The 112403-nt window shown below is 67.7% G+C and carries 105 protein-coding genes and 1 pseudogene (2 of these 106 running past the window's edge); 43 read left to right on the top strand and 63 right to left on the bottom strand.

Annotated features, from left to right (window positions below; all coding sequences use genetic code 11):
• The 4 genes in view from BME24068_RS04900 to BME24068_RS04885 are tightly spaced (at most 37 nt apart) and all read left to right on the top strand, a layout consistent with a single transcriptional unit that may run on beyond the window.
• A protein-coding gene (locus BME24068_RS04900) for a porin (protein WP_174925319.1) crosses the window boundary here: on the top strand, positions 1–537 show its 3' portion. It extends 516 nt beyond the left edge of the window; 537 of the gene's 1053 nt are visible here — the last part of the coding sequence; its start codon lies off the left edge, out of view; the stop codon is at positions 535–537.
• 10 nt (positions 538–547) lie between these two features.
• A complete protein-coding gene (locus BME24068_RS04895) occupies positions 548–1870 on the top strand; it encodes an MFS transporter (RefSeq protein WP_174925318.1) in 1323 nt (440 codons plus the stop codon).
• A gap of 37 nt (positions 1871–1907) precedes the next feature.
• The gene (locus BME24068_RS04890) at positions 1908–3062 is read left to right on the top strand and encodes an acyl-CoA dehydrogenase family protein (protein WP_174925317.1); all 1155 of its coding nucleotides are present in this window, start codon (positions 1908–1910) and stop codon (positions 3060–3062) included.
• Positions 3059–4063 (top strand): alpha/beta hydrolase, encoded by a 1005-nt coding sequence (locus BME24068_RS04885; RefSeq protein WP_244110703.1) that lies wholly within the window; start codon positions 3059–3061, stop codon positions 4061–4063. The genes BME24068_RS04890 and BME24068_RS04885 overlap by 4 nt, the downstream gene beginning before the upstream one ends.
• 83 nt (positions 4064–4146) lie before the next feature.
• Here BME24068_RS04885 and prpF read toward each other — a convergent pair whose 3' ends face one another.
• From prpF to prpB, 4 genes are all read right to left on the bottom strand, one after another.
• Entirely contained in the window at positions 4147–5337 is a 1191-nt protein-coding gene (gene prpF, locus BME24068_RS04880; RefSeq protein ID WP_174925316.1) for a 2-methylaconitate cis-trans isomerase PrpF, read from the bottom strand.
• 120 nt (positions 5338–5457) lie between these two features.
• Entirely contained in the window at positions 5458–8052 is a 2595-nt protein-coding gene (gene acnD, locus BME24068_RS04875) for a Fe/S-dependent 2-methylisocitrate dehydratase AcnD (protein ID WP_174925315.1), read from the bottom strand.
• A gap of 82 nt (positions 8053–8134) precedes the next feature.
• A complete protein-coding gene (gene prpC, locus BME24068_RS04870) occupies positions 8135–9307 on the bottom strand; it encodes a bifunctional 2-methylcitrate synthase/citrate synthase (RefSeq protein ID WP_096507813.1) in 1173 nt (390 codons plus the stop codon).
• Between the two features lie 115 nt (positions 9308–9422).
• Complete coding sequence (prpB, locus tag BME24068_RS04865) at positions 9423–10316, bottom strand: methylisocitrate lyase (protein WP_096507814.1); 894 nt, start codon at positions 10314–10316, stop codon at positions 9423–9425.
• A 170-nt stretch (positions 10317–10486) separates the two neighbouring features.
• Between prpB and prpR the strand changes: the two genes are divergently transcribed.
• On the top strand, positions 10487–12481 hold the full coding sequence (gene prpR / locus BME24068_RS04860) for a propionate catabolism operon regulatory protein PrpR (RefSeq protein ID WP_174925314.1): 1995 nt from the start codon (positions 10487–10489) through the stop codon (positions 12479–12481).
• A gap of 42 nt (positions 12482–12523) precedes the next feature.
• On the opposite strand, the gene BME24068_RS04855 is transcribed toward prpR, so the two are convergent.
• Positions 12524–13171, bottom strand: coding sequence for a CGNR zinc finger domain-containing protein (locus BME24068_RS04855; protein ID WP_174925313.1), 648 nt, complete (start codon positions 13169–13171; stop codon positions 12524–12526).
• A gap of 235 nt (positions 13172–13406) precedes the next feature.
• Here BME24068_RS04855 and BME24068_RS04850 point away from each other — a divergent pair, with 235 nt between their 5' ends.
• Positions 13407–13790, top strand: coding sequence for a VOC family protein (locus BME24068_RS04850; protein ID WP_096507817.1), 384 nt, complete (start codon positions 13407–13409; stop codon positions 13788–13790).
• A gap of 189 nt (positions 13791–13979) precedes the next feature.
• Here the strand turns inward: BME24068_RS04850 and BME24068_RS04845 are convergent, their stop codons facing one another.
• Positions 13980–14828, bottom strand: a complete 849-nt coding sequence (locus BME24068_RS04845; protein WP_096507874.1) for an ureidoglycolate lyase — start codon at positions 14826–14828, stop codon at positions 13980–13982.
• A 658-nt stretch (positions 14829–15486) separates the two neighbouring features.
• Here BME24068_RS04845 and BME24068_RS04840 point away from each other — a divergent pair.
• Positions 15487–16311, top strand: coding sequence for an IclR family transcriptional regulator (locus tag BME24068_RS04840; RefSeq protein ID WP_172441938.1), 825 nt, complete (start codon positions 15487–15489; stop codon positions 16309–16311).
• A 193-nt stretch (positions 16312–16504) separates the two neighbouring features.
• Entirely contained in the window at positions 16505–17056 is a 552-nt protein-coding gene (locus BME24068_RS04835; protein ID WP_174925312.1) for a hypothetical protein, read from the top strand.
• Positions 17057–17735: 679 nt separating this feature from the next.
• Here BME24068_RS04835 and BME24068_RS04830 read toward each other — a convergent pair.
• The gene (locus BME24068_RS04830; protein WP_174925311.1) at positions 17736–20093 is read right to left on the bottom strand and encodes a GNAT family N-acetyltransferase; all 2358 of its coding nucleotides are present in this window, start codon (positions 20091–20093) and stop codon (positions 17736–17738) included.
• A 251-nt stretch (positions 20094–20344) separates the two neighbouring features.
• Here BME24068_RS04830 and BME24068_RS04825 point away from each other — a divergent pair, with 251 nt between their 5' ends.
• Positions 20345–20650 carry a hypothetical protein gene (locus tag BME24068_RS04825; protein WP_174925310.1) on the top strand — a complete coding sequence of 102 codons (306 nt, stop codon included), beginning with the start codon at positions 20345–20347 and terminating at the stop codon, positions 20648–20650.
• 13 nt (positions 20651–20663) lie between these two features.
• Here BME24068_RS04825 and BME24068_RS04820 read toward each other — a convergent pair whose 3' ends face one another.
• From BME24068_RS04820 to BME24068_RS04805, 4 genes are all read right to left on the bottom strand, one after another.
• Entirely contained in the window at positions 20664–20960 is a 297-nt protein-coding gene (locus BME24068_RS04820; protein ID WP_096507820.1) for an H-NS histone family protein, read from the bottom strand.
• 102 nt (positions 20961–21062) lie between these two features.
• A complete protein-coding gene (locus tag BME24068_RS04815; RefSeq protein WP_172441939.1) occupies positions 21063–21347 on the bottom strand; it encodes a hypothetical protein in 285 nt (94 codons plus the stop codon).
• A 61-nt stretch (positions 21348–21408) separates the two neighbouring features.
• Entirely contained in the window at positions 21409–21936 is a 528-nt protein-coding gene (locus BME24068_RS04810) for a hypothetical protein (RefSeq protein WP_096507821.1), read from the bottom strand.
• 66 nt (positions 21937–22002) lie between these two features.
• Positions 22003–23472, bottom strand: a complete 1470-nt coding sequence (locus tag BME24068_RS04805; RefSeq protein ID WP_096507822.1) for a sigma-54 interaction domain-containing protein — start codon at positions 23470–23472, stop codon at positions 22003–22005.
• Positions 23473–23796: 324 nt separating this feature from the next.
• On the opposite strand from BME24068_RS04805, the gene BME24068_RS04800 reads away from it, so the two are divergent.
• Together BME24068_RS04800 and BME24068_RS04795 are read left to right on the top strand one after the other, a co-directional pair.
• Entirely contained in the window at positions 23797–25200 is a 1404-nt protein-coding gene (locus BME24068_RS04800) for a GntP family permease (RefSeq protein ID WP_174925309.1), read from the top strand.
• 494 nt (positions 25201–25694) lie between these two features.
• Positions 25695–25946 (top strand): DUF4148 domain-containing protein, encoded by a 252-nt coding sequence (locus BME24068_RS04795; protein ID WP_096507877.1) that lies wholly within the window; start codon positions 25695–25697, stop codon positions 25944–25946.
• Between the two features lie 52 nt (positions 25947–25998).
• On the opposite strand, the pseudogene BME24068_RS04790 reads toward BME24068_RS04795, so the two are convergent.
• Together BME24068_RS04790 and BME24068_RS04785 are read right to left on the bottom strand one after the other, a co-directional pair.
• A pseudogene (locus BME24068_RS04790) lies at positions 25999–26541 on the bottom strand (thioredoxin family protein); the annotation flags it as partial.
• Positions 26542–26636: 95 nt separating this feature from the next.
• Positions 26637–27137 carry a GNAT family N-acetyltransferase gene (locus tag BME24068_RS04785; RefSeq protein WP_174925308.1) on the bottom strand — a complete coding sequence of 167 codons (501 nt, stop codon included), beginning with the start codon at positions 27135–27137 and terminating at the stop codon, positions 26637–26639.
• Between the two features lie 529 nt (positions 27138–27666).
• Here BME24068_RS04785 and BME24068_RS04780 point away from each other — a divergent pair.
• The 3 genes from BME24068_RS04780 (at position 27667) to BME24068_RS04770 (ending at position 31656) form a co-directional block, all read left to right on the top strand.
• Positions 27667–30000, top strand: coding sequence for a phosphocholine-specific phospholipase C (locus BME24068_RS04780; RefSeq protein ID WP_174925307.1), 2334 nt, complete (start codon positions 27667–27669; stop codon positions 29998–30000).
• 238 nt (positions 30001–30238) lie between these two features.
• Positions 30239–30508 (top strand): hypothetical protein, encoded by a 270-nt coding sequence (locus BME24068_RS04775; protein WP_096507826.1) that lies wholly within the window; start codon positions 30239–30241, stop codon positions 30506–30508.
• 155 nt (positions 30509–30663) lie between these two features.
• On the top strand, positions 30664–31656 hold the full coding sequence (locus BME24068_RS04770; protein ID WP_096507827.1) for a DedA family protein/thiosulfate sulfurtransferase GlpE: 993 nt from the start codon (positions 30664–30666) through the stop codon (positions 31654–31656).
• 66 nt (positions 31657–31722) lie between these two features.
• Here BME24068_RS04770 and BME24068_RS04765 read toward each other — a convergent pair whose 3' ends face one another.
• The 7 genes from BME24068_RS04765 to BME24068_RS04735 form a co-directional block, all read right to left on the bottom strand.
• Positions 31723–33204: an OprD family porin gene (locus BME24068_RS04765; protein ID WP_174925306.1), complete on the bottom strand. Its 1482-nt coding sequence runs from the start codon at positions 33202–33204 to the stop codon at positions 31723–31725.
• A 164-nt stretch (positions 33205–33368) separates the two neighbouring features.
• The gene (locus tag BME24068_RS04760; RefSeq protein WP_174925305.1) at positions 33369–34391 is read right to left on the bottom strand and encodes an ABC transporter ATP-binding protein; all 1023 of its coding nucleotides are present in this window, start codon (positions 34389–34391) and stop codon (positions 33369–33371) included.
• Positions 34388–35380, bottom strand: a complete 993-nt coding sequence (locus tag BME24068_RS04755) for an ABC transporter ATP-binding protein (RefSeq protein WP_096507830.1) — start codon at positions 35378–35380, stop codon at positions 34388–34390. Before BME24068_RS04755 ends, BME24068_RS04760 begins: the two co-directional genes overlap by 4 nt.
• A gap of 1 nt (position 35381) precedes the next feature.
• The gene (locus BME24068_RS04750) at positions 35382–36284 is read right to left on the bottom strand and encodes an ABC transporter permease (protein ID WP_096507831.1); all 903 of its coding nucleotides are present in this window, start codon (positions 36282–36284) and stop codon (positions 35382–35384) included.
• A 13-nt stretch (positions 36285–36297) separates the two neighbouring features.
• Positions 36298–37236, bottom strand: coding sequence for an ABC transporter permease subunit (locus BME24068_RS04745; protein ID WP_174925304.1), 939 nt, complete (start codon positions 37234–37236; stop codon positions 36298–36300).
• 11 nt (positions 37237–37247) lie between these two features.
• Positions 37248–38861: a peptide ABC transporter substrate-binding protein gene (locus tag BME24068_RS04740; protein WP_174925303.1), complete on the bottom strand. Its 1614-nt coding sequence runs from the start codon at positions 38859–38861 to the stop codon at positions 37248–37250.
• Positions 38862–39040: 179 nt separating this feature from the next.
• The gene (locus tag BME24068_RS04735; RefSeq protein ID WP_096507834.1) at positions 39041–39619 is read right to left on the bottom strand and encodes a cupin domain-containing protein; all 579 of its coding nucleotides are present in this window, start codon (positions 39617–39619) and stop codon (positions 39041–39043) included.
• A 494-nt stretch (positions 39620–40113) separates the two neighbouring features.
• Between BME24068_RS04735 and BME24068_RS04730 the strand changes: the two genes are divergently transcribed.
• Positions 40114–41637 carry a peptide MFS transporter gene (locus BME24068_RS04730; protein ID WP_174925302.1) on the top strand — a complete coding sequence of 508 codons (1524 nt, stop codon included), beginning with the start codon at positions 40114–40116 and terminating at the stop codon, positions 41635–41637.
• Between the two features lie 120 nt (positions 41638–41757).
• A complete protein-coding gene (locus BME24068_RS04725) occupies positions 41758–41964 on the top strand; it encodes a hypothetical protein (protein WP_096507836.1) in 207 nt (68 codons plus the stop codon).
• Between the two features lie 55 nt (positions 41965–42019).
• On the opposite strand, the gene BME24068_RS04720 is transcribed toward BME24068_RS04725, so the two are convergent.
• The 3 genes from BME24068_RS04720 to BME24068_RS04710 all read right to left on the bottom strand — a co-directional run bounded on the left by BME24068_RS04720 (position 42020) and on the right by BME24068_RS04710 (position 44771).
• Positions 42020–43144, bottom strand: coding sequence for an OpgC domain-containing protein (locus tag BME24068_RS04720; RefSeq protein WP_174925301.1), 1125 nt, complete (start codon positions 43142–43144; stop codon positions 42020–42022).
• Positions 43145–43562: 418 nt separating this feature from the next.
• Positions 43563–44462: an EamA family transporter RarD gene (gene rarD, locus BME24068_RS04715; RefSeq protein WP_096507838.1), complete on the bottom strand. Its 900-nt coding sequence runs from the start codon at positions 44460–44462 to the stop codon at positions 43563–43565.
• 12 nt (positions 44463–44474) lie between these two features.
• Complete coding sequence (locus BME24068_RS04710; protein ID WP_174925300.1) at positions 44475–44771, bottom strand: acylphosphatase; 297 nt, start codon at positions 44769–44771, stop codon at positions 44475–44477.
• 204 nt (positions 44772–44975) lie between these two features.
• Between BME24068_RS04710 and hpnA the strand changes: the two genes are divergently transcribed.
• Positions 44976–45983: a hopanoid-associated sugar epimerase gene (hpnA, locus tag BME24068_RS04705; protein WP_096507840.1), complete on the top strand. Its 1008-nt coding sequence runs from the start codon at positions 44976–44978 to the stop codon at positions 45981–45983.
• Positions 45984–46091: 108 nt separating this feature from the next.
• On the top strand, positions 46092–47477 hold the full coding sequence (locus BME24068_RS04700) for a phage tail protein (RefSeq protein WP_174925299.1): 1386 nt from the start codon (positions 46092–46094) through the stop codon (positions 47475–47477).
• A gap of 108 nt (positions 47478–47585) precedes the next feature.
• Here BME24068_RS04700 and BME24068_RS04695 read toward each other — a convergent pair whose 3' ends face one another.
• Positions 47586–48773, bottom strand: a complete 1188-nt coding sequence (locus BME24068_RS04695; RefSeq protein WP_174925298.1) for a glycosyltransferase — start codon at positions 48771–48773, stop codon at positions 47586–47588.
• Between the two features lie 397 nt (positions 48774–49170).
• Here BME24068_RS04695 and ispH point away from each other — a divergent pair, with 397 nt between their 5' ends.
• Together ispH and hpnH are read left to right on the top strand one after the other, a co-directional pair.
• Positions 49171–50112, top strand: a complete 942-nt coding sequence (ispH, locus tag BME24068_RS04690) for a 4-hydroxy-3-methylbut-2-enyl diphosphate reductase (protein WP_096507844.1) — start codon at positions 49171–49173, stop codon at positions 50110–50112.
• A 12-nt stretch (positions 50113–50124) separates the two neighbouring features.
• Entirely contained in the window at positions 50125–51285 is a 1161-nt protein-coding gene (hpnH, locus tag BME24068_RS04685) for an adenosyl-hopene transferase HpnH (RefSeq protein WP_096507845.1), read from the top strand.
• Between the two features lie 153 nt (positions 51286–51438).
• Here the strand turns inward: hpnH and BME24068_RS04680 are convergent, their stop codons facing one another.
• From BME24068_RS04680 to BME24068_RS04670, 3 genes are all read right to left on the bottom strand, one after another.
• Entirely contained in the window at positions 51439–51699 is a 261-nt protein-coding gene (locus tag BME24068_RS04680) for a hypothetical protein (RefSeq protein ID WP_174925297.1), read from the bottom strand.
• A gap of 153 nt (positions 51700–51852) precedes the next feature.
• Positions 51853–52332, bottom strand: a complete 480-nt coding sequence (locus BME24068_RS04675) for a hypothetical protein (protein ID WP_174925296.1) — start codon at positions 52330–52332, stop codon at positions 51853–51855.
• A gap of 223 nt (positions 52333–52555) precedes the next feature.
• Positions 52556–52933 (bottom strand): hypothetical protein, encoded by a 378-nt coding sequence (locus BME24068_RS04670; protein WP_174925295.1) that lies wholly within the window; start codon positions 52931–52933, stop codon positions 52556–52558.
• A gap of 491 nt (positions 52934–53424) precedes the next feature.
• Here BME24068_RS04670 and BME24068_RS04665 point away from each other — a divergent pair, with 491 nt between their 5' ends.
• Both BME24068_RS04665 and BME24068_RS04660 read left to right on the top strand, forming a co-directional pair.
• Positions 53425–53778 carry a DOPA 4,5-dioxygenase family protein gene (locus BME24068_RS04665; RefSeq protein ID WP_174925294.1) on the top strand — a complete coding sequence of 118 codons (354 nt, stop codon included), beginning with the start codon at positions 53425–53427 and terminating at the stop codon, positions 53776–53778.
• Positions 53779–53912: 134 nt separating this feature from the next.
• Positions 53913–54344, top strand: coding sequence for a nuclear transport factor 2 family protein (locus BME24068_RS04660; RefSeq protein WP_174925293.1), 432 nt, complete (start codon positions 53913–53915; stop codon positions 54342–54344).
• Positions 54345–54845: 501 nt separating this feature from the next.
• Here BME24068_RS04660 and trhA read toward each other — a convergent pair.
• From trhA to BME24068_RS04645, 3 genes are all read right to left on the bottom strand, one after another.
• Positions 54846–55466: a PAQR family membrane homeostasis protein TrhA gene (gene trhA, locus BME24068_RS04655; protein WP_096507851.1), complete on the bottom strand. Its 621-nt coding sequence runs from the start codon at positions 55464–55466 to the stop codon at positions 54846–54848.
• A 211-nt stretch (positions 55467–55677) separates the two neighbouring features.
• Positions 55678–55884 carry a YbdD/YjiX family protein gene (locus BME24068_RS04650; RefSeq protein WP_096507852.1) on the bottom strand — a complete coding sequence of 69 codons (207 nt, stop codon included), beginning with the start codon at positions 55882–55884 and terminating at the stop codon, positions 55678–55680.
• Positions 55885–55896: 12 nt separating this feature from the next.
• Entirely contained in the window at positions 55897–57975 is a 2079-nt protein-coding gene (locus BME24068_RS04645; protein WP_096507853.1) for a carbon starvation CstA family protein, read from the bottom strand.
• Positions 57976–58253: 278 nt separating this feature from the next.
• Between BME24068_RS04645 and dapF the strand changes: the two genes are divergently transcribed.
• From dapF to BME24068_RS04610, 7 genes are all read left to right on the top strand, one after another.
• Positions 58254–59060, top strand: a complete 807-nt coding sequence (gene dapF / locus BME24068_RS04640) for a diaminopimelate epimerase (RefSeq protein ID WP_096507854.1) — start codon at positions 58254–58256, stop codon at positions 59058–59060.
• On the top strand, positions 59057–59941 hold the full coding sequence (locus tag BME24068_RS04635) for an RNA polymerase sigma-70 factor (protein WP_174925292.1): 885 nt from the start codon (positions 59057–59059) through the stop codon (positions 59939–59941). Before dapF ends, BME24068_RS04635 begins: the two co-directional genes overlap by 4 nt.
• A 201-nt stretch (positions 59942–60142) precedes the next feature.
• Positions 60143–60622 carry a carboxymuconolactone decarboxylase family protein gene (locus tag BME24068_RS04630; protein ID WP_096507855.1) on the top strand — a complete coding sequence of 160 codons (480 nt, stop codon included), beginning with the start codon at positions 60143–60145 and terminating at the stop codon, positions 60620–60622.
• 77 nt (positions 60623–60699) lie between these two features.
• Positions 60700–61104: a cupin domain-containing protein gene (locus tag BME24068_RS04625; RefSeq protein ID WP_096507856.1), complete on the top strand. Its 405-nt coding sequence runs from the start codon at positions 60700–60702 to the stop codon at positions 61102–61104.
• A 109-nt stretch (positions 61105–61213) separates the two neighbouring features.
• Positions 61214–62218, top strand: a complete 1005-nt coding sequence (locus BME24068_RS04620) for a LysR family transcriptional regulator (RefSeq protein WP_174925291.1) — start codon at positions 61214–61216, stop codon at positions 62216–62218.
• A 205-nt stretch (positions 62219–62423) separates the two neighbouring features.
• Positions 62424–63179: an SDR family oxidoreductase gene (locus BME24068_RS04615; protein WP_096507858.1), complete on the top strand. Its 756-nt coding sequence runs from the start codon at positions 62424–62426 to the stop codon at positions 63177–63179.
• A 25-nt stretch (positions 63180–63204) separates the two neighbouring features.
• A complete protein-coding gene (locus BME24068_RS04610) occupies positions 63205–63720 on the top strand; it encodes an Ohr family peroxiredoxin (protein ID WP_096507859.1) in 516 nt (171 codons plus the stop codon).
• A 55-nt stretch (positions 63721–63775) separates the two neighbouring features.
• Here BME24068_RS04610 and BME24068_RS04605 read toward each other — a convergent pair whose 3' ends face one another.
• Positions 63776–64204: a PRC-barrel domain-containing protein gene (locus BME24068_RS04605; RefSeq protein WP_096507880.1), complete on the bottom strand. Its 429-nt coding sequence runs from the start codon at positions 64202–64204 to the stop codon at positions 63776–63778.
• A gap of 428 nt (positions 64205–64632) precedes the next feature.
• The gene (locus tag BME24068_RS04600; RefSeq protein ID WP_096507860.1) at positions 64633–65763 is read right to left on the bottom strand and encodes a 3-deoxy-7-phosphoheptulonate synthase; all 1131 of its coding nucleotides are present in this window, start codon (positions 65761–65763) and stop codon (positions 64633–64635) included.
• Positions 65764–66040: 277 nt separating this feature from the next.
• Between BME24068_RS04600 and BME24068_RS04595 the strand changes: the two genes are divergently transcribed.
• Positions 66041–66595, top strand: coding sequence for a hypothetical protein (locus tag BME24068_RS04595; protein WP_174925290.1), 555 nt, complete (start codon positions 66041–66043; stop codon positions 66593–66595).
• 25 nt (positions 66596–66620) lie between these two features.
• A complete protein-coding gene (locus tag BME24068_RS04590; RefSeq protein WP_174925289.1) occupies positions 66621–67049 on the top strand; it encodes a hypothetical protein in 429 nt (142 codons plus the stop codon).
• Positions 67050–67133: 84 nt separating this feature from the next.
• Here BME24068_RS04590 and BME24068_RS04585 read toward each other — a convergent pair whose 3' ends face one another.
• Positions 67134–67844 (bottom strand): YceH family protein, encoded by a 711-nt coding sequence (locus BME24068_RS04585; RefSeq protein ID WP_174925288.1) that lies wholly within the window; start codon positions 67842–67844, stop codon positions 67134–67136.
• 433 nt (positions 67845–68277) lie between these two features.
• Here BME24068_RS04585 and BME24068_RS04580 point away from each other — a divergent pair, with 433 nt between their 5' ends.
• Positions 68278–69042, top strand: coding sequence for an SDR family oxidoreductase (locus BME24068_RS04580; RefSeq protein WP_174925287.1), 765 nt, complete (start codon positions 68278–68280; stop codon positions 69040–69042).
• Positions 69043–69086: 44 nt separating this feature from the next.
• On the top strand, positions 69087–69824 hold the full coding sequence (hutC, locus tag BME24068_RS04575) for a histidine utilization transcriptional repressor HutC (protein ID WP_096507864.1): 738 nt from the start codon (positions 69087–69089) through the stop codon (positions 69822–69824).
• Positions 69825–69950: 126 nt separating this feature from the next.
• On the opposite strand, the gene BME24068_RS04570 is transcribed toward hutC, so the two are convergent.
• Both BME24068_RS04570 and BME24068_RS04565 read right to left on the bottom strand, forming a co-directional pair.
• A complete protein-coding gene (locus BME24068_RS04570; RefSeq protein ID WP_174925286.1) occupies positions 69951–70799 on the bottom strand; it encodes a phytanoyl-CoA dioxygenase family protein in 849 nt (282 codons plus the stop codon).
• Between the two features lie 39 nt (positions 70800–70838).
• Positions 70839–71642, bottom strand: a complete 804-nt coding sequence (locus tag BME24068_RS04565; RefSeq protein WP_096507866.1) for an ABC transporter substrate-binding protein — start codon at positions 71640–71642, stop codon at positions 70839–70841.
• A 486-nt stretch (positions 71643–72128) separates the two neighbouring features.
• On the opposite strand from BME24068_RS04565, the gene BME24068_RS04560 reads away from it, so the two are divergent.
• Positions 72129–72608 (top strand): helix-turn-helix domain-containing protein, encoded by a 480-nt coding sequence (locus tag BME24068_RS04560; protein WP_096507867.1) that lies wholly within the window; start codon positions 72129–72131, stop codon positions 72606–72608.
• A gap of 128 nt (positions 72609–72736) precedes the next feature.
• Entirely contained in the window at positions 72737–73294 is a 558-nt protein-coding gene (locus tag BME24068_RS04555; protein ID WP_239007633.1) for a nucleotidyl transferase AbiEii/AbiGii toxin family protein, read from the top strand.
• Between the two features lie 2 nt (positions 73295–73296).
• Here BME24068_RS04555 and BME24068_RS04550 read toward each other — a convergent pair whose 3' ends face one another.
• On the bottom strand, positions 73297–73971 hold the full coding sequence (locus BME24068_RS04550) for an ankyrin repeat domain-containing protein (RefSeq protein ID WP_096507868.1): 675 nt from the start codon (positions 73969–73971) through the stop codon (positions 73297–73299).
• A 138-nt stretch (positions 73972–74109) separates the two neighbouring features.
• Here BME24068_RS04550 and BME24068_RS04545 point away from each other — a divergent pair, with 138 nt between their 5' ends.
• Positions 74110–74973 (top strand): LysR family transcriptional regulator, encoded by an 864-nt coding sequence (locus BME24068_RS04545; protein ID WP_096507869.1) that lies wholly within the window; start codon positions 74110–74112, stop codon positions 74971–74973.
• A 66-nt stretch (positions 74974–75039) separates the two neighbouring features.
• On the opposite strand, the gene BME24068_RS04540 is transcribed toward BME24068_RS04545, so the two are convergent.
• From BME24068_RS04540 to BME24068_RS04530, 3 genes are all read right to left on the bottom strand, one after another.
• A complete protein-coding gene (locus tag BME24068_RS04540; protein WP_203368120.1) occupies positions 75040–75528 on the bottom strand; it encodes a nuclear transport factor 2 family protein in 489 nt (162 codons plus the stop codon).
• A 59-nt stretch (positions 75529–75587) separates the two neighbouring features.
• Entirely contained in the window at positions 75588–76772 is a 1185-nt protein-coding gene (locus BME24068_RS04535) for an amidohydrolase family protein (RefSeq protein WP_174925285.1), read from the bottom strand.
• Between the two features lie 68 nt (positions 76773–76840).
• Complete coding sequence (locus tag BME24068_RS04530) at positions 76841–78043, bottom strand: amidohydrolase family protein (RefSeq protein ID WP_096507871.1); 1203 nt, start codon at positions 78041–78043, stop codon at positions 76841–76843.
• A gap of 506 nt (positions 78044–78549) precedes the next feature.
• On the opposite strand from BME24068_RS04530, the gene BME24068_RS04525 reads away from it, so the two are divergent.
• Positions 78550–79200 carry an outer membrane lipoprotein gene (locus BME24068_RS04525; RefSeq protein ID WP_174925284.1) on the top strand — a complete coding sequence of 217 codons (651 nt, stop codon included), beginning with the start codon at positions 78550–78552 and terminating at the stop codon, positions 79198–79200.
• Positions 79201–79402: 202 nt separating this feature from the next.
• Here BME24068_RS04525 and BME24068_RS04520 read toward each other — a convergent pair whose 3' ends face one another.
• Positions 79403–79576 (bottom strand): hypothetical protein, encoded by a 174-nt coding sequence (locus BME24068_RS04520; protein ID WP_174925283.1) that lies wholly within the window; start codon positions 79574–79576, stop codon positions 79403–79405.
• 67 nt (positions 79577–79643) lie between these two features.
• On the opposite strand from BME24068_RS04520, the gene BME24068_RS04515 reads away from it, so the two are divergent.
• Positions 79644–80150, top strand: a complete 507-nt coding sequence (locus tag BME24068_RS04515) for a GNAT family N-acetyltransferase (protein WP_174925282.1) — start codon at positions 79644–79646, stop codon at positions 80148–80150.
• Positions 80151–80218: 68 nt separating this feature from the next.
• Here the strand turns inward: BME24068_RS04515 and BME24068_RS04510 are convergent, their stop codons facing one another.
• Positions 80219–82213 carry a glycoside hydrolase family 28 protein gene (locus BME24068_RS04510; protein ID WP_174925281.1) on the bottom strand — a complete coding sequence of 665 codons (1995 nt, stop codon included), beginning with the start codon at positions 82211–82213 and terminating at the stop codon, positions 80219–80221.
• Between the two features lie 325 nt (positions 82214–82538).
• Here BME24068_RS04510 and BME24068_RS04505 point away from each other — a divergent pair, with 325 nt between their 5' ends.
• A complete protein-coding gene (locus BME24068_RS04505) occupies positions 82539–83897 on the top strand; it encodes an aspartate aminotransferase family protein (RefSeq protein WP_096508738.1) in 1359 nt (452 codons plus the stop codon).
• A 161-nt stretch (positions 83898–84058) separates the two neighbouring features.
• Here the strand turns inward: BME24068_RS04505 and BME24068_RS04500 are convergent, their stop codons facing one another.
• The 5 genes from BME24068_RS04500 to BME24068_RS04480 all read right to left on the bottom strand — a co-directional run bounded on the left by BME24068_RS04500 (position 84059) and on the right by BME24068_RS04480 (position 90130).
• Positions 84059–85369, bottom strand: a complete 1311-nt coding sequence (locus tag BME24068_RS04500; protein WP_239007632.1) for a serine hydrolase domain-containing protein — start codon at positions 85367–85369, stop codon at positions 84059–84061.
• Positions 85369–86565 (bottom strand): serine hydrolase domain-containing protein, encoded by a 1197-nt coding sequence (locus BME24068_RS04495; protein WP_174925280.1) that lies wholly within the window; start codon positions 86563–86565, stop codon positions 85369–85371. Before BME24068_RS04495 ends, BME24068_RS04500 begins: the two co-directional genes overlap by 1 nt.
• Before the next feature lie 78 nt (positions 86566–86643).
• A complete protein-coding gene (hydA, locus tag BME24068_RS04490; RefSeq protein ID WP_174925279.1) occupies positions 86644–88059 on the bottom strand; it encodes a dihydropyrimidinase in 1416 nt (471 codons plus the stop codon).
• 10 nt (positions 88060–88069) lie between these two features.
• Positions 88070–88798 (bottom strand): maleate cis-trans isomerase family protein, encoded by a 729-nt coding sequence (locus BME24068_RS04485; protein ID WP_174925278.1) that lies wholly within the window; start codon positions 88796–88798, stop codon positions 88070–88072.
• Between the two features lie 33 nt (positions 88799–88831).
• Positions 88832–90130 carry an MFS transporter gene (locus BME24068_RS04480; protein WP_174925277.1) on the bottom strand — a complete coding sequence of 433 codons (1299 nt, stop codon included), beginning with the start codon at positions 90128–90130 and terminating at the stop codon, positions 88832–88834.
• A gap of 172 nt (positions 90131–90302) precedes the next feature.
• Between BME24068_RS04480 and BME24068_RS04475 the strand changes: the two genes are divergently transcribed.
• Positions 90303–91016: a GntR family transcriptional regulator gene (locus BME24068_RS04475; RefSeq protein ID WP_096508733.1), complete on the top strand. Its 714-nt coding sequence runs from the start codon at positions 90303–90305 to the stop codon at positions 91014–91016.
• Between the two features lie 53 nt (positions 91017–91069).
• Here the strand turns inward: BME24068_RS04475 and BME24068_RS04470 are convergent, their stop codons facing one another.
• Both BME24068_RS04470 and BME24068_RS04465 read right to left on the bottom strand, forming a co-directional pair.
• Positions 91070–92254: a M20 aminoacylase family protein gene (locus BME24068_RS04470; protein WP_174925276.1), complete on the bottom strand. Its 1185-nt coding sequence runs from the start codon at positions 92252–92254 to the stop codon at positions 91070–91072.
• 38 nt (positions 92255–92292) lie between these two features.
• Positions 92293–92472, bottom strand: coding sequence for a hypothetical protein (locus BME24068_RS04465; RefSeq protein ID WP_174925275.1), 180 nt, complete (start codon positions 92470–92472; stop codon positions 92293–92295).
• Positions 92473–92649: 177 nt separating this feature from the next.
• Between BME24068_RS04465 and BME24068_RS04460 the strand changes: the two genes are divergently transcribed.
• Entirely contained in the window at positions 92650–93126 is a 477-nt protein-coding gene (locus BME24068_RS04460; protein WP_174925274.1) for an Lrp/AsnC family transcriptional regulator, read from the top strand.
• 9 nt (positions 93127–93135) lie between these two features.
• Here the strand turns inward: BME24068_RS04460 and BME24068_RS04455 are convergent, their stop codons facing one another.
• The 8 genes from BME24068_RS04455 to BME24068_RS04420 form a co-directional block, all read right to left on the bottom strand.
• Positions 93136–93753 carry a 3'-5' exonuclease gene (locus tag BME24068_RS04455; protein ID WP_174925273.1) on the bottom strand — a complete coding sequence of 206 codons (618 nt, stop codon included), beginning with the start codon at positions 93751–93753 and terminating at the stop codon, positions 93136–93138.
• 194 nt (positions 93754–93947) lie between these two features.
• Positions 93948–95672 carry a tannase/feruloyl esterase family alpha/beta hydrolase gene (locus BME24068_RS04450; RefSeq protein WP_174925272.1) on the bottom strand — a complete coding sequence of 575 codons (1725 nt, stop codon included), beginning with the start codon at positions 95670–95672 and terminating at the stop codon, positions 93948–93950.
• Positions 95673–95699: 27 nt separating this feature from the next.
• Positions 95700–96848 (bottom strand): porin, encoded by a 1149-nt coding sequence (locus BME24068_RS04445; protein WP_174925271.1) that lies wholly within the window; start codon positions 96846–96848, stop codon positions 95700–95702.
• 65 nt (positions 96849–96913) lie between these two features.
• Positions 96914–98119, bottom strand: a complete 1206-nt coding sequence (gene mhpT, locus BME24068_RS04440) for a 3-(3-hydroxy-phenyl)propionate transporter MhpT (RefSeq protein WP_174925270.1) — start codon at positions 98117–98119, stop codon at positions 96914–96916.
• A gap of 209 nt (positions 98120–98328) precedes the next feature.
• On the bottom strand, positions 98329–100254 hold the full coding sequence (locus BME24068_RS04435; protein ID WP_174925269.1) for a feruloyl-CoA synthase: 1926 nt from the start codon (positions 100252–100254) through the stop codon (positions 98329–98331).
• Positions 100251–101699, bottom strand: coding sequence for an aldehyde dehydrogenase (locus tag BME24068_RS04430; protein WP_174925268.1), 1449 nt, complete (start codon positions 101697–101699; stop codon positions 100251–100253). Before BME24068_RS04430 ends, BME24068_RS04435 begins: the two co-directional genes overlap by 4 nt.
• Positions 101700–101758: 59 nt before the next feature.
• Positions 101759–102589 carry a p-hydroxycinnamoyl CoA hydratase/lyase gene (locus BME24068_RS04425; RefSeq protein WP_096508724.1) on the bottom strand — a complete coding sequence of 277 codons (831 nt, stop codon included), beginning with the start codon at positions 102587–102589 and terminating at the stop codon, positions 101759–101761.
• A gap of 222 nt (positions 102590–102811) precedes the next feature.
• On the bottom strand, positions 102812–103339 hold the full coding sequence (locus BME24068_RS04420) for a MarR family winged helix-turn-helix transcriptional regulator (RefSeq protein ID WP_174925267.1): 528 nt from the start codon (positions 103337–103339) through the stop codon (positions 102812–102814).
• Positions 103340–103665: 326 nt separating this feature from the next.
• Between BME24068_RS04420 and BME24068_RS04415 the strand changes: the two genes are divergently transcribed.
• Positions 103666–104880 carry a DUF6402 family protein gene (locus BME24068_RS04415; protein WP_174925266.1) on the top strand — a complete coding sequence of 405 codons (1215 nt, stop codon included), beginning with the start codon at positions 103666–103668 and terminating at the stop codon, positions 104878–104880.
• Positions 104847–105251, top strand: a complete 405-nt coding sequence (locus tag BME24068_RS04410) for a hypothetical protein (RefSeq protein ID WP_174925265.1) — start codon at positions 104847–104849, stop codon at positions 105249–105251. The genes BME24068_RS04415 and BME24068_RS04410 overlap by 34 nt, the downstream gene beginning before the upstream one ends.
• 389 nt (positions 105252–105640) lie before the next feature.
• Here the strand turns inward: BME24068_RS04410 and BME24068_RS04405 are convergent, their stop codons facing one another.
• The 7 genes from BME24068_RS04405 to BME24068_RS04375 form a co-directional block, all read right to left on the bottom strand.
• Positions 105641–106543: an SMP-30/gluconolactonase/LRE family protein gene (locus BME24068_RS04405; RefSeq protein WP_174925264.1), complete on the bottom strand. Its 903-nt coding sequence runs from the start codon at positions 106541–106543 to the stop codon at positions 105641–105643.
• A gap of 42 nt (positions 106544–106585) precedes the next feature.
• Positions 106586–107605 (bottom strand): L-arabinose ABC transporter permease AraH, encoded by a 1020-nt coding sequence (gene araH, locus BME24068_RS04400; RefSeq protein WP_174925263.1) that lies wholly within the window; start codon positions 107603–107605, stop codon positions 106586–106588.
• 43 nt (positions 107606–107648) lie between these two features.
• Positions 107649–109220: an L-arabinose ABC transporter ATP-binding protein AraG gene (gene araG / locus BME24068_RS04395; protein WP_174925262.1), complete on the bottom strand. Its 1572-nt coding sequence runs from the start codon at positions 109218–109220 to the stop codon at positions 107649–107651.
• A gap of 20 nt (positions 109221–109240) precedes the next feature.
• Positions 109241–110254: an arabinose ABC transporter substrate-binding protein gene (locus tag BME24068_RS04390; protein WP_174925261.1), complete on the bottom strand. Its 1014-nt coding sequence runs from the start codon at positions 110252–110254 to the stop codon at positions 109241–109243.
• A gap of 82 nt (positions 110255–110336) precedes the next feature.
• A complete protein-coding gene (locus BME24068_RS04385; protein ID WP_174925260.1) occupies positions 110337–111266 on the bottom strand; it encodes a Gfo/Idh/MocA family protein in 930 nt (309 codons plus the stop codon).
• A gap of 24 nt (positions 111267–111290) precedes the next feature.
• The gene (locus tag BME24068_RS04380) at positions 111291–112220 is read right to left on the bottom strand and encodes a dihydrodipicolinate synthase family protein (protein ID WP_096508718.1); all 930 of its coding nucleotides are present in this window, start codon (positions 112218–112220) and stop codon (positions 111291–111293) included.
• A 127-nt stretch (positions 112221–112347) separates the two neighbouring features.
• Positions 112348–112403, bottom strand: partial view of an IlvD/Edd family dehydratase gene (locus BME24068_RS04375; RefSeq protein ID WP_174925259.1) — the final stretch only. It continues 1696 nt past the right edge of the window; only the last 56 of its 1752 coding nucleotides appear in the window; its start codon lies beyond the right edge, outside the window; it ends in the stop codon at positions 112348–112350.

Here is a 112403-nt window from a genome sequence, read left to right as displayed (position 1 = left end):
ATGGCCACCTACGGCTTTCCCACGCCGAACGCGCTGTCGATGCAGGCCGGCCGCAATTACGGCGCGGGGCTCCAGTACCGGATCGGCGGGCTCTATGTCGGTGCGGGCTTCCAGGGCGACGTATCGGCCGGCAACCTCGCGCCCGTCGTTCAACCGACGACCACCCGCCACTACGTGTTCGCGGCGAACTACGCGTTCGCGCGGGTCAAGCTGTACGGCGCATTCCTTTACGGCGCCAGCACGGCGCCCGGCCTGCCCGCGTTCTCGACGGCGAGCGTCGGCGCGGCGATCAACGTCGGCGCGCTCGATCGCGTGCTCGTGTCGGCCGTGCGCCGCGACGTGAAGGGCTCGGCGAACGACGCGACCGCGTTCGGCATCGGCTACGACCATCCGCTGTCCAAGCGGACTTCGGTCTATGCCCGCTATCTGTACCTGAAGAACGGCGGCGACGCGAGCAACACCGTCATCGCCGGCGTGCAACCGCAGCCGGGCGGCACCGAGCAGGTGCTGGCGCTCGGCATCACTCACCGCTTCTGACGGAAGGCCCATGACCCCGACCCTGTCCACCCCGGCCGGCGCGCGCGACACCGCGATGCCGGCGCTCTACCGCCGGATCTCGCGGCGCCTGCTGCCGTTCCTGATCCTCTGCTACACGCTGTCGTTCATCGACCGGATCAACATCGGCTTCGCGCACGCGCAGATGGCCGCCGAGCTGCACCTCTCCGATGCCGTCTACGGGCTCGGCGCGGGCATCTTCTTCATCGGCTACATGGTGTTCGAAATTCCGAGCAACGCGCTGCTCGCACGGATCGGCGCACGCCGCACCATCGCCCGGATCATGGTGCTGTGGGGGCTCGGCTCGGCCGCGACGATGTTCGTCGCGACGCCGGCGCAGTTCTACCTGTGCCGCTTCCTGCTCGGCGTGTTCGAGGCCGGCTTCTTCCCCGGCATCCTGTTCTATCTCGGCGCGTGGTATCCGCCGAAGCAGCGCGCGAAGGCGTTCGCGCTCTTCATGAGCGCGCTGTATCTCGCCGGGATGATCGCCGGCCCCGTGTCGGGCGCGATCCTCACGTACTTCGACGGCGTCGCCGGCCTGAGCGGCTGGCAATGGCTGTTCATCGTCGAAGGGCTGCCGAGCAGCGCGCTCGGCTTCGTCGCGCTGCGCTATCTCGACGACCGGCCGGACGACGCGCGCTGGCTGTCGGACGCCGACAAGGCCGCGCTGCGCGATGCGCACGCGCTCGCCGACGCAGACACGGACCCCGGCGCGGCCCCGGCGCGACCGCTGCTCGCGCACCGCGACTTCTGGCTGCTGTGCGCGGCCAATTTCGCGATCGCGGCAGCCGGCTACGCGCTCGTGTTCTGGATGCCCGTGATCCTGCATCGCGGCGGCCTGCACGGCGCGATGCAGATCGGCCTGCTGTCCGCGCTGCCCTACCTGTGCGGCATCGTCGGCATGCTCGGGATGGGCTGGCGCACCGAGCGCCGGCATGCCTGGCGCGAACACGGTGCGGCCGCGATGCTCGCATGCGCGGCGGCGCTCGTCGTGCTGGCGCGCGTCGACGGCACCGCGAACCTGACGATCGCGCTCTGCGTCGCGGTCGCCACGCATGCCGCGTCGCTGCCCGCGTTCTGGGTGGTGCCGGGGCTCGCGCTGCCGAAGCGCTCGATGGCGGTCGCGATCGCGGCGATCACGATGTCCGGCGCGATCGGCGGATTCGCGAGCCCGTTCCTGATGGGCGTGCTGAACACCGCCACCGGATCGATGCGCGCCGGCCTCTATTTCAACGCCGCGTTGCTGGCGCTCGGCTGCGTGGCGCTGCTCGCCACGTTGCGCGCCCGGGTGGCCTCTCCGGCGCGCGCGTATTGAGCGCGCGCCTTCCCTTCACGCCTTCATCGACCTCCCCATGAATTTCGAACTCGATCTCGACCACCGGATGATCAAGGATCTCGTCGCACGCTTCGTGAAAGACGAACTGATGCCGCTCGAAGCGGCCGTGATGGCGCGCGAGGCCGACGGCCAGCGTTTCGCGCTGCGCCCCGACGAACGCGCGCGGCTCGACGAGCGCTCCCGGGAACTCGGCCTGTGGGGGCTCGACGCGCCCGCCGATGCCGGCGGCTCGGACCTGCCGGCCGTCGCGATGGTCGGCGTGAACGAAGCGATCGGCACGACCGTGACGCCGTACATCCTGCCGCCCGATTCACCGAACCTGCGGATGCTGTGCGACGCGGCCGACGACGCGCAGCGCGCGCGCTACCTGGAACCGTACGCGCGCGGCCTCACGCGCGCCGCGATGGCGATTTCCGAGCCGGGCGCCGGCTCCGATCCGGGCGCGTTGTCGACGACGGCCGTGCGCGACGGCGACACGTGGGTGCTGAACGGCCGGAAGATCTGGATCAGCCATGCACGCGAAGCCGACTGGACGATCGTGATGGCGCTGACCGACCGGAGCAAGGGCAAGCGCGGCGGCATGTCGGCGTTCATCGTCGAACGCGACACGCCGGGTTTCGTCATCGAGCGCCGGATCCCGATGATCGGCGGGCTGTCGACCTACGAAATCGTGCTGGAGAACTGCCGCATTCCCGCCGCGCAACTGCTGGGCCGCGAAGGCGCCGGGTTCGCGCCGATGCAGGCGCGCCTGTCGAACCGGCGGCTGGAGATGGCCGCGTGGTGCATCGGCCGCGCCGAGCGCGCGGTCGCGCTGCTGTGCGACCATGCGAAGCAGCGCAAGACCTTCGGCGTGCCGCTCGCCGAGCGTCAGGCGATCCAGTGGTGGGTCGCCGACGCGCTGACGCAGATCCACGCGTGCCGCCTGATGACCTACGAAGCGGCCGCGCGGGTCGATGCCGGACAGGACGCGCGCACGCAGATCTCGATGGTCAAGGTGTTCGCGACCGAGATGGCGTCGAGCGTCATCGATCATGCGATGCAGACGCTCGGCGCGATGGGCATGACGAAAGAGCTGCCGCTGCACCAGATGGCGAACGAAGCGCGGCTGATGCGCATCTTCGAAGGCCCGAGCGAAGTGCATCGCTGGGTCGTCGCGCGCAGCGTGCTGTGACGCCGTCGTCACGGGTTCACCGGCCGGCGCGCGTTGCGCCGCCCTCGCCAAGGAGCCGCATCCTGGACACACGACATCTGGTCGACCCCGACATCCGCCCGTGGCTCGACGTCTGGCCCACCGTCACGCTCGACGCCGACAACCTCGCGCGGCACCGCGCGCGCACCCTGCCGCTGCCGCCGATCGACACCGTCGGCACCACGCTCCTGCAGCGTCGCGTGCCGGGCCTCGACGGTGCGCCGGACGTGCCGGTCCGCGTGTACCTGCCCGACGACGCGACGCGCCCGCTGCCGGCGATCGTGCACATGCATGGCGGCGGCTACGTGCGCGGCGCCGCGAAAGATCTCGAAGCCGTGCATCGTCCGCTGGTGAAAGCGCTCGGGTGCGCGCTGGTATCGATCGACTACCGCCTCGCGCCCGAGACGCCGTTTCCCGGCGCGATCGACGATTGCTACGCGGCGCTTGCGTGGACCTTCCGTCACGCGGACGCACTCGGCCTCGACGCCGCGCGCATCGGCGTGACGGGCGAAAGCGCGGGCGGCGGGCTCGCGGCCGCGCTGGCGCTGCTCGCGCGCGACCGCGGCGAATATCCGCTGGCTTTCCAGCACCTGATGTATCCGATGCTCGACGACCGCACCTGCGTGCGCGCGCCGCATCCGCATGCCGGCGAGTTCGTCTGGCACGCGGCCAACAACCGGTTCGGCTGGACGTCGCTGCTCGGCCGCGCGCCGGGCGGCGACGGCGTGTCGCCGTATGCCGCCGCCGCCCGCGCGGAACGGCTCGACGGGCTGCCACCCGCGTTCATCGCGGTCGGTACGCTCGACCTGTTCGTCGACGAGAACATCGACTACGCGCAGCGGCTGATCCGCGCCGGCGTGCCGACCGAACTGCATGTGTTCCCGGGCGGCGTGCACGGCTTCGACATCGTGCCCGATGCGCGGCTGTCCGCCGCGGCGCGGCGCATCGGCCAGGATGCGCTGCGCCGCTTCCTGCACGGCTGACGGGAACCGGAGCGAACGCAGAAGCGGAATCGACAAGGGCGGCCGAAGCCGCCCTTGCTGTCATCGAAACGACGGCGCAACGATCAGAACGCGTCGCCCGGCACGCGCACCCAGCCTTCCATCAGCACGCGCGCGCTGCGGCTCATGATCGCCTTGGTGACGGTCCATTCGCCGTTCTCGAACTGCGCTTCCGCGCCGACCCGCAGCGTGCCGGACGGATGCCCGAAGCGCACCGCGTTGCGCTCGCCGCCGCCTGCCGCGAGATTGACGAGCGTGCCCGGAATCGCCGCGGCCGTGCCGATCGCGACCGCCGCCGTGCCCATCATCGCGTGATGCAGCTTGCCCATCGACATCGCGCGCACCAGCAGGTCGACATCGCCCGCCTTCACGCGCTTGCCGCTCGACGCGACGTAGTCGGCCGGCTTCGCGACGAACGCGACCTTCGGCGTGTGCTGGCGCGTCGCGATCTCGTCGAGCGTGTCGATCAGGCCCATGCGCAGCGCGCCGTGCGCGCGGATCGTCTCGAACTTCTCGAGCGCCTTCGCGTCGCCGTTGATCGCGTCCTGCAGCTCGGTGCCCGTATAGCCGATCGCCTCGGCCTCGACGAAGATGGTCGGGATCCCCGCGTTGATCATCGTCGCCTTCAGCGTACCGATGCCCGGCACCGCCAGATCGTCGACGAGGTTGCCGGTCGGGAACATCGACCCGCCCGCGCCTTCTTCCTCGGCGGCCGGGTCCATGAACTCGAGCTGCACTTCGGCGGCCGGGAACGTGACGCCGTCCAGCTCGAAATCGCCCGTCTCCTGCACCGCGCCGTTCGTGATCGGCACGTGCGCGACGATCGTCTTGCCGATGTTCGCCTGCCAGATCCGCACGGTCGCGACGCCGTCGCGCGGCACGCGCGCCGCATCGACGAGCCCGCCGCTGATCGCGAACGGGCCGACCGCCGCCGACAGGTTGCCGCAGTTGCCGGTCCAGTCGACGAACGCACGGTCGATCGCGACCTGACCGAACAGGTAATCGACGTCGTGACCGGGCCGCGTGCTCTTCGACACGATCACCGTCTTGCTGGTGGACGACGTCGCGCCGCCCATCCCGTCGATCTGCTTGCCGTACGGATCGGGGCTGCCGATCACGCGCAGCAGCAGCGCGTCGCGCGCGGCGCCCGGCGTCTGCGCGGCATCGGGCAGGTCCTGCAGCCGGAAGAACACGCCCTTGCTGGTGCCGCCGCGAATGTAGGTGGCGGGAATCCTGATTTGAGGAATGTGTGCCATGTCTGTGTTGTCCTGTCGACCGGCGCCGGCGCTCGCACGCCGGCTCCGGTGCCATGCAAATCCATCTGACGACGGGCGATGCACGTGTGCACCGCCCGGATTCAACGTCCCGGCGCGCCGTCAGGCCGCCTGCGACGATTCGAGGAAGTCCTGCGCGAAGCGCTGCAGCACGCCGCCCGCGTCGTAGATCGACACTTCCTCGGCAGTATCGAGCCGGCACGTCACCGGCACCTCGACACGCTCGCCGCTCTTGCGGTGAATCACGAGCGTGAGATCGGCGCGCGGCTTGCGCTCGCCGATCACGTCGAAGGTTTCGGTGCCGTCGATGCCGAGCGTCGTGCGGTTCGTGCCCGGCTTGAACTCGAGCGGCAGCACGCCCATCCCGATCAGGTTCGTGCGGTGGATCCGCTCGAACCCTTCGGCGGCGATCGCCTCGACGCCCGCGAGCCGCACGCCCTTCGCGGCCCAGTCGCGCGACGAGCCCTGGCCGTAGTCGGCGCCGGCGATCACGATCAGCGGCTGCTTGCGATTCATGTACGTCTCGATCGCCTCCCACATCCGCATGACCTGGCCTTCCGGCTCGACCCGCGCGAGCGAGCCCTTCTTCACCGCGCCGTCGACGACCGCCATCTCGTTGATCAGCGTCGGGTTCGCGAAGGTCGCGCGCTGCGCGGTCAGGTGGTCGCCGCGGTGCGTCGCGTACGAGTTGAAGTCCTCTTCCGGCAGGCCCATCTTCGCGAGGTACTCGCCGGCCGCGCTGTTCGCGAGGATCGCGTTCGACGGCGACAGGTGGTCGGTCGTGATGTTGTCGCCGAGCACCGCGAGCGGACGCATGCCCTGCAGCGTGCGCTCGCCGGCCAGCGCGCCTTCCCAGTACGGCGGACGGCGGATGTACGTGCTCTGCGCGCGCCACGCGTACAGCGGCGCCGCACGCTCGCCCGTATCGGCCGTGCGCGCGAACATCGGTTCGTAGACCTTGCGGAACTGCTCGGGCTTCACGCTCGATGCGACGATCGCGTCGATCTCCTCGTCGGTCGGCCAGATGTCCTTCAGCGTGACGGGCTGGCCGTCCTGGTCGTGGCCGAGCACGTCCTTCTCGATGTCGAAGCGGATCGTGCCGGCGATCGCATACGCGACGACGAGCGGCGGCGACGCCAGGAACGCCTGCTTCGCATACGGATGGATGCGGCCGTCGAAGTTGCGGTTGCCGGACAGCACGGCCGTCGCGTACAGGTCGCGGTCGACGATCTCCTGCTGGATCTTCGGATCGAGCGCGCCCGACATCCCGTTGCAGGTCGTGCACGCGAACGCGACGATGCCGAAGCCGAGCTTCTCGAGTTCCGGCAGCAGGTTCGCTTCTTCCAGATACAGCTCGACCGCCTTCGATCCCGGCGCGAGCGAGCTCTTCACCCACGGCTTGCGCGTGAGGCCCTTCGCGTTCGCGTTGCGCGCGAGCAAGGCCGCGGCGATCACGTTGCGCGGGTTGCTGGTGTTCGTGCAGCTCGTGATCGCGGCGATGATCACCGCGCCGTCGGGCATCTCGCCCGCCTTTTCCTCCCACTGGCCGGCGATCCCGCGCGCGGCGAGATCGGACGTCGGCAGCCGCTTGTGCGGGTTCGACGGGCCGGCCATGTTGCGCACGACGCTCGACAGGTCGAACGTCAGCGTGCGCTCGTACTGCGCATCGTTCAGCGTGTCGGCCCACAGGCCCGCCGCCTTCGCGTAGGTCTCGACCAGCTTCACCTGCTCGTCGCTGCGGCCGGTGAGGCGCAGGTAGTCGGTCGTCTGGCCGTCGATGAAGAACATCGCGGCCGTGGCGCCGTATTCGGGCGCCATGTTCGAGATCGTCGCGCGGTCGCCGAGCGTGAGGCTCGCCGCGCCTGCGCCACGGAATTCCAGATACGCGCCGACCACCTTCTCCTTGCGCAGGAATTCGGTCAGCGCGAGTACGACGTCGGTCGCGGTGATGCCGGGCTGGCGCTTGCCGGTCAGCTCGACGCCGACGATGTCCGGCAGGCGCATCCACGATGCGCGGCCGAGCATCACGTTCTCCGCCTCCAGCCCGCCGACGCCCACCGCGATCACGCCGAGCGCGTCGACGTGCGGCGTGTGGCTGTCGGTGCCGACGCAGGTGTCCGGATACGCTACGCCATCCTGCGCCTGGATCACCGGCGACATCTTCTCCAGGTTGATCTGGTGCATGATGCCGTTGCCCGGCGGGATCACGTCGACGTTCTCGAACGACTGCTTCGTCCATTCGATGAAGTGGAAGCGATCCTCGTTGCGGCGATCCTCGATCGCGCGGTTCTTCGCGAACGCGTCCGGATCGAAGCCGCCGCACTCGACGGCGAGCGAATGGTCGACGATCAGTTGCACGGGCACGACCGGGTTCACCTTCGCCGGGTCGCCGCCGGCGTCGGCGATCGCGTCGCGCAGGCCCGCGAGATCGACGAGCGCCGTCTGGCCGAGGATGTCGTGACACACCACGCGCGCCGGGAACCACGGGAAGTCGCGTTCGCGCTTGCGCTCGATGATCTGCTTCAGCGAATCGGCGAGGATCGCCGGGTCGCAGCGGCGCACGAGGTTTTCGGCGAGCACGCGCGACGTGTACGGCAGCGTGTCGTAGGCGCCGGGCGCGATCGCTTCGACCGCGGCACGCGCATCGAAGAAGTCCAGCGACGTGCCGGGCAGGGGTTTGCGGTTGGCGGTATTCATGATGTGGGGCGGAATTCGGGGTAAGACATTGCGCGCGCGCCGGCAGCCCGCATCACGGGCGGCCGGCGGGCGCGGCCGGCGATCAGCGCTTCTCGATCGGCACGAACTGCAGGTCTTCCGGACCGGTGTAGTTCGCGCTCGGGCGGATGATCTTGTTGTCGATGCGCTGCTCCATGATGTGCGCGCTCCAGCCGGACGTGCGCGAGATCACGAACAGCGGCGTGAACATCGCGGTCGGCACGCCCATCATGTGATACGACACGGCGCTGAACCAGTCGAGGTTCGGGAACATCTTCTTCGCATCCCACATCACCGATTCGAGGCGCTCGGCGATGTCGTACAGCTTCACGTCGCCCGCTTCCTTCGACAGCTTGTGCGCGACGCCCTTGATCACCTTGTTGCGCGGATCGGAGATCGTGTAGACCGGGTGACCGAAGCCGATCACGACTTCCTTGTTCTCGACGCGGCGGCGGATGTCGGCTTCGGCGTCGTCCGGCGAGCTGTAGCGGCTCTGGATTTCATAGGCGACTTCGTTCGCGCCGCCGTGCTTCGGGCCGCGCAGCGCGCCGATCGCGCCGGTGATCGCCGAGTAGATGTCCGAGCCCGTGCCCGCGATCACGCGGCCGGTAAACGTCGATGCGTTGAACTCGTGCTCCGCGTAGAGGATCAGCGACGTATGCATCGCGTCGACCCACGACTTCGACGGCGTCTTGCCGTGCAGCAGGTGCAGGAAGTGGCCGCCGATCGAGTCGTCGTCGGTTTCCGTCTCGATGCGCTTGCCGTTGTGCGAGAAGTGATACCAGTACAGCAGCATCGAGCCGAGCGACGCCATCAGGCGGTCGGCGATGTCGCGCGCGCCCGGCAGGTTGTGGTCGTCCTTCTCGGGCAGCACGGTGCCGAGCACCGACACGCCGGTGCGCATCACGTCCATCGGGTGAGCCGATGCCGGGATCTGCTCGAGCGCGACCTTCAGCGCGCTCGGCAGGCCGCGCAGCGCGCGCAGCTTCGTCTTGTACGCAGCCAGCTCGGTCAGGTTCGGCAGCGTGCCGTGCACGAGCAGGTGCGCGATTTCCTCGAACTCGCACGATTCGGCGACGTCGAGAATGTCGTAGCCGCGGTAGTGCAGGTCGTTGCCGGTCTTGCCGACCGTGCAGAGCGCCGTGTTGCCGGCCGTCACGCCCGACAGCGCCACCGACTTCTTCGGCTTGAATGCGCCTGCGGCGGCCGGTGCTGCTGCGTCTTTCGTCTCGCTCATGTTTCCGTTCTCCAATGGGTATCGGGGGTGTCATGCCGGCCGGGCCCGGCGCTGGCGCGCGCGGTCCGGCTTCATGCAAAGCGTTCCGGGAACCGTGTCCCGGCGCGCGGGCAGGTTACTTCTTGCCTTGCGCGAACAGCTCGTCGAGCTTCTGCTCGTACGCGTGATAGCCGAGGAAGTCGTACAGCTCGGCGCGGGTCTGCATCGTCGGCACGGCGGCCTTCTGCGTGCCGTCGCGGCGCAGCGTCTCGTAGAAATTCAGCGCGGCCTTGTTCATCGCGCGATACGCGCCGCAGCAGTACAGCGCGATGTCGACGTTCGCCTCGCGCAGTTCGTCGAGCGTAAAGAGCGGCGTCGAGCCGAACTCGGTCAGGTTCGCGAGGATCGGCACCTTCACGGCGGCCTTGAAGCGGCGGTAGTCGTCGAGCGTCTTCATCGCTTCCGGGAAGATCATGTCCGCGCCTGCTTCCACGTAGGCGATCGCGCGCTCGATCGCGGCGTCGATCCCTTCGGCGGCGGCCGCGTCGGTGCGGGCCATGATCACGAACTGGTCGTCGGTACGCGCATCGACCGCGGCCTTCACGCGATCGACCATTTCCTCGACCGGCACGACTTCCTTGCCCGGACGGTGGCCGCAGCGCTTCTGGCCGACCTGGTCCTCGAGGTGGACGGCCGCGACGCCGGCCTTGATGAACGAGCGCACCGTGCGCGCGATGTTGAACGCGCCGCCCCAGCCCGTATCGATGTCGACGAGCAGCGGCAGGTCGGTCGCGTTGGTGATCCGGTTCGCGTCGATCAGCACGTCTTCCATCGTGCTGATGCCGAGATCGGGGATGCCGAGCGAGTTCGCGGCGACGCCGCCGCCCGACAGGTAAACCGCCTTGAAGCCGACGGCCTGCGCCATCTTGGCTGCATACGCGGTGATCGCGCCGACCACCTGCAGCGGCTGCTCGGCCGCGACTGCCGCGCGGAATTTCGCGCCGGCGCTCTGAAGATGCGTGTTGCTCATGAACGGCCTCCTGAAGGAATGCCCATTAACAGCAAGGACCGGGCCAGCTTGCGGATCACCGCTAACCCACTGATTCTTAAGCAACCGGCGCGGGCGCTTCATCGCCCATCTGTTTCAATTTGGCAATTCCATGTTTCAAAAATGAAATCGCGCGCGCATAATCGATCGCCATGGATCTCTCCTCGACCAAACCCGTCGGTCCGGCCGACCGAACGGTGCGCCCCCGCATCTGGGCGATGGGCATCAGCCGCCTGCGCGAGCTGTTTCGCGAGATCGCCGGCGAATTCGACGAACGCGCGGACGTGCGCATCGTCACGCGTGCCTATGAAGACGCGCTGAGCGCCATCGCGGAGGCCGGCACCGCGCGGCCCGACGTGATCGTCGCGGCCGGCTCGAACGGCGCCTTCCTGAAAACGCGGGCGCAGGTGCCGGTCGTGGTCGTGTCGCCGACCGGCTTCGACGTGATGCAGGCGCTGGCGCGGGCGCGGCGCGATGCATCGCGGATCGCGCTCGTCAGCGCCGGCGAGACGCCGCCCGAGGTGCGCCGCTTCGTCGCCGCGTACGGCCTCGACGTGCAGTTTGCGTCATATCAGTCCGCGCAGGAAGCGGAAGCCTGCGTGCACGACCTGCACGATCGCGGCATCGAGACGATCGTCGGCCCCGGGCTCGTGACCGACCTCGCGGCGAGCGCGGGCATGGGCGCCGTGTTCCTGTATTCGCACACGTCGGTGCGCAAGGCCGTCGACACGGCGCTCGAAGTCGCGTACGCGACGCATGCCGAGGCGTTTCGCCGCCAGCGGCTCGACAATTTGCTGCAGCACCTGCGCGACGGCGTGGTCGCGCTCGACGCGCGCGGCCGCGTCGAGGCGATCAACGAGCGGCTCGCGTCGGCGCTCGGGGTCGAACCCGCGGCGGCCGTCGGCCGCGCGCTCGTCGATCTGCGGCCCGAACTGCGCACGCTGCGCGGCGAGGACGGCGACGCGCTCGCGACCGTGCGCGGCGTGCGCTACGTCGTGCATCGCGGGCCGCTCGTCGATCGTGGCGTCACATCGGGCAGCGTGCTGACGTTCCAGGAATCGCGCGCGGTCGAGCGGCTCGATCGTGCGCTGCGTTCGCAGCCGAACACGCAGCAGTTCGCGGCGCGCTACGCGCTCGACGACGTGGTCGGCACGTCCGCGCCGATGGCGCGCGTGCGCGAGCTGGTGCGCCGCTACGCGCGCTCCGACGCGACCGTGCTCGTGCTCGGCGAAAGCGGCACCGGCAAGGAGATGATCGCGCAGAGCCTGCATGCGCTGTCCGCGCGGCGCAGCTATCCGTTCGTCGCGGTCAACTGCGGTGCGTTTCCGGAGGCGCTGCTCGAGAGCGAGCTGTTCGGTTACGAGGAAGGCGCGTTCACCGGCGCGCGGCGCGGCGGCAAGACGGGGCTGTTCGAGGCCGCGCATCGCGGCACGCTGTTTCTCGACGAGATCGGCGAGATGCCGCCGTCGCTGCAAAGCCGGCTGCTGCGCGTGCTGCAGGAGCGCGAGGTGATCCGCCTCGGCTCGACCGAGCCGATCCGCATCGACGTGCGCGTGGTCGCCGCGACGCATCGTCCGCTGCTCGCGGCCGTCGAAGCCGGCACGTTCCGCGCCGATCTGTATTACCGGCTCAACATCCTGAACATCGGCCTGCCGCCGCTGCGCGATCGCGCGGCCGACATTCCGGCGCTCGCCGCGACGCTGCTCGTGCAGGCCGCGCGGCGCGAGCCGCGGCTGGCCGAGCGCGTGCGCGATGCCGGCGACGCGCTGCGCGTGCTCGACGCGACCCAGGCGACGCTCGCGCGCTACCGGTGGCCCGGCAACGTGCGGGAATTGCAGAACGTGGTCGAGCGGATCGCGGTGGAACTGGCCGAGGAAGCCGACGCGCACGATCCGGCCGCCGCGTGCGGCGCGCTCGCGCCCGATGCGCTGCAGGCGATCGCGCCCGAACTGTTCGCCGCGCCGCCCGATGCGGCCGGCGCTGGCGCCGGCGACGACGATGCACGGACGCTCCAGGCGCGCCGCCGCCGCGCGGAAGCCGACGAGATCCGCGCGGTGCTCGACGCGTGCGGCGGCGACCGCGATCGCGCGTGCGCGATGCTCGGCATCAGCAAGACGACGCTGTGGCGCAAGCTGTCGGCGAAATAGGTTCCGGCGGGACGGGCGGGAAGCGCGGCCCGAGCCGCCGCGTCATTCAGCCTTGTGATAGTGGCGGTACGCCTTCGCGCGGTTGCCGCACGACGACATCGAGCACCATCGGCGGCTACCGTTCTTGCTGTCGTCGATGAACAGCCACTGGCATGCGTCGTTCGCGCAGCGCTTGACCTTCGCGAGCCGCGCGCCGCCCAGCAGGTCGATCGCCGACCACAGCACCGGGCTCAGCACACCTGCGAGTGTCGCGCCCGCGCGCCCGATCCGCCACGCATAGCCGCCGTCGAGCCGCGTCAGCGCGACGCGCGGCGCGGCTTCCGCCAGAAAACCGCCGAGCAGCGCGAGATCGTCCGCTTGCGGCTCGCGCCGCTCGGCCTGCGCGTGAAAGAGCCGATACAGCGCCTCGCGCAACGCAAGCGCGCGCGCGAGCGTCGCCGGCTCGTCATCCTTCTCCTTCTCTCCCGCGCGACACGTGTCGGCCAGGCCGGACGGCACGCGCGCCTGCTCGCGGCACCATGCGAACAGGTCGTCGAGCGTGCCGAAGGTTTCCGTCGGCGCGTCGGCGCCGCGCCAGTACAGCGTGTTCGCGAAATCGATGCTCAGCGTTTCGGGCGGCGCGGGAATCAGGCAGTCCGTCGTGACGGCAGGTTGCGTATCTTTCATGTCCCGATCGTATCTAACCACCATGCCGGTTGACAAGCCCGCGGACGCTTCCTAACATAACCAGCATGATGGTTAAGAACGGATGTGCGGCACGGGTGTTCCCTTCCGCTCAAGGAGCCACAGATGTTCGATCGTCTTCCCTTCCGAGTTATCCACACCGGCCGCGGCCGGGCGTTCCACGACAGCACGCCCGGCTGACCGGGCGCCTGTCGACAGGTTTGCCGCACTGACGTCCCCTCTTCAGTTCAAGGAGCCACAGATGATCGATCACCTTTCCTTCGGCGTTGCCCACATCGACCGCAGCCGCGCGTTCTACGACAGCACGCTCGGCGCGCTCGGCTACAAGCGGCTGTACAGCGACGACGGATCCCTCGGATACGGCACCACCGAACCGGTGCTGTGGTTGCAGCACGCGGAGCGGCCGATCGCCGCCGATCCCGAGTCGGGGTTGCACGTGTCGTTTCGCGCGTCGTCGCCGGTGGAGGTCGATGCGTTCTACCGCGCCGCACTGCAGCACGGCGGTCAGGACAACGGCGGCCCCGGCAAGCGCGAGCACTACGGCGCCGGCTATTACGCGGCGTTCGTCGTCGATCCCGACGGGTATCGGCTCGAAGCGCATTGCGAACTCGACAACATCGTCTGATCCGCTGCGTCCGGACGCGGACGAACGGCAAGGGCCCGATTCCGCATCGCGCGGAACCGGGCCCTTGTCCTTGCTTTGCTGCATCGATGTTCGGCGTGCGACGATCGCCGCCGTCAGTCGTGCGGGAGCGATCGCGCCGGCGCGCACCGGCCGGGAGGCTGCCGGGTTGCGCCCGCACCGCGCCCGCGGTTACTGCGCGCCGCGCGTGCGCTGCAGTTGCTCGCCGAGCCCGTCGATCCCGAGGCGCACCACCTGGCCGGGCTTCAGGAACACCGGCGACGGCTTGATGCCCATCCCGACGCCCGGCGGCGTGCCGGTCGTGATCACGTCGCCCGGTTGCAGCGTCATGCAGGTCGACAGATAGGCGATCAACTGCGCGACGCTGAACACCATCGTGCGCGTGTTGCCGTTCTGATAGCGGTGGCCGTCGATTTCGAGCCACAGGTCGAGGCGCTGCGGATCCGGCACCTCGTCGCGCGTGACGAGCCACGGGCCGATCGGGCCGAACGTGTCGAAGCCCTTGCCCTTGTCCCACTGGCCGCCGCGCTCGATCTGCCATTCACGCTCGGACACGTCGTTGACGACGCAATAGCCCGCGACGTAATCGAGCGCGCGCGCTTCGTCGACGTCCTTGCAGGCCGCGCCGATCACGACGCCGAGTTCGACTTCCCAGTCCGTCTTCACGGAGCCCTTCGGGATGTCGATGCCGTCGTTCGGGCCGCAGATCGAACTCGTCCACTTGCCGAACACCACCGGCTCCTTGGGCACCGGCATGCCGGCTTCGGCCGCGTGGTCGGCATAGTTCAGACCGATGCCGATGAATTTGCCGACGCGGCCGACGCACGCGCCGATGCGCGGCTCGCCGGACACGAGCGGCAGCGTGGCCGGATCGATCGCGCGCAGCCGCGCGAGACCGGCGTCGGACAGCGCGTCGCCGGCCAGATCCGGCACGTGCGCGGACAGGTCGCGAATCCGGCCGTCCGCGTCGAGAATGCCGGGCTTTTCCTGGCCGGACGGGCCATAGCGAAGCAGTTTCATCGTGCTCAACCTCTGTTGTCGAATGTGACAGGATACCGGCCGGCGCAGCCGTTCACAGCCACGCGCCGGACTGAATGTCGATCGTCGATGGCGCGCATCGGCACCATCGCCGGCAGGCCGTTCGACGCGCGAGGCTCGCGCGGGCGCAGCGATCGCGGCGCCGCACCGAAGTGCGACGCGCATCGAACGGGCGGCCGCCGGTCTGCGCATCGGCGACGACGGCCCGGCATCCGCGGCATGTGCCGGCCCGACCGGCCGGCTTCACGCGCGGCCGCGCCGTCGCTGGCCCGCCGCTCTTTGTACCATCCGCGGCCCGCAATGAAATGACCGGCGACGGATACCGACTATTGGTGCAACCGCCGGCGCTGCGGCGCAGCATCGGGGCCGCCGGCATCGCTGCACGACGTCGAAATGCGTCGTCCCCGTCGGGATTGGGGAGTGAACCAGCAATATTCGTTGTGACCCTGTCATCGGAAACGACCGTTGATCCGTTCTTGATCGGTAACGATTGGTAAAAAGACGCTGCATTGCACACTGAAAGTTTGTTGTTAAGCTCGGACGGACGGTGCCTCCATCCACATCCGGGGCCAACGGATCCGTGTGCGATATCGGCCAGCGTGCGTCGCCTGTCGATCGGAAATTCACTGACCTCATACCCATGACGCAAACGACCAACACCCCGTTTCTCGACAGCGACGCACGGGAGTCGATGGGCGCGACCGACCGCTATCGCGCGCCCGCTCTGGACAAGGGTCTCGACATTCTCGAACTCCTGTCGGAACAGAAGGAAGGACTCACTCGCACCGAGATCACCAAGGAACTCGGCCGCAACGCGAGCGAGATCTACCGGATGCTCGAACGTCTCGTGGCCCGCCGCTACGTGATGCGTTCGAGCGGCGGCGACCGCTACACCCTCAGCCTCAAGCTGTTCGCGCTCGCGCACCGGCATCCGCCGATGAACCGGCTGATCGCCGAGGCGTTGCCGCTGATGCAGCGTTTCGCCGATACCGCCGAACAGTCGTGCCATTTGTCCGTCTACGATCGCGGCACGCTGCTCGTGATCGCGCAGGTCGACGGCCCCGGCGCGTGGGGCGTATCGGTGCGGCTCGGCTCGCGCATCGGGCTCGCCGATACGGCGTCGGGCCGCGTGATGCTGTCGTTCCAGGGTAGCGAGCAGCGCGCGGACATGCTGGCCGAGCACCGCAAGGTCAAGGGCGAAGCGCCGATGAACGAGCAGGAGCTCGCGTTCGCGTGCCAGTCGATCCGCCAGTCCGGCTATGTGCGCCAGGACAGCCGGCAGGCGTACGGCGTCACCGACCTGAGCACGCCGATCCTCGGCCCGTCCGGCCATGCGATCGCGGTGCTCACCTGCCCGTACATGCGCCGGATCGATACGCACATGGCGCCGTCCGTCGATGCGGTCGTCGACGGGCTGCGCGATACGGCCGGCCGTCTGTCGATGTGCCGCGCGGAGACGTGCTGACGCGGGTTTGGGCGAAGGCTGCCGGATGAGCGCACCGTCGGAACGCCGGGCAGGCAGGCATGCGGGAAGAGCCGCAGTAGTGCGGGCTTGCGCGGGCATTCCGCGGGTCGTTGCCGGGCAGGCGCCGGCGCTACGCTAGAATAGCGGCCCTCTCAAAAACTACGGCGGCCGGCTGTCGCGGCTGCCGTATCCGATGGATGTCATGGCCAAACTTCTGAACGATCAAGAATTCCAGCGTTTCTCCGAACTTCAGCAGAAGCAGGCGAGCTTCACGATCACGCCCGAGGAAGCCGACGAACTGCGCGACATCGTCGCGCGCGCGCAGCAGAAGCGTGACGATCGTGCCGCAGCGATGCAGGCGATCGAGAACTACATCGAACAGTTCGACATCACGCCCGACGAACTCTTCTCGCCCGAGCAGATCGGCGACGCCGCGCGCACCTACGGGCTCATCACCGCCACGAAGAAGGAACGCGCGCTGCCGCCGTCGATCACGTTCAACGGCAAGCCGTACCAATGGACCAAGACGCTTCCGGACGACGTGCGCGCCGCGCTGTTCGACGCATTCACGTCCGGCGAGTCGGTCAAACGCTTCATCGCCATGCCGAAGGACACCGCACGCTGTGCGCTGACGATCGCGCGCCTCGAGCGCGAAACCGGCGGCATTTATGCCGAAACGCACCTCGAAGAACTCGCGATTTCCCGCGACCAGGTGAACGACGCAGCGGCAAAACTCGCCGCATAAACCTCGCCCCGGGCACGGTTCATGCGTGCCCGGGGCGGCGCGGACGCCGGCAAACGCCGGCGCCGCGCCAGCCGGAGCGCGCCGTTTCCGTGCTCCCGAAAAGTCTCACCTTGGTGCCCCGTAAGCGCTCACCAGCACATCCCGCAAAAGCTCACCCATGGCTCCCGGAGACGCTCACCTGCGTGTCCCGAAAGCCCTCACCGATGCGTTGCGCAGACGCTCTGCAAGCCCTCCCGGAAAGGCTCACCGCGGCTTCCCGCAGGCACTCACCGCCAGTTCCCGGGAAGGCTCACCGAACAGCTCCCGTATCGGCTCACCTTGCACCCCCCGGAAAAGCTCACCCTCCGCTCCCGAAAAGTCTCACCTTTTCGATATTTCCGATGCCGAAGGTGCGGGATGCGGGTGTCGGCGTGCTCGAATACGCCAGCGGAACGGCCCGCACGCGGATGTCATCGAAACGCGCGGCAAGCCCGACGCGAATGCCGTGTCTCGATGAATTCGCGTTTCCCGCAGGTCACGGAGAGCCGCACCGCTTCGCGTATTCGGTAGCGCGTCGATGCTCTGCATTCCAAAGTATGACGAATCGGTACAGCCAGTTGTGAACGAGCATCGCGGATGCCGTGCGAACCGCACCGCCTGCCCCCGCATCCCCGCCCGGCCGGGCGCGTGTTACGCGCGACTACGGTTGCAGTTTCATTCTGAAGCCCACCACGCCCGGCTCCTCCGTCGTCGAGGTCGTGAAGCCGCATGACTTCGCCAGCGAGATCATCGCCGTGTTCTCGCGCAGCGCTTCGCCGATCATCCATGCCGTGCCGCGCGATCGCGCGTAGTCGATGATGCGGGTCATCATCAGACGGCCGAGCCCCTTGCCCTTCTGGTCGGGCCGCACCGCGATCGCGAACTCCGCGGTCTCGTTGTCGGGATCGGCGACCGCGCGCGCCACCGCGAGCGTGTGCGACCGGCCCGACACATCGGTGAACGCCACGATGAAAGCCATCTCACGGTCGTAGTCGATCTGCGTCATGCGCGCCACTTGCGAGTGATCGAAGCTGCGCACCGCGCCGAAGAAGCGCATGCGCAGATCGTCCGGCGTCATCGCCCCCAGCAGCTCGTTGTGCGCCTCCTCGTCTTCCGGACGAATCGGGCGGATCGTCACGGTCTCGCCTCGCCATTCGAGCGTCTGCTCCAGATGGCGCGGATACGGCATGATCGCGAGCCGGCTGCGCCCGGCGGCCAGCGTGACGCGCGGCGCGATGATGTAGGCGCGATCGGACAGCACGCGCAGCGTGATCGACATCGCGACCACTTCGCGGACGTCGCATACGACTTGCGACAGCGCCGTCAGTGCGCCGAGCGTCGGCTCGACGGGCGTGCGACGCGCATAAGGCGAACGCTCCATCACCGCGCGGGCGAGCACGGTATTCAGCGGCGGCAGCCCGTACACGACGAACGGCGCCGATACACCGTCCGCGGGCGGCACGGCATAGCGGAACACCGGGCCGAAATTCGAATCGTCGTACATGTCGACCGTGACGTCGACGACCCTGGCGCCGGCCGGTGCATCGGCCGGCTCGCCGTGCAGGCCGAAGTGCGACAGCCAGTGCAACGCGGCGTCGCCGGCCAGCTCGGGTTCGCCGGCCTCGACCATCCGGCGGGCCTCGGCCTGTGCGGATGCGACGCACTCGGCCGGCTGCGGCGGCGTGCCCTCGGGGGTCTGCATCAGCAACTGCCGCCCGAGGTTGTAATCGACGAGACGTGCGTATGCGCGCGCAAGCCGCTGGGGCGTCGTGTGTACCGGGATGCCGTTCGCGTGCAGTGCGTCGCGCGTCGCCGCATCGACCGCACCGAAGAAACACGCAAGGATGCCGCGATACGCATGTTGCCGCGATTCGATCAGCGTGCGCGCGACGGCATCGGCCGGTGCGCTGTGGGACGTCGAATGCACGACGAACAGCGTGCCCGTCTGCGGAAACGGCGCAAGCGCCTTGATCGCCGCACCGAAATGCTCGGGACGCGCATCGTCGCCCAATGTAAGCGGATTGCCGGGCGCGGCGAGATGCGGCAGCGCGGCCGCCACCGCCGAGGTTGCCGCCGCCGGCCACGCGGCCAGCACGTCGCGCACCTCGGCAACCGCATCGACCGCGAGTTTCGCGACGCCCGCGTCGCTCGTCACGAGCGTCGCCGCGCCGCGCGCGGCGACCCGCCCGACACCGAGCGTCTCGATCTCGTCGAGCAGATCGTCGAGCGCATCGACACGCACCATCCCCGCGCGCTGGAAAGCGGCCGTGTAAAGCGCATCGCCGGGATCGGCGCGCCCGGTGCGCAGCGCGAGCACCGGCTTGTTGCGCGCCGCCGCGCGCGCGGCCGACATGAACTTGCGCGCGGCGCACACGGTATCGAGTTCGAGCAGGATCGCGCGCGTGCCGGGGTCGCTCGCCAGATAGTCGAGCACGTCGCCCGCATCGACGTCGGCCTCGCTGCCGAGCGCGACGACATGCGAAAAGCCGAGCCCCCGCGCATCGGCCCAGCCCAGCACCGCGTTCGTCAGCGCGTTCGATTGCGACACCCACGCGACGCCGCCCGATCGCGCCGTATAGGCAGGCGCGCCGAAATGCGCATGACGCGCGGGCGACAACACGCCGAGGGTGCCCGGGCCGACGATACGGAGCACGAACGGCTTCGCGGCCTTGAGCGTGCGATCGAGCGCGGCACGATCCGCATCGGTGCGCGCCTCGCCGACGATCACCGCGACGCGCGTGCCGAGTTCGCCGAGCTTGCGCACGATGCCGGCCCACGTAGCGGGCGGCGTGCAGATCAGGGCAACCGAAGGCGGTGCGGGCAATCGATCGACATCGGCAACGACCGGATGCCCGTTCAGCTCGCGATACTTCGGATTGACGGGCCATACGGGCCCGTCGAATGCGCCGTCGATCACGCGCGCCCATACGATCGCGCCGAAACTTCCCGCGCGCGACGATGCGCCGACGACCGCAACGGACTTGGGCTGGAACAACGCATCGAGATGGCGGACGGTCACATCGGCTCCATACGGTAATGAAAGACGACCCGACCGGTACACGGGCACGGATGGCCGTGCGCCGGTCGACGCGAACTCCAAGCATAGGCGAACCGGATGCGGCTGCCTATATGCCGAACGGCCGACTGTCCAGCACGCATCAATGCTTGCAACATGGGCCCGTAACCGATGCCTTCGCACGACGCACCGGGCGAAGGCGGCACGATGCGGCGATCCGGTCGCATCCTCAAAGGTGAGGATTTACGGGAGCCATGGTGAGCACATTCGGGAATTGCGCGATGCGCCGCGTCAATGCGCGAGCGGTGATGATCGTCGGCAGTCCGTCAGCACCGCGACGCGCGCGCATGTCGATGCGCGAGTGCAACGTAATTGCCGGGCTGTTTACCGCAATTCGCCGCGATATCCGGTCGAATTGCAGTGAATTCGCAAAATGGAATCCGTTAATCGCGTGGCATTGCCGTTCGATTCGCCGGCCGGAATCGCGTTGCAACGGCACAAAACAAACGGTGCGACGGCCGTTTGGCCGTTCGCACCGTCAGTCGACGCACGAAAGGTGAGGATTTTCGGGAGTCAGTCCTTGATCAGGAAACGCGCGCGGTTCTTGCCGAGCCACGCCGGTGCACGGCCGCGGCCGCTCCACGTTTCGCCGGTCTTCGGATTCAGGTATTTCGGCGGTAACGGACGCTTCGGCTTTGCGGCAGCGGCGGCGCCTATCGGACGAAAGCCGAGCTCCTCTGCCGTAATGTCGAATTCCACGATTTTGGCTCGAATGGCGGCAATCGCATCGGCAATCGCCTTTTCGCGTTCCTTGTCGATTTTTTGCTGAAGCCTTTCGAGCTGCGCAGTCAGTTGCCGGTAGGTCGCCATATGGATGGGATTCCGTGAGTGTTATTCATGAAAAATAGCCGACTCCAAGCGAATAGAAAAGCGCTTCTCCCGATTAACGTCCCTCACCTGGTCATTTCGGGATCAATAGCCGCTCTTCTTCTTGCATGCGAAGAGAAGATTTCGCACGGCGTCATCGGTCGATTGATCGAGGATGTCGAATTCCCCGTTGCAGATGGCGCGGGCATTGTCCGTGCAATTGCTCCAGTCGTTGCCCGTGCACTGCACCTGCGTAGTCGGGCGCCCGTCCGAAGTAAACAGCGGCGCACCGCCGCCACACCCGCCAAGCCCCGCGACAAGGGCCAACAATCCGGCCTGACGCCAATGCGTTCGAGGCCACCGACAGACCGACGCAAGCATGTGTTTCATTGTTCTTTCCGTCAACCTTTTTCTGAATCACGCGAGTATGCCATGCACTGCCATCCACCGTTCAGTCGGGCGCCCTGTCAGGCTGGCCACGCGTCTTGTACGGCAGCGCTCCGTGCGGATCGTCGGTGATGCGAACGAAAACCCGTTCGACGTCGGGAAGCGCGGCAAGTTCGCGTTGCAACGCCTGCCGATCGAATGCCGGATCCGCGCACCCTTCGACATAAATGAAGCGGCGCTGCACGGTGATCCACAGGCTCGTGCCCTGCAGGCGGCCGGTGCCGTCGAAACGGGCTTTCGCAGCCGCGGCGATCGGTGCGTCGTACATATACGAATTCGGCTTCGTGCAGCGGTGCGCGAGCCAGCAGGTCGTCCCGCGCTCCGCGCGGTAATGCGCATCGTCCTCCATCTCGGCGCGGGTCATCCACGGACCGAGCGGCAGCGGGCACTCGGCAAAGTCCTGCGACAGCGCCACGAACGGATCGTTGTACCAATTGCGCCGCGCCACAGGCGCGTCGGCATCGCCCGACTGCGCGAACGCGGACGCCGCCACCAGAGCGGTCATCCATCCGGCGATACCGATGCACTTCATCGTTGTCTCCTGTCCGGTACTGCCACGGTTCGGCCGCCTGCTTGCGACAGCCTCCACCGCGCGGCGCTATCGGTCGATGCCGAGCGCCGCCAGTTTCTTGTAGAGCGTCGCCCGGCCGATGCCGATGCGCGCAGCCGCTTCCACCACCCTCCCGTCGCAAGCCGCGAGTGCGTCGGTCAGGAACTGGCGCTCCCACGCGGCCAATGCATCGGTATACGAAACGACCGGTGCATCGCCCGTGTCCCGGGCGGCGGCCGGCACGGCAGGCAGCGCGCCGGCCGGCATGCCGTCCGGCGCCACGCGTACCGGACCGAGGAACGGCGCGAGCGCACCCGCATCGATCACCGAGCGATCCGACAGCATCAGCGCACGCTCGAGCGTGTTGCGCAGCTCGCGCACGTTGCCCGGCCACGGGTAGGCGCACAGCATCCGCAGCGCGTCGTCGGTCAGCTCGCAGTGCGCGGCGCGGCCGTGCTGGGCGGCCAGTTCCTCGAGCGTCGCGTAGACGAGCGCGGCAATATCGGACGCCCGATCGCGCAGCGGCGGCGCGTGTATGGTCAGCACGTTGAGCCGGTAATAGAGATCGGCGCGAAAGCGGCCGGCCGCGACCAGCGCGGGCAGGTCGGCCGACGTTGCGGCGATGATCCGGACGTCCGCGCGCACGATCCGGTTCGAGCCGACCGGCTCGAACTCCTTGTCCTGCAGCACGCGCAGCAGCTTGCCCTGCAGCGGCAGCGGCATGTCGCCGATCTCGTCGAGAAACAGCGTGCCGCGATCGGCCAGCTCGAACTTGCCGACGCGCCCCTTGCGGTCGGCACCGGTATACGCGCCCGGCGCCGCACCGAAGAATTCGGTTTCGAGCAACGTGTCGGGTATCGCGGCGACGTTGACGGTCACGAGCGGCTGGAGCGCGCGCGCCGAAGCCGCGTGGATCGCATGCGCGAGCAGTTCCTTGCCGGTGCCCGTCTCGCCGAGCAGCAGCACCGGCGAATCGACCTGCGCGGCGCGCCGTGCCTGGCGCTTGGTTTCGAGGCTCGCGGCGCTCGTGCCGACGAAGCTCGCGAATGTGTATTTTGCGCGGCGCGCCTGCGCGAGCGAACGCTGCGTCGCGATCAGTTGCTGCTGAAGCTGCGCATAGCGGGAGAAGATCGGCGTGAGCGTCTTCAACTGGTCGAACAGCGCGAAGCCGATCGCGCCGACCGTCTCGCCCGCCTCGTTCTTCAGCGGCAGCCGGGTGACGACCAGCGGTTCGCGGCCCGTCTCCATGATGTCGAGCAGGATCGGCTGCCCGGTCGATACCACCTCGCGCATCAGGCTGTTCGGAATCACCGTTTCGCAATCGAGGCCGACCGCCTGCTGCGGATCGGCGAAACCGAAGCGCGCCGCATATCGCTCGTTCATCCACACGACGCGCGCGTCGCGATCGACGACCACCGTGCCCGCACTCGAATCCTCGAAGGTTCGAAACAGCGACTCGGCGGCGCGCCGCAGCACGTCGCCGTAGTTGACGGGCAGGCGAACCCGATCGTTCATCATCGTGTCGTCGTCTCCGCGTATGCTCGGCCGGTTGTCTCCAGATCGAGACGAATTATCTCACTATGGAGACACGCCGAAATCCCTTGTCCGGGAAAGCCCTGCCCGAATCGGTGGGCTGTCCTGACGGCCGGATCGTCTCCATTCGGAGACGTTTTATGTAGAATCGTCAGACATTGGCCGGCGCAGGCCCGCCGGCCGGCATCGGCCCCATGTCCGGCGGCGCAATCCGGCCTATGGCACGAAACCTGCAGGAACCTGAGCCGGTCCGCGACGCGTCGCGATCGAACAACAACCAAAGCCATTCAAAGCCATTAGGAGACTCCCTTGTCTTTCGTGATCGTCCTCGCCGCGCTGGCGTTCCTGATGTTCGCCGCGTATCGCGGCTACAGCGTGATTCTGTTCGCGCCGATCGCCGCGCTCGGCGCGGTCCTGCTGACCGAACCCGCCGCCGTCGCGCCGGTCTTCTCCGGAATCTTCATGGAGAAGATGGTTGGCTTCGTCAAACTGTATTTCCCCGTGTTCATGCTCGGCGCCGTGTTCGGCAAGGTGATCGAACTGTCCGGGTTCTCCGAGTCGATCGTCCATGCCGCGATCCGCTACATCGGCCGCTCGCGCGCGAATGCGGTGATCGTCGCGGTGTGCGCGCTGCTCACCTATGGCGGCGTGTCGCTGTTCGTCGTGGTGTTCGCGGTGTATCCGTTCGCGGCCGAACTCTATCGCCAGAGCAACATTCCGAAACGGCTGATGCCCGGCGCGATCGCACTCGGCGCGTTCTCGTTCACGATGGATTCGCTACCGGGCACGCCGCAGATCCAGAACATCATCCCGACCACGTTCTTCAAGACGACCGCCTGGGCCGCACCGGCGCTCGGCACGATCGGCTCGCTGTTCATCATCGCCGTCGGCCTCACGTATCTGGAATGGCGCCGTCGTTCCGCAATGGCGAAGGGCGAAGGCTACGGCACGTCGCTCGTCAACGAGCCGGAACGCGTCGAAACGACGTCACTGCCGAATCCGGCGCTGGCGATCCTGCCGCTGATCCTCGTCGGCGTGTCGAACTTCGCATTCACGAAGCTGATCCCGCAGTGGTACGGCGCCGCGTCGTACACGGTCGCGCCGGACGTGCTGCCCGGCGTGCACGCGCCGGTCACGACGTCGATCAAGACCGTCGTCGCGATCTGGTCGGTCGAGGCTGCGCTGCTGCTCGGCATCGTGGTGGTCCTCCTGACCGCGTTCAAGCGCGTCAGCGGCCGCTTCGCGACGGGTTCGAAGGCCGCCGTCGCCGGCGCGCTGCTCGCCGCGATGAACACGGCATCGGAATACGGCTTCGGCGGCGTGATCGCCGCGCTGCCGGGCTTCCTCGTCGTCAGCGATGCGCTGAAGAGCATTCCGAACCCGCTCGTGAACGCGGCCGTTTCGGTCAGCTCGCTCGCCGGCATCACCGGTTCGGCGTCGGGCGGGATGAGCATCGCGCTCGCCGCGATGTCGGACCTGTTCATCAAGGGCGCGCAAGCGGCCAACATTCCGCTGGAAGTGCTGCACCGGGTCGTCGCGATGGCCAGCGGCGGCATGGACACGCTGCCGCACAACGGCGCGGTCATCACGCTGCTCGCGGTGACAGGCCTCACGCACCGCGAGTCGTATCGCGACATCTTCGCGGTCACCGTGATCAAGACGCTCGCGGTGTTCTTCGTGATCGCCGTGTACTACGCGACGGGCCTCGTGTAAGCATCCGCATCGGGCGGCGCGCCATGCGCCTCCCCACATCGGCCGGCTGCATCGACGCGGCCGGCCGATGCGCCTCCCGTACCCTTCCCGCTCCCTTCCTGCCCCTTTCCTCTACGTCGGTTCGACACACCTGCGCCGCAATACGCAGCGCTCGCCGATCGGTTTGCCCGCAACCCCCGGCGGACTGCCCGGAATGGGCATCCAGCCAGCCCGGCCCCCCCTCCAGCACCTCAGCCCCCGCTACCACGCAGCGCCAGCGCACCGGCATCCGTCACGCGCCGGCATCCGTCACGCGCCGGCATCCGTCACGCGCCGCCATCCGGCACCGCCCGCCACCCCATCATCGCCTCCCACCCATTGTTGCCCGCAGCAGAACACTGCGTTGGGAGCGATCGCATTTTTCCCGTGCGCGGCCGGGCCTACACTGTTTTCAACCGCCGCCGCTTCGTCGAACGAAGGCCGGCCGCCCCGCCGAAAACATGGAGGTTCCGATCATGAAGCACCTGATCCATGCAGTTGCCATCGCCCTGGCCGTATCGGCCCCGCTCGCTGCGCAAGCGCAGTCGAACGCGCCGCTCACGCGTGCACAGGTTCACGCCGAAGTGAAGGCGCTCAAGCAGGCCGGCTTCCAGTCGAGCGACTGGTTCTACCCGGCCAGCATCGTTTCCGCCGAAGCAAAGATCGCGCGGCAGCAAGGTGCCGGCTACGGCAGCGCGCGCGGCGCATCGTCGGAGTCGGGCCAGTAACCGAAGCAACGCAGCACCCGGCCCGCTCGACGGTTCACCCGCCGTCACAGCGTCACGCTTTCACGGGCCGGATCAGCATCGCGCGCGCCGCTGCCTGCGGATCGCCTGCCGGCAGCTCCGCGCCCACCCCGTCGAACTGCCTGACGACCGACCGAACCGACGCGCCCTGAGCGCCGCCATCGCGCCACCGATTCAGTTGCGCGACCACCTTGGTCAGCGCACGCAGGTTCGCCCCGTAAAACGCATCCCGGGTCTTGCTGGCCTGCGCAAACATGCTCGCGGCAATCCCTTCGATCCGCGCCGAATCGTCCGGCGCCAGCGCGACCGCATTCGCGAAATAGGTCCCCGGCGCAACTTCACCGCCGATCCGCTCGCCGAATCGCAGACCTTGCGGTACCCGTCGCGCGCCACGGCCTCGTCGCCGCGCGCGTTCGCATTCGCGGCAAGCCCTGACATGAAGTAGTACGGCGTTGACGGACGCGGCAATTCGGCCTTCAACAACGCATCGGATGCGTCGCACGGCCCTGCATCGATCAGCGTGCCCGACGCCGCGAATGTGTGCGAACGCTTGTCGCTCGTACGCATTCGCGGCAGCCGGCAAATCGCTCGACGATACGATTCGCGCGACCGCCTGAAACGAACGCATGCTCGAATGAACATGACGCGCGGCATCGCGCGCGCGCGCTTCCTTTACCGTCGCGGCCTGACCCGCGCCATCTGGTACACCGACGCATACGCACCGTCGCGCAACGCATAGTCCGGCGCTTCGCCTTCGATGCGGAATCCGTGCCTTTCGTACAGTGCGACCGCCGCAACGTTGTCGACGAACACGGTCGGTTCGATGCGCGTGATGTTCAGCCAGTTTTCCGCGAGCTCGATCGCCGCCGCGAGCAGCCGGGTGCCGATGCCGCGGCCGTGATGCGACGCATCGACCATCATCCCGAGCGACGCGGCATGACGGCGGCGCGGGTTCTGTTCTGGATGCAGCCCGAGATGGCCGACCACCGTGCCGTCGATTTCGGCGACGAGGCTCACGCCGTGTTCGCGAATGCGTTCGAGCCGCTGCCGCCATTTCTCGTGCGACGGATACGGATGCTGCAGCGTGTCGAGGTACACCGCGGGGTGCGCGACGATGTGCCGGATCGCGTCGATGTCGTGCATCTCGCTGTGCCGGATGGCGATATCGGTCATGACCGGGTGGAGTCGAAAGTATCGGTCGAGGGGATGCTGCTGCGAGTACGCAACAACGCATCGCGCTTATCCGATTTCACGCGAATGAAACATGGCCGCCGAACTGGCCGGTGCCGTTGCATGCACAACGACACGATGTCACACAGCCTTCATGCAGACATCACGCAATCGGAAATTCCTGCCCGATACGCTCGCACAAACCGGTAATTTCTTGCCCCCCTACGCCATCTCGGCAGTACCCGATTAGTTGCGCACGCAACGTCATCTGCACAGGCAGGCCATGTCATTTCGGCATCACGTCGACGTCATCTGCACGCCCTAGACTGGGCCGCGCCCTGACCGTCACTCACCGGGCCGGCACGTGCCGACATCCTCCCCCGCGCATCACGACGCGTGCCGGGCGCAGGATCGCGGCAACGGCCGACGCACTCGAACGCACATGCATCGCGGATCGTCCCGGGGGGGACGACGCATGGGACGCGGCTGGCCCCGGTCACGCACGCGCCCACCATCACAGGATCCGAACGCCATGACGTCACGCCGCACATTCCTTCAGAAGACCGCCACTTCAGGCCTCGCCGCCGCCGCGCTGTCCGCGTTTCCGCCGAGCATCCGCCGCGCGCTCGCGATTCCCGCGTTCCACGAAACGGGCACGCTCCACGACGTCAAGCACGTCGTACTGCTGATGATGGAGAACCGCGCATTCGACGGCTACTTCGGCACGTTCAAGGGCGTACGCGGTTACGGCGACCGCTTCGCGGTGCCGTCGCCGAACGGCCGCGACGTGTTCTACCAGACGTATACGCAAACGACGCCCGCGACGACCCTCACGCCATACCACCTCGATGCGAGCCAGGGCAACGCGCAGCGCGCGGGCGGCACGCCGCACACGTGGGCCGACGCACAGGCCGCGTGGGACCACGGCCGGATGAACCGCTGGCCCGACGCGAAGACGCCGCTGTCGATGGGCTATTACGACGCGGCGGAAGTGCCGTTCCAGCGCACGCTCGCCGACGCGTTCACGCTGTGCGACCACTATCACTGCGGGATGCACACGGGCACGATCGCGAACCGCCTGTTCTACTGGAGCGGCACCAACGGCCCGAACGGCATCAGCCCGGCCGACGGCAGCCGCGTGAAGCTCGCCGCGCTGAACAACCAGTTCAACGGCGGCAACGACATCGGCCCGTCGAGCCAGGGGTGGACGTGGACGACCTACGCCGACCGGCTGCAGCAGGCCGGCGTGAAGTGGAAGGTCTACCAGAGCCTGATCGACAACTTCGGCTGCAACGAGATGATGAGCTTTCGCCACTGGCGCGCCGCGATCGAACAGATGCCGGCCGCGCGCCGGCCCGCGTACGTCGCGTCGACGGACATCACGCAGCCGGTGACGGCGGCCGGCGCGTTCTACGATCCGGCGATCGACGATCCGTTGAGCCCGCTCGCAAAGGGGTTCGGCAACACGATGCCGTACGGCTTCCTCGAAACGTTCCGCGACGACATCCGCAACGGCAAGCTGCCCGAAGTGTCGTGGATCGTCCCGCCGTCGGTGTACAGCGAACATCCGGGGCCGTCGAGCCCCGCGCAGGGCGCGTGGTACGTGCAGGCGGTGCTCGATGCGCTCACCGCGAATCCGGACGTGTGGAGCAAGACCGTACTGCTGATCAACTACGACGAGAACGACGGTTTCTTCGATCACATGCCGTCGCCGGCCGTGCCGTCGCGCAACGCGGACGGCACGCTCGCGGGCGGCCATACGCTCGCGAACGCCGACGTGGCCGTCGAATATCACGACTTCGCGCCGGCCACGTCGAGCCAGCCGGCGGCCGACGGCCGTCCGTACGGCCCCGGCCCGCGCGTGCCGATGTGGGTGGTATCGCCGTGGAGCCGCGGCGGCTGGGTCAACTCGCAGGTGTTCGACCATACGTCGACGCTGCTCTTCCTGGAGAAGCGCTTCGGCGTCGCGGAACCGCAGATCGGCGCGTACCGCCGCGCGGTGTGCGGCGACCTGACGAGCGCGTTCAACTTCCGCACGCCGAACAACGAACCGCTGCCGACGCTCGCGGGCCGCACGACGAAAAGCCAGGTCGACGCGCTGAGCGCCGCACAGCAGGCCGCGCCGAAAATCACGCCGCCGGCCGCCCCGTCGCTGCCCGCGCAGGCCACCGGCGTGCGCCCGTCGCGGGCACTGCCGTACGAGCTGCATGCGAGCGCACAGGCTGACGCCGGCAAGGGCACCGTCACGCTGAAGTTCGCGAACACGGGCCGCGCGGCGGCGGTGTTCCACGTGTACGACAAGCTGCACCTGGACCGCGTGCCGCGCCGCTACGTCGTCGAACCGGGCAAGGCACTGCGCGGCGACTGGGCGGCGCAGGCCGACGACAGCGGTAAATATGACCTGTGGGTGCTCGGCCCGAACGGCTATCACCGCCGCTTCACCGGCGACCTGGCCCGGCTCGCGGGCCCGCGCGCACCGCAGCCGGAAGTGCGGGTCGGCTACGCGGGCGGGAGCGGCAACCTGCATCTGCGGCTGCGCAACGACGGCGGCGGCACGGTGCGCTTCACGGTGAAGTCGAACAAGGTATACGGCGCCCTGTCCGGCCATGGCGCGCACGACGATCACGGCAACCAGGACGGTCACGGGCGCGGACACGGCAACGACACGGGCACGACGTGGACGGTCACGGTGCGTGCCGGCAGCCAGTCGGAGCTGCACTGGACGCTCGACTCGACCGGGCACTGGTACGACTTCGTCGTCACCGCCGACAGCGATGCGCGCTTCTCGCGCCGCGTGGCCGGCCGCGTCGAAACGGGCCGCCACTCGGTCAGCGATCCGGCAATGGGGCTCGCCGACCGCTTCTGACGCCACCGCCGCTGCCCGGCCGGAAGCACGCCGGCCGGGCGCCGCTCGCCGCGCGGCCCGATCCGGCTGAAACGCCCGCCCGGCGCGGCCCAAACATCAGAAGGATAGGTGGTATAGCCCTCATTTCGCGCCCACGAAAATGCTCCGTGTTGCAGCCCGTTCGCGTTAAACTTCGTCAAGCTGCATTCAATAACGACATCTTCGCCAACCAGGCATCCACGACACGAGGATAGGTTCGATGCGCACTTCCGGCTCATCCGGGGCAATGACCCTGCTCACCGAACACGACCCGGCCGACGGCCGCGAATTGCGCTCGCTCCGGCTCGAAGCAACCGGCGACGGCAAGAGCGTGCTGCTGATCGAGATCGACGAACGCAAGCCCGGCATCCACCGCGAGGTCCGCTACGAGATCACGCCGGCCGAACTGATCGCGGCGATCCGCTCGCACGGCGCCGAGCTGCCCGGCGAAAACCACGGCGCCGCATCGCTCGCCCGCACCCCCTCCTGATTCCGAACGGTGAGCCGCGCCCGGCGCGCCGGCTCACCGACATCTCCCTGCCGCCATCAGGCGCTTTCCGCCGTTCCCGCCGCCGGGTTGAAAATGGCCGATAATCGGCCCATCTGCGCATCCTCTCCCGCGCACATCCTTTTCGGCCAGCCGTCATGCTCCGTGACCTCGTCGCCCAATACGGGCCGCTTCTCGTCTTCGCCAACGTGCTCGCCGCGGCCATCGGCCTGCCGGTGCCGGCGATGCCGACGCTCGTGCTGTTCGGCGCGATGGCCGCGATGCATCCGGACATGATCGGCTCGCAGCTCGTGACGGTGATCGCGCTGTCGGTGCTCGGCGCGCTGATCGGCGACACGGCGTGGTACCTCGCCGGGCGGCGTTACGGCGGCACGACGCTGAAGACGATCTGCCGGCTCTCGCTGTCGCGCGATACCTGCGTGAAGAAGACCGAACGCTTCTTCGGCCGCTACGGTGTGCGCGTGCTCGCGGTAGCACGCTTCATTCCCGGACTGTCGCTCGTCTCCGTGCCGATGGCCGGCGCGCTCGGCACGCGCTATCGCACGTTCGCCGGCTACGACGCGCTCGGCGCCGCGTTGTGGACGATCGTCGGGCTGGGGGCGGGGCTCGTGTTCTACCGGCAGATCGACTGGCTGTTCGCCGGCGCGAGCCGGCTCGGCCGCGCGGTACTGCTGGTGATCGTCGCGCTGCTCGCGATCTATGCGGCCGTGCGCTGGATGCGCCGCCGCGCGCTGATCCGCCAGCTCGCGAGCGCACGGATCGGCGTCGACGAACTCGAGCTGCTGCTGAGCGACCCGGTGGCGCCGGTGGTCCTCGACGTACGCTCGCCCGAGCACCGCAAGCTCGACCCGTTCACGATTCCCGGCGCGCAGTTCGCGGACGAGCGGCACATCGAAGACATCGTCGCGCGCTACCCGCTGTCGCAGAAGTTCGTCGTGTACTGCTCGTGCCCGAACGAGGTGACGGCCGCGCTGATGGCCAAGCGCCTGCTCGATGCAGGCTTCACCGATGCGCTGCCGCTGCGCGGCGGCCTCGACGCATGGCGCGACACGGGCCGCCAGCTCACGTCGCTGCTGGAAGACATGCCCGCCGCGAACGATCCGGTGGCGGGCCTGCACAAGCCGGCCTGATCGGACTGACTGCAGGCCGGCCGCGCGAAACGGCACATACCGCGGGGGGCGTTGCGCCCCCTTCGATCAGAACGCGTGCAGCGGCACGTTCACGACCAGGCGGTACTCGCGGTTCGTCGCGTCCGAGTAGTGCGCGGAACCGTTGTGCCACATCGCGATGAACGTGACCTTCGTGTCCTTCAGCTTGCCGCTCTGGAACGTGTACGACGGGATGAAGCCGAACTCGTGGTGACGGCCCTGCACCGGCGCGCCGTTGCTCCAGTAGATGCTCGACTTGGTCGGGTCGTTCGCCGCGCCCGCGCTGCCGTCCGCCCCCCAGCCCGTCACGCCCCAGATCATCGCCTTGAAGCCCGGCAGGCCCGCTTCCTTGCCGTAGAACGTGTAACGCAGCTGCAGCGACTTTTCGTGCGGCGCGTTGTAGTCGACGTCCATCGAGTTGGCCAGGAAGATGCCGTTCGTCTCGGTGATGTAGTCGAAGAACTGGTCGCCGAGGATCTGCTGGTAGCCGAGCAGCAGCTCGTGCGGACCGTGCTGCGCGGCCAGCGACAGGCTGTACGCGTTGTTGTCGATCTTGCCCTGCAGCGAATCGCCCGTGTCGTGCGTCGAGTAGACGTTGCCGAAGCCCGTCCACTTGATCGTCTGCGTGCTGCCGATGCTGTGCTTCACCGACGCATAGTACTGGTGCCACACGTCGTCGGCCTGGTTCGCGTACAGCGCGACCTCGCCGTTCGGCGAGTAGTCCCACGTGCCGCCGACGTAGGTCAGCCGGTTGACGCGCGTGCCGCCGTACTGCGTCGTGAGGTTGGTGAGCGTCGTGCGGCCGCGCGCATCGGTCTTCGTGAAGCTGCCGGCCTCGAGCATCACGTTCTTGAATTCGTTGCTGACGATCGTCGCGCCCAGGAACGTCGGCGGCAGCGCACGGTTGTCGTGCTGCTCCATGAACGGGTTGTCGACGGCCTGCAGACCGTACTTGACCACCGTGTTCGAGATGCGCGCCTTCACGTCGTAAATGCCCGGATACGCCCATGCGAGCTGGTTCGAGCCGCCGCCGCCCTTCGCCACGTGCACCATATTGCCCCCGCCGGCGCCGCCGTCGAGCTTCAGGGCCGCGTACAGCGACGCATCCACGCCGAAGCCGATCAGGCCCGCGGTGTAGCCGGACTCGAAGTTCGCCATCACGCCCTGGATCCACGCGTGACGATGCGGGCCGCCCTTGTTGTCGAGCAAGTCCGAATAGTTGCGGAACACGAAATCGAGATGACTGTCTGCGATGAAGCCCTTGGACTTCGACTGGGCCGACGGTTCGTCCGGCGGCGTGACGGCCTGGCTCGCTTCGGCGTTGACAATGGCGTTCGGGGTAGTTGCCTGCGCAACGGCCGTGCTCGTGCCCGCGGCCGGCGCGGCCGGCGCGGCCTGCGCGACCGTCAGCGGGGCCGGGGCCGCGTCGTCGGCGTGGGCGACGCCGCTCAACGATACGCCGGCCAGTGCCGGCAGGCCCCATGCAAGCAGCATCTTCGATGCCGTCCCGATCGTCTTCTGCTTTTTCATCGTAATTCTCGTCTTGTGTTGATATCGTCCACGCCGGTCGCGATCCGCTTCCGGCCCCCCGGCTCGCCCGGCTAAAGGCGCGCCTGTACCCGCGGCGCGAAGATCGTTCGCGCCGCACCTACCCCTGTCGACCTGCCTGGTTATGTTTGCTGCGTTACGTCACTTCACGCCGCCACGCCCGCGCGGATGCACGCGACCCGCGCAGCCGAGCCCTGCCGCACTTCCGGCAGCGGCACGTCCTGCGCGCACGCGTCGATCGCAACCGGGCAGCGCGTGCGGAACGCGCAGCCCGACGGCGGGTTCAGCGGCGAGGGCATCTCGCCCGCCAGCAGCATCGGACGGCGAGCACGCTCGCGCGCCGGCTCCGGCGTCGGCGCCGCATCGAGCAGCGCCTTCGTGTACGGGTGCTGCGGCACGCCGTACACGTCATGCCGCGTGCCGAACTCCATCACGCGGCCGAGATACATCACGAGCACGCGCTGGCTGATGGCCTTCACCACCGCCAGGTCGTGCGCGACGAACAGATAGGACAACGACAGTTCGCGCTGTAGATCGCGCAGCAAGTTCACGATCTGCGCCTGGATCGACACGTCGAGTGCCGACACGGGTTCGTCGCAGATCACGAGCTTCGGCTCGCCGATCAGCGCACGCGCGATACCGACGCGCTGGCACTGCCCGCCGGAAAATTCATGGGGATAGCGCAGCAGGTGATGCGCATTCAGGCCGACGCGCTCGAGCATCGTGATCACGCGGCGGCGCACTTCGGTGCGGCCGAGGCCCGCGTGGTGCGTGACGAGCGGTTCCGCGACGATCTGCTCGATCGTCATGCGCGGATCGAGCGACGCGAGCGGATCCTGGAAGATCATCTGCACTTCGCGGCGCATCGCGGTGCCGCGCAGGTGATCGGACGCCACCGCTTCACCGCGCCAGCGCACGGTGCCGGCGGTCATCGGCACGAGGCCGATCAGCGCGCGGGCGAGCGTCGACTTCCCGCAGCCCGACTCGCCGACGAGCCCGACCGTCTCGCCGCGCTTCACGTCGAACGATACGCCGTCGACGGCCCGCAGCGTGCCCTTCGGCGACCACGGATAGCCGCCGAGCGGCACGCGGAAATGCACATTCAGATGCTCGACGGACAGCAGCGTGTCGCCCGTCGCGCCGGCATCGCGGCGTTCATTGACGCTCATCGCAGGCCTCCCGTCAGATCGGCCAGCGGCCGGTGGCACGCGCGCACCGCGCCCATGGCGCCATAGGTTTCGAGCGCGGGGCGCGCGGCACCGCAGCGCTCCTCCGCATAGGTGCAGCGCTTCGCGAACGCGCAGCCGGCCGGCGCGGTGCCGGGCATCGGCGGATTGCCGGGAATCGCGATGAGCGGTGCATCGTCCGCATCGGTCAGGCGCGGCAGCGCGTTGAGCAGGCCGATCGTGTACGGATGCGACGGCGCGGCGAAGATCGAATCGGCCGGCGCGTATTCGACGGTGCGGCCCGCATACATGACCATCACGTCGTCCGCGAGCCCCGCGACCACGCCCATGTCGTGCGTGATCAGCACGATCGCGGTGCCGCGCTCGCGGTTCAGCTCGCGCAGCAGATCGATGATCTGCGCCTGCACGGTCACGTCGAGCGCGGTGGTCGGCTCGTCGGCGATCAGGATTTCCGGCTCGGACAGGAGCGCCATCGCGATCATCACGCGCTGGCGCATGCCGCCCGAGAACTCGTGCGGATACATCCGGATGCGGCGCGCCGCGTCGGGGATGCGCACCGACTCGAGCGCCTCGATCGCGCGCCGGGTCGCTTCCTTGCGCGACAGCTTGCGATGCAGCTGCAGCGTCTCGGTCATCTGCCGCTCGATCGTCAGGAACGGATTGAGCGACGTCATCGGATCCTGGAAGATCATCGCGATCCGGTCGCCGCGCACCGCGTTCAGCGCGCGCGTATCCATCTCGAGCAGGTTGTCGCCGCGATAGCGCGCGGCGCCCGTCGTCGTGCCGTTGCCGGCCAGCAGGCCGAGCAGCGCCATCACGGTCTGGCTCTTGCCCGAGCCCGATTCGCCGACGATGCCGAGCGTCTTGCCGGCTTCGAGCGAGAACGACACGCCGCTCACGGCGTCGATCGGCGGCGCGTCCTTGCGCGTGAAGCGCACGCCGAGGTTTTCAACTTCCAGCAGAGCGGCCATTTCAGCGATCCTTCGGGTCGAGTGCGTCACGCAGGCCGTCGCCAACGAAGTTCACGCAGTAGAGCGTCACGCAGAGCATGACGGCCGGTGCCAGCAGCAGCCACGGCATCGATTCCAGTTTCTGCGCGCCGTCCTGGATCAGCACGCCCCAGCTCGTCATCGGCTCCTGCACGCCGAGGCCGAGGAACGACAGCACCGATTCGGTCAGCACGATGTTCGGCACGGACACGGTCGCGTACACGACGACCACGCCGAGCAGGTTCGGCACGACGTGGCGCAGCACGATCGACGCCGGCGACACGCCGATCGCGCGCGCCGCATCGACGAACTCGCGGTTGCGCAGCGACAGCGTCTGGCCGCGCACGACGCGCGCCATGTCGATCCACGAGAACGCGCTGATGGTCAGCACGACCAGCATGAACGAGCGGCCGAACAGGGTCATCATCAGGATCGCGATCAGCAGGTACGGGATCGCGTACATCATGTCGACGACGCGCATCATCGCGGAGTCGACGCGGCCGCCCGCGAAGCCGGCGGTCGCGCCCCACGCGACGCCGAACAGGCCGGACACGAGCGTGCCGAGCAGGCCGACCTCGATCGACACGCGGCCGCCGATCAGCGTACGCACGAGCAGGTCGCGGCCGAGCTCGTCGGTGCCGAACCAGTGCTGGTTCGCGAGGGTCGGCGGCAGGCTGATCGAACCCCAGTCGCTCGCGGCGGGATCGGCCGCGAGCAGCCACGGGCCGACGAAACACGCGAGCGTGATCAGCGCGAGCAGCACGAGGCTGAACACGGCCGCACGGTTGTGAAGGAAGCGCGCGAACGCGAGCGCCAGCGGCGAGCGCGAACGCGGCGGCGAGTCGGTCTGCACGGGCAGACTGACGACAGGCGTAGTCGGAGTCATCGCAGTGCCTCGCTCAATAACGGATGCGCGGATCGAGCCACGCGTATGCGAGGTCGACCAGCAGGTTGAACAGCACCGCGCAGACGGTCGTCAGCACGACGAGGCCCAGCACCAGCGTGTAGTCGCGGTTGATGGCGCCGTTCACGACGAGCTGGCCGAGCCCCGGCAGCGCGAACACCGATTCGGTGACGACGGCCGCCGTGATCGACGAGATGCAGACCGTGCCGAACAGCGACACGACCGGCATCAGCGCGGGCTTGAGCGCATGGCGCAGCACGATCGTCGCGCCCGGCAGGCCCTTCGCGCGCGCGGTGCGGATGTAGTTGCTCGACAGCGTTTCGATCATCGACCCGCGCATCACGCGAGCGAGCAGCGACACGTTGATGAGGGTCAGCAGCACGATCGGCAGCAGCCGGTACTGCCAGCTGCCGTCGCCCCAGCCGCCGGCCGGCAGCCAGCCGTTGCCGGCCGACGTCTTCAGCAGGATCGCGAAGATCCACACCAGCACCGGGCCGAGCACGAACGGCGGCACGACGTTGCCGAAGTTGCCGATCAGCATCACCACGCGGTCGATCAGGCTGTCGCGGCGCACGGCCGCGACGGTGCCGAGCAGCACGCCGAACACGATCGAGATCGGGATCGACACGCCGCCCACGCCGAGACTCACGGGCAGCGCCTTCTTCACGAGATCGTTCACCGACCAGTCGACGTAACGGAACGACGGGCCGAGATCGCCGTGCAGCAGTGAACCGAGATACAGCAGGTACTGCTTCCACAGCGGCTCGTCGAGGTGGTACTTCGCGTTCAGGTTCGCGAGCGTCGCCGCGGACAGCTGCTTCTCCGTATCGAACGGGCCGCCGGGCGTGAAATGCAGCAGCAGGTAGCAGGCGGTGATGACGGCGAGAATCGTCGGCACCGCCCACAACGTGCGTCTCAATGCGTAGGCCAGCATGATCGCTCCGCTCAGTGCTTGATCAGGTACAGGTCCTGCGAAGCACGCATGTCGATCACGTTCTTCAGCGAGTAGCCGCCCACGTAGGGCTTCACGAGACGGTCGGCCGAGTACTGGAACAGCGGCACCATCGGCGTGTCGTTCATCGCCATGTCGTGCGCCTGCGTGAGCAGCGCGGCGCGCGCCTTGTCGTCGAGCTTCTGGTTGCCTTCGTCGACGAGCGCGTCGGCCTGCTTGTTGCAGTAGCCGACGGTGTTCTGCGAGCTGCCGCAGCGGATCAGGTCGAAGAAGGTCATCGCGTCGTTGTAGTCGGCGAACCAGCCGTCGCGCGCGATCTGCACCTTGCCGTCATGACGCGCCTTCATCAGCACCTTGAACTCGACGTTCTCGAGCTTCGTGTCGATGCCGAGCTTCGTGCGCCATTCCGATGCGGTAAACAGCGCGACCTTCTTGTGCAGGTCGTTGGTGTTGTAGGTGAGCGTGAACGACAGCGGCTTCGCATCCGAATAGCCGGCTTGCTTCAGCAGATCCTTCGCGGCCGCGATGCGCTTGGCCATCGGCCACGACGCCCATGCCGGCGTGAACGGCTGCGCGCCCTTCGTGCCGTTCGGCATCAGGCCGTACATCGGCTTCTCGCCGGCCTGCGTGAGCTTCGACGTGAGCACGTCGCGATCGATCACCATCGACAGCGCCTGGCGCACGCGCTTGTCCTTCAGCGCCGCGTCGCTGTTGTTCAGGTAGTAGTAGTAGGTCGCGAGCTGCAGGCCCGGGCGCAGTTCGCCGCCGAACTGCTTGCTGACCTGCTGGAAGATGCCCGACGGGATCGAGTAGCTGTAGTCGATCTGGCCGGCCTGGTACATGCGCATCGCGGTTTCGTCGCTTTCGATCGGCAGGTACGTGACCTTGTTGATCACGACCTTCGGCGCATTCCAGTACTTCGCGTCCTTGGCGACCACGATGCGGTTGTTCGGCTGCCAGTCGACGAGCTGGTACGCACCGTTGCTGACGATGTTGCCCGGGCGCGTCCACGCGTCGCCGAACTTCGCGACGGTGTCCTTGTTCACCGGCGCGAGCGGCGCCATTGCGGTCAGCTCGGGGAAGAACGCGACGGGCACGTCGGTCGTCACTTCCAGCGTGTACGGGTCGATCGCGCGCACGCCGAGCGTCGTCGGCGCGGCCTTGCCGGCAATGATGTCCTTCGAGTTCTTCACGAATTCGACGAGGATCGTGTACTTCGAGCCCGTCTTCGGATCGACGAGGCGCTGCCACGAATAGACGAAATCGGCGGCCGTCACCGGCTGGCCGTTGCTCCACTTCGCGTCGTGGCGCAGCTTGAAGATCCACGTCTGCGGCGTCTTGCGTTCCCACGATTGCGCGACGCCCGGCACGACCTGACCGGTCGCGTCGATGCGGGCGAGCCCTTCGAACAGGTCGAGGCCGATCGTGTTGCCGGTCCACGATTCGATGTGCGCCGGGTCGAGCGACTCGACTTCGGCGGGCACCTGGCGCGTCAGGTCCTGTTGAGGAGCGAGCGCGACATTCGACGGAACGATAACGGCGTGGGCTGCGGGCGCCGTCAGGGCGAGCGCGGCCAGCACGGCCGACATGGCATGCAAGGATTTCATCGTGGCAGTCTTGAGAAGGTTTTTTCGGTGAGCGTCGCGCGGCGGATGCCGCGGCTTACGCGTGAGACGCTGACGGGTACAGCGATTGAGGAGGCCCGTGATTCTCGTATTGCATCTTAGTATTCCTTACGTTTCTTTCGACAGGCATTCCGTCTTCGAAACGAAGGAATACCTGTGCGTTAGAACAGTCTCGGTGTACCGACCCAGACCACCACCGACTCGACGTTCGCGGTGTTGACCCAGCTGTGCGGGACCGTCGACTGATAGTGCGAACTGTCGCCGGCCTGCAGGACGAACGTCTTGCCTTCCAGCGTCAGCGACACTTCCCCTTCAATCACATACAGGAACTCCTCTCCCGCATGTGTCGTCACCTCCGAGCGCTTCTGTCCCGGCGGCATCCGCACGAGGATCGCCTCGAGCTGACGCCCTTCGGATACGTTCGTCAGTCTCGCGAACAGGTTCGCCGAATCGGCGAACCCGAAGAAGCGCAACTGCTCGCCTCGACAGACCGAGCGTTCCTCGCTCGGCGTATCCACGAAGTACTGCACCGTCACGCCGAGTGCCTGTGCGATGCCGGCCAGCGACGTCAGCGACGGCGACGCGAGCCCGCGCTCGACTTGAGACAGAAACGGCTTCGAAATCCCCGCGGCGGTAGCGGTGTCGTCGAGCGTGCGCTTCAGTCGTTGGCGCAACGCGCGAATCTTGCTGCCCAGCGCGGCGGCATCTGCTGACCGCGAGTTTTCAGTGGGGGGAACCATAGCAGGCCGAAAAGTGGTCGTCAAAAAATGTTTGATGGAAAGTAACTAAGTTAGATCGATATGGCTTAGTCTTCGGGTTCGCCCATGTCTTCGGTGTTGAGCCCGGTGCACTAAACAGGGCACGAAGCGAGCGAAACGACGCGCTATCTTGCCAGACTCGCCGGCTTCACAGGCAAGCTGCAAGCGGCTCTCCGGGAATTTGCTGAGAGCCGGGCGCCAAGCTTACAAGTAGATGATGAGACAAATGTTCCTGAAAGCTGCTGCCATATCGGGAGTTTCCCTGAGTGGCGCGGACCTGACGCACCGGACCGGCGAGCGCTACCACGCGCGCGCCGGTCGGGGCCTCGCACCACCTTACCAGGTGGAGTCCGACCCCGGCCCGGGCCAGGGTCTGTTCCATCGCCGACGCTAAGCCTACCCGGCCACTGTGCTCCGGCGCCAGTTCGACCCCCAAGGCGACGCGCGATCCGCGCCGTCCGTTTCAAACGAGATTGATGATGCACGCACCTGTTTCTCAAACCCGATCGTTTACGACGGTCTTCCTCATCGAAATGTGGGAGCGCTTCGGCTACTACGGCATGGCCGCGCTCCTGGTCCTCTTCATGGTCGACAGGCTCGGTTTCACCGACAGCCATGCGAACCTGACCTGGGGCGCGTTCACCGCGCTCGTCTACGCGTCGCCGTCGATCGGCGGCTGGATCGGCGACAAGGTGCTCGGCGCCCGTCGCACGATGATCATCGGCGCGGCCGTGCTGTGCGCAGGCTACCTGATGCTGGCGTTCCCGAACGATGCGCTGTCGTACATGTACGCGTCGCTCGGCGTGATCGTCGTCGGCAACGGGCTGTTCAAGGCCAACGCGGCGAACCTCGTGCGCCGCATCTACGAAGGCGACGATGCGCGCATCGACAGCGCGTTCACGATCTACTACATGGCGGTCAACATCGGCTCGACCGTGTCGATGCTCGCGACGCCGTGGATCAAGGATCACTGGGGCTGGCACGCCGCGTTCGCGGTCTGCTGCGCCGGCATGCTGCTCGCGATCCTGAACTTCATGCTGATGCACCGCACGCTCGCGCACATCGGCTCGCAGCCCGACGATCAGCCGATCCGCTGGAAGCGCCTCGGCGGCGTGGCGGCAGGCGGCGTCGCGCTCGCGCTCGCCACGCTGTACGTGCTGCAGCACAAGCAGCTCGCGGTCGCGAGCGTGTGGACGGCGGCATTCGCGATCCTCGCGATCTTCGCGTACATGATCGCGAAGTCGGAGCGCTCGGAGCGCGCAGGCCTGATCGCCGCGCTCGTGCTGATCGGCCAGGTGATCCTGTTCTTCATCTTCTACGTGCAGATGTCGACGTCGCTGACGCTGTTCGCGCTGCGCAACGTCGATCCGCGCTTCATCCTGTTCGGCACGACGCTGTTCACGTGGAGCGCCGCGCAGTTCCAGGCGCTGAACCCGATCTGGATCATGATGCTGAGCCCGGTGCTCGTGTGGGTCTACAACGCGTTCTCGAAGGCCGGCCGCGACCTGCCGGTCGCGGCGAAGTACGCGCTCGGCTTCGGCGCGGTGGCCGCCGGCTACCTGGTGTTCACGATCAGCGGCCGCTACGCGGTGGACGGTCGCGTGTCGTCGTGGTTCATGGTGTGGGGCTACGGGCTCTACTCGCTCGGCGAACTGCTGGTGAGCGGCCTCGGCCTCGCGATGATCGCCCGCTACGTGCCGACGCGCATGAGCGGCTTCATGATGGGCGCGTATTTCGTCGCGACGGGTGTGTCGCAGTACCTCGGCAGCGTCGTCGCGAACTTCGCGCAGATGCCGTCGCACGACCTGCCGGCCGCCGAATCGCTGCCGCTCTACCTGTCGCTGTTCGAGAAGCTCGGCTGGCTCGCCGCGATCGGCATGCTGCTCGCCCTGCTGCTGCTGCCGATGATGAACCGCCTGTCGCGCCAGCATCAACGCTGCGCGGAAGCGCGCCGCGAAGAAGAGACGCTGCAGGCGCAAGCGATGGTCTCGGCCCAGTAAGTACTATCCCTCGGCGTGCGGCATGCACGCCACATTCTCCCGCCGGCGCGGCCAGCACGTCCTACACTGGTTGCAACAGCGCATCCGATCCGTCGCGATGCGCACTGGCGGGAGAAAGCCATGAAAAGCAGAACGACACGGCTGTTGAGGATACTGTCCGACATCCGGCACGCGCAGCGCTGCACCGCACTGCGCGCCGCCCGGGCGGCAGCCGAAGCCGACGCGGTGCTCGCGGAGCAGGACGATCCGAAGTCCGACGCACGCGACGACGCCGAATCCGACGATCCGAACGCCGTCCCCCGCTCCCGCATCGGCTCACCTCACTGACGTCACCGCAGCCGCGCGGCACCTTCCGTGCCGCGTGCGCGCCCGCCGCCGTTGCTTACGCGGCCGCGCCGCGCCATCGCGCGAACCACGTTCCCGAACCCGCCACGGCAATCATCAGTCCGACCGCGCATGCGTCGGCCGCGAGGCCCACGCCGATATGCCGCAGCTCGGCGCCGTGCGCGACCGGATGCAGCAGCGAATCGATGACGAGCGAGATCGCGGCACCCGCGACGAAGCAGACCAGCCCGCGCTGGCCGACCGTAACGACCGGCCGCACCGCGCGCGCGATCCGCGCGATCCAGCCGTAGCGCACGAAGTCGGCCATCAGCCACGCGACCGCCGCGAAGCTGACGATGCGCGGCAGCGCGAGATCGCGCTTGAGCACGCCTTCCGGCACCGGCAGCCCCGACAGCAGCTTGTAGCTCGCGCAGCCGATCACGATCGCGCATGCGACGCCGGTCGCCGCGGCGCTCCAGCGGCCGAGCGCGATGCGTCGGTAGACGGGCTGGCAGCGCGCGAGCACGCCGGCGACGAACATCAACTGCCACGCGAACGGGTTGAAGCTCCAGCGGAACGAATCGGTATCCAGCAGTTCGGGGCCGAGCCAGCCGGCCGCGAGCCAGGACGCCGCGCTGCAGCCGACGAGCAGCCACGGATGGCGGCGCGCGAACGGCACGATCACCGGCGACGCGAGCGCGAACAGCACGTACATCGGCAGCACCGACGCGAGATACGGCTGGCGCTGGAACGTCAGCAGCTCGGCGAGGCCGGTGAGCGGCGACGCGAGCATCACGCTGACGTCGTCGAGCGCGAGGTTCGGCGCATCGATCCCGTAATGGTCGAGCACGGCGGACACGACGAGCATCAGCGTCGACGTCGCGAGAAACGCGCGGTAGATCTGCATCGCGCGGCGCACGAACCGCCGCTGCGCGGCGCGCGGGCCGTGCCGGTCGGCGATCGCGCCGTACGCACTCGCGGTCGCGAAGCCGCCGAGGAACACGAACACTTCGGCCGCGTCGCACAGCGCGAACGCGTGGAGCGTCACGCGCGACAGCACGCTCGCGCCGATGTGGTCGACGACGATCATCAGCAACACGATGCCGCGGAAGAAATCGACTTCGATCAGGCGGCCGCCGCGCGCGGGCGAAACCGGGGCGGAGGGCGGCGCGCTCAACGACATGCGCACACCTGCGCGACGAAGGCGCGACACGCGCCGGCGGAAAGGCCGGAAAGACCGGAAAGGAAAGGGCGAGCGAAATCAGCGGCGATACGCGTATGCTCGCATCGCGCCAACCCGGCCGGCCCGGCACGGAGATGACCGTTCATGGAAAAGCTGCATACGAAGAGAAGACGGTCAGGTCAGTCTAACGGCCGCTCGGGGATACCCTAAGTAACAAAGTGCAACGGAATCTTCTGTTCGATTACGGGGATGACAGCGGCGATACAGAATTGGCAACGCGGCCAGCCCGGTGTCAGTGCGACGCCAGTTCGACGCCAGCATCGCGAAATGCGACAGCGGGAACGCGCGATGCGCAGCCCGATGTGCTGCCCGATGTGCTGCCCATTTCGCGCTGCCGTCGCGTCGCGAGCGACGACGTTCAGCCGCGCATCGGCAGGCGCCGCATCAGCATCGCGCTGTGCCATGCGGTCAGCGCGACGGCGGCCCAGATCGGTCCGTACGTCGCGAGCTGCGAGACACTCAGCGTCTCGCCGAGCAGCAGCAGCGACACCGCGACGAGCAGCACGGGCTCGACGTAGCCGAGGATCCCGAACAGCGCCATCGGCAGCATCCGGCTCGCCTTCAGGTAGCTCGCGAGCGCGAGCGTGCTGAGCACGCCGAGCCCCGGCAGCAGCACGGCCCACAGCAGCGGATGGCCGGCGACCGGCGTCGGGCTCGTCGACACCATCGCGAACGCGACCGGACACAGCAGCACGATCTCGAGCGCGAACGCGGCCAGCGAATCGGCGTTGATTCGCCGGCGCAGCACGAAATACGGCGGATAGCCGAGCGCGACGACGAGCGTCGGCCACGCGAACGCGCGCGTCGCCCACACCTCGTGCGCGACGCCGAGCGCCGCACACGCGACCGCCGCCCACTGCAGCGGATCGAGCCGTTCGTGATAGTAGTAGCGGCCGACGAGCACCATCGTCAGCGGCAGCAGGAAATAACCGAGCGACACTTCGAGCATGCGCCCGTGCAGCGGCGCCCACAGGAACAGCCACAGCTGCAGGCCGAGCAGCGCCGCGCTCACGGGCAGCGCGATCAGCAGGCGCCAGTCGCGTACGCTGCGCCGCACGAGTTCGACGAGCGCCGGCCAGCGGCCGCGCAGCGCGATCAGCGCGAGCGCGCCGGGGACGGTCCACAACACGCGCCACGCGAAGATGTCGAGCCCCGTGAGCGGCGCGAGCAGTTTCGCGTACACCGACATCAGCGCGAACAGCGTCGACGCCATCACCGACAGCATGAGACCGCGCCCGGCCTCCGGATACCCCGTCATGTCGTGTTCGCCTTACTGCTGCTGGAAGCGCTCGAAGCGCCTTTCCATCTGACGCTCCTCGAACGTCACTTCGGTCACGCGCGCGGACGGCGGCCCGTGGCGCAGCCATGCGAGCATCCGGTCGATCTGCGCGCCGGGGCCCTGGATCATCGCCTCGACGCTGCCGTCCTCGAGATTCGCGACCCAGCCGCGCAGCTTCAGCGCATGCGCCTCGCGCACCGTCGCATGACGAAAACCGACGCCCTGCACGACGCCGCGCACCCGCACATAGTAGGTCTCGATCCGTTCGTCCAGTTCATTGCGGCTCATCGCGTCGCCCTCCCGTTGCATTCAAGCCCGGCATTGTAGTCGCGTCGGCGGCTTCGCACACGCGTATGGCGGGGCCGCCGCGCAGCGCCGCCACGGCCCGTGAAGCCGCCCGCGCGGCGCTCGCGTCGCCGCCTGCGCCGACCACGTACAATCTCGCCGACGCACAACTGCCGCGCCGCTCGCGCGCGGCCCTGAAGGAAACGCATGACTGATACCTCCCGCGATCTCGTTCTCGTCACCGGCGCGTCCGGTTTCGTCGGCTCGGCCGTCGCCCGCATCGCGCAGCAGAAAGGCTATGCGGTGCGCGTGCTGGTGCGCCCGACCAGCCCGCGCACGAACGTCGCGGACCTCGACGCCGAGATCGTGACCGGCGACATGCGCGACGAGACGTCGATGCGTGCCGCGCTGCGCGGCGTGCGCTACCTGCTGCACGTGGCGGCCGACTACCGGCTGTGGGCGCCGGATCCGGACGAGATCGAGCGCGCGAACCTCGAAGGCGCGGTCGCGACGATGCGCGCCGCGCGCGCCGAAGGCGTCGAGCGGATCGTCTATACGAGCAGCGTCGCGACGCTGAAGGTCACGAGCGCGGGCGATCCGTCCGACGAGAACCGGCCGCTCGCGGCGGAGCAGGCGATCGGCGTGTACAAGCGCAGCAAGGTGCTGGCCGAGCGCGCGGTCGAGCGGATGATCGCCGACGAAGGGCTGCCGGCCGTGATCGTCAATCCGTCGACGCCGATCGGCCCGCGCGACGTGAAGCCGACGCCGACCGGCCGCATCATCGTCGAGGCCGCGCTCGGCAAGATCCCCGCGTTCGTCGATACCGGGCTGAACCTCGTGCACGTCGACGACGTCGCGCACGGCCACTTCCTCGCGCTCGAGCGCGGCCGGATCGGCGAGCGCTACATCCTCGGCGGCGAGAACCTGCCGTTGCAGCAGATGCTGGCCGACATCGCGCAGATGACGCACCGCAAGGCGCCGACGATCGCGCTGCCGCGCTGGCCGCTCTACCCGCTCGCGATGGGCGCGGAGGCCGTCGCGAAGTTCACGAAGAAGGAGCCGTTCGTGACCGTCGACGGGCTGCGGATGTCGAAGAACAAGATGTATTTCACGTCCGCGAAGGCCGAGCGCGAGCTGGGCTACCGCGCGCGTCCGTACCGCGAAGGACTGCGCGATGCGCTCGACTGGTTCGGCTCGGCGGGGTACCTGAAGTAACACAAAGCGGTGTGCTTCACGCCGCTTTGCGCACTTTGTTACACGTCGCTGACGGCCCGACCCCGGCGCAGCGGTTAAAATCGCGGGTCTTACGCAGAGAAGACACGCATGAACCTGAACGAACAGATCGATTCGCTCACCGCGGGCGTCGATCAGCTCCTCCACGATCACCACGCCGCGCAGCAGGCGGCCCGCAGCGCGGAAGCGTTCGCGCGCGCCGCCGCGGCGGAAGCCCGGGCCGCCGCCGAACGTCACGCCGCGGCGGAAACCGAAGCGCGGGCCGCCGAGCAGCGCCACACGGCTGCCGCCGCGCAGGCCGAGGCCGCGCAGCAGCGCCACGTCGACGCGACCGCCACGGCCGAAGCCGCCGCCCAACGCCACAACGACGCCGCCGCGCAAGCCGAAGCCGCCGTCCAGCGTCACGCTGAAGCGACCGCGCTGACCGAAGCGCTCGCCCAGCGTCACGCGGATGCCGAAGCCGCGTCGCAGCGTCATGCGACCGCGATCGCCGAAGCCGAGGCGGCCGCCCAGCGCCATCACGCCGCCGCGACCGAAGCGGACGCCGCCGCGCAACGCCATGCCGCGGCCACGGCCGAGGCCGACGCCGCCGCGAAGCGGCACGCGGAAGCGACCGCCGAAGCCGAGGCCGCGACGCAGCGCCACGCCGCCGCGATCGCCGAAGCCGAAGCGCTCGCGCAGCGTCACGCGCAGGCCATCGCCGAAGCGGAAGCCGCCGCGCAGCGTCACGTCGACGCGACCGCCGAGGCCGAAGCCATCACGCAACGCCACACCGAAGCGATCGCGCAAGCCGAAGCCGCCGCGAAGCAGCATGCGGACGCGACCGCCGCGGCCGAAGCCGTCACGCAGCGTCACGCCGAAGCGATCGCGCAGGCTGAAGCGGCCGCCGAGCGCCACACGAAGGCCATCGCCGACGCGGAAGCGCTGGTCGAAGCCGTCGTGAAGGAAGCCGCGGCGACTGCCGCAGCGCCGGCGGACGCAACGGCAGCGGCCGTCGCCGCCGAAGTCGTCGAACCGGCTGCCGAGCCGGCCGGGGAGGCAGCCGCACCGGTTGCAGCCGACGCCGCCGACGCAGCGCAGGCGAACGCAGGCGCCGCGATCGAAGTCGCCCCCGCAGCCGAAGCAGCCGAAACAACTGAAGCCGCAGCAGACAAATCGACGCTGCACGTCGCCCGCCCGTCGCAAAACGAGCTGACGCTGACCGTCAACGGCCAGTCGATCACGCTGCACCCGGAGCAACTGGGCCAGCTGATCGAGGAGCTCGCGCATGCGCGCGCGTCGATGCAGCCGGAACCGCCGCCGGGCATCCCGGCCGGCTGGCGCTTCGTGACGACGAAGAACCCGATGATGGCCGTGCAGAAGCAGTCGAACGGCGACCGCCTGCTGGTCGCGCGCCACACCGGCTACGGCTGGGTGCCGTTCACGTTCTCGCCGGACGTCGTGGTCCAGATGTACATGATGCTGACGCAGCGGTAAGCACGCGCGGCCCGCGCCGCAAACGAAACAGCCCGGCCGGTTCGCACCGGTCGGGCTGTCTGCTTTCCGACGTCCGGGGGCGGACGGCCGGCCTGCGCCGGCCGCCGCTCAGCGATCCACCGGCGCCTGCACGCGCGCCTTCCACTGGCCGCCCTTGCCGCGCCAGTAGCGCCACGCGGACGCGAACGTCGCGCCGACGTAGAACAGCGCGACGAGCGGCAGCGCGGGCGCCCACAGCGGCGAGCGCCGGTAGTAGCGCAGCATCGGCGCATACGCGGTGCACATCGACGCCCATGCGAGCCACGCCGGCCATGCGCGCGCGCCATACACGAGCGCGGCGACCGGCGGCACGAGATAGATGATCGTCATTCCGAGCAGCGTGCCGGCGAGCAGCAGCGGCGAATAGTGGAGCTGGGTGAACGCGGTGCGCGCGATCATGTTCCAGATGTCGCGCCAGCTGTCGTACGGGCGCAGCGACACGCTGCGGTCGGCCAGGTCGAGCCGGATCGGATGCCGGCCGCTGCCGCGATGCTTGATCTGCGCGGCGAGGCTGCAGTCGTCGATCAGCGCGCCGCGGATCGATTCGATGCCGCCCGCCTCCTCGAGCGCGGTGCGCTTGACGAGCATGCAGCCGCCGGCGGCGCCGGCCGTCCGGTTGCGCGGATTGTTGATCCACGAGAACGGGTAGAGCTTCGCGAAGAAGAACACGAAGGCCGGGATCAGCGCCTTTTCCCAGAACGAATCGCAGCGCAGCCGCACCATCAGCGACACCAGATCGCGCTGCTCGGCCTGCGCGCGCGTGACGAGCTGGGCCACCGCGTCGGGCGGATGGCCGATGTCGGCATCCGTCAGCAGCAGGTAGTCGGCCGGCAGCCCGAGCGTACGCACCGCCGCGATGCCCTGCGACTGCGCCCACACCTTGCCCGACCAGCCGGCCGGCAACGGCTTCGCGGCCAGCACCGTCAGGCGGTCGGCGCGGTTGATCGCGAGCGCGGCCGCGCGAGCGGCGTCGGCCGTGCCATCGTCGCTGTGGTCGTCCACGATGATCAGGTGAAACTCGCCCGGATAATCCTGCTCGAGCAGCGACGTCGCCGCGCGGGCGATGACGTCGACCTCGTTGCGCGCCGGCACGACCGCGACGACGGCCGGCCAGCCGGCTTCGGCGGCAGCGCCGCGCGCGTCGGGCGGCAACGCCCGCGCCGGGCGCGCACGCCAGAAGCCGCCGCGTGCGACGAGCAGCACGATCCAGATCAGCAGCGACAGGCCGGACACCAGGAAGGTCATCGCGAGCATCATCGGCACACCTCCTGCCGGGTGCCGGTCCGTTCAATCGGGGTCGGAGTGAAAACGCCCGAATCCGCACGGGCGGCAGGGCAATATGCGTAGGAATCGACGGTCATCGAATGGCCTTGAAATGAGCGCGACGCCGGGCAGCCGGACGGGCCGCCCGCGAAACCGCGCAGTTTACCGGGTTCCGCGCCCGTGAGCGCCGACGGGGCTCTGCGGCGATTGCAACAGCGCCGATACAGCGCCAAAGCAAGGACGGCCCGATAGAGTTAAAATGCGCGATTAATTCGGGGTTCCGAGGCCTGGCTAGGCCGGTTCGTTTCCTGCCTTCATAACATCAAGCCGGGGCGAGCGGGCAGTGCCAGCTCCTCGAACCCCGGCGTCTGTCGTCGGAGTTCGCTCACTTATGCGAGTCATCCTTGCCCAGCCCCGCGGCTTTTGTGCGGGGGTTGTCCGTGCGATCGAAATCGTCGATCGCGCGCTGCAACAGCACGGCTCGCCGGTCTATGTGCGTCACGAAATCGTGCATAACCGGCATGTCGTCGAAAATCTGCGTAATAAAGGGGCGCGATTCGTTGAGGAGCTCGACGAGGTGCCGCATGGCGCCGTGGCGATCTTCAGCGCACACGGTGTCGCCCAGACGGTCGAGCGCGATGCGCAAACGCGCGGGCTCGACGTGCTCGACGCCACCTGCCCGCTCGTCACGAAAGTGCACGTGCAGGGCCGGCAATACGTCGCGGCGGGCCGCCGGCTGATCCTGATCGGCCATGCGGGCCATCCGGAAGTCGAGGGCACGATCGGCCAGATTCCGGCCGAGGTGATCCTCGTGCAGAGCGAAGCCGAAGTCGGCACGCTGACGCTGCCGGTCGATACGCCGGTCGCATACGTCACGCAGACGACGCTGTCGGTCGACGACACGCGCGGCATCATCGAAGCGCTGCAGCGCCGGTTCACCGACATCGTCGGCCCGGACACCCGCGACATCTGCTACGCGACGCAAAACCGCCAGGCCGCCGTGCGCGAACTGAGCGAGCAGGTCGACGTGCTGCTGGTCGTCGGTGCGACGAACAGCTCGAACTCGAACCGCCTGCGCGAGATCGGCACCGAAAGCGGCGTGCCGAGCTATCTCGTCGCCGACGGCTCGGAAGTGAAAGCCGAATGGTTCGCGGGCGTGCAGACGGTCGGCCTGACCGCCGGCGCGTCGGCACCCGAGGAAATGGTTGAGGATGTAATCAGTGCGCTGCGCGCGCTGGGGCCCGTCGATGTCGCGACGATGGCGGGCCGTGAGGAAAAAGTCGAATTCAAGTTGCCGGCGAAGCTTACGCAAGCTGTCGCCCGCGAAGTTTAAGGAGGACATCTCTTGTCTATTCCGCTGCTCCAGCAAGTCCGCGTCGGCGCATACATCATGCGCCAACACCTGTCCGGCAACAAACGCTATCCGCTCGCGCTGATGCTCGAGCCGCTGTTCCGCTGCAACCTCGCCTGTAACGGCTGCGGCAAGATCGATTATCCGGACCCGATCCTGAACCAGCGCCTGTCCATCGAGGAATGCCTGGAAGCCGTCGACGAGTGCGGCGCGCCCATCGTGTCGATCGCCGGCGGCGAGCCGCTGCTCCACAAGGAGATGCCGGAAATCGTCAAGGGCATCATGAAGCGCAAGAAGTTCGTGTACCTGTGCACGAACGCGCTGCTGATGGAAAAGAAGATGGACGACTACGCGCCGAATCCGTATTTCGTCTGGTCGGTCCACCTCGACGGCGACAAGGACATGCACGACCATTCCGTGTCGCAGGAAGGCGTGTACGACAAGGCGGTCGCGGCCATCAAGGAAGCGAAGCGCCGCGGCTTCCGCGTGAACATCAACTGCACGCTGTTCAACGATGCGATCCCCGAGCGCGTCGCGAAGTTCTTCGACACGCTGGGGCCGATCGGCGTCGACGGCATCACGGTGTCGCCGGGCTACGCGTACGAGCGCGCGCCGGATCAGCAGCACTTCCTGAACCGCGACAAGACGAAGAACCTGTTCCGCGAAATCCTGAAGCGCGGCGAAGGCGGCAAGCGCTGGTCGTTCAGCCAGTCGTCGCTGTTCCTCGACTTCCTGGCCGGCAACCAGACGTACAAGTGCACGCCGTGGGGCAACCCGGCGCGTACCGTGTTCGGCTGGCAGAAGCCGTGCTATCTGGTCGGCGAAGGTTACGTGAAGACCTTCAAGGAACTGATGGAAGACACGAACTGGGACAACTACGGCGTCGGCAACTACGAGAAGTGCGCGGACTGCATGGTCCACTGCGGCTTCGAAGCCACCGCCGTGATGGACACGATCTCGCATCCGCTGAAAGCGCTGCGCGTGAGCAAGAAGGGCATCAAGACCGACGGCCCGTTCGCACCGGACATCTCGATCGCGAAGCAGCGTCCGGCCGAGTACGTGTTCTCGCGCCACGTCGAGATCAAGCTCGACGAAATCCAGCGCGCCGGCAAGGGCAAACTGCAGAAGCCGGCCAAGCCGGCAACGGCGGCTTAAGCGCGTTGCGCTGCACGGAGGTTCACGCCTCCGCGCCAGCGGGCCACGAAAAAGCGCCACGGAGTGCATTCGCTCCGTGGCGCTTTTGTTTTGTCGGCGGTCGTCATGGGGCACGGCGTGCGCGCGCCGCATGAGCCTGCAAACGCCGCCCGCCTAGTGCCGCGACTCCGCCGCCGCGATCAGCTGCCACGCGGTCGGCCCGCGATCGAGCAGCGGGTCGGACGGCGGGTCGAGATCGTGCCGGTGCGCGTCGTCGGACGGCAGCGTCTGCGACTTCGCGATGCCGATTTCGTCGCCGCACACGGTGCACCGATAGATGCCCGCCACCGTCACCTTGCTGCCGGGTGGCAGGTTCTCGCTGAATGCGCGGCCGCTTCCGCACGTGAAGTAGCCGCCGATCCTGTATAGCGCCATCGCTCCTCCTGACCGAAACGAATGCGTTCGCGTCGACACGCACGATCATCGCGAACGCGAGGAGGGATCGTCGTCGCCCGCACGCGTACGGGCTGCCGTGACGACCCCGGATGGCGAGAGCCGGCCTCAGGGGCCGGTCGCGTTGCCGCCGCCTCAATGCAGAACGGCCGGTTCCCGCAGCTTCGATGCCGCCTGCTCGACCAGTGCCGGTTGCCCGGCGGAGGCGAACGCGCAGACGTGATTCCACAGCTCGGCCAGCCGATGCCGCGTGAGCGTCGCGACGCATGCGTCGTTCGCGGCAAGCACGCGTTCGAGCACCGCGCATTCATCGTCCTGCAGCGTCCATACGCCGCTTTGCGCGGCACGCGCCACGCTCGCGTCGAGCACGCGCTCCGCCTCGACGCACAGGTCGATGTTCGCCTCGGCGCATACGTCGTCGTCGAGCGCGAGGAACACCAGATAGACGCTCGTGCGCAACCGCATCAGCAACGTTTCGCTGCCGTGCTCGCCACGCAGCGCGACGAGCGCCATGTGGCACTTCAACGAGATGTCGCGCACGTGCGCGGGCGGCAGCGGCAGCAGCCATTCGCGGGTCAGCGGTGCGTGCCGGCGGCCTTTTCGGACAGCCTTCATGATTCGCACTCGCTTGCGAACGCATCGTCCGCGATCAACACCGGCCATGCCGTGCGGCACGCGACAGCACCGCGGCTCGCGTCCCGCCGGCCGTTCGCCCGACGCCGCGCGTCGTACGCGTCGGCCCGCCGCCACGTCGCACGCTCGCCGTGAAACCGGCGCAGTGCCGGCGCGCACGACATGCCGGGGAATCGGTTCGGGCATCCCATACGTGTCTCCCGCATCAGAACGTGTTCTCGCCCTTCAGGTAGTACGCGGTCTTCACGAAGAACGCCTGCACCGGATGGCCGCCCTGCGCGGCGCCGGCCGCACGCGCTTGCATCGCGGCCTTCTCCTCGCGCGAGCGGTCGGGCACCGGGTTTCTCACCCGCTCCAGCGCGCGTTGCATCGCGAGCGGATAGTTCTGGTTGCCCGCCGTCGTCGCGCGAAAGCCGGCGCGCGTCATCTGCATCAGCTGCACGTCGGTTTCGGCACGTGCCGCCGACCAGTTCAACGGCGCGGCATTCGGCTGCCATTCGGCATTGGCTGCCTGTGCGAAGCTCGCGGCGGGCAGCGCGGCAAGCGTAACGGACAGGGCAGCAAGGGAAACGAGGGATCGCATCGTGGCCTCCAGATGGTTGCGTTCGCATCGATCGTCGTCGATGCCTTGCAGTCATCGTATGTCGCGTCGCAATGCGCTTGAATAACCGATTCCGCAATTGATATTTTCGGCGCGACAATCCGGGCCGCGATCCGCGTGATTCGCCAATGCTGCCGAACCGGAATTTCTCTATTTCATTCAATGACCTGATCGCGTTTTTCCAGACGATACGCAGTCGCGCATCACGCGTTTTTTCAGTTTTTGAAATGACGTATTGCCTGCGCGGGAAGCGGCCGCGGCCCGTGCCGGCGCGGCTTTCGACACGATGCGGTGCATGCGGATTCGAGCGACAAAAGCATCGACACGCGAGCCGGATATTCGGACACGTGCCCCATCCGTCGCGCCGAAATCCCGCTCCGCGACAAGACGTGTCCGACAAGGAAGCGCGATAATTGCGCATCGCGCCGTATGTCACGGCGCTCACGCATGCCCTTTTCTTCTCGAGTCCCGCCATGGCTGCCATCGACACCACTGCCATCGATAGTTGGCACGCACACGTCTATTTCGACGCCGCGAGCCGCGACGCGGCCTGGGCGTTTCGCCTGATCGTCGAAAAGCGATTCGGCGCGGTCATCGAGCTCGGCCGCTTTCACGAACGCCTCGTCGGCCCGCACCCGGCGTGGTCGTACCAGATCGCGTTCGGCGCCGCGCAATTCGACACCCTCGTGCCGTGGCTCGTGCTGAATCACGGCGCGCTCGATATCTTCCTGCATCCGAACACGAACGACGAATTGCGCGACCATCGCGACAGCGCGGTGTGGATCGGCAAGTCGTACGTGCTGAATCTCGGGGCGCTGGCGGGCTGACCGGCCGCCCCGTCGGCGGCCGGTGCGCGGCCGCATCCGATAATCGCGGCATCCACGTTTCGGCCCGAGCTGAAACGTCCGGCGGCGTTGCGTCGCTACAGTGGTTTCGTCATCCACGCTTGCCGGAACCCGCCATGACCCACGCCGACGCCGATGCGCGACGCATCCACGAAAACTGGCACGCCGCCGTCGTCGCACGCAACCTCGACGCGCTGATGTCGCTGTACGCGGACGACGCGATACTCGAAACGCCACTCGTCGTCGCCACGCTGCCCGACCACGGTTCCGGCGTGCTGCACGGCAAGGCGGCGATCGGCGCATTCTTCGCGGCGGGCCTGCGCAATCCGGGAAACAAACTCGGGCGCTGGTACCGGACGGGCCTGTTCTTCTCGAACGGCCGGCAACTCACGTGGGAATATCCGCGCGAAACGCCGGAAGGCGACCAGGTCGATCTCGTCGAAGTGATGGATCTGCGCGACGGGCTCATCGCCCATCATCGCGTCTATTGGGGGTGGGTCGGCTTTCTCGCACTGCGGGCCGCTTCGCTCGCTGCGAATCGCGCATGACGACCGCCGCACCGACTAGGGCCTGTTCACGCTAATAACGGGCTTGCGCTGGCCCCCAGAAGGGCCGAGCGCAAGGAATGCGACGAAGCGAATACTTGACGTATTCGTGAGGAGCATGACGCGGCGATCGGCCCTTCTGGGGGCCAGCCCCACGAAAGAATTTTCCAAAACAGGGGAACGTGCCTTTCCGCCCGCATGGCGGCGTCGTTCGTCGTTGCAATAGCTACGGCTATTGCGCCTCCTCTCTCCTTGCCTGCGCCCGGAGGAAGTCCCCTTGGGGGACGGGCGGAAAGGCACGTTCGCAAGCCCGTTATTAGCGTGAACAGGCCCTAGGGCAACGGCACGCCGCGCGCTCGCCGCGGCCGGCGCGAGCTACACGTTCGTGCTGCCCGACGCGTCGATCGTCAACGTCGCGCTCATCGATATCGCGCACGCCTTCGGCAGTCACGTGGCCGGCCTGCAATGAGCGAGCGCGCGCACCGGATCAACCCGGCGCCCCGCTCACGCGACATACATCGCGACACTGACGAACTGGCACAGGCTGCCGGCCAGCACGAAAAGGTGCCAGATGCCGTGCCCGTGGCGAATGCGCTCGTCGTTGATGAAGAAGTAGATGCCGGCGCTGTAGATCACGCCGCCGGCCACGAGCCAGATGGCACCGACCGGCGGCAGCGCATGGATCAGCGGGCGGATCGCGACGAGCGCGAGCCAGCCCATCAGCACGTACAGCACCATCGACACGATGCGCGTGCGCCGCCCCAGCGTGAGTTCCTGCGCGATCCCGAACGCGGCGAGCCCCCAGCTCACGCCGAACAGCGACCAGCCCCACGGGCCGCGCAGCGTGACGAGCGTGAACGGCGTGTAGCTGCCCGCGATCAGCAGATAGATGGCCGAATGGTCGCACTTCTGCAGGATCGCCTTGAGCCGCGGATTGCGCACGCTGTGATACAGCGTCGAGATCGCGTAGAGCAGGATCAGCATCGCGCCGTACACGCTGAAGCTCACGATCTTGTAAGGATCGTGGTCGAGCGCGCCCATCGTCACCAGCGCGACCAGCCCTGCCACCGACAGCACCGCGCCGACGAGATGGGAAATGCTGTTGAAACGCTCACCGACATGCACGGCGGATTCTCCTGCGCGGATTCATCGAAAAAAAAGAGAGTCACATGATACCGGTCGGTGGATTAAACCGTGCTGAAGCCGGTCAAACACCGCCGCGACCGCCGCGCGGCGCGCATCATCCGGCCCCCAAAGAAAAAAGCGCCGCGAATACTTTCGCGGCGCTTCCTGGTCCGTCACCGGCCGGCCTTACCGGGCGGCTTCTTCGGCCCGGTTAGCAGCACTTCCCTGCCCCCGACCCGTACCGCGCGTTCTGGCGTTCGCGGAAGAATGCCTCGTACGTCATCGGCTCGCGGTCCGGATGGGTTTCGCGCATGTGCGCGACGTAGGTGTCGTAGTCGGGCAGGCCGACCATCAGCCGCAACGCCTGCCCGAGGTAACGCCCCGCGCTGCGCAGGTCGCCGCCAAGATCGCTGAACATCGCGGCCTCCCGTTATCGGCCGCTGCCGAGCGCCTGCGCGGCCGGCATCGGCTCGTACGGCGTCTCGCGCACGGTCGGCTTCGACTCGCGGCGCGCGCGCAGCACGGCAATCACGCCGTACACCGCGATCGCCACGACGACGAAGATGAACAGGCCGGCCAGCGCCGCATCGATGTAGTCGTTGAAGATGATCCGCTGCATCTGCGCGATCGACTTCGCCGGGGCCAGCACCTTGCCTTCGTCCACCGCGGCCTGCAGCTTCGCGGCGTGCGCGAGGAAGCTGACCTTCGGATTCGCGTCGAAGATCTTCTGCCAGCCGGCCGTCAGCGTGCAGATCAAGAGCCACACGGTCGGCACGATCGTCACCCATGCATAGCGCTCGCGCTTCATCTTGAACAGCACGACGGTGCCGAGCACCAGCGCGATTGCCGCGAGCATCTGGTTCGAGATGCCGAACAGCGGCCACAGCGTGTTGATGCCGCCGAGCGGATCGACCACGCCCTGATACAGGAAGTAGCCCCACGCGGCCACGCACAGCGCGGTGGCGACGAGGTTCGCGGGCAGCGACTCGGTGCGCTTGAGCGCCGGGTGGAACGTGCCGAGCAGGTCCTGCAGCATGAAGCGGCCCGCGCGCGTGCCGGCATCGACGGCCGTCAGGATGAACAGCGCCTCGAACAGGATCGCGAAGTGATACCAGAACGCCATCATCGCTTCGCCGCCGATCACCTGGTGCAGGATGTGCGCCATGCCGACGGCCAGCGTCGGCGCGCCGCCCGCGCGCGCGATGATCGTCGTTTCACCGACGGCCTTGGCCGTCTGCGTGAGCATGTCCGGCGTCAGCACGAAGCCCCATTGCGTGACGGTGTTCGCCACCGCTTCCGGCGTCGAGCCGAGCACGGCCGCCGGCGCGTTCATCGCGAAGTAGATGCCCGGCTCGATCACGCAGGCCGCGACGAGCGCCATGATCGCGACGAACGATTCCATCAGCATCGCGCCGTAACCGATGAAGCGCGCGTTGGTTTCGTTGTCGATCAGCTTCGGCGTCGTGCCCGACGAGATCAGCGCGTGGAAGCCCGACACCGCGCCGCAGGCGATCGTGATGAACAGGAACGGGAACAGGTTGCCCGACCACACCGGGCCGGTGCCGTCGACGAACTTCGTCAGCGCGGGCATTTTCAGTTCCGGCGCGACGACCAGTATGCCGATCGCGAGGCCGAGGATCGTGCCGATCTTCAGGAACGTCGACAGGTAGTCGCGCGGCGCGAGCAGCAGCCACACCGGCAGCACCGAGGCGACGAAGCCGTAGCCGATCAGGATCCACGTGAGCTGCGTGCCGTTGAACGTGAACCATGCGGCGAGCGTCGGCGAATCGTGCACGGTCTGGCCGAACGCGATCGACGCCATCAGCAGCACGAAGCCGATGATCGACACTTCGCCGATGCGGCCCGGACGGATGTAGCGCGTGTAGACGCCCATGAACAGCGCGATCGGAATCGTCGCGGCGACGGTGAACGTGCCCCACGGCGAATTCGTCAGCGCCTTCACGACGATCAGCGCGAGCACCGCGAGGATGATCACCATGATCAGGAACGCGCCGAACAGCGCGATCACGCCCGGCACCGTGCCGAGCTCCATCTTGACGAGGTCGCCGAGCGAGCGGCCGTCGCGGCGCGTCGAGATGAACAGCACGATGAAGTCCTGCACCGCGCCGGCGAACACGACGCCGGCCAGGATCCACAGCATGCCGGGCGTGTAGCCCATCTGCGCGGCGAGCACGGGCCCGACGAGCGGCCCCGCGCCGGCGATCGCGGCGAAGTGATGGCCGAACAGCACGTACTTGTTGGTCGGTACGTAGTCGAGGCCGTCGTTGTATTTCACGGCCGGCGTCATCCGCAGCCCGTCGAGCTGCATGACCTTGCTGGCGATGAAACGGCTGTAGAAGCGATATGCGATCAGATACACGCAGACTGCGGCGATCACGATCCAGAGCGCGCTGACGCGTTCGCCGTGCGCAAGTGCGATCGTCCCGAATGCGAATGCGCCGAGCAGCGCGACCGCGATCCAGAGCAGGGTACTGGAAGCCCGATTCATGGCGTCTCCTGGTCTCCTATGTGGTTTTGAGTGGATCCGGCGAGGCGCCGAACCCGCGTGACGTCGATGCGTCGTGCCGCGTCTCGTGGAAGCCGCGGCGGTGGGCCGTAGTATTCCGCGCGACGGGGGACGCTTACAAGCGCACAACTACGTATGCGGGGCTACGTAGAATTACGTAGCCGTGGGTCGTTTCGTGTCACGGACGCGTCGTCGGGCGGCGATTGATCGCTGCCGGCAAGCCACGTACAGTATTTGCGTGCCTCGATTCCGGAACCGCCATGCCGATCGGATTTCAGAAGATGAACGCGAACGGCGACGACTTCGTCGTCGTCGACCTGCGCGGCCAGGGCGCCGCGCCCCGCATCGACCGCGAGCTCGTGCGGCGCATGGGCGACCGTCGCTGCGGCATCGGCTTCAACCAGCTCGCGGTGATATCGGACTGCGACGACGCGGCCGCCCGCGTCGCGTTCTGGAACCCCGACGGCTCCGCGCTCGCTACCTGCGGCAGCGCGACGCGCGGCATCGCGTGGAAGCTGATGCGGGAAACGGGAGAGGCGTCGGTCGTGCTGCGCACCAGCCGCGGGCTGCTTTCCTGTACGCAGGACGCGCACGGGCTGATCACGGTCGAGATGGGCGCGCCGCGCGTCGGCTGGCAGGACGTGCCGCTCGCCGAAGCCGCCGACACGCTCGCGCTCCCGCTGCCCGGCGCACCGGCCGCATGCAACATGGGCAATCCGCATTGCACGTTCTTCGTCGACGATCCCGGCGCGATCGATATCGAAACGCTCGGGCCGGCGATCGAAACGCATCCGCTGTTTCCGCTGAAAACGAACGTGCATGTCGTGCAGGTCGTCAGCCGCACGCATATCCGGCTGCGCATCTGGGAACGCGGCGGCGGCGTGCCGCTCGGCTCGGGCTCGTGTTCGTGCGGCGCGGCGGTCAACGGGATCCGGCGCGGGCTGCTCGACGAGACCGTGCGGGTCAGTTGCGATGGCGGGGATGTCGTCGTGCGATGGGACGGCGCCGGCAGCGTGTTGCTGAGCGGGCCGGTCGCGTTCGGTTTCGACGGGGTGTGGACGGCATGAGCGACGACGCCCACCTCTTCCACGTACTGCGCCCGCGCCTGCAAAAGATCGCATACCGGATGCTCGGCTCCGTCGCGGACGCCGAGGACATCGTGCAGGACGTCTGGCTGCGCTGGCACGAAGCGGCGCACGACGGGATCGAGAACGGCGAGGCGTGGCTCGTCGCGGTCACGACGCGAACGGCGATCGACCGCCTGCGTGCGGCAAAGATCCGGCGCGAGCATTACACCGGCATCTGGCTGCCGGAGCCGGAACTCGGCGAATCGCCGGCAACGCCCGAGGAAATGACCGAGCGCGCGAGCGACGTGTCGGTCGCGTTCCTGCTGCTGCTCGAACGGCTCACGCCGGAAGCGCGCGCGGCGTTCCTGCTGCGCGAAGTGTTCGACGCCGACTACGACGAAATCGCCGATGCGATCGGCAAATCCGCAGCGGCGTGCAGGCAGCTCGTGAGCCGCGCGAAGGCCCAACTGCGCGACGACGAGCGGCCGCGCTACCGGGTGCCGCGCGAAACGCATCGGCAGTTGCTGCAAACCTTCTCGCATGCGCTCGCGCAAGGCGACTTCCCGTCGATCCACGCGCTGCTGGCCGAAGATGCGATGCTGATCGGCGACGGCGGCGGCAAGGTGCAGAGCTTTCCGAAACCGATGGTCGGCGGTCGCCGCATCGCACAACTGTTCTACGCGACGTGGCTGCGCTGCGGCAGCGGCGTCGAGATGCGCGCGGTCGTGCTGAACGGCGAGTGGGCAATGCTGCGCTTCATCGCCGGGCAGCTCGAATCCGCCATGTCGTTCGAGACGGACGGCACGCGCATCGTCCGGATTCTCGTGCAGCGCAACCCCGACAAGCTCGCGCGCATCGCGGCCGCGAGCGGTGCCGACTGACGCTCGACGACGCCTATTGCAGCCTGAAATACGCGCCGTGCACCGCTCGAAGCGGGATTGGTGCAGCGCGCGCAACACGATGCGTCCCTCTGCGTGGCTACCGCACACCGCCACGCGCTCCTAAGATGATTTTGCGCGGCGCCCTGCCGCGCACGACACCCGCACAAGCGCGGGCAAGCCTCTTCGTCGCCAGGAGAAATCATGACGCAGCGTCTGAACTACATGCATCAATCGCCCGAGCTGTTCAGGCAATTCCTCGAACTCAGCAATCTGCTGCGCAGCAGCGCGATCGAGGAATCGATCCGTGATCTCGTGTCCGCGCGCGCCTCGCAAATCAACGGCTGCGCATTCTGTCTCGATATGCATGTGAAGGAAGCACGCCTTCACGGCGAGCGCGAGCTGCGCCTTCATCATCTGGCGACGTGGCGCGAATCGACGCTGTTCTCGCCGCGCGAGCGGGCCGCGCTCGCATGGACCGAAGTGCTGACGAAACTCCCCGAGCACGGCGTGCCGGACGATGTCTACGATCGCGTGCGCGGCCAGTTGTCCGAGAAGGAACTGTCGGACCTCACGTTCGAGGTCATGGCGATCAACGGCTGGAACCGCGCGAACGTCGCGTTCCGCACCGTGCCGGGCTCCGCCGACAAGGCATACGGCCTCGACAAGGCGAATCTCGCCTGATGCCCGTGCCCGGCTGCGGGCCGCCGCCCTGCATCGCCGCCGGCCGCCTGCCGGCGGCAGCCACCGGAATCCCTCCCATGAATCGATTCGAACATGCCATCGCGGCCGCGCTCGTCGTCGCGGGCGCCACCGCCGGCGCCGTCCACGCGGCGCCCCCGGCCATCGTCACGCCGTTGATGACGAAGCCGCTCGACGGCTATCCGGGCAAGGAAGCGCTGATGATCTCGGTCGAGTATCCGCCCGGCGCGGTCGACCCCGTCCACCGGCATCACGCAGCCGCCTTCGTCTACGTGGTCGACGGGTCGATCGTGATGCAGGTGAAGGGCGGCGAGCGCGTCACGCTGAAACCGGGCCAGACGTTCTACGAAGGCCCGAACGACCTGCACACGGTCGGACGCAACGCGAGTCTCGCGAAACCCGCGAAGTTCATCGTGTTGCTGCTGAAGGACAAGGGCGCGCCGGTGCTCGTGCCGGAGAAATGATCCGCCCGCCGACCGCCGCGGCTTTTTTTGAAAAATGCGGCGGACGGTGTCACAGGTGGCGGCGCTGAAACGTCTAGTCGCATATGGACAACACGATTCTCGCGCTTCCATGCCAGACACCTCCATCCGCCGCCCCGACGCCGACGACCCTTATGCGCGCAGCTTCTCGACCTGCTACGCAGGCGTCGTCACCTTCCTCGCCGTCGTCACCGAGGGCAGCTTCGCGCGAGCGGCCGACCGTCTCGGCGTCGGCCGCTCGTCGGTCAGCCGTCACGTGCAGAAGCTCGAGGACAGGCTCGACGCGCGCCTGTTCCAGCGTACGACGCGCAGCATGTCGCTGACGCGCGAAGGCGAACTCTTCTACGAGAACTGCCGGCCGGGCATCGAGCATCTCGCGCAGGCGCTCGACGACATGCGCGAACTGCGCAGCGGACCGCCCAGCGGACACCTGCGCATCGGCTCGACACCCGGCTTCGGACGCAAGATCATCGCGCCGCTGCTGCGCGACTTCCATGCGCAGTATCCGGACATCACGCTCGAACTGCTGCTGAACGACCGCCCGGCCGATTTCTCCGCCGACCGCATCGACGTCGCGTTTCGCGACGGGCGCATGGAGGACAGCGCGATCGTCGCGCGCCAGTTGATTCCGATGCAGATGATCGTCTGCGCGTCGCCATCGTATGCGCATCGTCACGGGCTGCCGCGTCACGTCGACGAGCTGGCGCGGCATCGCTGCATCAATCTGCGCGCCGCGTCGGGCCGCGTGACGGAGTGGGAATTCAAGATCGACGGGCTCGCGCAGCAGCGCCAGATCGCCGCACATCACACGTTCAACGACCTGGAGCTCGTCGTCCGTGCGGCGCTCGACGGGCTCGGCATCGCGCAACTGCCGGCGTACCAGGTGTGCGACCTGCTCGCCGACGGGCAACTGGTGAGCTGTCTCGGCCAGCATGCGCCCGACGACGGCGGCCATTACGTCTGTTATCTCAGCCGCAAACATCTGCCCACGCGCATCCGCGTGTTCATCGACTACATGATCGAACGGACGCGAGCGCGGGACCTCCAGTGCCTGACCACGATGACGACGCTGGCGCCGCTGGAGACTGTCGATTGATGCATTCGACGCAACACCGTGAGCCCCCGGCGCACGCTACCGGATCGCACCGCGCGTGCATACGATGCAAGCGGGTCGAACGACACGCGAACCGGGTCGCGTGCGATTCGGCAACACGGCGGCGCGATCGCGCGAATGCGATGCGCGCCGGATTCGGCAGGATCAAGCGGTGCGCATGTCGCGCGCCCTTTCAAGGAGAGCAATCGTGAAGATCGTGGTGATTGGCGGTACCGGCCTGATCGGCAGCAAAGTCGTCAGGAATCTCGTTGCGGGCGGTCATGCGGCTATCGCCGCCGCGCCGTCGACGGGCGTCGATACGATCACGGGCGCGGGTCTGGACGACGCGCTGGCAGGTGCGGACGTCGTCGTCGATCTCGCGAACGCGCCGTCGTTCGACGAAGCAACCGTGAAAGCGTTCTTCGAAACGTCGGGGCGCAACCTGTTCGCCGCCGAGCGTGCGGCTGGTGTGCGCCATCACGTCGCGCTGTCGGTGGTCGGTACCGATCGCCTGCAGCAGAGCGCGTATTTCCGCGGCAAGATCATCCAGGAGAACCTGATTCGCGAAGCCGGCGTGCCGTACACGATCGTGCGCTCGACGCAGTTCTTCGAATTCGTCGGGGCGATCGCGCAAGCGGGCGCGCAGGGCGACACGACCCGGTTGAGCACCGCGCACTTCCAGCCGATCGCATCGGACGACGTCGCGGCTGCCGTCACCGATTTCGCACTCGACGCACCGCGCAACGGCATCGCTGAAATCGGCGGCCCGGATCGCGTGCGGATTGCCGATCTGGTCGGCCATTTCCTGTCGGTCACGCACGACCCGCGCACGGTGGTCAGGGACGCAGGCGCCGACTATTTCGGTGCCGTGCTGCAGGACGACACGCTCGTCCCCGCACCCGGCGCGCGCCTCGGTGCAACGACCTTCGACGCGTGGCTCCGCCAGAGCCAGGCCGCACGTTGAACGCCGCCGCAGGATCGCGCACGTCATGACGCCGTTGCGTCCACCGCCGCTCTCGCTGCTCGACAGGTATCGCGGACGTGAACCGCAGGCACTCTACTCGACGACGGTAACCGTCACCGGCGGCGCGGCGGCGCACGGCCGCGCGTCGGGCGTCGCCCGTTCCGACGACGGGCGTCTCGCCATGGAGCTGCGCCTGCCGTCCGCGCTCGGCGGGCCCGGCGACGGGCCGAACCCGGAGCAGCTGTTCGCTGCGAGCTATGCGGCGTGTTTTCATGGCGCGCTGAGCCTGCTGGCCGCGCGGGCCGGTGTGTCGATCGCCGGCGCATCGGTGTCCGCATCGATCGACTTCTGCCGCGATCCGGTCGACGGGCTGTTCATGCTGAGCGCCGACATCCGCGTACGCCTGCCGGGCATCGAGCGCGCGGTGGCGGAGGAGCTCGTGCGCAATACCGAACGCTTCAGCCCTTATACGAAGATGGCCAACGAGGGGATTCGCCACATCGTGGCGCTCGCGCCGCCGGACGCGGCGCCGACGGGCTGACCGCGGACGCGGCGCCCGGCGCATTGCGCCCCGGGCGCCGCAACGGACATGTGCATCAGTGCTTGTCGTCGATCTTCTTCGGCTTCGGCGGCGACGGCACCTTCGCGTACTGGAACGCCGGCGTCGCCTTCAGTGCATCCTTCGTCGCGCCCGGCAGGTAGATGTTGCCCTTGCGCACGTCGAGCGACGCGATCGGCACCGCGACGTCGTGCGCCGCCACGCCGAGGAAGCCGCCGGCCGACACGATCGCCGCGGACACCGAGCCGTCCGGTGCGACGATCAGGTCGCGCACCGTCCCGACCTTCTGGTTCGCGTCGTTGTACACGGCCTTGCCGAGCACGCTCTTCTTCACGCTCCAGCCTTCGAGCAGCGCTTGCGACTGTTCGACGGTGACGCTGAGCGGCTGCGCGCCGGCGATCTGCGCGTGCGCGCTGACGCTCGATGCGAGGACGGTTGCTGCGATGAGGGTCTTGTAGAACTTCATGTGCATGGCACTCCGGTTCGATTGTTGTTGATTCCGGGAGCGAAGCGACGCGGGCGCAACGGCTGATCGGTGCGCGCCCCGCGCTTCGTCGGTGACGTGGCGGCCGGCCGCACCGCCACTGTGTGTACGCGCGGCGGACCGGCATGGCCGGCCCGCATGCAACACGGCCTCATGGTAGCGGCATTCGCACGATCCTGCGCTCAAGATGCAACGTCGCAGGCGGGTCGAGGCAGACGAAGATCAACGACGGCGTGAACAGGTGGCGGGCGGGTAGCGGGCGGGTAGCGGGCGGGTAGCGGGTAGGTAGCGGGCGGCGCGAAAAAACGGCGGCGCGCACGTCGATCAGGACAACATCGCAGACGCGCGCCCGCGCTTCGCCGCCGTATCGAATCATGCGCGCGGCGGGGCGCCGCCCCGCCACCGCTGCGTCACGCGTTGCGCGAATACACGCGCCGATGCCGCACCGCCTCGGCCAGCACGTCGAGCACCGGCTCCGTCTGCGTCCAGCTCAGGCACGCATCGGTGATCGACACGCCGTACTGCAACGGCACGCCCGGCTTCAGATCCTGGCGCCCCGCTTCGAGATGACTTTCGACCATCACGCCGATGATCCGGTGCTCGCCCTGCGACAATTGCCGCGCGAGATCCTGCGCAACCTCGATCTGCCGTTCGTGCGACTTGTTCGAGTTCGCATGCGAGCAGTCGACCATCACCTGTTCGCGCAACCCGCTCTTGCGCAGCACCGCGCAGCTCGCCTCGACATGCCCGGCATCGTAGTTCGGCCCGTTCTTGCCGCCGCGCAGGATCACGTGCGCGTCGTCGTTGCCGCGCGTCTCGAAGATCGCGGCCATTCCCATCTTCGTCATCCCCATGAACGCGTGGCTCGCGCGCGCGGCGACGATCGCGTCCGATGCGACCTGCACGCCGCCGTCGGTGCCGTTCTTGAAGCCGATCGGGCAGCTCAGCCCCGACGCGAGCTGGCGATGGCTCTGGCTCTCGGTCGTGCGCGCGCCGATCGCGCCCCACGCGATCAGGTCCGCGATGTACTGCGGGCTCAGCAGGTCGAGGAATTCGGTCGATGCCGGCAGGCCGAGCGCGTTGATGTCGAGCAGCAGTTGCCGCGCGGCGCGCAGCCCTTCGTTGATCCGAAAGCTGCCGTCCAGACGCGGATCGTTGATGTAGCCCTTCCAGCCGACCGTCGTGCGCGGCTTCTCGAAGTACACGCGCATCGTGATCAGCAGGTCGTCCTTCAGCGCATCGGCGGCGGTCTTCAGCCGGCGCGCGTATTCGAGCGCCTGGCCGTGGTCGTGAATCGAGCACGGGCCGACGACGAGCAGCAGACGGTCGTCGCGGCCGTGCAGGATGTCGCCGATCGCGCGGCGCGTGTCCTCGACGAGCGTCTGCGTGCCGGCCGGCACCGGCAGCTCGTCCTGCAGCAGCGCCGGCGAGATCAGCGGACGCACCGCGCCGATGCGGACGTCGTCGATGCGCGTGGTGTCCTGCGTCGCGTCGGCGCTGCCTACCTCGCGATCGTGGGAAGGATTGTCGAGGTTCTGCATGGCGATTCTCCGGAACGTCTGTAATGATGGGGAGGCTCGATTATGGCACTCGCGCAGGGCGGCAGCGGTACGCGACGGGGGGAATGCGATCGACGTCGGCGCAGCGGTGCGCGACCCGTTCCGTCCATGCCGGCCGTTCGGCCGAGTGGCCGCGCGTCACGGAAGTACCGTACGATCGTGGCTGTCCGCTGCCGCAGCGCGCCGCCGCTCGACAGCGGCCGCACGCCGCGCCGCAAGCCGGTGACGGCAGCCCCGCAACCCGACACGCTACGCCACGATGACCGTATCCGAACTGCTCAGCGCCATCCGCCAGCCCTACGCCGACCTGCTCGCGCACGCGGCGACGCAGCCGGCGGTCGTCGCGGAACCGGCCTACCGGAAAGCCGACGGCACGCTGGCCACCGAAGGCCCGCTCGCGCTGCCGTGCCGCGCCGACATCGTCCATACCGAAGGCGAATCGGCCGGCCAGCCCGCGATGGTCGACTCGACCGGGCAACTGGATTTCGAGCCGTTCGCGTTCGAACTCGAAACGGCGACCGTGTCGATTCGTCCGTTCCTGTGGGACTGGGCGACGATCGACGCAGACGGTCTCGACGAAGCAGCGGCAACCGACGCGTTCAAAACGTGGTTCTTCGCCTGGTTCGACGCCGACGACGACGGCGCGCCGGCCGAAGACGGCCTGCACGGCATCGTTCACTATCTGTCGGAACCGGCGCGCACGGAACAGGGCTGGCGCGTCAACACGGATCTCGGTTCGGCGCCGGGCGCCGCCGTCGAGGATCTGCTGTTCCGGCTCGTCGACGCAGGCGCCACGCGGATCGCCGTCGGCTGAGCCGCTTCTTCTTCATCACACACACATGAACTCGAAAAAGACGCTCGCCGCGTTGCTACTGTGCATCGCATTGCCCGCATCGGCCGAAGTCACCACGGAAGTGCTGTGCTTCAGGACGACGGGCGACAAACCCGTGCGCTTCGAGTTGCGCACGTATTACGACGACGTGGCCAAGTGGCAAGGCGGCGTCGTCCGGTATGCGCAATCGAAAACGGCCATCCCGCTGCTGTTCAAGCACCAGGATCAGGAAGAACTCGCGGAGGGCCGTCCGTACCAGTTCACGACCACCTGGCGGGAAATGGTCGACGGCAAGATCAACGGCGAATACGAGATGACGAGCCAGGGTGCGATCGTCTATTCGATGACGTATACGAATGCGCGCACCGGCAAGAAGACCGCTTTCGAATGGGCGCAGGACGTCGATGCGTCCGCACAGGCGGGGTGCCGCTGGTAACGCAGGTTCTGGCCGCGTCGCGGGCGGGTTCGTCGCCCGGCGCGCCCGCATGCGCGCCGGTGCAGTGTCGGCTCCGGCGGTCGGTCAGCCGGCGTCGGCCGGCGGGTCGACGTCGATGCCGAGTTCAGCCGCCATCCGCTGAACGAGCGCGTTCAGTCGCGCGACTTCATCGGAAAGGCGTTTCTGCTCGGCCTTCAGCGCCTCGAATTCGGACGGCGGAACGGAATCCGCGCCGCCGCCCGCCTCCGCGCCGGCGAAATCGGCCAGGTTCACTTCGCCGCACATCAGGTGCATCCAGCGGTTCTCGCGCGCGCCCGGCGCACGCGGCAGCCGGACGACGAGCGGCTGCGCACGCGCGGCGAGTTCGTCGAGGAACGCCTCGACCGACGAGATGTCCGCGAAGCCGTGCAGGCGCGCGCTGTTCAGGCGCAGTTCGGCGGCCGTCTGCGGGCCGCGCAGCAGCAGGATCGTCAGCAGCGCGATCGCCTGGCTCGGGATGCCGAGCACGCGGTTCGCGTTGTGTTCGAAACGCGGCACGCGGCTGCTGCTGCCCTCCATCACGAGGCTCAGGTGCTTGAGCCCGTCGAGCGCGGTCGTGACTTCGTCCTCGCTGACGGTCATCACCGGCGAGCGCGCGGTTTTCTGGTTGCAGCCCGCGGTCAGCGCATTCAGCGACAGCGGGTAGGTGTCCGGCACCGTGTGCTGCTTCTCGACGAGCACCCCGAGAATGCGGGCCTCGAGGGGCGTGAGTTCGCGCAGGGCGCGTGGCGTGGGCATGTCCGGCGTGGTGTTCATGGGTGGCGTCGCAGCGTGCAGCAGATGAAGGGAAACGGTCGCGGCCCGTGCGGCGTCGCGCGCGGGCGAGCCATATGATAGCTCGCGACGTGGCGCCCGGCGCCGCTTGCCGCGAGCGCGCGCGCACTTGCCGCAGCCGGCTTTCGTCCAGCGGCTCGGCCGCGCGCCGCCGCGGGGCAATGGCGGCGTGCCACGCCGCGCAATGACGCTCCGCGCACCGGGCGGCAACCGGCCCGCGCGCGGCTTCGCCCGCCCGTTTGCGCGTCGCGCAGGCCGGCGCTACGATACGCGTTCACCCCGACACGCAGCGCCGCGCGCGAACGCTTCGCGCATCGTACCGATACCCGCATCGCCCGTCCCGCACGCCGTCATCGGCGCGCATGCGCGCCGCCCGTCGACACCGTTCATCCGATCCGTTCACTCGCTCACCGCCATGACCGCCTCCTCTTTCGCGCCGAACGTGCGCGCCATCGTCACCGGACACACGCGCGGCCTCGGCGCGTCGCTCGCCGAACAGTTGCTGCAGGAAGGCATCGCCGTGCTCGGCGTGTCGCGCAGCCGTCATCCGTCGCTCGCCGCGCAGGCCGGCGGCCCTTTCGCCGAAATCGCACTCGACCTGTCGGACACGTCGGCCGTCGCGGCGTGGCTGGCCGGCGACACGCTGCGCCGCTTCGTCGACGGCGCGTCGATCGCGCTGCTGTTCAACAACGCCGGCATCGTCGATCCGATCGGGCCGCTCGATGCACAGGATCCGGCGCTCGTCGCACGCGCGGTCGGCCTGAACGTCGCGGCCCCGCTGATGCTGTCGGCCGCGCTCGAGCAGGCTGCGTCCGCGCCGACCGAATGCCGGATCCTCCACGTCTCGAGCGGCGCCGCGCGCAACGCGTATGCGGGCTGGAGCATCTACTGCGCGACCAAGGCCGCCCTCGACCACCATGCGCGCGCGGTCGCGCTCGACGCGAACCGCGCGCTGCGGATCTGCAGCGTCGCACCGGGCGTCGTCGACACGGGCATGCAGGCGACGATCCGTTCGACCCCGACCGACCGTTTCCCGCTGCGCGAGAAATTCGACGCACTGAAGGCGAGCGGCGCGCTGTCGACGCCCGAAGCGGCCGCGCGGCAATTGATCGGCTATGCGCTGAGCGACGCGTTCGGCGCGGTGCCGACGGCCGACGTGCGGGAACTGCCGACGGCCTGATCCGGGATAGAATTTCGCGGTTGCCTCTCCCCAAGGATTCCCCGATGGTCACGAAGACCACCGCACCGTTCCAGCAAATCAAGACGCTCGTTCGCCGGAACGTCGATGCGGGCGACTGGCGCCCGGGGGACCGCATTCCGTCCGAACTCGATCTCGCCGCGCAATTCGGCGTCGCGCGCATGACGGTCAACCGTGCGCTGCGCGAGCTGACCGAGGAAGGCGTGCTCAAGCGCATCGCCGGCGTCGGCACCTTCGTCGCCGAAGTGAAGCCGCAGTCGAACCTGCTGATGATCGCGCACATCCGCGACGAGATCCGCGCGCGCGGGCACGAATATCGCTGCCGCGTGCTGAGCCAGTCGCGCGAGCCCGCGTCGTTCGACGTCGCGGCCGCGTTCGGGCTGACGGTCAATACGCCGGTCTTTCACGTGGTGTGCGTGCACGAGGAAAACGGCCGGCCGATCCAGCTCGAGGACCGCTACGTGAATCCGGCCGCCGCGCCGGCATTCATCGACCAGGATTTCCAGACCGAGCCGCCGTCCGAATACCTGTTCAACAACGTGTCGCACTACGAACTGGAGATCGAGCACGTCGTCGACGCGGCGCTGCCGACCGGCGAGCAGGCGCGGCTGCTCGACATGCGCGCCGACGAGCCGTGCCTCACGCTCACGCGCCGCACCTGGACGAACGGGCTGCCGGTCACGTTCGTGCATTTCCTGCATCCGGGCAACCGTTACCGGCTCGGCTCGCGCTTCAAGCCGGGCGCCGGACGTCACCAGACCTGAACCGCCGTTACCCGCGCCTTGATCCGCGCCTGAAAACGACGACGCGCGGCGGCCGCTTCATCCCGAAACAGCCGCCGCGCGCATGCGGCATGCGTGATGTCGCCGATATCCGCCGATATCCGCCGCTCAGATCGCGCCGGCCTGCCCCGCGCCGCGCGACCACACGACCGGAAACAGCGGATGCTCGAGCGGTGCGCCGTCCGGCAACTGCTCCGCGAGCCCGGGGAATTCGGGCGAGGTCTTCCAGCGGCGCGGCGCGTGACGGATATCGTCGCCGACGAAGCGGATCGAGAACGCGCGCCGGCGATTCTGCGTGCCGCCCGACGCATGCAGCGTCAACATCCGGAAGCACACCATGTCGCCCGGTTCGAGCGCCCAGTGGCGGATCGGGAACGCGGCACGATCGGCCTCGATGTCCGGCAGGTCCGCAAGACTGCCTTCCGGAAACCACTTCGCCTCCTTGTCCATGAACGTGCGCGGCATCAGCCACGGCCCCTGGTGCGAGCCGGCGACGAATTCCAGCGTCGATTCCAGCGGCACCGGGTCGACCGGAATCCACATGCTGACGTTGTCGTCGCCTTCGATGTTGTAGTACGGCTGGTCCTGATGCCACGGCGTGCGCTGCCGCGTGCCCGGCTCCTTCACGAGCAGGTGGTCGTGATGCAGCCGCACGGTCTGCGTGCCCATCAGCGCGGCGGCCACCGACGGCGCGGGCGAATTCACGATGAAGTCGCGGTACGCGTCGTTGTGCTGCCAGTTGCAGAAGTCCTCGAAGAACCAGCCGGGATCGTCGGGCCGGCTCGCAACCTTCGCGCGCTCGCTCGGCTGCGCGAGGTTCATGTCGATGCCGGCACGCAGCGCGGCCACTTCGTCGGGCGAGAAGATGCCCTTGATGCACACCGCGCCTTCGTTGCGGAAGGCGGCGATCAGTTCGGGCGTCACGGCTTTCGCGACGCGGTCCTGGATACTCGTCATGGGTTGCCTGTCGATTGAATGAATCACGGGGTCACGGGGTCACGGTGCGGAGGTCAGTTGCTGCTTCGCGCCGTAGATGTCGAAGTCGAAATATTTCGCGGCGATCTTCTGGTACGTGCCGTTCGCGCGGATCGCGACGATCGCGTCGTTCAGCCGCTTCTTCATGTCGGCGTCGCCCTTGCGCACGCCCATCGCGACGCCGTAGCCGGTGATGCGCACGTCGGTCACGTCGGGGCCCGCGAACGCGTAGCCCTTGCCGCGCGGCGTCTTCAGGAACGCGTAGCCGGCCTGCGTCTTGTCCTGGAAGGTCGCGTCGAGCCGGCCGTTCACCAGATCCTGATACACCTGGTCCTGGTTCTGGTACGACACGATCGTCACGCCCTTGGGCGCCCATTCGGCCTTCGCATACGCTTCCTGCGTGGTGCCCTGGTCGATGCCGACGCGCTTGCCGGCGAGCGACGCGGCGGTCGGCAGCAGCTTCGAGCCGACGGGTGCGACGAGCGCGCCCGGCGATGCATACAGCTTGTTCGAGAAGTCGATCTGCTTGAGCCGCTCGTCGGTGGCGGTCATCGCGGACATGATCACGTCGAACTTGCGCGCGCGCAGCGCGGGAATCATCCCGTCGAAACCCTGCTCGACCCACACGCATTTCGCATGCATCTGCTCGCAAAGCGCGTTGCGCAGGTCGATGTCGAAGCCGGCGAGCGAGCCGTCGGGCTGCTTCGCCTCGAACGGCGGATAGGTGGGATCGATGCCCCAGCGGATCGTCGCCGTGTCCTGCGCGAACGAGACGAGCGGCGCGAACGCCAGCGCGGATACGACGAGCTTTGCAGTGCGGTTCATGGTGTGTCCTTGTGGTCTCGACGTGGCGGGCGAGCGCCGGGCGTCCGTTGGGGAGCGTCGTGCCGGCATGCCCGGCGCGGGTCGCGAAAAGACGGGGACTTCGATGAAACTGCGATGCAGTCTAGACCGCTCAATTTTTGAGCGCAAGCAGGGGAAATGGAGGGGGTCCGAAATCGTGGAATCGAGAACGAAATCGCGGCCAATAGTGGCGCAGATAATCAATAAATGGTTATTTTTGCGGGAATTTCACTCTATTTTCCGCGTTTACCCGGCGTGATGCTCGTCCGCCACAAAACGAGCTTCTACCGATATCCGCCTGGCCGGAATGTCTATACAGCTAGACCGATCGCTACCCTCCCGATGCCGATCGGCCTGTACGGCCACGCATCCTATACCGCATCAGCGACAGTGGGTGGCGACACACATGGTTGAGATGTAAGATATACCTTACATTCGCGTGAGATAAACCTGCGTCGGGAGGTGAGCATGCAACTCTATGAAATCGGTCAGGCCGTGGCAAAACGGAGGGCCGAGCTCGACCTCACACAGGCTCAGCTTGCACGACTGGCCGGATTGTCTCGCCTCACGGTGAATCAACTTGAAACCGGCAAGGTGAAGGATCTTGGAATCAACAAGCTGATCCCGTTGCTCAATGTGCTCGGCATCGAACTCCTGGCGCAGCCGCGACCGCCTCAAAGCGGCCTTTACAAGGCCGTCGTGAGCTCGAACGTGAGCTACAAAGGCGAATTGACCGAGCACCTGCTGGCCGACGCGTTAAGCACGGGACAGATTCCGGCGGGATACGAATCGCAGATCTCCGTCATTCTCGATGAGGTGCCGCTTCCCGTCGTGGTGAAGGCCGTCGAGGAAGCCGCCGAACGCTCCGGCACGCCGCTTCGAGTCATCTGGAAAAACCTTGCTGCGTGGTCGAGGAATCTTCATCTGTACCGGGAGGTATGGGCGTGATTGCATCAGCCGACTTGCCTGAGGGCCCGTGGCAGGGCCTTTTCCGTCATGCGCTGACGCTCATCGACGAAATATGAAAGCACGGCACGGCACGTCCGTTCTGGACATTCGGCGGCGGCACCGTCCTCATGCTGCGTCACGGACATCGCGTCAGCAAGGACATCGACATCTTCGTCCCCGACCCGCAGTATCTCGGATACGTGAATCCGCGCATCAGCGACGCCGCATCCGACATTACGACCCAGTACGAGGAACACGCCGGTTTCGTGAAGCTGGTGTTGCCCGACGGCGAAATCGATTTCGTGGTGTCCCGCAACCTGATGTCCCCCGGATACGACGAATGGACGCTGATGGATCACGTCGTCAAGGTCGAGACGTCAGCGGAAATCGTGGCCAAGAAAATGTGGCATCGCGGCGATCGCCCCACCGCGCGGGACCTGTTCGATCTCTGCCTGGTAATCGAGCGGGAACCGGATAGCCTGATGGAGGCAAGCGCATTTCTCGTTCGCCATCGCGATACCTTTCTGAGGCTGCTCAGCGAGCACCGTGCATTCGTAAAGTCGCGCTTCGACGATATCCTGACACTCGGCTATGCGCCGTCGTTCGACTACTGCGCGAATCTGGCCGGCGAGTTCCTCCGGCAGCTTCCCGGCGCCAGCCCCGCGCACAAGTCGCGCCGCCGCTAACCCTACCGCCCGCCCGCCGCCGCCAGAATCCGCTCGATCTGCGCATACCCGCGGCTGCGCGCATGCCGCAGCGGCGTCTCGCCGTTCGAATCCGCCAGGTTCACGTTCGCCTTCGCATCGACCAGCAGCTGCACGATCCGCACATAGCGTTCGCTGCCGTCGCCGAGCATGATCGCCTCGAGCAGCGCGGTCCAGCCGAGCCGGTTCACGTGATCGACGTTCACGCCCGCGTCGATCAGCGTGCGCACCGTCTCCACGTGGCCGCGCTCGGCCGCCGGAATCAGCGCGGTGCCGCGATACCGGTTCGTGCTGCGCAGGTCGGCGCCGTGCGCGAGCGTCATGCGCAGGATGTCGAGACGGCCGCGCGCGCCCGCATACAGATACGGAGTGTCCTGGATCGCATCCTTCGCGTTGACGTCGGCGCCCGCGTCGATCAGCACGCGCGCCGCCTCCACATGATTGCCGTGCGTCGCGAGCAGCAGCGCGGTACGGCCCTGCCCGTCGCGCGAATCGATCCGTGCGCCGCGTTCGAGCAGCGTGCGGACCTCGCCCGCGTCGCCACGATCGGCGGCACTGCGTAGCCGGCCTTCGAGCGCGCCGCCGTCGGCGGCCGCCACGGCCGAAGCGAGCGTCGTCAACGCAAACGAGCCGACGATCGCGATCCGTCTGAAAAACATCCCGTTTCCTCCTTGCAGATCCGTACGCGCCGCCGCGCCCGGGTCCGGCGAAACCGCAATTGCTGGCGACGTCCGGCCATGTTAAAAGTCGTCGCACGCATTTGAAAATGAAATGTTCGAATCAACAGAAGTGCAGAAATGAATAGACCTTTGTTCGACCTCGACCTGCTGCGCGCGCTCGCGATGGTCGCCGATTGCGGCAGCTTCACGACGGCGTCCGCGCGCCTGCATTCGACGCAGTCGACGGTCAGCCAGAAGGTTCGACGGCTGGAAGAGATCGCCGGTCATCGTCTGCTCGATCGCGGCACGCGCGACGTGCGGCCCACCGATGCCGGCGTGACGGTGCTCAGCTACGCACGGCGCATGCTCGCGCTGAACGACGAGATGCTGGAAGCGCTGTCGGGCGCGACCGTCGCGCTGACGATCCGGCTCGGCGTGCCCGACGATTTCGCGGCGGGCCGCACGACGCACGTGCTCGCCGCGTTCAGGCGCGATCATCCGCAGGTGAAGCTCGAAGTGATGTGCGGGCTGAGCCGCGACATCAGCGCGGCGTACGATCGCGGCGAACTCGATCTCGTGCTGATCAAGCAACGCCGCGACAGCCGCGAGGCGGTGGTGCGCTGGCCGGAGAAACTGCGCTGGATCGACAGCGCGCAGCATCCGACGATCAATCTCGATCCGGTGCCGATCGTCGTGTTTCCGCCGCGCGGGCTCTATCGCGACGACATGATCAAGGCGATCGAGGAGCGTGGCCGCCGCTGGCGGATCAGCTTCACGACGTCGAGCCTGAGCGGCATCCAGGCGGCCGTCGCGGACGGGCTCGGCATCAGCGTGCTGCCCGCGCGCGTGGTGACCGACGAACACGTGGTGCTGACCGAGAAGGACGGCTTCGCGCCGATCGAGAACATGGACATCGCGATCCTGCACCGGCCGACCGCCGATCCGATGGTCAGCGAGCTGACGAAAACGCTCGCGGCGATGCTGGAGCAAGAGCCGGCGTAAGCGGCGCCACGCGCGGTGGGACATATCGGATCGACATGAAGTCGCCGCACCCGGCGACGACCTTCGTCAGAACATCGTGTTCCCGTTCGCGGCCTGCTCCGGCACCGGCTGGTTCACGTCCCAGTGCTCGACGATCTTGCCGTGTTCGAGCCGGAAGATGTCCATGATCGCGCTGCCGCGCGTGCCGGGTTCGCGCACCGCGTGCACGTGCAGGATCACGTAGTCGCCGTCGACGAACGAGCGCTCGATCTCGCTGTGCGACTGCGGATATGTGTCGCGCAGGAACGCGACGAACTTGCGGAAGCCGTCGCGGCCGTCGGCCGCGTTCGGGTTGTGCTGCACGTAGCGGTCGCCGACGTACGCGAGCGCGGCATCGGCATCCTTCTCGTTCAGGCCTTTTTCATAGAACGCGAGCACCGTGCGGCGATTCGCCTCCTGCTGCGCGTCGCCGGTGCCGGCCGCCGCCGCATGCACGGCCGTCGCCGCGAACATCGCCGCGGCCATCCATCGCGCGGCCGGTGCCGCCATCGCGCCCATCGTCCATCTGCGTCGCATCGTCGTCTCCCGGGGGATCAGGCTGAAAGAAGCCCGATCATACCGGGGCGACGCCACGCTCAGACCAGCGCGCCGTTGCGCGCGACGATCTTCCCCGACGACACGACGAGCCGCCGCGTCGGCCGCGCGACGACGGCTTCGGCGAACGTCAACGCATCGACGAGCACGACATCCGCGCGCTTGCCGGCTTCCAGGCCGTAGTCGGCGAAACCGCAACCGCGCGCCGCGCCGTGCGTCACGCAGTCGAGCGCAACCTCGAGCGCGTCGTCGCGGCGGAAATCGTTGCGCATGCCGATCAGCATCGCGCGCTCGAGCATGTCGGGCGAACCGTACGGCGTCCACGTGTCGCGCACGCCGTCGTTGCCGCCGATGACGGTCACGCCGGCTGCGCGGCACGCGGCCACGGGCGGCACCGGCACCGCGGCCGGCGCGGTGGTGACGATCGCAACGCCGAGCCCGGCCATCCGCGCGAGCAGCGCATCGCGCTCGCGCTCGGCGATATCGCCAAGGCAGAAGCCGTGGCTGATCGTGACCTTGCCCTGCATCCCGTGCGCGGCCGTGCGCTGCAGGATCAGGTCGAGCGAATACGCGCCCATCGAGCCGCGCTCGTGCAAGTGAAGATCGAGCCCGCGGCCGTGGCGTTCGGCGATGCCGAACAGCACGTCCACCGCCTCGACCGGATCGCCTTCGATCGCGCACGGGTCGAGCCCGCCGAGCAGGTCGGCGCCCGCGTCGAGCGCGTCGGACAGCAGCGCGGCCGTGCCGGGGCGCTTGAGCACGCCCGACTGCGGAAACGCGACGATCTGGATGTCGACCTGGCCGCGCAGCGTCTCGCGCGTCGCGAGCACGCCGTGCAGATGCCGCAACCCGGCTTCGGTGTCGACGTCGACGTGCGTGCGGATGCGCGTCGTGCCGGCCGCGAGGAACGCGCGCGACAGCGCGAGCGATGCGGCGCCGGCGTCGTGGCCGCTCGTCGCGCGGTAGTTGCGCTCGTTCTCGATGCGGTCGACGAGGCGCGGCCCCACCGCGTTGCGATACCACGGCATTCCCCAGTGCGTCTTGTCGAGGTGCGTGTGGCCTTCGACGAGGCCGGGCAGCGCGAGCGCGAGCGCGCCGTCCTCGATCGCGCAGCCGGCGGGCGCGTCGAGCGACGGGCCCACGCGCGCGATGCGATCGCCATCGATCAGGATGTCGAGCGCTTCGTCGGCATGCGTACGGACGTTGCGGATCAGCAGGTTGGTCATGTCGGTTCCGGTAGGGTCGGTCAGTGCAGGGCCGTCACGATGCGCGCACCGCGACGGCGGTCAGGTCGTTATCGCGTGAAACGCAGCCCGGGCGCGAACGGTGCGGCCGTATCGCTTTCGCCGCGGCGGAACACCCAGCGTTCGGCCGGCACGCCGGCGACGGCCGCCGCCGCATTCGGCGCGCTCACCGCGACGAAGCTCGCGTCGCAGCCGATCGCGATCCCGTAGTTGTCCTTGCCGATCGCACGCGCGCCGGCGTGCGTCGCCATGTCGAGCGCGATGCCGAGCGCTTCGTCGGTGTAAAAGCCCGAGCGGTAGCCGACCATCATCGCGCGCTGCAGCATGTCGCCGTTGCCGTACGGCCACCACGCATCGCGGATGTTGTCGTTGCCGGCGAACACGTGCACGCCCGCGTCGCGCAGCTGCTGCACCGGCGGAAATGCGCAGTCGCCCGGCGCGTTGGTGAGGATCGACACGCCGGCCTCGGCGAGCGCGGCGGCCGCACGCTCGACGTCGCCGTGGCTCACCTGGCCGAGGGCGTATGCATGGCTCACGTTCACGCGGCCGCCGAGGCCCGCCGCGCGCGTGCGCGCCGCGATCCGCAGCAATTGCGCGATGCCGGTTTCGCCGGGTTCGTGCAGGTGGATGTCGATCTTCGCGCCGCGCTTCTCGGCGATGCCGAACACGATGTCGAGCTGGCCGTCCGCGTCGCCGTCGAGCGTCGTCGGATCGATCCCGCCGACCACGTCCGCGCCTTCGCGCACGGCTGCGTCGAGGATCCCGGCGGTGCCCGGGCACGTCACGACGCCGGCCTGCGGAAACGCGACCAGTTCGATGTCGACGATCCCGCGCCATTGTTCGCGCGCGGCCATCACGGCCTGCAGGTTCGACAGGCCCGTCGTCGCGTCGACGTCGACGTGGCTGCGCATCGCGATCGTGCCGAATGCGGCGGCCTGCGCGATCAGCGCATTGGCGCGCTCGACGATCGCCGGCGCGGCCGCAAGCTGACGCTTCTCGACCGCGAGCCGCTCGCGCAGCGAGCCGACCGGTTCGTGCGGCACCCACCGATCGCCGACGAAACTCTTGTCGAGGTGGATGTGGCCGTCGACGAAGCCGGGCAGCACGACGCGCCCGCCGAGGTCGATCGTTTCCGCGCCGGGCGCGGCGGTGCAATCGGCACCGATCTGGACGAAGCGGCCGTCATGGACGACGAGATTGATGGGCTGGCCGCCGGCATCGACGGCGTTGGTGAAGAAACGATCGGTGGTCATGACTCGGAATGGTGGTGGGGCAGTCGCTGCGCGATGTCGACGCGGACAGGGGAAGGAACCGCGGCCGACACGGCGCGACTGTTGGCAGGGAATCCGGTCACGATATCGGACGGGGCGGCCAGTGACCAATTAAATGTCGCGATGCCGCGCATTCGATTTCGCGATGTGCGGCGCGCATGGCCGCCGAGTCTGCCGCGATGACGGGGCGGGATCGCGGGCGGCGCGGCGGCGCGGCGGCGCCGTGGTCGCGGTAAAAGCGGCGACAAGGCCAACGCCCCCGCAAGCGCATCCCGCGTCACTCAAATGCAGGCGCCCGGAGGGCGCGTCGCGCCGTTGCCGCTGCTCGCTTCGGCCTTCGCGCGGCCGGGCGATGTGCGCGGCAACAGACTTTACACGTTGTTACCCGGCCGCAACGGACGCGCATCCGCCCATTCCTTATACTCACGCCGAGTTCGCCACCCGTCCCGGCATTCGTCGGCGAACACGTTGCCGATGCAGGAAACATCATGATGCGCATGCCTTCCACGAAGACCGTTCTGTTCGCCTCGCTCGTCGCCGTGGCGGCGCTTCCGCTGACCGCCTGCGTCGCGCCGGGTTACTACGGCGCGCAACCGGGCTATCCGCAGCAGCAATACGCGACGCCCGGCTACGCGCAGCCCGCGTACTCGCAACCGGGCTACGTGCAGCCGCAGCAGCCGGCGTATCCGGACCAGGCGCCGCAGCCGTACGACCAGTACGGCAACCAGCCGCAATACGGGTCGCAGCCTTACGCGAACCAGCAGCCGTACGGCGGCCAGTACGGCAACGGCTACGGCACGCAATACGGCACCGTCTCGAACATCCTGCCGGTCAACGGCTCGGTCGGCCCGTCGGGCGTCGCGGGCACCGTCGTCGGCGCGCTGGTCGGCGGCGTGCTGGGCAACCAGTTCGGCCGCGGCCACGGCCGCGATGCGGCGACCGTGATCGGCGCGCTCGGCGGCGCAGTCGCGGGCAACCAGATCGGCCAGCAGATGGGCGCGGCGCAACCGCCGAGCAGCTACCGGATCGACGTGCAGCTCAGCGACGGTTCGACGCGCTCGTTCGACGTGCAGTCGCCGGGCGACCTGCGCCCGGGCGATCGCGTGCAGATCAACGGCAATCAGCTCGCGCGGTATTGATGCGGGCCGTGCGCGCCTGATCCGGTCGGGCGCGCGGCATGTTTCTCGCGCGCTTCTCGCGTACGTTTCACGCATTTCGCGCGCTTGACGCCTCGTGCCGGCCCGGCTCGACGGCGGGCGCGCTTCAGTTTCCCTGCCTTCCCTGAGCCGGCGCGGCGTACCTGCCGCGCCGCGCGTTCGCATCGGCAAGCGCGCCGGACACTCATGCCCGCTCGGCCCCCAGCGCAACGCACGTCGCATGCGCAGCCGCCTGCGGACGCCGCGATCGCCGGTAGATCGTCGCCAGCAGCACCAGCAGCCCGGTGCCGACGGACAGCGACCCGCGCGCGGCCGCGTCGACGCCGAGCATCGCGAACACGCCGAATCCGGTTAGCATCGATGTTCGCCGCCGCACACCGCACCGCGGATTCCGGCCCCCGCCCGAATCACGACAACGCTCACCGATGATCACGATCCGCCTGCTCGACGCCGCCGATGCGGCGCAATTCCAGTCCGTCCGCCTTCGCGCGGTCGACACGTCGCCAACCTCGTTCCTGCCGACCCGCGCGGAAGAAGCCGGCGTGTCGGTCGACGAATTCGCGGCGCGCATCACCGCCACCCATGAGCGCGCCGTGTTCGGCGCATTCGACGACGCATCGCTCGTCGGCATCACGGGCGTGCGCCGCGATGCGCGGGCGAAAGTCGCGCACAAGGCGACGATCTGGGGCGTGTTCGTCGATCCCGCGTATCGCGGGCACGGGATCGCGCCATCGCTGCTCGACCGCGCGACCGCACATGCGGCGCAAGCGTGGCAGTGCACGCAACTGATGCTGTGCGTGAACGAGATCAACGGCACCGCGGAACGGCTGTACGCGTCGCAAGGGTTCGTCCGGTTCGGCACGGAACCGCGCTCGCTGTTCGTCGACGGCCGCTTCTACGACGAACACCACATGGTGAAGACGCTCGCGTAACGCGTTCGCATTCAGCTTCGCGTTCGCGTGCCCCGACCGGCCGCACGCGAACGCTGCCCCTCGTTACGTCACCGCTTGTCGGTAATCGTCGCGTCGACCGCCTGCCCGGCGATCGTCACGTTCGCCAGCGTCATCGCATTCACGTTGAACGCATAGATCGGCCCCGGCGACGTGACGGTCGCCGTGCCCGACGCGACCGGCGTGCCGAAATCGCAATTGCTGATCGTCACGCCGGAGATCGGCTGCACCGAGGGCGTCGGCGGCGTGCCGTTGTAGTCGAACGCGACCGGCCCCTGCGCGACGATCGCCTGGAAGCACGACGCGCTCACGCCGTTCAGCGTCACGTTGCTCGCCGTCACGTCCGAGATCGTCACGTTCTGCACGACCGGCGGCCGCGTGCGCACCGCGTCGTTCGCGGGCTGGTAATCGCAGTCGAACGTGACGATCCCGCCCTGCGCGGCCGACGGGTTGCCGGCCGCCGGCGTCACCACGCCGAGCGGCACGCTCGCGTTGATCGGGCTGCCCGCGAGCAGCGCGCTGCCGTAGCCGCCGCCCTTCTGCGTCACGCCGTTCGGCAGCGTGACGCCCTTCACGTGGAAGTCCTTCACGTAACCGCCGCGGTTCATGTTGGTCTTCACGCGAATCGCGATATTCAGCGGGTTGGTCTGCCAGTTCGCGTTCAGCATCGACAGGTTGGTCGCATAGATCTGCTCGACGCCGCCGCCCATTTCGCTGCCGAGCGTGATGCCGCCGTGGCCGCTGTTCATCGTGCAGTTGCGGATCAGGTGCCGCTTCGCCGGGCCATACTCCGTGTCGCGGTCCTTGCCCGACTTGATCGCGATGCAGTCGTCGCCGGTGTTGAACGTGCAGCCTTCGCACAGCACGTCGGTGCATGCGTCGGGATCGAAGCCGTCGTTGTTCGGGCCGATGCTGTTGGTCGTCACGCCGCGAATCACGACGTTGCGGCTCGCGGTCGGATGGTGCTGCCAGAACGGCGTGTTCTGCGTCTGGTAGTCCTCCATCAGCACGTTGGTGCAGCCGATGAATTCGACCATGCACGGCCGCAGGTAGTGGCCGAGGCCGAAGATGCGCTTCTCGACCGGCACGCCCGCCTCGGACAGCGCCGGCAGGTAGTTCTGGTCCTGCTGCCACGGCGTGACGGGTGACGTGAGCAGCGCATAGAGCGCGTCGGGAATCGCCGGTGCGACGATCCGCAGGTCGACGTTGTTCGGGTTCGCATACGCCTGGCCCGGCACCGTCGCGCTCGCGCCGTATGCGCCCGACGATCCCTTGTAGGTCCACCAGCACACGCTGTTGCTGCCGCTGCCGGAAAACGGCGTCATCGCCTGGCCGTTGAGCACCGACGTCGGCCCTTCGCCGGTCAGCGCGATATTCGTCGCGTTGCGCGCATAGACGGGCGCACCGTAGTTCAGGCAGTCGTTCGCCTGCCAGCGGCTGTAGTACAGGCGGCCGTTCGCGCCGCAGTCGACCGGGCCGTCCTTCGCGTAGTCGGCCGGGTTCGGGCTGAAGTAGATCGTGCAGTTCGCGCTCAGGTGGAAATTCACGTTGCTCTGCAGCACGATCGGCCCCGCGCAATACCAGTTGCCGGGCGGCACGACCACGCGCCCGCCGCCTTCGCGGCGACATGCGTCGATCGCCGCGAGGAACGCCGGACGCGAATCGAACGCGCCGGCCGCCGTCGTCAGTTCGGAGCCGGGGCTGACCGGCGATTTCGCCACCGGGTACGGCGACGTCTGCGCGACGGTCGCGCATGCACGCGCGCCATAGTGCGTGACGTCGAACTCGCGCCCGCGGAACGCGAGCCGCGACACGTGCGCGAGCGACGCCGCGATGCGCGCGGCCGCACCGTGCTCGCCCCAGATCAGGTCGACCGCCGCGTTCGGCGGGCGGCCTGCCGCAAACGCGCGGGTGGCGGCGAGCGGTCCGCCGAGCACGGCGCCGCCGGCGAGCGCACCGGTCCAGCCGATGAAGGCGCGGCGCGAAACCCGCTTCGACGAGAACGATCGGACAGACGAAGACGAACGGCGGCTGGGTGCGGCCATGAGCACTCCTTCGATGGTTGGGGTATCGATGCGCCGGACGGCGGATCGCTATTCATCCGTCGTCGTACTACAACGGACAGTCTAGACGCGATCTGCGTTCGACCAGTATTTGTCGTTTACCCTGTTTTTATCGGCTCATCTGTGTTGATGTGTGCGCACACTCACGTTTCGCTTTTTCGACAATGAGATATGTTGTCGTATCTTTATGCGCACAAACTGCAGGTACGACGGATACGCGGTCGAGTCCGAATCGACCGCGCGCATGGAATATGACAAGCTCGCGGAGGCCTCACTCGCCCATTCCCACCCGTCAGAGGAGCATCAATTGCAGACCCGCCACGGAGTCGACCTCATCCGCGCCCGCGCGCTGTTCGATCGCGAGCGCCGTGCATTCACCGAAGCCATGCCGACATCCCGCGCGTTGTCGGCGGAAGCGGCCGAGCACCTGCTCTTCGGCGTGCCGTTGCACTGGATGCAGGACTGGTCGACGCCGTTCTCGCTGGTCGTGAAGGAAGCCCGCGGCGCGACGTTCACGGACGTCGACGGTCATCGCTACGCGGACTTCTGCCTCGGCGATACCGGCGCGATGTTCGGCCACGCACCCGAGCCGGTCGCACGCGCGCTCGCCGAACAGGCGACGCGCGGCTACACGACGATGCTGCCGAGCGAGGACGCCGCGTGGGTGTCGCGCGAACTCGCGCGCCGCTTCAAGCTGCCGGTCTGGCAGTTCGCGCTGAGCGCGAGCGACGCGAACCGCTTCGTGCTGCGCTGGGCGCGCGCGGCCACCGGCCGCAACACGATCGTCGTGTTCAACGGTTGCTATCACGGCACGGTCGACGACGTGTTCGTCGATCTCGTCGACGGCCGCCCGGTGCAGCGCGACAGCCTGCTCGGGCAATCGTACGACCTGCTCGCGAACACGCGCGTCGTCGAGTTCAACGATCTCGACGCGCTCGAAGCGGCGCTGAAGAACGGCGACGTCGCGTGCGTGCTCGCGGAACCGGCGATGACGAACATCGGCATGGTGCTGCCCGAACCGGGCTTCTGGGAAGCCGCGCGCGAACTGACGCGCCGCTACGGCACGCTCCTCGTGATCGACGAAACGCACACGATCAGCAGCGGCCCGGGCGGCTATGCGGTGGCGCACGGTCTCGAACCCGACGTGCTGGTGGTCGGCAAGCCGATCGCGGGCGGCGTGCCGTGCGCGGTATACGGCTTCAGCGCCGAATTCGCGGAACGCGCGAAGGCGGCGAAGCTGAACGCGCCGCCCGGCCACTCCGGAATCGGCACGACGCTCACCGCGAACATGCTGGCAATGCATGCGATGCGCGCGACGCTCGCGGAAGTCGCGACCGACGCCGCGTATGCGCACATGTTCGAACTGGCCGCGCGGCTCGCCGCCGGGCTCGAACGGGCGATCGCGAAACACGGACTGCCGTGGTGCGTGACGCGCATCGGCGCGCGCACCGAATTCCAGTTCACGCCCACGCCGCCACGCAACGGCACGATCGCGGGCGCACAGCTCGACAGCGAGCTAGAGCACATCGTGCATCTGTACCTGCTGAACCGCGGCGTGCTGATCACGCCGTTCCACAACATGATGCTCGTGTGCCCGCAAACGACGGCCGACGACGTCGACACGCTCGTCGCGCAGTTCGACGCATGCCTCGGCGAATGGGTGTGACGTGATCCAGCGGCGCGCCCGGCTCACCTGCATCGGTCAGCCGGACGCATGCACGCTGCTGCTTCGGCAGATTCGTCGGATCGTCTTATGCGACGGGCGCGCCCGCGGTGCGCTCGCTCACGTCAAGCTCCGCGCGCAGCACCGCACGTCTATAGCCGCCGCTACTTCGGCAGATCCGTCGGATCGACCTGCGTACCGGGCACACCTGCGGAGCGCGCACTCACTTCAAGCTCCTCGCGCAGCGCCGCACGCGTATCGCCGCCACCGGCACCCTGCCCCGACGCCGCCCCGCCATCGAGCGCCGGCAGGATGTAGCCGTTCACCATCCGGCGGAACAGCTTCACGTTCTCCGCATCGCGCAGCCCGCCGTCCACCGGCAGCACGCCCGTCATCACGATCACCGTATTGCGCTTCGGCAGCACCGTGATGAACTGCCCCTTGAAGCCCATCGCGTCGACTTCCGGCTCGCTGTCGACGATGTTGTTGATCCACCAGTAGTAGCCGAAATGCGGCGACACGCGCGGCGTCGTCATCTGCGCGATCCACGCTTGCGGGACGACCTGTCGCCCCTGCCAGCGCCCGCCGTCGAGCACGAGCATGCCGATCTTCGCCATGTCGATCGCGCGCAACCGCAACCCCCAGCCGGCCGACACGAGGCCGGTGCGGTCCGCGCGCTCCCACGCGGCGCGCTTCATGTCCAGCGGGGCGAACAGGTGCGTCTGCGCGTAGCGCTCGACAGGTTCGCCGGCCGCCGCGCTCAACATCGCCGACGCGAGAATCGGGTTGACGTCGGTGTACTCGAACGCGGTGCCCGGCGCGACCTTCGGCGCCGCCGACGCGGCGAGCTTCAGCCGGTCCGGCGCGGTGTAGTAGATCGGATCGTCCTTCGGGCTGAAGTCGTAATGCAGGCCGCTCGACATCGACAGCACGTGCTTCAGCTCAATGCCGCGCTTGTCCGCGAGCGCGCCGGCCAGGTCGGGACGCCACGCGGCGAGCCGCGCGGCCACCGGCTCGTCGAGATGCACGGCGCCGCGCTTGACGAGGATGCCGGCGACGAGCGACGTCACGGCCTTCGTCACCGAGTACAGCTCGTAGGTCGCATCGCGCGACGCTTTCGCGCCGTAGCGCTCGAAGATCAGCTTGCCGTCCTTCACGACGAGCAGGCTGTATACGTCGAGCTTCCGGTCGCGGATCCAGCGCGACAGGTCGACGAGCTTGCGCGAATCGACGCCGACGTCCTCCGGCGCGGCGGCCGCGATGCCGGTTTCATGCAGCGGCGGCAACGCGTCTGCCGCTTGCGCGGCAGACACCGCCGGCGCCGACGCCAGTGCACCGCCGCCGATCAGCAACGCCGCGAACCGCGCAAGCAGCCGGCGCGTGAAAGGCGCACCCGGCCGCCGCGCATCGGACCACGCCGCCGGGCCTGTCGTCCCGCTTTTCATCCCGCCTTTCATCCTATTCGTAATCCTCATCAAATCTCCGGCGCATCGTTCAACGCGGCGGCGGTGCCGGGCACGCCCTTCGTCTGCCGGCTGCGCGCGAGCTCGTCTTGCAGCGCCTGCGTGGCAGCCGCGCTTTCGACCGGCGGCCGCGCGGGCGTGAGCGCCGGCAGGATGTAATCGCCGACCATCCGCCGATACAGGTTCAGGTAGGTCGCGTCGCGCAACCCGCCGTCGGTCGGCAGCAGGCTCGTCATCACGACGACCGCGCGCTGCGCGGGCAGCACCGTGATGAATTGCCCCTTGAAGCCCATCGCACCGAATTCCGGCGTGCCATGCTCGACGACGTGATGAATCCAGCAGTAGTAACCGTAATCGTCCGCGGCCGGCGACGGCGTCGTCATCTGCCGGATCCAGCCGGCCGGCACGATCTGCCGACCGTTCCATCTACCGTTGTCGAGCAGCAGCATGCCGATCTTCGCCATGTCGACGGCGCGCAGCCGCAGGCCCCAGCCGCCCGCTACCGCGCCGGTGCCGTCGGCGCCGCTCCAGCGGTAATGCGCGAAGCCGAGCGGCTCGAACAGCCGCTGGCGCGCGAATGCGTCCTCGGGCACCTGCGCCGCAATCGACACGGCCGTGCCGACCAGCACCGGATTCACGTCGATGTAGTCGAAATGCGTGCCGGGCGGCTGCGCGGCACGGCTCGTCACCGCGACGCGCAGCCGGTCGGGCGCGTCGTAGTACAGCGGATCGGTGCCTTCGCGCGTCGTGTAGCGCAACCCGCTCGACATCGACATCAGGTGCCGCAGCTCGATGTCCTGCTTGTCCGCGAGTTCGCTCGCGAGATCGGGCCGCGCGGCCGCGATCAGCGGCGCGACCTTCGTCGACGGGCCGAGCTTGCCCTCGCCGTCGAGGATGCCGGCGAGCAGCGCGGTGATCGTCTTCGTCACCGAATACAGCTCGTAGTTGTTGTCGCGCGTAAGGCCGTCGCCGTAGCGCTCGAACACGATCTTGCCGTCCTTCACGACGACGAGGCTGCGCACGTCCATCCGGTCGTGACGCAGCCATTCGGACAGCCGCACGAGCGGCGCCGAATCGACGCCGGCCGATTCGGGCACGACGCTCGGCAGGTCCTGCGGCGCATCGCCCGCGGCCTGCGCCGGGCCGGCGCACGATCCGGCGACGACGGTCGCCGCCACGAGTCGGCGCATTGCCTGGGAAACGCTCATGTCCGCTCCTTCACATTCGTTTGATACCGATGACGCCCGCGCGTCGCGCGGGCCCGCCTCGTTCCGACGCATCGAGCGTCAATCCAGACACGGCGTGCCGGCCGGCAGGAACTGCCCGCGCCCCGGCCGAGCCGCGAGCAGCCGGCCGTCCTCGACGAGCAGTTCGCCGCGCGACAGGCAATGACGCGGCCAGCCCGTCACCTCGATGCCCTCGTACGGCGTGTAGTCGACCGCGTGATGCAGCGACGCATTCGCGATCCGCACGCGCTTGTCCGAGTCCCACACGACGATGTCCGCATCGGCGCCGACCGCGATCGTCCCCTTGCGCGGATACAGCCCGTACAGCTTCGCGGGCCGCAGCGACGTCAGCTCGACGAACTGGTGCAGCGACAGGCGCCCCTTGCACACGCCGTCGAACAGCAGCGGCAGGCGCGTTTCGAGCCCGGGGATGCCGTTCGGAATATGGTCGAACGACACGGCCCGGCCGCCCGGATGCTTGCCGCACGGATCGTCGTAGTTGAACGGTGCATGATCGGACGAGAACACCGAGAACACGCCCTGCTTCAGCGCCTTCCAGACGGCCTGCTGGTTGGCCGGATCGCGCGGCGGCGGGCTGCACACGCACTTCGCGCCTTCGTAGCCGCCGTGATCGTCGTGGCCGAGATCGGCGGCCGTCAGGTACAGGTACTGCGGGCACGTCTCCGCGAGGATCGGCAGCCCGCGCGACTGCCCCCAGCGAATCTGCTCGATCGCCTCGGCGCCCGACACGTGCACGATCAGGATCGGCACGTCGACGAGTTCGGCGAACGCGATCGCGCGATGGGTCGCCTCGCGCTCGACCACCGCCGGCCGCGCCTGCGCATGGAAATGCGGCGCGGTGCGACCGTCGCCGAGCAGCCGCTCGGTCAGCCAGCCGATGCAGTCGGAATTCTCCGCATGCACCATCACGAGCGCGCCATGCGCGCGCGCGACCGACAGCACGTCGAGCATCTGCCGGTCGTTCAGCTTCAGGTCGTCGTAGGTCATGTACACCTTGAACGACGTATAGCCGTTCGCGATCAGCCGCGGCAACTCCTCGGCCAGCACGTGCGGCGTCGGATCGGCGACGATCAGGTGGAAGCCGTAGTCGATCAGCGCGCGCCCTTCGGCGCGCCGGTGATAGTCGTCGACGGCGGCCTGCAGCGACTGCCCCTTCGCCTGTGCGGCGAACGGCACGACGGTCGTCGTGCCGCCGCACAGCGCGGCGCGCGTGCCGGTCAGGAAATCGTCGGCCATCTTCAGCCCGTCGGGCATCGGCTGGTCGAGATGGCAGTGCGCATCGACACCGCCCGGCATCACGAGCATTCCGCTCGCATCGAGCTCGCGCGGCGCGCGCGGCAGAGCGTGGCCGAGCATGGCCACGCGCCCCGCGCGGATGCCGATGTCGCACGAGAACCGGTCCGCCGCCGTCACGACGTCCGCGTGACGGATCACGAAATCGAGATCGTTCGACATGGCGCGCGCCTCAGACCACGTCGCTGAAGAGACGCCCCCAGCCCTTCACCTCCCGCGTGTCGTAGTCGGCGAGCTGCAGCGCCTTCCACACGACGGTCGAGATCGTGTCGTAGATCGGGATGCCCGTCTCTTCCTCGAGCGCCGGTACCAGGTGCGCGGCGTTCAGGTTCGTGCAGAAGATCGAGATCGCGCGCGGGCCGGCCTTCGCGACTTCGCGCACCATCGCGCCGATCTGGTCGCCGGTTACTTCGGAGAACGAGAAATTGACCTTCAGGTTCAGGTGGCGCTCGGCGATGCAGTTCAGCCCCGAGCGGCGGTAGTTGTCGACGATCTTCGTCTGCACGTCGTCGAGATACGGCGTGACGAGGCCGAACTCGTGCGCGTTCGTCTTCTTCAGGATCTCGTTGAGCGCGAGCACGGAGGTCGTGGCCGGAATGCCGGTCGCCGCGGTGATGCGCTGGCACAGCCGCTCGTCGGCCTCGAAGCCGAGCCAGCCGGACGACGTGCCGTTCCACGCGATCACGTCGACCTTCGCGTCGGCCAGCAGCATCGCGGCCTGGATGATCTTGTCGTCGTCGAACTGGCCGAGCGCCTGGCCCGACAGCGAGATTTCGGTCACGGGGAAGCGCGCGAAGTGCGCGGACACGCCCGGCAGGCCGGCGACCATCGCGCTCGTCAGCGGTTCGAGCGACGTGTTGGAAGACGGCGTGAGCATGCCGAGCAGCGTACGTTTTTTCATGATGGGTTTCTCTCTACCAGTGAAAAGGGTCGGTCAGACGGGGAGCTTGTTTTCGTAGTCGATCGCGCTGGAGCACACGAGCAGGCCGACGCCGGCCGCCGCGAACACCATCAGCGCAAGGAAGTAGGAACCGGTGAACTGCACGATCGCGCCGACGACGATCGGCACTGTGACGCCGCCGATGTTGCCGCCGAGGTTCATGAAGCCGCCGAGGAAGCCGATCTTGTTGCGCGTGCCGAGCGACGACGGGATGCACCAGTACAGCCCGCACCAGCGCAGGAAGAACAGCGTCGACGACAGCAGCGCGACGCACACGACCGGGCTCTTCACGTACGCGACGGAGAAGATCGACACGGTCGCGATCACGGCGGCGATGCCGAACAGCGTGCGCATCACGACGTTCGGGCGGCCGCCCGCGGCTTTCCACTTGTCGGCGATCCAGCCGCCGAGCAGTTCGCCGACGAAGCCGCAGAAAAAGATGATGAAGGTCGAGCCGCCCATCTGCTTGATGTCGAAGCCGTGCACCTTGTGCAGGTAGTTCGGCATCCACGTGAGCAGCCCGTAGAACACGCTGTTGAAGCACATCCAGCCGAAAAACATGCACCACACCGAGCGGTACTTGAAGAAGTCGCGCGAGCGGCCCGACGCACCGGCCGGCTCGGCCGCGAGGTCGCTCGCGTGCGATGCCTCGATGTAGTCGGCTTCGAGATCGTTGACGCCCGGATGCTCGCGCGGCGTGTTGCGGATGTAGGACCACGCGACGAAACCGGCCAGCACCGTGCCGACGCCGGCCACCGCGAATGCAAGCCGCCACGAGCCGAGCAGCGCGATCAGCCCGGCGATCAGCACCGCGCCGAGTGCCGCGCCGAGCGGCGCGCCGCCGTCGAGCAGCGTGGCGCCGCGGCCGCGCTCGGTCTGCGTCATCCAGATCGCGTTGAGCTTGCCGCCGGCCGGATAGATCGGCGCTTCGGCCGCCCCGAGGCCCAGGCGCGTGAGCAGCAGCGACGGCGCGTTCGTGCACAGCGCGGCGATCGCCTGGAAGAAGCCCCAGAACACGGTCGCGGTCGCGATCACGATACGCGGCTTGAAGCGGTCGGCCAGCATCCCGCCCGGAATCTGCATCACCGCATAGGTCCAGAAAAACGAGCTGAGGATCAGACCCTCCATCGCCGGCCCGATGTTGAACTCCTGCGAGATGTAAGGCATGGCGACGGACAGCGATGCGCGATCGACGTAGTTGATCGCGATGAGGCTCAGCATGACGACGAATATCTTCCAGCGGACGGCGGACTTGCCGACCGTCAGGGCGGCGACACCGGAGGTTGAAGACATGGACGGACTCCAGGGATGAACGAGGATGGTCAGGACGTCGCGCAACGTGGAGCCGAGTATAAGATTAGAAATTTATAATTACCGTTATCGTAAACGCTTGGTTTTATTGAAATTCCAATATCACAATGTTGGTGCAGGGTAAGCCCCGATATCGTGATAAGCTCGCACCATCATGAGCCAGACACCCCGCAATCCCCTGCTTCTGCGCACGCGCGGCATGGCCGCGGAGATCGCCGCGCGCCTGCGCGTGATGATCGACGAGGGCGAATTGCCGCCCGGCGCGCGCATCGACGAGAAGGAACTGAGCCTCGCGTTCGACGTGTCGAAAACGCCGCTGCGCGAAGCGCTGAAGGTGCTCGTCGCGGAAGGCGCCGTCACGCATCGCCAGTACATCGGCTATCGCGTCGCATCGATCGACGTCGACGATCTCGTGTCGACGTTCGAGCTGCTGCACGGGCTCGAGGCGATGGCGGGCGAGTTGCTGAGCCAGCGCATCGGCGCGTCGACCCTCGCCGCGCTGCAGGCGAAGCACCGGCGGATGGTCGAGTGCCACGAGGCCGGCAAGCGGGTCGAGTATTTCCGGCTGAACCAGCAGATTCACCAGATGATCGTCGACGCGGCGGGCAACCCGGTGCTGTCGGGCATCTATGCGTCGCTGATGTCGAAGGTGCACCGCGCGCGCGGCGCCGCGAACGCGGACACGCTGCGCTGGGCCGAGTCGCTGCACGAGCACGACGAGATCATGGCCGCGCTGGCCGACCCCGCTCACACGGCGCTGCCGCAAGTGCTGCGCAGCCATTCGGAGAACACCGCGCGCGAAGTGCTCGCGATCCTCGATCGCACGAGCACGGCCGACGCGCCGGGCAGGCGGGCGGCCGAAGCGTAATGCCGCGTGAGGGGCTGCGTGACGCCCGCCATGTTCCGGCGGCCTGACGACCGCTACGCGGCCCTCAACGCGCGCCGCGCCACTTCCGCGAAATAGCGCGCGCCGATCGGCAGGATCTCGTCGTTGAAATCGTACGTCGCGTTGTGCAGCGGCACGCCGCCGCGCCCGGCCGTTTCGCCGTTGCCGATGAACACGAAGTTGCCCGGCACCGCCTGCAGGAATGCGCCGAAGTCTTCCGAGATCATCATCGGCTGCACGTCGGCATTCACGGCGTCGGCGCCCACGATCTGCGCCGCGGCCTGCACGGCCGTGTCGACCCATTCCGGAGAATTCACCGTCGGCGCGAACTCGTGCGTGTATTCGAACGTGCAGGTCGCGCCGTGCGTGCGGCAGATCCCTTCGCTGATCTCGCGCATCCGCGTGGCCAGGAGCGCCTGCACGTCGCGCGAATAGCTGCGCGTGTCGCCCTTGATCGTCACCGTCGACGGCAGCACGTTGCGCAGCCCGTCGGTGATGAACTCCGTACACGAGATCACCGCCTGCTGGCCCGGATCGAGATTGCGCGACACGATCGTCTGCAGCGCGAGCACGATCTGCGAGCCGATCACGATCGGATCGATGCCCATGTGCGGACGCGCCGCGTGCGTGCCGCGGCCGTCGATGCGGATCACGAAGTTGTCTTCGCTCGCCATGATGCCGCCCGCGCGCGTCGAGAACGTGCCGGCGCGCATGCCCGGCATGTTGTGCGCGCCGAAGATCGCATCCACCGGAAAGCGCTCGAACAGGCCGTCGGCCATCATCGCCTTCGCGCCGCGCCCGTGTTCCTCGGCCGGCTGGAAAATGAACCGCACCGTGCCGTCGAAATCCTTGCGCTCGGCCAGCAGCTGCGCGGCGCCGAGCACCATCGACATGTGGCCGTCGTGCCCGCACGCATGCATCTTGCCCGGCGTGCACGACGCGTAGTCGCGGCCCGGCGCATGCTCGGCGATGTTCAGCGCGTCCATGTCCGCGCGAATGCCGATCGCGCGCGTGCCGGTGCCGACCGTCAGGTTCGCCACCAGCCCGGTGCCGCCGATCCCGCGCTGCACGTCGAGCCCGAGCGTCGTCAGGATCCGCGCGACGTAGTCCGACGTGTTTACTTCCTCGAAACCCGTCTCCGGATGCCGATGCAGGTACCGGCGCCAGGTCTTCAGTTGCCCCTGCAGCGTGCTTTCTTCCGTTGCGTCGATTGCGTCCATCGTGCTTGCCTCGTCCGTCGTCATGTCGTTCCGTTCGCTCAGGCTACCGCAGCCGCGCGGTTCGGCTTCGGCCAGTCGCGCCGGCGCGCCGGCACCGCATCGGCCGCATCGCCGACGCACTGCCGGTAGACGGACGGCGCGGCCGCGGCAATGGTCATGATGCGCTGCAGTGCGTCGGGACAGGCGGCGCGCGACGCACGCGGGTTGGCGATCAACATGGCGGGAAGCTCCGGAAAAGGACCGCGGGCGGTCCATCGGTGGATTCGGTTCGGGCGCGCACGGGTTGCGCTCGCCGACGGTCCGAAAAATAATATTGCGCATGCCCGTGAACAAAATCGCCAAATCGGCGGCCCGGACGCAAAAATTTCTCATTCTTTCAAGGTTGCCGCGCCATCATGACTACCCCACTCGATGCGTTCGATCGCAAGCTGCTGATGGAAGTCCAGCGCGACGCGCACACGCCGCAGAACGAGCTCGGCGCCCGCGTGAACCTGTCGACCGCGGCCGTGAACCGCCGCCTGCGCCGGCTCGCGGAAGACGGCGTGATCGAGCGCTATACCGCGATCGTCGCGCCGGAGAAGGTCGATCATCCGCTGACGATCGTCGTGAACGTCGAGGTCGAGAGCGAGCAGATCGACCAGCTCGACGCGATGAAGCGGACCTTCGAGCGCTGCCCGCAGATCCAGCAGTGCTACTACGTGACGGGGGAATGGGATTTCGTGCTGATCCTGGCCGTGCGCAACATGGATCAGTACAACGCGCTCACGCGCGAGCTGTTCTTCTCGAACAACAACGTGAAGCGCTTCAAGACGCTGGTGAGCATGAGCCGCGTGAAGGTCGGGCTCGAGGTGCCGCTGGACCCCGGCGAGTGACGCGCGGCGTCAGCGCGCGCCGGCGGCCAGCGACCCGAAAAACGCCGCAAGCTTCGCCTTGCTCGTCGTCTGCAAGCGCGACATGAGCCCGTGATCGATGTGCCGCAGCCCGTAGGTCTCGCCGATGTCGCGCTGCAACCGGCACCACAGATGGCTCGCGATCTCCGCGTCGACCATCGCGCGGTGGGCACGGCCCGTCTGCGGCAGGCGCAGCATGTCCGCGAGGTTCGACAGCCGGTGGCTTTGCGCATGCGGATAGATGCGTCTCGACACGAGCATCGTGCACGCGAACGCATGCTCGGCCGCCATCCCGAGCATCCCGAGCTCGGCCTGCCAGAACCGCTTGTCGAAGCCCGCGTTGTGCGCGACGACCGGATGGCTGCCGACGAACGCGGCGGCTTCCTTCATGACCTTCGCCACCGGCGGCGCCGACGCGATCATGTCGTTCGTGATCCCGGTGAGCGCGACGACGTCGGACGGGATGCGGCGGCCGGCGTTCATCAGGCTCTGGTAACGGTCGACGATCTGGCCGTCGCGCAGCAGAATCACGGCGATTTCGGTCGCCCTGTCCCCCATGTTCGGAGAAAGCCCGGTTGTTTCGAAGTCGAGTACCGCTACGGTTTGCATGGTCGAATCAGGTGAAGAATACGCGGCGAATGACGTCGGTCAGGACGCTTCGCGCCGACAGAAAGTCGCCATAGTATCTCCGGATGCCGCAGCCGGCGGCAAATGCCATCGTCATGCGCGGCGCGCCGCCGCCCGCCAGGCCGCGGCAAGAGACCGATGCATCCGCGCATCGGTCCCTGCCCACACCGTCTACGTCATCGACAACTGAAGCTCGCCGCCGAGTTCACGTCGCCCGAGCCGTTGTAGCGCGCGACCTGTGGATACGGGCACAGCGGACGCGTGCGGCCCGCACCCCACGACGCCGGCACGTCGGCGTTCGGCACCGCGTTCGTCGTGTCGCGCGCGGCGGCGACGATCGCGGCCGGCGCCTGCCCCTGCTCGACCCACGCGACGAGCGGCGTCAGCATGTCGAACTGGTCCGTCGCGGGGCCGCCCGAACAGTGGTTCATCCCCGGCACCGGATAGAAGCGCGCGAAATCCGACGCGTCGCCGCCGTTCGCCTGCGCGACCTGCGCATACCAGTCACGCGTGTCGTTGAACGAGAACACCGGGTCGCCGGTGCCGTGATAGACGAGCAGCTTCGCGCCGCGCGACTTCAGCGCGGCCAGGTTCGTCTCGTCGGGCGGCGTCATGAACGACCACGCGGATTGCGTGTACACGCCGTTCGTCGCGAAGATCGACGGCGCATCGGTGTCCATGTCGAAGCCGAGCGCGAAGCCGGCGAGGTTCGCGAGCGTCGCGGCGGTCTTCGGCGGAGACATGAACGTGAACGCCATCGCGGCCGGGTCGAGCGTGACCGAATTCGACTGCTTCCACGCGGCCCAGCCGCTGCCGGCCACGCCCGGATCGTACGGAAAGCTCGCATAGAGCGCCGTGCCCGCGCTGTTGCGCGCACCCGCGAACACGTTCTCCAGCGCGCTCTTCTGCGCGGTCGTCAGGCACGACCCGGTGCGCGCGCCGTTCGCGCAGGCCGGGATGTCCGTCTCGACGCTGAAGTGCGCCTGGCACGCGGCGACGTCCTGCACCATCCCGTCCGTCGCGCCGTCGAGCGCATCGCATTTCTCGAGGATCTTCGCGCCGACGAACTGGCGTTCCGCATCGGTGAAGCCGCTGCGGATGTCCGGCAGCCCGTTGGTGCCGGTCGCCGACGCGATCTTCGCGAACTGCTGCGCGCCGTACATCTCGCCGATCGCGGCCTTCGGCAAGTGGAAGCCCGGGTCGCCCGCGATGATCCCGTCGTAGTCGCCCGGGTTGCGCACCGCCGTGACCATCGCGTGACGGCCGCCGTTCGAGCAGCCGTCGAAATAGCTGCGGTCGGGCGCCTTGCCGTACGCGAGCCGGATCACCTGCTTGGCCATCGGCGTGAGCGCGTCGACGGCGCCGTAGCCGTAGTCGATCCGCGCCTGCGGATCGATGCCGAACAGCGGGTTCTGTGCAGCGCTGTGCCCGGAATCCGAGCTGATCACCGCGAAGCCCATGTTCAGCGCGTCGGTCAGCGGCCCGCCGCCGCCGATCTCGCCGGTCGCGGTCACGACGTTGCCGTCGAGCCCGCCGTTCGCCTGATAGAAGAAGCGGCCGTTCCATGCTTTCGGCAAGCGCATTTCGAAGCCGATCGCATAGGTGTTGCCGTCCACCGCGCTCACACGCTCGTTCATCTTCCCTTCGATCACGCAGTGCTCGGCGATCGGTTTGCCGGCCACCGTCAGCGCGCCGGCGGCCGCGGTCGTCACCGACGTGAACGACGTGTTCGCATACGCGAGCTTCGCGGCGAGCGCGTCGCAGGTCTGCGTCATCGCGGCGGGCGTCGCGGCGCTCAGGTGGGTCGGTGTGGAACTGACCGAATCGTCGCCGCCGCAACCGGCGAGCATGGCCGCCGCGGACAGCGGCGCAATACAGAGGAATGCAGATTTCCTGTTCAAGATATCTCCCGTTCGTCAGGCTGCCGATCAGAACATGTGGCGCACGCCGACCATCGCGCCGAGCTGTCCCATCCCTTCGCCGGGCGTCGTGCCGGCCCCGCCGCCGCTGACCGCGTAGCGCGCCTGCGCGCTGTTCCACAGATACGACGATTGCGCGTAGACGGCCGTGCGCTTGGTCAGCAGATAGGTCGCGCGCAGCGTGGCCATCGTCGCGCGCGTGTCGTGCGCGCTGTTGACGATCCGGTAGCCTTCGCCGTCGACGACGAAATCGGGCTTCACCGCATACGACGCGCCGACGAAGAACAGGTCCGAGTGCGCGCCGGGCGCGGCCGGCGACCCGGTCGACACGCGCCGCCCGATCCAGCCCGCGCCGATGCGCGCGCCGGCCGCCTGCGCATACGCGCTCACGTGCGTGCGCGCGTCCTTGCCGCCGCTGCTGGTGAAGGCGACCGGCTCGACGCCGTCGAAGAAGTTCGCGGCCGCGCCGGTGCCGCCGCGCTGTTCCTCGTACGAGGCCGCCGCGCCGAAGTACGCGCTGTCGTACTTGAGCATCACCGACCAGTTGCGGCACTGCAGCGCGTCGCCCGGCACCTGCCCCGCGCACGTGCCCTGCCCCGGCGAGTTGCCGGTGCCCGCGCCGTCGCGGCCGAACGAATAGGCCGCGCCGAACGTCACGCCGCGATACGTGCCGACGTAGGTCACCGCGTTGTCCGCGCGGCCGTTCGGCACGTACGCATCGAACGAGCCGAGCCCGTAGATGTCGGGGCCGATGATGTCCGCGCCCTGCAGCGCGAGATAGGTCATCGTGTACTGCCGGCCGAACGCGAGCGTGCCGAAGCCGCCCTTCAGCCCGACGAACGCCTGCCGCCCGAACAGCCGGCCGCCCTGCCCGAGATCGCCGCCGCGCACGTTGAAGCCGCTTTCGAGCGTAAAGACCGCCTGGTAGCCGGCGCCGAGATCCTCCGCACCGCGCAGCCCCCAGCGCGACGGCAGCTCGCCCGTCACGCCCGGCATGCGCACCACGTGGTCGCCGGCCGCGTTCGCGTGCGACACGAACTCGACGCCCGTATCGATGATCCCGTACAGCGTCACGCTCGACTGCGCGTGCGCGCCCGGCGCGGCGAGTGCGCAGCACGCGCCGGCGGCCAGCAGGCCGTTCCTTGTGTTCTGTTTCATGTCGTTGCGTCTCCAGACCTGGGTGAGTCGCGCGCTCTGACGGCGCGCATTGAAAAAAGCGAAACTCAGTCGCCGGCTTGCGGACGGCGAATCAGCACCAGCGCGGCGACGGCCGCAACCAGCGTGACGGGGATGCTCGCGCCGATCACAACCGGCGCGCTGCGGCCCGCGGCCAGCAGCGTCGCGGCCGCGAGCGGCCCGACGACGGAGCCGAGCCGGCCGACCGCCACCGCCGCGCCGACGCCCGTGCCGCGCATCGCGGTCGGGTAATAGATCGCGGCGAGCGCATACAGCACCGACTGGCCGCCGACCACGAACATCCCGGCCGCGAACGCGGCCGCCGCGAGCGACGCGAAGCCGGGCGCGGCCGCCAGCGCGGCGAGCGACAGCACGATCCCGGCATACATGCCGCCCACCACGCGCGACGCGCGCATCCGGTCGAGCGCCGCGCCGATGCCGAGCGCGCCGAGCCCCGCGCCGACGTTGAACGCGATCTGCACGAGGCCGACGTGCTCGCGGTCGAGCCCGCGCGCGGCCATCAGCGACGGCAGCCAGTTCAGCAGGAAGTAGAGGACGATCAGCGTGCAGAAGTAGCTGACCCACAGCGCGACCGTCGACGTCGTGCGGCCGTCGCCGAACAGCGTGCGTGCGACGCTGGTGCGCGCGGCCTGCGTGCCGGCGACGTCGAGATACGCGCGCGATTCCGGCAGGCACCACACCAGCAGCGGCACGAGCAGCAGCGGCCCCGCGCCGCCGACGTAGAAGATGTGCCGCCATTCGGTGTCGCCGGCGAGCAGCACGCCGATCAGCGACGCGATCACGCCGCCGAACGGAATCCCGCAGTACATCGTGGCCACCGCGCTGCTGCGCGAGCGCGGCTCGACCGCTTCCGACGACAGCGCGATCAGGTTCGGCATCGCGCCGCCGAGCCCGATGCCGGTCAGCACGCGCACGACGACGAGCATCGCGAAGGTCGATACCTGCGCGGTGGCGATCGACAGCAGCCCGAACAGCACGGCCGATGCGATCAGCACGCGCTTGCGGCCGATCCGGTCGGCGAGCCGGCCGCCGAGCATCGCGCCCGGCAGCAGCCCGAAGGTGCCCGCGCTGAACGCGATGCCCATCTGCGATACGGTCAGCCCGAATTCGCGCGCCATGCGCGGCGCGGCGACGCCGACCGACTGCAGGTCGAGCCCTTCGAGGAGCGCGATCGCGAAACACAGCGCGAGCGTGGTCGCGACCGCGGGTTTTTCGGCAACGTAGGTGTTCATCCTGTCTCCATTCCCATGTCTTGTAGTCGGTCGGCCCTGCAACGGCCGCCGCGCACCGCCGGCCAGTGGCGGACGAGCGCGCGAGGTGTCGGCTGAACGGCCGTCTTTATCAGGCAACCTGATTCAATGGCCGCAAGTATGCCTGCCGGTCACGTGGCCGGCCGGTCGGTCGTTACGCCTGCTTGTTGTTGCTTGAACCTGCCTGCTGCTTACGCGTACATCACGTCGGGATCGCGCCGCGCCGGGTCGTACAGCGCATCGATCGTCGCCGCGCGGTGCTGCTGCACGGCCGCCTGGTTCAGCGAACCCTTGTCGGTCACTTCGCCGAGATCGAGCGACGGCGGCGTGTCGATCAGCCGGATGCGCGCAACGAAGGTCGAACCGCCGCTCGCGTTCCGGTTCAGCGCGGCGAGCCATGCCGCGAACGCCGCGCGCACGGCCGGCGCGCGCAGCACGTCGCGCACCGGCACATCGGCTGCAAGCCCCGCGAGCGCGCGGCACGCGTCGACGCGCGGAAACACGAGCAAGCCGATGTCGTCGCGATTGATCCCGGTGACGACCACGTCCTGCACGTACGGCGCGCCGCTCGACACCGCATTCGCGCGCAACGGCCCGACGCTGACGAACGTGCCGCTGCTCAGCTTGAAATCCTCGGTCAGCCGCCCGTCGAACAGCAGCCCGAGTTCCGGCCGCGCCGGATCGGCGAAGACGCCCGCGTCGCCGCTGCGGTAATAGCCTTCGTCGTCGAACACGTCGCGCGGATCGGCGTCCGCATGCCAGTAGCCGCGCATCACGTTCGGCCCCTTGAAGCGCAGTTCGAGCTTGCCGCCGCACGGCACGAGCTTCGCGTCGCAGCCGGGCGCGGGCAGCCCGATATAGCCGGCGCGCATCAGCGGCCCCGTCGTGAACAGGCACGACGGCGACGCCTCCGTCATCCCGAGGCCGGCCATGATCCGGATGCGCTCGCCGCAATGCGCGTCGGTCACGCGGTCGAGCCGGTCCCACGCGGCCTGCGACAGCCCCGCGCCGCCGAAGAAATACAGCTTCACGCGCGAGAAGAACGTGTCGCGCAGTTCGGCATCGCGTTCGAGCGCGGCGGTCAGCTCTTCCCAGCCCTTCGGCACGTTGAAGTAGATCGTCGGCGCGATCTCGCGCAGGTTGCGCACGGTTTCGTCGAAGCGGCCGGGCACCGGCCGGCCGTCGTCGATGTACAGCGTGCCGCCGTTGTACAGCGCGATGCCGAGGTTGTGACTGCCGCCGAACGTGTGATTCCACGGCAGCCAGTCGACCAGCACCGGCGGCTCGCGCGTGAGCTCGGGCATCGTCTGGCGCAGCATCTGCTGGTTGCTGCACAGCATCCGGTGCGTGGTCGGCACGGCCTTCGGCAGCTTCGTCGAACCGGACGTGAACAGGATCTTCGCAAGATGATCCGGGCCGACCGCCGCATGGATCGCGTCGATCGTGCGCGGCGCGGTGGCGAGCAGGCGCGACAGCGGCACCGCGCGGCGCTTTCCGTCCGCGTCTGCGTGTGTGTCCGAGTCGACATCGGCATCGCGTGCGACGATCAGCGCCGCGTCGGCCGGCAACGTCGCGCCGAGCGCACGCGCGAACGGCGCGCGTTCGGCGACGAACACCGCGCCCGGCTTCAGCACGCCGAGCGTATGGCGCAGCTTGCCGTAGTCGGTCGACACCAGCGAATACGCGGGCGAGATCGGCGAGTACGGCACGCCGGCCAGCATCGCCGCGAACATCAGTTGCAGATGCTCGAGATCGTTGCCGGACAGCACCGCGAGCGGACGCTCAGCCGACAGCCCGAGATCGACGAGGCCCTGCCCGAGCGCGCGGGCGCGTTCGAGCATCTGCGCGTAGGTGATCTCGATCCAGCGGCCGTCGGCGCCGCGTCGCGCGGCCAGCACGCGCTCGGGGTGCGCTTGTGCGCCGCGCACGAGGCAGTCGGTCAGCCGCGTCGGGTAATCGCCGAGCGGTTCGCGCGAGCGGAGATACCACGCGCCGCTTTCCGCGCGACGAATCTCGGCGGAGCCTACTGCGACGGCCGCCGCGCGATAGCGCACGCCGCTCGTGCCGGCCACGGGCCCGCTTGCGGGCTTCGATGCATTCATCGTCACCTCGCTCATATGGGGTAGTGACGCGGTGTGGTCTGCACGGTAATCCAGCGCAGCTCGGTGAATTCGGCGATCGACGCGCGGCTGCCGAAGCGGCCGTAACCGCTCGCCTTCGTGCCGCCGAACGGCATCTGCGCTTCATCGTGCACGGTCGGCCCGTTGATGTGGCAGATCCCCGATTCGATCCGGCGCGCGACTGTCATCGCGCGTGCGACGTCGCGGCTGAACACGCTCGCCGACAATCCGAACTCGCTGTCGTTCGCGAGCGCGATGGCTTCGTCGTCGTTGTCCGCGCGCAGGATCGCGACGACCGGCGCGAACGACTCCTCGCGATAGAGCCGCATGTCGCGCGTGACGCCGTCGACGATCGCCGGCTGCATCGTCGCGCCTTCGATCCGGCAGCCGAGCGGCAGGCGCGCCCCGTGCGCACGTGCGTCCTCGACGAGCGACGCGGCACGCGCGGCCGCCGCCGCATCGACCATCGTGCCGAGCGGGTGGCCGGCCAGCGGATCGCCGGCGACCAGCGTGCGCGCCTTCTCGCCCAGCCGTTCGACGAGCGCATCGGCGATCGGACGCGCGGCGATCACGCGCTCGGTCGACATGCAGATCTGCCCCTGGTTGAAGAACGCGCCGAACGCGATCGCGTCGACGGCCGCGGCGAGATCCGCATCGTCGAGCACGAGCACCGGCGCCTTGCCGCCGAGTTCGAGCAGCACGGGTTTCAGGTGCGCGGCCGCATGGCGCGCGATGATGCGCCCGACGTGCGTCGATCCGGTGAAGTTGATCCGCTTCACGTGCGGATGCGCGATCAGCCGCTCGACGAGCGCCGGCGCATCGGCCGCCGCATGCGTGATTACGTTGACGACACCCGCGCCGAGGCCCGCGTCGTTCAGCACCGCGCCGATCAGCGCGTGCACGCCCGGACACGCTTCGGACGCCTTCAGCACCACCGTGTTGCCGCATGCGAGCGGCATCGCCAGCGCACGCGTGCCGAGGATCACCGGCGCATTCCACGGCGCGATGCCGAGCACCACGCCGCACGGCACGCGCATCGCCAGCGCGAGATTGCCGGGCACGTCGGACGGGATCACGTCGCCGTCGATCTGCGTCGTCATCGACGCGGCCTCGCGCAGCATGTTCGCCGCGAGCGTCACGTTGAAGCCGAGCCAGCCGGGCGTCGCGCCGGTCTCGGCGATGCCGGTCGCGACGATCTCGTCGATGCGCGCGTCCATCAGGTCGGCCGCCTTCAGCAGCCGGCGGCGCCGCTCGGTCGGCGCAAGCGCCGCCCATGCGGGGAACGCGCGGTGCGCGGCGTCGATCGCCGCATCGGCGTCGGCGACGCCGGCCGCCGGCGCGCGCGACGCGAGCGCGCCCGTCGCGGGGTTGAATCGGTCGAAGGTTCGCCCGTCGCGGGCGGTGCACCACTCGCCTGCGATCAGCATCCGTCTGTCGGTCATGTCGTCTCCTGCCTTGCCTGTCTCTTGCGGTTGCGTTGGCGGTTTTGTCAGCGCTCGTATCAGCGCTTGTATGCCTGCAGGCCCGGCTTGATCGTCTTGTCGTCGAGGAACTGCTTGAGCCCCTGCTCGCGGCCGCGCTCCGGATCGCGCAGCTGCGCCTGGTCGAGCTTCGCGTACAGGTAATCCTCGCACTGCTCCCACGTGAGTTCGCGCGAGCGCTTGAAGCCGTGTTTCGCCGCGCGCAGCACGACCGGGTTCTTGTCCATCAGCCGCGCGGCCAGCGCGATCGTCGCGTCGCGCAGGCCGGCCAGCGGCACGCTGCTGTTCACGAGGCCCATGTCCGCCGCTTCGACGCCGGTGAAGGTGTCGCCGGTCATGATGTAGTGCAGCGCGCGGCGATGCCCGACCGTGTCCGCCATCGCCTTGCTGACGAGGTTGCCCGGCGGGATGCCCCAGTTGATCTCCGACAGCCCGAACACCGCCTCGTCGGCGGCGATCGCGAGGTCGCACGCGACGAGCGGCGAGAAGCCGCCGCCGAAGCACCAGCCGTTCACCATCGCGATCGTCGGCTTGTTGTACATCCGCAGACGGCGCCACTGCCATTCCGATGCGTCGCGGCGCACCTTTTCCTGCAGCGCGTCGGAGCCGCCGTCGATCTCGCGGAAATATTCCTTCAGATCCATGCCGGCCGTCCACGCGGCGCCCGCGCCGGTCAGCACCAGCACCTTCGCCGCGTCGTCGAACTCGACCGCGTCGAGGACCTCCAGCATCTCCCGGTTCAGCGTCGGGCTCATTGCATTGCGCTTGTCCGGACGGTTCAGCGTGACCCACGCGATGCCGGCCTCCACGTTCACTTCAACGGTCTGCCAGCGGTTGTCGTACTTGCTCATGTTTGTTCCTGTCGTTCGTTTCCAGTGCGATTCGGTGCGCAGCGATCCTGCTGCGGACGGCTTCATTTAATATCAGGCCACCTGATATTGCAAGCGGCACGTGCGCCGGTGTAAACCCGGAGCGGAAAGCGGCAGAAACGGGGAAGGACGGTGTGGCCAGCGCCGGCCGGGAAAGGCGAACGCGGGCCGCACGGGCCCGCGCCGTGAAGGTTCGGGAAGGTGTCAGCCGCGCAGGTTGCGCGAGAACAGTTCGAGTGCGCGCTGCACGTGCGCGGCGTCGTCGGCGGCGATGTCGCCGAGCATGCGCGTCTCGAGCGGGCGCAGCACGGCTTCGCACTCGCGCAGCATCGCCGCGCCTTCGTCGGTCAGCGTCAGCAGGATGATGCGGCCGTGCGACGGGTCGGCTTCGCGCGTGACGAAACCGCGGGCCGCCATCACGCTCATCACTTCGTTGGCCGATTGCGGCGTGATCCACGAGCGCTCGGCCAGCTGCGCATTCGACGACGCGCCGCGCGCCTCGAGCACCGACAGCGCCGTGTATTGCGCGAGCGTGATGCCGAGCGGCGCGAGCGCGTCGGTCATGTGACGGCGCAGCAGGCGGTCGAGACCGCCGATCACGTAGGTCAGGCGCTGCTGGACGCGCGCCTTCGGCTTGTCGCCCGCCGCGCGGGCGGCGCTTTTCGCGGCGCCTGCCGTGGCGCTCGTCGCGGCGGTTTTCGGATTCGCGGGCTTGGTCGGTGCGGAACTCATGGTGCGGGCGGGATGGAATTGCGGGCCATCTTACCAGCACGTGGGAGGGCGAACGCATAGTCGCGACATCACGCTCAGCGTACCGCCATGTTCTCAGTTGCCTCGTATAAGTACGAAATTATCGGTCGGAACGCTAATTAAATTACCAAAAGCAATCGATTCCCATCTTGAAAATGGTTCGTCACTTCGTGACGGGGTAAAAGAACAGCTTCATTCCAACCTTCACGGGGTGGAGTGGCTGCAGCACTGGAAACGACAAGTGTTGATATGGGGCGGGAATTTTTCAACCATTAAATAAATTATCCATATATCGATGAAATCTATTTATGAATGACGTAAAAAAGATTCCTTACTATAAACCGCAAAAAGGGTTGCTAGGGCCTGAGTTGAAGAAGTACGAGGGCGCACAAGGATGCATCCCGCTTGAGACTCAAAAAACCGTATCAATCGATAGACTAGCTCCAGGCGAAAAACCGCCGCCTCCCCTTCCACTGCCACCCAAATCGGTAGTGGAGCCACCCAAAACTCGGAAGCAAGCAGAAGCATCGCAGCCGAAGACCAAAGAACCACCAAAGCAAAACGAGGCCGAAGTTTGCGAGAATCCCCCGCCTTTTGATTTGCAAGATGTAACTATTGCGATGGATAACCTGGGCTGGAGGATATCAGCCAAACTCGCACGCATTTGGTTCGCGAGTTTCGAGCACATTTATAATGATAATACCAAATCGACTCAACCAATAGATAGTGATAGCGTAACCCTTGACTGGGCGTTGAAATTTGGCAGCGTACGCAGAAAATACGAAAAACTTCTTGCCGAGGACATTTATCGAGACGCCGCTATAGTCGAGGCAAGAACGAAAATTCTTTCAAAAATCAACAAGATGTTCTCGGAAGACCGACGAGCAAATCTCAATATCAATACGGTTCAATTTTTGCCTGATATCCGTCAATTTCATATCGATTGGCAATTTCAGCTTGCCTCGATCAGCAATTGGGACACGCTCGAGAATCTCGCACCAACCGACCTCACGGGAGCCTTGGCGAATTTCAATATATACGCAGCCATAGGCAATCTCGAGATCGCTGGCGAAAAATATTTTAGATACGAAAAAACGAGCAATTTTTATTGCCTGAACGCCATTGGAAAAATTACGCACATATACGTTTACGTCAAAGATAACTACTCATTTAATGGAATTCAATATTTGGGGCATTGGAACAAGCGTGGCGTGATCATCGCGCCGGGGCCCGTGATAAGTGGGTCGGCGTCCAGTTCGCCAAAGCGTGATACTGATGTGGATATCTGGGTAAAAAGCATCAACAAGCCCGTTGACACGAGGAGAAGCCTTTTCGGGAAGTTCAAAGAGCCTGACGTGTTCTATCCGGTCTACAACTCAGACTACAGTCGGTGGCGCGCCAAGCATCATAGGGGTGGGGACTTCATGATATATTCAAAGCCTGTCTATCTGAAGCTAAAGAAACCGGTTGAAATAAAACTTGGTGAAATATGCAGATTAGCGCCATCAGAATCGCTGGGCTAGCCATTCTTGGGTTTTTGCTGATTGGCTCTTCCATTCACATGATCAGGCCAAATTATGGTCAGTGTGCTTTTTTTGAAAAAGAACTGAATGGAGGGAAGAAAGAATTTGAAGGTGTGGAATATTACGCAAAGCTGTGTGGCGCGAATATTCGGAATGGCCATGAAGTGAGATTTCAGCTTTTTGATGGAGCTGGAGAATTGCGCGCTCAACGCTATTTCTCATACTATGTAAATTCAGCAACTGAGCGAGAATTGGTAGATGGTGTTGGCGGAATCGTATATTACGATAGCTCAAGCAGTGATGTGATGCAGTTGCTTGCGATTCCGCCTACCAAATGGGATTGGGTTCGCGCCCGACTACCTTTATTTTAATTGTGGTGATTGTGTGTAAAAGAAAAGCCCCCGTAGCGGCTTCTGTCGTGTCATCCGACACCGAAGTATCGGGCGCTCGACGGCGGTTTGTTCCGGCCTACGGCTGCGGAAGGCAGATTTGTATATAAGACGATGCTTTGAGCCTGGTCGATGGATGTGGCTGGCGGAATATGAGAAGCAGCAGTGGACGGGGAAAGGATGACCTTGCGTCACGTCGGCGTTACCCATTCCGCGATCACGTTTTGTGCGCGGCATTCATGTCGCGGATGCGGCGCGCCTGAATTCCGCTGAGAAAGACGAGGGCTGATCAGCCTCGTTCAACGCACATCTTTCGTACAACCCGGATCTTTGCCTGCCAGCCGATAGAACCTGCCGTCCACACCCGCCATTCATCCAGTACGTGTCCCAGCAAACCGCGCCGTCGCCAACCCCGCATGCCGCGTCTGCGCGACGAACACGCCGCCGGCATCGGCATCGCTCGCCAGCGCGTCATCGCTCAACCCGACCCGCGCACTCGTCACGTACAACCGGCCTTCGCCGTCGAGCGCCACGCAGCTCGGCTGCGCGGTCGGCACCGCGACGCGCGCCGTTTCGACGCCGTCCGGCCCGTAGCGCACCACCCGCCGGCCGCCCCACTGCGCATTCCACAGCCCGCCGTCGCGGTCCATCGTCGAGCCGTCCGGGTCGCCGTCCGCATCGGTCAGCCGTGCGAACGGCCGCACGTTGTCGACCTCACCTCCCGCGCGGTAATCGCAGACGAGAATCTCGCGCACCATCGAATCGCAGAAGGTCATCCGCGTGCCATCCGGCGAAAACGCGATGCTGTTCGCGATCGCCGCGGCCGGCAGCGCCAGCCGTTCGAGCGTGAGATCCGGATTGAGCCGATAGAACCCGCCGACCGCGCGCGGCGGCTCGCCGCCTTCGTCCTTCATCCCGAACACGAACGCGCCGAACGGGTCGCACCGGCCGTCGTTGAGCCGCGTCGGCAAGTCGGGCTCGACGTCGACGATCCGCGCGAACGCACCGCTGCGCAGATCGAAGAACGCGAGATGCGTCGCGAGCCCGACGAGCAGCACGTGCGGCTCGTTCGTCAGCGCGAAGCACGCGAGCCGTTCGGGCATCGGCCACTGCGCGAGGTCGGAGCCGTCCGCGCGGCAGCGCCACAGGCATGCGCCTTCGATGTCCGTCCAGTACAGCGCGTGCGTCGCGTCGCACCACGTCGCGCCTTCGCCGAGCGTGTTGCGGCTGTCGACCAGCAGCGTCGCCGATGCGCCCGGATGAGTCTGTTGCATGCCGTCTCCCGATATCTGTCGCATTCGCGGGCGGCGCCTTCCTCAGATCTTCATCGCGCGCCGCTGGTTGCGACGATACTGGTCGAACAGCACCGCGAGCAACAGAATTCCGCCGCGTATCAGATATTGGTAAAAGGTCGGCACGTTCAGGAGGCTCATGGCGTCCTGCACCGCGCCCATGATCAGCACGCCGACCAGCACGCCGGAGATCGTCGCGACGCCGCCCGTCAGCGACACGCCGCCGAGCACGCACGCGGAGATCACGCCGAGCTCGAGGCCGACCGACGTCTTCGGGTCGCCGAGGCTCATCCGCGATGCGAGCATCACGCCGGCGAAGCCGGTCACGAGCCCCTGCAGCACGAACACGGTGATCTTGATGCGCATCACCGGCAACCCCGCGAGCAGCGCGGCCTCCCCGTTGCCGCCCACGGCCAGCACGTTCTTGCCGAACACCGTCTTGCGCAGCAGGAAGCCGAACACGACGAAGCCGACGATGTTGCTCCAGATCGGAAACGAGATGCCGAGGAACGAGCCGGAGCCGAGTTCGAAGAAGCGTTCCTCGGAGATCATCACCGCATCGCCGTTCGACGTGATGAACGCGAGCCCGCGCACGACTTCCATCATCGCGAGCGTGACGATCAGCGAATTGATCCGCCAGCGCGCGATCAGCACGCCGTTCACGAGCCCGACCGCGCCGCCCGCGAGGATGCCGGCCGCGGTGCCGAACAGCACGCTGTGCGTCGCGGTGATCAGCGTCGATGCGACGACGCCCGAGAACGCGACGATCGACGCGACCGACAGGTCGACCTCGCCGAGCGCGAGCACGAACATCATCGTCACCGCGATCGAGCCGATCAGCGTGACCGACAGCAGCAGGCCCTGGATGTTGCGCGGCGTGAGGAAGTCCGGCACGGTCAGCGACAGCACCGCGAACAGCACCAGGAACACCATCACGATGCCGGAGCGGTTGATCAGTTGCCACACGCCGCCGCGGGCGCGCGCGGGCGCGACGGCGGCATCGGAGGACGGGGAAGTGCGTTGGGGTTGCATGGCCTGACTCATATCGATTGCATTCCGGTTGACTGCGCGATTGACTGCGCGCCGCTCAGCGCGGCAGCGCGAGCTTGATCAGCGTGTCGGGCGTCGCCTGCGCCTTCGCGACTTCGCCCGCGATCCGTCCTTCCTTCATCACGACGATGCGGTCCGACACGCCGATCACCTCGGCCAGATCGCTCGACACGATGATCACGGTGCGGCCCGCTTCCGCGAGTTCGTAGAACAGGTTGTAGATTTCCGCGCGCGCGCCGACGTCGATGCCGCGCGTCGGCTCGTCCATCAGGAACACGTCGATACGCTCGGCCAGCCAGCGCGCGAGCACGACCTTCTGCTGGTTGCCGCCCGACAGCGCGCCGATCGGCGTGTCGCCGTCGCGGGTCTTGATCGCGAGCCGCTCGATGTATTTCTGCGCGAGCTCGCGTTCGCGCCGCGCGTCGAGCAGCACGCGCGCCGGGCTGAAGTGGCGGCGCGCGCTGATGTTCAGGTTGTCGGCCACCGACGCGATCGCGACGATGCCTTCCTGCTTGCGGTCTTCCGGGCACAGCGCGATGCCGGCGCGCACCGCGTGGCGCGGGCTCGCGAACGCGACACGCTTGCCGCCCAGCTCGACGTGGCCGCCGCTCGGGCGCGCCGCGCCGTACAGCAGCTTCATCAGCTCCGAGCGTCCCGCGCCGACGAGCCCGAAGAAGCCGACGATCTCGCCGCGCCGCGCGGCGAACGACACCGGCTCGGACAAGCCCGGCCCGATCAGCCCCTTCGCCTCGATCAGCACGTCGCCGGCCGCGCGCGGCCGGTAGCCGTACACGTCCTCGATCGAGCGGCCGACCATGCAGCCGATCAGCCGGTCGCGGTCCAGGTCGGCGACCGATTCGAACGTCTCGATGCGCCGGCCGTCGCGAAACACCGTCACGCGATCGCACAGCGCGTCGACTTCCTCCATCCGGTGCGTGACGTAGATGATCGCGCGCCCTTCCGCGCGCAGCGAACGGATGATCCGGAACAACTGCGTCGTTTCGCGCGCGGACAGCGAACTCGTCGGTTCGTCGAAGGCGATCACGCGCGCGTCGCGCATCAGCGCCTTGCCGATCTCGATCATCTGGCGCTGCCCGATCGACAGGTACTTCACCGGAATGTCCGGATCGATGTGCTCGCCGAGCCGTTCCAGCGCGTCGAGCGCACGCGCGGCGAGCGCGCGTTCGTCGACCACGCCGAGCCGGCTCGGCAGTTGCCCGAGCATCAGGTTTTCCGCGACCGTCAGCTCGGGTACCAGATGCAGTTCCTGGTAGATGATCGCGATGCCGGCCTCGAGCGCGGCGCGGGTCGACGCGAAGCGCTGCACCGTGCCGTTCAGCGTCAGCGTGCCGGCCTGCGGCTGGTTCACGCCGGACAGCACCTTCAGCAGCGTCGATTTGCCCGCGCCGTTCTCGCCCATCAGGCCGTGCACCTCGCCAGCGCGCACCGACAGCGACACGGCGTCGAGCGCGCGCACGCCCGGAAACGTCACCGTGATGCCGTCGAGCGCGAGCAGCGCGCCGCCCGGCGGCGCACCGACACCGGTGCCGGCACCGGCTTGCGCGGCGGCGTCGCTGCCGAACACGGCCGTCATCGTCTGCATCGTCATCGCGTCGTCGCCCCGCACGCTCAGATGCCGAGCTCGGCGCGCACGGCCTGCCAGTTCGCGCGCGTCATCAGCTTGCCGCTCGTCTGCGTGTCGGCCGGCGGCACCTTGCCGTTGCGGATCCAGTCAACGAGGTTCTGCGTGCTGTCCTTGCCGTGGTTCGTCGAGCTGACCGCGATCGTCCCGTAAAAGCCGGTCGGCTCCTTCTTCTGGAATTCGGCGAACGCCTCGCCCGCGCCGTTGATGCCGACGCCGATCACGTCGGCCGCCGGGATGTGCAGCTGTTCGGTCGCGCGCACCGCGCCGAGCACGGTTTCCTCGTTCAGCGCGTAGACCACCCACTTCTTGATGTTCGGATGACGCGCGAGCACGGGCGCGGCCGCGCTGAAGCCGCCTTCGTCGTCGGTCGTCTTCTGCGGCGCGTCGAAGATGTTGTCCTTGCGGAAGCCGTTCGCGAGCAGCGCCTCGGTCGCGCCGTCGGTGCGCAGCTTCGCGGTCGGCAACTCGTAGTTGGTGATGCGCAGCGCGCCGACTTCTTCCGGCTTCCAGCCGCGCCGCTTCATCTCGTCGGAGATCGCCTGGCCGACCTGGTTGCCGATCTTGGTCGCCGACATCCCGAGGTGCGGCACGTTCGGCAGCGGCTTGCCGGTCGAATCGACGAGCTGGTCGTCGACCGTCACGAACTTCATGTTGTAGCGCTTCGCGCGCGCGGCGATCGCCGGCCCGAGCCGCACGTCGGGCGCGCAGATCACGAAGCCCTGCGCGCCTTGCGAGCCGAGGTTGTCGATCGCGGCCAGCACCTTCTCGCCGTCCGGCGTGCCGATCTTCACGACCGAGAAGTGCTCCTTCTGGCCGAGCGCGGACGCGGCGTTCTGCTCGTTGATGAACCATGCCTGCTCGGGCATCTTCACCAGGAAGCCGATCTTCAGCGGTGCGTCGGCGTGCGCGGCGCCCGTCATCCCGAGCGGCGCGATGCAAAGCGCGGCCAACAGCGCGCGCAGGGTGTGGCGGCGGATCGTGCGGGTCGTGCGGTTCATGCGGTGTGTCTCCTTGTATTGGCTTGGGTCTTCAACATCCGTCGCGCCGGGTCGCGCTCGCTTGGCGCGTGCCGGCACGGTGTCAGCGGCCGAACGCGTCGGTCCCGACGCGCCGCCCGAACAGGAACGCATCGGCGACGAGCCGCAACGGCCGTACGTCGACGTCGCTTTCGCCGCGCGCGATCAGCGCGCGGAAGTGCGCATACAGCGCCGGATACTCGCGCTCGGGCCCGATCTCGACCGGCGCGCCGTCGATCGACAACTGCGCGCCGCCGCGGCTGATCGCGAGCACGCCGTCCGACGTGTCGACGGCGATTTCCCATTGCTCGACGGGGCCGTGCCGCCAGTCGAATTCCGCGCGCACGGGCACGCCGTCGGTATCCGCGCAATCGAGTTCGGCCGCGATCGGCATCTGCGCATCGCTCGGCACGTAGAGCGTCGCTTCACACAGCACGAGCTCGCGCGGCAGGATTCGCGTGACGATCGACAGCGCGTTGATGCCGGGATCGAACACGCCGAGGCCGCCGGGCTCCCAGATCCACTGCTGCCCCGGATGCCAGCGCCGCACGTCCTCTTTCCAGCGCACCTGCACGGCGCGGATCGTGCGCGCGGCGAGCCATGCGCGCGCCGGTTCCACCGCGCTCGCGCAACGCGAATGCCAGGTCGCGAACAGCGTGAGGCCGCGCTCGCGCGCGAGCGCGTCCAGCACGGCCACTTCGCCGAGCGTCGCGCCCGGCGGCTTTTCGAGCATCACGTGCTTGCCGGCTTCGAGCGCGGCGCGCGCCTGTGCGTAGCGCACCTGCGGCGGCGCGCACAGCGACACCGCATCGAGCCCGGGCTCGGCGGCCAGCAGCGCGGGCAGATCCGGATAGTTGCGCACGCCGCTGACTTCCGCGTGGCGGCTCGCGCACGCGGTCAGCGCGAAGCCCGGTTCGGCGGCGATCGCCGGCAGATGCTGGTCACGCGCGATCTTGCCGATCCCGATCACGCCCAGCGAAATCACCTTGCTCATCTGCGTTCCTCCTTCGCCACCCACTCAGCGCGCCCAGCGCAGCACGAGCGGATCGAGCCGGCGCGCGATCGCGAGCAGCTCCGCGCGCGTGTCCGGATGCAGTTCCGGCATCGGATGCCGCGGCCGCTCGCACGCGATCACGCCGCCTGCGCGCATCAGCGCTTTCGCGGTCAGGATCCCGGACTGGCGGTTCTCGTGATTGATCAGCGGCAGCCACGCCTGATAGCGCGCGAACGCGTCGTCATGGCGGCCTTCGCGGAAAGCGTCGAGGATCGGCCCAATGCCGTCCGGAAACCCGCCGCCCGTCATCGCGCCGGTCGCGCCGGCGTGCAGGTCGGCGAGCAGCGTGATCGCCTCCTCGCCATCCCACGGCCCTTCGATCGCGTCGCCGCCGAGCCGGATCAGCTCGCGCAGCTTGTTCGCCGCACCCGGCGTCTCGATCTTGAAGTACGCGACCTGCTCGATCTCGCGGGCCATGCGCGCCAGGAACGGCGCGGACAGCGGCGTACCGCTCGCGGGCGCGTCCTGGATCATGATCGGGATGGCGAGCGCCTCCGACACGCGCGCATAGAAGTCGAAGATCTGCGCTTCGGGCACGCGGAACGTCGCGCCGTGATACGGCGGCATCGCCATCACCATCGCCGCGCCGAGCTGCTGCGCGCGCAGGCTGCGTGCCGCGCACACCTGCGTGCTGTAGTGCGACGTCGTGACGATCACCGGCACGCGGCCGGCGACGTGTTCGAGGATCGTGCGCGTGAGCACGTCGCGCTCGTCGTCGGTGATCGCGAATTGCTCGGAGAAGTTCGCGAGGATGCACAGCCCGTCCGAGCCCGCATCGATCATGAAATCGACCGCGCGCTTCTGGCTCGCGAGGTCGAGCTCGCCGGTATCGGAAAACGTCGTCGGGACGACGGGGAAGATGCCGCGATAACGCGGCGTGCTGCTCGATGTCATGGTTCGCGTCCTGCGCCGGCCCCGATGCGGGGCCATCATGCGTTCACGGTTTCACAACTTGACGATGCGCGAGCCGATGCCCGCGCGCGGCCGCGGCGCGCGTTGCGCCGCCCGCCCGCTCAATGCCTCAATGCGAATGGCTCGGCACGTCCGCGCCGCGCGTGCCGACCAGGAAGTCGAGGT

This window comes from Burkholderia anthina (genome assembly GCF_902498995.1).
Classification (GTDB): Bacteria; Pseudomonadota; Gammaproteobacteria; order Burkholderiales; family Burkholderiaceae; genus Burkholderia; species Burkholderia anthina.
The sequence above is the reverse complement of the archived record's forward strand: the minus strand, read 5'-3'. Positions and strand labels throughout refer to the sequence as shown.

What these genes read in the sequence shown, in the direction of transcription:
- BME24068_RS04455 (WP_174925273.1), bottom strand. Translation starts at nt 93,753, where the DNA reads ATGCAAACCGTAGCGGTACTCGACTTCGAAACAACCGGGCTTTCTCCG.
- BME24068_RS04735 (WP_096507834.1), bottom strand. Translation starts at nt 39,619, where the DNA reads ATGGTTCCCCCCACTGAAAACTCGCGGTCAGCAGATGCCGCCGCGCTG.
- BME24068_RS04560 (WP_096507867.1), top strand. Translation starts at nt 72,129, where the DNA reads ATGCAACTCTATGAAATCGGTCAGGCCGTGGCAAAACGGAGGGCCGAG.
- araH (WP_174925263.1), bottom strand. Translation starts at nt 107,605, where the DNA reads ATGAGTCAGGCCATGCAACCCCAACGCACTTCCCCGTCCTCCGATGCC.
- BME24068_RS04660 (WP_174925293.1), top strand. Translation starts at nt 53,913, where the DNA reads ATGACCCACGCCGACGCCGATGCGCGACGCATCCACGAAAACTGGCAC.
- BME24068_RS04780 (WP_174925307.1), top strand. Translation starts at nt 27,667, where the DNA reads ATGACGTCACGCCGCACATTCCTTCAGAAGACCGCCACTTCAGGCCTC.
- BME24068_RS04890 (WP_174925317.1), top strand. Translation starts at nt 1,908, where the DNA reads ATGAATTTCGAACTCGATCTCGACCACCGGATGATCAAGGATCTCGTC.
- BME24068_RS04755 (WP_096507830.1), bottom strand. Translation starts at nt 35,380, where the DNA reads ATGGCCGCTCTGCTGGAAGTTGAAAACCTCGGCGTGCGCTTCACGCGC.
- ispH (WP_096507844.1), top strand. Translation starts at nt 49,171, where the DNA reads ATGCGAGTCATCCTTGCCCAGCCCCGCGGCTTTTGTGCGGGGGTTGTC.
- BME24068_RS04385 (WP_174925260.1), bottom strand. Translation starts at nt 111,266, where the DNA reads ATGAGCAAGGTGATTTCGCTGGGCGTGATCGGGATCGGCAAGATCGCG.
- BME24068_RS04585 (WP_174925288.1), bottom strand. Translation starts at nt 67,844, where the DNA reads ATGAACACCACGCCGGACATGCCCACGCCACGCGCCCTGCGCGAACTC.
- BME24068_RS04605 (WP_096507880.1), bottom strand. Translation starts at nt 64,204, where the DNA reads ATGAAGTTCTACAAGACCCTCATCGCAGCAACCGTCCTCGCATCGAGC.
- BME24068_RS04805 (WP_096507822.1), bottom strand. Translation starts at nt 23,472, where the DNA reads ATGATGAACGATCGGGTTCGCCTGCCCGTCAACTACGGCGACGTGCTG.
- BME24068_RS04540 (WP_203368120.1), bottom strand. Translation starts at nt 75,528, where the DNA reads ATGCGACGCAGATGGACGATGGGCGCGATGGCGGCACCGGCCGCGCGA.
- BME24068_RS04420 (WP_174925267.1), bottom strand. Translation starts at nt 103,339, where the DNA reads ATGAGTTCCGCACCGACCAAGCCCGCGAATCCGAAAACCGCCGCGACG.
- BME24068_RS04515 (WP_174925282.1), top strand. Translation starts at nt 79,644, where the DNA reads ATGATCACGATCCGCCTGCTCGACGCCGCCGATGCGGCGCAATTCCAG.
- BME24068_RS04550 (WP_096507868.1), bottom strand. Translation starts at nt 73,971, where the DNA reads ATGTTTTTCAGACGGATCGCGATCGTCGGCTCGTTTGCGTTGACGACG.
- prpC (WP_096507813.1), bottom strand. Translation starts at nt 9,307, where the DNA reads ATGAGCGAGACGAAAGACGCAGCAGCACCGGCCGCCGCAGGCGCATTC.
- BME24068_RS04785 (WP_174925308.1), bottom strand. Translation starts at nt 27,137, where the DNA reads ATGACCGATATCGCCATCCGGCACAGCGAGATGCACGACATCGACGCG.
- BME24068_RS04850 (WP_096507817.1), top strand. Translation starts at nt 13,407, where the DNA reads ATGATCGATCACCTTTCCTTCGGCGTTGCCCACATCGACCGCAGCCGC.
- prpR (WP_174925314.1), top strand. Translation starts at nt 10,487, where the DNA reads ATGGATCTCTCCTCGACCAAACCCGTCGGTCCGGCCGACCGAACGGTG.
- hpnA (WP_096507840.1), top strand. Translation starts at nt 44,976, where the DNA reads ATGACTGATACCTCCCGCGATCTCGTTCTCGTCACCGGCGCGTCCGGT.
- BME24068_RS04530 (WP_096507871.1), bottom strand. Translation starts at nt 78,043, where the DNA reads ATGACCACCGATCGTTTCTTCACCAACGCCGTCGATGCCGGCGGCCAG.
- BME24068_RS04555 (WP_239007633.1), top strand. Translation starts at nt 72,737, where the DNA reads ATGCTGCGTCACGGACATCGCGTCAGCAAGGACATCGACATCTTCGTC.
- BME24068_RS04630 (WP_096507855.1), top strand. Translation starts at nt 60,143, where the DNA reads ATGACGCAGCGTCTGAACTACATGCATCAATCGCCCGAGCTGTTCAGG.
- BME24068_RS04545 (WP_096507869.1), top strand. Translation starts at nt 74,110, where the DNA reads ATGAATAGACCTTTGTTCGACCTCGACCTGCTGCGCGCGCTCGCGATG.
- dapF (WP_096507854.1), top strand. Translation starts at nt 58,254, where the DNA reads ATGCCGATCGGATTTCAGAAGATGAACGCGAACGGCGACGACTTCGTC.
- BME24068_RS04840 (WP_172441938.1), top strand. Translation starts at nt 15,487, where the DNA reads ATGACGCAAACGACCAACACCCCGTTTCTCGACAGCGACGCACGGGAG.
- BME24068_RS04595 (WP_174925290.1), top strand. Translation starts at nt 66,041, where the DNA reads ATGACCGTATCCGAACTGCTCAGCGCCATCCGCCAGCCCTACGCCGAC.
- BME24068_RS04665 (WP_174925294.1), top strand. Translation starts at nt 53,425, where the DNA reads ATGGCTGCCATCGACACCACTGCCATCGATAGTTGGCACGCACACGTC.
- BME24068_RS04475 (WP_096508733.1), top strand. Translation starts at nt 90,303, where the DNA reads ATGAGCCAGACACCCCGCAATCCCCTGCTTCTGCGCACGCGCGGCATG.
- BME24068_RS04650 (WP_096507852.1), bottom strand. Translation starts at nt 55,884, where the DNA reads ATGTTCAGCGATCTTGGCGGCGACCTGCGCAGCGCGGGGCGTTACCTC.
- BME24068_RS04730 (WP_174925302.1), top strand. Translation starts at nt 40,114, where the DNA reads ATGATGCACGCACCTGTTTCTCAAACCCGATCGTTTACGACGGTCTTC.
- prpB (WP_096507814.1), bottom strand. Translation starts at nt 10,316, where the DNA reads ATGAGCAACACGCATCTTCAGAGCGCCGGCGCGAAATTCCGCGCGGCA.
- BME24068_RS04535 (WP_174925285.1), bottom strand. Translation starts at nt 76,772, where the DNA reads ATGACCAACCTGCTGATCCGCAACGTCCGTACGCATGCCGACGAAGCG.
- BME24068_RS04405 (WP_174925264.1), bottom strand. Translation starts at nt 106,543, where the DNA reads ATGCAACAGACTCATCCGGGCGCATCGGCGACGCTGCTGGTCGACAGC.
- BME24068_RS04600 (WP_096507860.1), bottom strand. Translation starts at nt 65,763, where the DNA reads ATGCAGAACCTCGACAATCCTTCCCACGATCGCGAGGTAGGCAGCGCC.
- BME24068_RS04765 (WP_174925306.1), bottom strand. Translation starts at nt 33,204, where the DNA reads ATGAAAAAGCAGAAGACGATCGGGACGGCATCGAAGATGCTGCTTGCA.
- BME24068_RS04815 (WP_172441939.1), bottom strand. Translation starts at nt 21,347, where the DNA reads ATGAAACACATGCTTGCGTCGGTCTGTCGGTGGCCTCGAACGCATTGG.
- BME24068_RS04495 (WP_174925280.1), bottom strand. Translation starts at nt 86,565, where the DNA reads ATGAGCGTTTCCCAGGCAATGCGCCGACTCGTGGCGGCGACCGTCGTC.
- BME24068_RS04710 (WP_174925300.1), bottom strand. Translation starts at nt 44,771, where the DNA reads ATGAGCCGCAATGAACTGGACGAACGGATCGAGACCTACTATGTGCGG.
- BME24068_RS04510 (WP_174925281.1), bottom strand. Translation starts at nt 82,213, where the DNA reads ATGGCCGCACCCAGCCGCCGTTCGTCTTCGTCTGTCCGATCGTTCTCG.
- BME24068_RS04795 (WP_096507877.1), top strand. Translation starts at nt 25,695, where the DNA reads ATGAAGCACCTGATCCATGCAGTTGCCATCGCCCTGGCCGTATCGGCC.
- BME24068_RS04445 (WP_174925271.1), bottom strand. Translation starts at nt 96,848, where the DNA reads ATGAAACAGAACACAAGGAACGGCCTGCTGGCCGCCGGCGCGTGCTGC.
- BME24068_RS04745 (WP_174925304.1), bottom strand. Translation starts at nt 37,236, where the DNA reads ATGCTGGCCTACGCATTGAGACGCACGTTGTGGGCGGTGCCGACGATT.
- BME24068_RS04480 (WP_174925277.1), bottom strand. Translation starts at nt 90,130, where the DNA reads ATGTCTTCAACCTCCGGTGTCGCCGCCCTGACGGTCGGCAAGTCCGCC.
- BME24068_RS04580 (WP_174925287.1), top strand. Translation starts at nt 68,278, where the DNA reads ATGACCGCCTCCTCTTTCGCGCCGAACGTGCGCGCCATCGTCACCGGA.
- BME24068_RS04845 (WP_096507874.1), bottom strand. Translation starts at nt 14,828, where the DNA reads ATGAAACTGCTTCGCTATGGCCCGTCCGGCCAGGAAAAGCCCGGCATT.
- BME24068_RS04820 (WP_096507820.1), bottom strand. Translation starts at nt 20,960, where the DNA reads ATGGCGACCTACCGGCAACTGACTGCGCAGCTCGAAAGGCTTCAGCAA.
- BME24068_RS04570 (WP_174925286.1), bottom strand. Translation starts at nt 70,799, where the DNA reads ATGACGAGTATCCAGGACCGCGTCGCGAAAGCCGTGACGCCCGAACTG.
- BME24068_RS04435 (WP_174925269.1), bottom strand. Translation starts at nt 100,254, where the DNA reads ATGAGCGAGGTGACGATGAATGCATCGAAGCCCGCAAGCGGGCCCGTG.
- BME24068_RS04425 (WP_096508724.1), bottom strand. Translation starts at nt 102,589, where the DNA reads ATGAGCAAGTACGACAACCGCTGGCAGACCGTTGAAGTGAACGTGGAG.
- BME24068_RS04740 (WP_174925303.1), bottom strand. Translation starts at nt 38,861, where the DNA reads ATGAAATCCTTGCATGCCATGTCGGCCGTGCTGGCCGCGCTCGCCCTG.
- BME24068_RS04720 (WP_174925301.1), bottom strand. Translation starts at nt 43,144, where the DNA reads ATGTCGTTGAGCGCGCCGCCCTCCGCCCCGGTTTCGCCCGCGCGCGGC.
- BME24068_RS04460 (WP_174925274.1), top strand. Translation starts at nt 92,650, where the DNA reads ATGACTACCCCACTCGATGCGTTCGATCGCAAGCTGCTGATGGAAGTC.
- BME24068_RS04390 (WP_174925261.1), bottom strand. Translation starts at nt 110,254, where the DNA reads ATGAACCGCACGACCCGCACGATCCGCCGCCACACCCTGCGCGCGCTG.
- BME24068_RS04635 (WP_174925292.1), top strand. Translation starts at nt 59,057, where the DNA reads ATGAGCGACGACGCCCACCTCTTCCACGTACTGCGCCCGCGCCTGCAA.
- BME24068_RS04855 (WP_174925313.1), bottom strand. Translation starts at nt 13,171, where the DNA reads ATGGTGGTTAGATACGATCGGGACATGAAAGATACGCAACCTGCCGTC.
- BME24068_RS04410 (WP_174925265.1), top strand. Translation starts at nt 104,847, where the DNA reads ATGCAGATTAGCGCCATCAGAATCGCTGGGCTAGCCATTCTTGGGTTT.
- BME24068_RS04590 (WP_174925289.1), top strand. Translation starts at nt 66,621, where the DNA reads ATGAACTCGAAAAAGACGCTCGCCGCGTTGCTACTGTGCATCGCATTG.
- BME24068_RS04675 (WP_174925296.1), bottom strand. Translation starts at nt 52,332, where the DNA reads ATGAAGGCTGTCCGAAAAGGCCGCCGGCACGCACCGCTGACCCGCGAA.
- BME24068_RS04645 (WP_096507853.1), bottom strand. Translation starts at nt 57,975, where the DNA reads ATGAATCGGGCTTCCAGTACCCTGCTCTGGATCGCGGTCGCGCTGCTC.
- BME24068_RS04500 (WP_239007632.1), bottom strand. Translation starts at nt 85,369, where the DNA reads ATGAGGATTACGAATAGGATGAAAGGCGGGATGAAAAGCGGGACGACA.
- BME24068_RS04770 (WP_096507827.1), top strand. Translation starts at nt 30,664, where the DNA reads ATGCTCCGTGACCTCGTCGCCCAATACGGGCCGCTTCTCGTCTTCGCC.
- rarD (WP_096507838.1), bottom strand. Translation starts at nt 44,462, where the DNA reads ATGACGGGGTATCCGGAGGCCGGGCGCGGTCTCATGCTGTCGGTGATG.
- BME24068_RS04625 (WP_096507856.1), top strand. Translation starts at nt 60,700, where the DNA reads ATGAATCGATTCGAACATGCCATCGCGGCCGCGCTCGTCGTCGCGGGC.
- BME24068_RS04760 (WP_174925305.1), bottom strand. Translation starts at nt 34,391, where the DNA reads ATGAGCGTCAATGAACGCCGCGATGCCGGCGCGACGGGCGACACGCTG.
- BME24068_RS04750 (WP_096507831.1), bottom strand. Translation starts at nt 36,284, where the DNA reads ATGACTCCGACTACGCCTGTCGTCAGTCTGCCCGTGCAGACCGACTCG.
- prpF (WP_174925316.1), bottom strand. Translation starts at nt 5,337, where the DNA reads ATGGCACACATTCCTCAAATCAGGATTCCCGCCACCTACATTCGCGGC.
- hydA (WP_174925279.1), bottom strand. Translation starts at nt 88,059, where the DNA reads ATGTCGAACGATCTCGATTTCGTGATCCGTCACGCGGACGTCGTGACG.
- BME24068_RS04810 (WP_096507821.1), bottom strand. Translation starts at nt 21,936, where the DNA reads ATGAAGTGCATCGGTATCGCCGGATGGATGACCGCTCTGGTGGCGGCG.
- BME24068_RS04465 (WP_174925275.1), bottom strand. Translation starts at nt 92,472, where the DNA reads ATGTTGATCGCCAACCCGCGTGCGTCGCGCGCCGCCTGTCCCGACGCA.
- BME24068_RS04525 (WP_174925284.1), top strand. Translation starts at nt 78,550, where the DNA reads ATGATGCGCATGCCTTCCACGAAGACCGTTCTGTTCGCCTCGCTCGTC.
- BME24068_RS04825 (WP_174925310.1), top strand. Translation starts at nt 20,345, where the DNA reads ATGGTGAGCACATTCGGGAATTGCGCGATGCGCCGCGTCAATGCGCGA.
- BME24068_RS04470 (WP_174925276.1), bottom strand. Translation starts at nt 92,254, where the DNA reads ATGGACGCAATCGACGCAACGGAAGAAAGCACGCTGCAGGGGCAACTG.
- BME24068_RS04695 (WP_174925298.1), bottom strand. Translation starts at nt 48,773, where the DNA reads ATGATGCTCGCGATGACCTTCCTGGTGTCCGGCCTGTCGCTGCTGATC.
- hutC (WP_096507864.1), top strand. Translation starts at nt 69,087, where the DNA reads ATGGTCACGAAGACCACCGCACCGTTCCAGCAAATCAAGACGCTCGTT.
- BME24068_RS04430 (WP_174925268.1), bottom strand. Translation starts at nt 101,699, where the DNA reads ATGACCGACAGACGGATGCTGATCGCAGGCGAGTGGTGCACCGCCCGC.
- BME24068_RS04835 (WP_174925312.1), top strand. Translation starts at nt 16,505, where the DNA reads ATGGATGTCATGGCCAAACTTCTGAACGATCAAGAATTCCAGCGTTTC.
- BME24068_RS04670 (WP_174925295.1), bottom strand. Translation starts at nt 52,933, where the DNA reads ATGCGATCCCTCGTTTCCCTTGCTGCCCTGTCCGTTACGCTTGCCGCG.
- BME24068_RS04380 (WP_096508718.1), bottom strand. Translation starts at nt 112,220, where the DNA reads ATGACATCGAGCAGCACGCCGCGTTATCGCGGCATCTTCCCCGTCGTC.
- BME24068_RS04485 (WP_174925278.1), bottom strand. Translation starts at nt 88,798, where the DNA reads ATGAAAAAACGTACGCTGCTCGGCATGCTCACGCCGTCTTCCAACACG.
- BME24068_RS04895 (WP_174925318.1), top strand. Translation starts at nt 548, where the DNA reads ATGACCCCGACCCTGTCCACCCCGGCCGGCGCGCGCGACACCGCGATG.
- BME24068_RS04520 (WP_174925283.1), bottom strand. Translation starts at nt 79,576, where the DNA reads ATGCTAACCGGATTCGGCGTGTTCGCGATGCTCGGCGTCGACGCGGCC.
- araG (WP_174925262.1), bottom strand. Translation starts at nt 109,220, where the DNA reads ATGACGATGCAGACGATGACGGCCGTGTTCGGCAGCGACGCCGCCGCG.
- BME24068_RS04620 (WP_174925291.1), top strand. Translation starts at nt 61,214, where the DNA reads ATGCCAGACACCTCCATCCGCCGCCCCGACGCCGACGACCCTTATGCG.
- BME24068_RS04700 (WP_174925299.1), top strand. Translation starts at nt 46,092, where the DNA reads ATGAACCTGAACGAACAGATCGATTCGCTCACCGCGGGCGTCGATCAG.
- BME24068_RS04610 (WP_096507859.1), top strand. Translation starts at nt 63,205, where the DNA reads ATGACGCCGTTGCGTCCACCGCCGCTCTCGCTGCTCGACAGGTATCGC.
- BME24068_RS04680 (WP_174925297.1), bottom strand. Translation starts at nt 51,699, where the DNA reads ATGGCGCTATACAGGATCGGCGGCTACTTCACGTGCGGAAGCGGCCGC.
- BME24068_RS04415 (WP_174925266.1), top strand. Translation starts at nt 103,666, where the DNA reads ATGAATGACGTAAAAAAGATTCCTTACTATAAACCGCAAAAAGGGTTG.
- mhpT (WP_174925270.1), bottom strand. Translation starts at nt 98,119, where the DNA reads ATGAACACCTACGTTGCCGAAAAACCCGCGGTCGCGACCACGCTCGCG.
- BME24068_RS04775 (WP_096507826.1), top strand. Translation starts at nt 30,239, where the DNA reads ATGCGCACTTCCGGCTCATCCGGGGCAATGACCCTGCTCACCGAACAC.
- acnD (WP_174925315.1), bottom strand. Translation starts at nt 8,052, where the DNA reads ATGAATACCGCCAACCGCAAACCCCTGCCCGGCACGTCGCTGGACTTC.
- BME24068_RS04725 (WP_096507836.1), top strand. Translation starts at nt 41,758, where the DNA reads ATGAAAAGCAGAACGACACGGCTGTTGAGGATACTGTCCGACATCCGG.
- BME24068_RS04565 (WP_096507866.1), bottom strand. Translation starts at nt 71,642, where the DNA reads ATGAACCGCACTGCAAAGCTCGTCGTATCCGCGCTGGCGTTCGCGCCG.